93 protein-coding genes and 4 tRNA genes (1 of these 97 running past the window's edge) are annotated in these 115,343 nt (G+C 61.6%); 46 read left to right on the top strand and 51 right to left on the bottom strand.

All coding sequences use genetic code 11. The features are described from left to right. The 6 genes from DBR46_RS26880 to DBR46_RS26850 all read right to left on the bottom strand — a co-directional run. Positions 1 to 74: the beginning of a DUF4123 domain-containing protein gene (locus DBR46_RS26880; protein ID WP_124528961.1), read on the bottom strand. Its footprint begins 676 nt before the window's first position; 74 of the gene's 750 nt are visible here — the first part of the coding sequence; its start codon is at positions 72 to 74; its stop codon lies beyond the left edge, outside the window. 15 nt (positions 75 to 89) lie between these two features. Beyond that, a complete protein-coding gene (locus tag DBR46_RS26875) occupies positions 90 to 2,483 on the bottom strand; it encodes a type VI secretion system Vgr family protein (protein WP_124528959.1) in 2,394 nt (797 codons plus the stop codon). Between the two features lie 254 nt (positions 2,484 to 2,737). Further along, positions 2,738 to 4,267, bottom strand: coding sequence for a DHA2 family efflux MFS transporter permease subunit (locus DBR46_RS26865; RefSeq protein ID WP_124528957.1), 1,530 nt, complete (start codon positions 4,265 to 4,267; stop codon positions 2,738 to 2,740). Next, positions 4,267 to 5,460 (bottom strand): efflux RND transporter periplasmic adaptor subunit, encoded by a 1,194-nt coding sequence (locus tag DBR46_RS26860; protein ID WP_124528955.1) that lies wholly within the window; start codon positions 5,458 to 5,460, stop codon positions 4,267 to 4,269. The genes DBR46_RS26865 and DBR46_RS26860 overlap by 1 nt, the downstream gene beginning before the upstream one ends. Before the next feature lie 15 nt (positions 5,461 to 5,475). Next, positions 5,476 to 6,927: an efflux transporter outer membrane subunit gene (locus tag DBR46_RS26855; protein WP_124528953.1), complete on the bottom strand. Its 1,452-nt coding sequence runs from the start codon at positions 6,925 to 6,927 to the stop codon at positions 5,476 to 5,478. Further along, entirely contained in the window at positions 6,924 to 7,397 is a 474-nt protein-coding gene (locus DBR46_RS26850; protein WP_017734195.1) for a MarR family winged helix-turn-helix transcriptional regulator, read from the bottom strand. The genes DBR46_RS26855 and DBR46_RS26850 overlap by 4 nt, the downstream gene beginning before the upstream one ends. Positions 7,398 to 7,560: 163 nt before the next feature. On the opposite strand from DBR46_RS26850, the gene DBR46_RS26845 reads away from it, so the two are divergent. The 7 genes from DBR46_RS26845 (at position 7,561) to DBR46_RS26815 (ending at position 19,507) form a co-directional block, all read left to right on the top strand. After that, the gene (locus DBR46_RS26845; protein WP_124528951.1) at positions 7,561 to 10,362 is read left to right on the top strand and encodes an ATP-binding protein; all 2,802 of its coding nucleotides are present in this window, start codon (positions 7,561 to 7,563) and stop codon (positions 10,360 to 10,362) included. After that, positions 10,349 to 11,536 carry an EAL domain-containing protein gene (locus tag DBR46_RS26840; protein WP_124528949.1) on the top strand — a complete coding sequence of 396 codons (1,188 nt, stop codon included), beginning with the start codon at positions 10,349 to 10,351 and terminating at the stop codon, positions 11,534 to 11,536. Before DBR46_RS26845 ends, DBR46_RS26840 begins: the two co-directional genes overlap by 14 nt. Before the next feature lie 68 nt (positions 11,537 to 11,604). Further along, positions 11,605 to 14,772 carry a hybrid sensor histidine kinase/response regulator gene (locus DBR46_RS26835; protein WP_124528947.1) on the top strand — a complete coding sequence of 1,056 codons (3,168 nt, stop codon included), beginning with the start codon at positions 11,605 to 11,607 and terminating at the stop codon, positions 14,770 to 14,772. 6 nt (positions 14,773 to 14,778) lie between these two features. Then, positions 14,779 to 15,426 (top strand): response regulator, encoded by a 648-nt coding sequence (locus tag DBR46_RS26830; protein WP_124528945.1) that lies wholly within the window; start codon positions 14,779 to 14,781, stop codon positions 15,424 to 15,426. Positions 15,427 to 15,524: 98 nt separating this feature from the next. Next, the gene (locus DBR46_RS26825; protein ID WP_124528943.1) at positions 15,525 to 16,109 is read left to right on the top strand and encodes a fimbrial protein; all 585 of its coding nucleotides are present in this window, start codon (positions 15,525 to 15,527) and stop codon (positions 16,107 to 16,109) included. 70 nt (positions 16,110 to 16,179) lie between these two features. Next, positions 16,180 to 16,923: a molecular chaperone gene (locus DBR46_RS26820; RefSeq protein WP_124528941.1), complete on the top strand. Its 744-nt coding sequence runs from the start codon at positions 16,180 to 16,182 to the stop codon at positions 16,921 to 16,923. A gap of 85 nt (positions 16,924 to 17,008) precedes the next feature. Continuing rightward, positions 17,009 to 19,507, top strand: a complete 2,499-nt coding sequence (locus DBR46_RS26815; RefSeq protein ID WP_124528939.1) for a fimbria/pilus outer membrane usher protein — start codon at positions 17,009 to 17,011, stop codon at positions 19,505 to 19,507. A gap of 113 nt (positions 19,508 to 19,620) precedes the next feature. On the opposite strand, the gene DBR46_RS26810 is transcribed toward DBR46_RS26815, so the two are convergent. The 3 genes from DBR46_RS26810 to DBR46_RS26800 form a co-directional block, all read right to left on the bottom strand. Further along, positions 19,621 to 23,292, bottom strand: a complete 3,672-nt coding sequence (locus DBR46_RS26810; RefSeq protein ID WP_124528937.1) for a translocation/assembly module TamB domain-containing protein — start codon at positions 23,290 to 23,292, stop codon at positions 19,621 to 19,623. Further along, a complete protein-coding gene (locus DBR46_RS26805; RefSeq protein WP_124528935.1) occupies positions 23,292 to 25,019 on the bottom strand; it encodes an autotransporter assembly complex family protein in 1,728 nt (575 codons plus the stop codon). Before DBR46_RS26805 ends, DBR46_RS26810 begins: the two co-directional genes overlap by 1 nt. 64 nt (positions 25,020 to 25,083) lie before the next feature. Further along, positions 25,084 to 25,734: an N-acetyltransferase gene (locus DBR46_RS26800; RefSeq protein ID WP_124528933.1), complete on the bottom strand. Its 651-nt coding sequence runs from the start codon at positions 25,732 to 25,734 to the stop codon at positions 25,084 to 25,086. Positions 25,735 to 25,904: 170 nt separating this feature from the next. Between DBR46_RS26800 and xthA the strand changes: the two genes are divergently transcribed. Together xthA and DBR46_RS26790 are read left to right on the top strand one after the other, a co-directional pair. Continuing rightward, positions 25,905 to 26,717: an exodeoxyribonuclease III gene (gene xthA / locus DBR46_RS26795; RefSeq protein ID WP_124528931.1), complete on the top strand. Its 813-nt coding sequence runs from the start codon at positions 25,905 to 25,907 to the stop codon at positions 26,715 to 26,717. Between the two features lie 214 nt (positions 26,718 to 26,931). After that, on the top strand, positions 26,932 to 28,263 hold the full coding sequence (locus DBR46_RS26790) for a substrate-binding domain-containing protein (RefSeq protein WP_124528929.1): 1,332 nt from the start codon (positions 26,932 to 26,934) through the stop codon (positions 28,261 to 28,263). Positions 28,264 to 28,389: 126 nt separating this feature from the next. On the opposite strand, the gene DBR46_RS26785 is transcribed toward DBR46_RS26790, so the two are convergent. Further along, entirely contained in the window at positions 28,390 to 29,619 is a 1,230-nt protein-coding gene (locus DBR46_RS26785) for an acyl-CoA dehydrogenase (RefSeq protein WP_124528927.1), read from the bottom strand. 152 nt (positions 29,620 to 29,771) lie between these two features. Between DBR46_RS26785 and DBR46_RS26780 the strand changes: the two genes are divergently transcribed. From DBR46_RS26780 to DBR46_RS26770, 3 genes are all read left to right on the top strand, one after another. After that, a complete protein-coding gene (locus tag DBR46_RS26780) occupies positions 29,772 to 30,707 on the top strand; it encodes a LysR family transcriptional regulator (RefSeq protein WP_017737717.1) in 936 nt (311 codons plus the stop codon). A gap of 194 nt (positions 30,708 to 30,901) precedes the next feature. Continuing rightward, positions 30,902 to 31,294: a MerR family DNA-binding transcriptional regulator gene (locus tag DBR46_RS26775; RefSeq protein WP_017737716.1), complete on the top strand. Its 393-nt coding sequence runs from the start codon at positions 30,902 to 30,904 to the stop codon at positions 31,292 to 31,294. 16 nt (positions 31,295 to 31,310) lie between these two features. Next, positions 31,311 to 32,210, top strand: coding sequence for a hydroxymethylglutaryl-CoA lyase (locus DBR46_RS26770; protein ID WP_124528925.1), 900 nt, complete (start codon positions 31,311 to 31,313; stop codon positions 32,208 to 32,210). Positions 32,211 to 32,819: 609 nt separating this feature from the next. Here the strand turns inward: DBR46_RS26770 and DBR46_RS26765 are convergent. Continuing rightward, positions 32,820 to 34,463: an AMP-binding protein gene (locus DBR46_RS26765; protein ID WP_124528923.1), complete on the bottom strand. Its 1,644-nt coding sequence runs from the start codon at positions 34,461 to 34,463 to the stop codon at positions 32,820 to 32,822. A 150-nt stretch (positions 34,464 to 34,613) separates the two neighbouring features. Between DBR46_RS26765 and DBR46_RS26760 the strand changes: the two genes are divergently transcribed. The 4 genes from DBR46_RS26760 to DBR46_RS26745 are packed head-to-tail and all read left to right on the top strand — an operon-like array spanning position 34,614 to position 40,140. After that, a complete protein-coding gene (locus DBR46_RS26760) occupies positions 34,614 to 35,777 on the top strand; it encodes an isovaleryl-CoA dehydrogenase (RefSeq protein ID WP_124528921.1) in 1,164 nt (387 codons plus the stop codon). A gap of 11 nt (positions 35,778 to 35,788) precedes the next feature. Further along, entirely contained in the window at positions 35,789 to 37,396 is a 1,608-nt protein-coding gene (locus tag DBR46_RS26755) for a carboxyl transferase domain-containing protein (protein ID WP_124528919.1), read from the top strand. A gap of 15 nt (positions 37,397 to 37,411) precedes the next feature. Beyond that, positions 37,412 to 38,218: a gamma-carboxygeranoyl-CoA hydratase gene (locus DBR46_RS26750; protein ID WP_124528917.1), complete on the top strand. Its 807-nt coding sequence runs from the start codon at positions 37,412 to 37,414 to the stop codon at positions 38,216 to 38,218. Beyond that, positions 38,215 to 40,140 (top strand): acetyl/propionyl/methylcrotonyl-CoA carboxylase subunit alpha, encoded by a 1,926-nt coding sequence (locus DBR46_RS26745; protein ID WP_124528915.1) that lies wholly within the window; start codon positions 38,215 to 38,217, stop codon positions 40,138 to 40,140. The genes DBR46_RS26750 and DBR46_RS26745 overlap by 4 nt, the downstream gene beginning before the upstream one ends. Here the strand turns inward: DBR46_RS26745 and DBR46_RS26740 are convergent. Continuing rightward, entirely contained in the window at positions 40,137 to 40,772 is a 636-nt protein-coding gene (locus DBR46_RS26740; RefSeq protein ID WP_124528913.1) for a LexA family transcriptional regulator, read from the bottom strand. The genes DBR46_RS26745 and DBR46_RS26740 overlap by 4 nt on opposite strands. A 131-nt stretch (positions 40,773 to 40,903) precedes the next feature. Here DBR46_RS26740 and DBR46_RS26735 point away from each other — a divergent pair, with 131 nt between their 5' ends. Both DBR46_RS26735 and DBR46_RS26730 read left to right on the top strand, forming a co-directional pair. Further along, on the top strand, positions 40,904 to 41,254 hold the full coding sequence (locus DBR46_RS26735; RefSeq protein WP_124528911.1) for a DUF3077 domain-containing protein: 351 nt from the start codon (positions 40,904 to 40,906) through the stop codon (positions 41,252 to 41,254). 465 nt (positions 41,255 to 41,719) lie between these two features. Next, positions 41,720 to 42,871, top strand: coding sequence for a M14-type cytosolic carboxypeptidase (locus tag DBR46_RS26730; RefSeq protein WP_124528909.1), 1,152 nt, complete (start codon positions 41,720 to 41,722; stop codon positions 42,869 to 42,871). A 196-nt stretch (positions 42,872 to 43,067) separates the two neighbouring features. On the opposite strand, the gene DBR46_RS26720 is transcribed toward DBR46_RS26730, so the two are convergent. Both DBR46_RS26720 and DBR46_RS26715 read right to left on the bottom strand, forming a co-directional pair. Further along, on the bottom strand, positions 43,068 to 43,607 hold the full coding sequence (locus DBR46_RS26720) for a cytochrome b (RefSeq protein WP_124528905.1): 540 nt from the start codon (positions 43,605 to 43,607) through the stop codon (positions 43,068 to 43,070). Further along, a complete protein-coding gene (locus tag DBR46_RS26715) occupies positions 43,604 to 44,686 on the bottom strand; it encodes a catalase family peroxidase (RefSeq protein ID WP_124528903.1) in 1,083 nt (360 codons plus the stop codon). The genes DBR46_RS26720 and DBR46_RS26715 overlap by 4 nt, the downstream gene beginning before the upstream one ends. A 169-nt stretch (positions 44,687 to 44,855) precedes the next feature. On the opposite strand from DBR46_RS26715, the gene DBR46_RS26710 reads away from it, so the two are divergent. Both DBR46_RS26710 and DBR46_RS26705 read left to right on the top strand, forming a co-directional pair. After that, positions 44,856 to 45,362 (top strand): sigma-70 family RNA polymerase sigma factor, encoded by a 507-nt coding sequence (locus DBR46_RS26710; protein ID WP_124529016.1) that lies wholly within the window; start codon positions 44,856 to 44,858, stop codon positions 45,360 to 45,362. Further along, on the top strand, positions 45,359 to 46,096 hold the full coding sequence (locus DBR46_RS26705; protein WP_124528901.1) for an anti-sigma factor: 738 nt from the start codon (positions 45,359 to 45,361) through the stop codon (positions 46,094 to 46,096). Before DBR46_RS26710 ends, DBR46_RS26705 begins: the two co-directional genes overlap by 4 nt. Here DBR46_RS26705 and DBR46_RS26700 read toward each other — a convergent pair. Genes DBR46_RS26700 through DBR46_RS26670 form a run of 7 tightly spaced genes read right to left on the bottom strand, consistent with a single transcriptional unit; the run spans position 46,093 to position 52,462 of the window. Continuing rightward, positions 46,093 to 47,085: a spore coat U domain-containing protein gene (locus DBR46_RS26700; protein WP_124528899.1), complete on the bottom strand. Its 993-nt coding sequence runs from the start codon at positions 47,083 to 47,085 to the stop codon at positions 46,093 to 46,095. The genes DBR46_RS26705 and DBR46_RS26700 overlap by 4 nt on opposite strands. A 10-nt stretch (positions 47,086 to 47,095) precedes the next feature. Next, positions 47,096 to 49,489 carry a fimbria/pilus outer membrane usher protein gene (locus DBR46_RS26695; RefSeq protein WP_124528897.1) on the bottom strand — a complete coding sequence of 798 codons (2,394 nt, stop codon included), beginning with the start codon at positions 49,487 to 49,489 and terminating at the stop codon, positions 47,096 to 47,098. Between the two features lie 42 nt (positions 49,490 to 49,531). Continuing rightward, the gene (locus DBR46_RS26690; RefSeq protein ID WP_124528895.1) at positions 49,532 to 50,314 is read right to left on the bottom strand and encodes a molecular chaperone; all 783 of its coding nucleotides are present in this window, start codon (positions 50,312 to 50,314) and stop codon (positions 49,532 to 49,534) included. A gap of 26 nt (positions 50,315 to 50,340) precedes the next feature. Continuing rightward, entirely contained in the window at positions 50,341 to 50,841 is a 501-nt protein-coding gene (locus DBR46_RS26685) for a spore coat U domain-containing protein (protein WP_124528893.1), read from the bottom strand. A gap of 5 nt (positions 50,842 to 50,846) precedes the next feature. Beyond that, a complete protein-coding gene (locus DBR46_RS26680; RefSeq protein WP_124528891.1) occupies positions 50,847 to 51,380 on the bottom strand; it encodes a spore coat protein U domain-containing protein in 534 nt (177 codons plus the stop codon). 18 nt (positions 51,381 to 51,398) lie between these two features. Next, positions 51,399 to 51,941 (bottom strand): spore coat protein U domain-containing protein, encoded by a 543-nt coding sequence (locus DBR46_RS26675; RefSeq protein WP_124528889.1) that lies wholly within the window; start codon positions 51,939 to 51,941, stop codon positions 51,399 to 51,401. Continuing rightward, positions 51,935 to 52,462, bottom strand: a complete 528-nt coding sequence (locus tag DBR46_RS26670; protein ID WP_124528887.1) for a spore coat U domain-containing protein — start codon at positions 52,460 to 52,462, stop codon at positions 51,935 to 51,937. Before DBR46_RS26670 ends, DBR46_RS26675 begins: the two co-directional genes overlap by 7 nt. A gap of 188 nt (positions 52,463 to 52,650) precedes the next feature. On the opposite strand from DBR46_RS26670, the gene zapE reads away from it, so the two are divergent. Further along, entirely contained in the window at positions 52,651 to 53,730 is a 1,080-nt protein-coding gene (gene zapE / locus DBR46_RS26665) for a cell division protein ZapE (RefSeq protein WP_124528885.1), read from the top strand. A 42-nt stretch (positions 53,731 to 53,772) separates the two neighbouring features. Then, positions 53,773 to 55,074 carry a protein kinase gene (locus DBR46_RS26660; protein ID WP_124528883.1) on the top strand — a complete coding sequence of 434 codons (1,302 nt, stop codon included), beginning with the start codon at positions 53,773 to 53,775 and terminating at the stop codon, positions 55,072 to 55,074. 139 nt (positions 55,075 to 55,213) lie between these two features. Here DBR46_RS26660 and DBR46_RS26655 read toward each other — a convergent pair whose 3' ends face one another. Both DBR46_RS26655 and DBR46_RS26650 read right to left on the bottom strand, forming a co-directional pair. After that, entirely contained in the window at positions 55,214 to 55,921 is a 708-nt protein-coding gene (locus tag DBR46_RS26655) for a YebC/PmpR family DNA-binding transcriptional regulator (RefSeq protein ID WP_122306558.1), read from the bottom strand. 99 nt (positions 55,922 to 56,020) lie between these two features. Further along, positions 56,021 to 56,878, bottom strand: coding sequence for a LysR substrate-binding domain-containing protein (locus DBR46_RS26650; RefSeq protein ID WP_124528881.1), 858 nt, complete (start codon positions 56,876 to 56,878; stop codon positions 56,021 to 56,023). Between the two features lie 111 nt (positions 56,879 to 56,989). On the opposite strand from DBR46_RS26650, the gene DBR46_RS26645 reads away from it, so the two are divergent. The 3 genes from DBR46_RS26645 (at position 56,990) to DBR46_RS26635 (ending at position 59,663) form a co-directional block, all read left to right on the top strand. Next, positions 56,990 to 58,111 carry a 2-aminoethylphosphonate--pyruvate transaminase gene (locus DBR46_RS26645; protein WP_124528879.1) on the top strand — a complete coding sequence of 374 codons (1,122 nt, stop codon included), beginning with the start codon at positions 56,990 to 56,992 and terminating at the stop codon, positions 58,109 to 58,111. After that, complete coding sequence (phnX, locus tag DBR46_RS26640) at positions 58,108 to 58,935, top strand: phosphonoacetaldehyde hydrolase (protein ID WP_124528877.1); 828 nt, start codon at positions 58,108 to 58,110, stop codon at positions 58,933 to 58,935. The genes DBR46_RS26645 and phnX overlap by 4 nt, the downstream gene beginning before the upstream one ends. Before the next feature lie 134 nt (positions 58,936 to 59,069). Continuing rightward, positions 59,070 to 59,663: a cytochrome b gene (locus DBR46_RS26635; protein ID WP_124528875.1), complete on the top strand. Its 594-nt coding sequence runs from the start codon at positions 59,070 to 59,072 to the stop codon at positions 59,661 to 59,663. A gap of 44 nt (positions 59,664 to 59,707) precedes the next feature. On the opposite strand, the gene DBR46_RS26630 is transcribed toward DBR46_RS26635, so the two are convergent. Both DBR46_RS26630 and DBR46_RS26625 read right to left on the bottom strand, forming a co-directional pair. Beyond that, on the bottom strand, positions 59,708 to 60,592 hold the full coding sequence (locus DBR46_RS26630; RefSeq protein ID WP_124528873.1) for a 1-aminocyclopropane-1-carboxylate deaminase/D-cysteine desulfhydrase: 885 nt from the start codon (positions 60,590 to 60,592) through the stop codon (positions 59,708 to 59,710). 212 nt (positions 60,593 to 60,804) lie between these two features. Beyond that, entirely contained in the window at positions 60,805 to 62,844 is a 2,040-nt protein-coding gene (locus DBR46_RS26625) for an NADPH-dependent 2,4-dienoyl-CoA reductase (RefSeq protein ID WP_124528871.1), read from the bottom strand. A 212-nt stretch (positions 62,845 to 63,056) separates the two neighbouring features. On the opposite strand from DBR46_RS26625, the gene DBR46_RS26620 reads away from it, so the two are divergent. From DBR46_RS26620 to DBR46_RS26610, 3 genes are all read left to right on the top strand, one after another. After that, positions 63,057 to 64,187 carry a carbon-nitrogen hydrolase family protein gene (locus DBR46_RS26620; protein WP_124528870.1) on the top strand — a complete coding sequence of 377 codons (1,131 nt, stop codon included), beginning with the start codon at positions 63,057 to 63,059 and terminating at the stop codon, positions 64,185 to 64,187. Continuing rightward, entirely contained in the window at positions 64,184 to 65,218 is a 1,035-nt protein-coding gene (locus DBR46_RS26615; RefSeq protein ID WP_124528868.1) for an AraC family transcriptional regulator, read from the top strand. Before DBR46_RS26620 ends, DBR46_RS26615 begins: the two co-directional genes overlap by 4 nt. A gap of 317 nt (positions 65,219 to 65,535) precedes the next feature. Continuing rightward, entirely contained in the window at positions 65,536 to 66,540 is a 1,005-nt protein-coding gene (locus tag DBR46_RS26610; protein WP_124528866.1) for a pyruvate dehydrogenase, read from the top strand. 18 nt (positions 66,541 to 66,558) lie between these two features. Here DBR46_RS26610 and DBR46_RS26605 read toward each other — a convergent pair whose 3' ends face one another. Further along, on the bottom strand, positions 66,559 to 67,011 hold the full coding sequence (locus tag DBR46_RS26605) for a MarR family winged helix-turn-helix transcriptional regulator (protein ID WP_124528864.1): 453 nt from the start codon (positions 67,009 to 67,011) through the stop codon (positions 66,559 to 66,561). A gap of 202 nt (positions 67,012 to 67,213) precedes the next feature. Between DBR46_RS26605 and aceE the strand changes: the two genes are divergently transcribed. Then, positions 67,214 to 69,817 (top strand): pyruvate dehydrogenase (acetyl-transferring), homodimeric type, encoded by a 2,604-nt coding sequence (gene aceE, locus DBR46_RS26600; protein WP_256659402.1) that lies wholly within the window; start codon positions 67,214 to 67,216, stop codon positions 69,815 to 69,817. 1 nt (position 69,818) lies between these two features. On the opposite strand, the gene DBR46_RS26595 is transcribed toward aceE, so the two are convergent. Together DBR46_RS26595 and DBR46_RS26590 are read right to left on the bottom strand one after the other, a co-directional pair. Then, positions 69,819 to 70,598: a DUF2242 domain-containing protein gene (locus tag DBR46_RS26595; RefSeq protein WP_124528863.1), complete on the bottom strand. Its 780-nt coding sequence runs from the start codon at positions 70,596 to 70,598 to the stop codon at positions 69,819 to 69,821. An 89-nt stretch (positions 70,599 to 70,687) separates the two neighbouring features. Next, positions 70,688 to 71,587, bottom strand: a complete 900-nt coding sequence (locus tag DBR46_RS26590) for a LysR family transcriptional regulator (RefSeq protein ID WP_124528861.1) — start codon at positions 71,585 to 71,587, stop codon at positions 70,688 to 70,690. Positions 71,588 to 71,702: 115 nt separating this feature from the next. On the opposite strand from DBR46_RS26590, the gene DBR46_RS26585 reads away from it, so the two are divergent. After that, entirely contained in the window at positions 71,703 to 72,860 is a 1,158-nt protein-coding gene (locus DBR46_RS26585) for an MFS transporter (RefSeq protein ID WP_124528859.1), read from the top strand. Positions 72,861 to 72,908: 48 nt separating this feature from the next. Here DBR46_RS26585 and DBR46_RS26580 read toward each other — a convergent pair whose 3' ends face one another. The 10 genes from DBR46_RS26580 to DBR46_RS26535 form a co-directional block, all read right to left on the bottom strand. Beyond that, complete coding sequence (locus tag DBR46_RS26580) at positions 72,909 to 74,783, bottom strand: SurA N-terminal domain-containing protein (RefSeq protein ID WP_124528858.1); 1,875 nt, start codon at positions 74,781 to 74,783, stop codon at positions 72,909 to 72,911. Between the two features lie 230 nt (positions 74,784 to 75,013). Then, positions 75,014 to 75,286, bottom strand: a complete 273-nt coding sequence (locus DBR46_RS26575) for an HU family DNA-binding protein (protein WP_003174819.1) — start codon at positions 75,284 to 75,286, stop codon at positions 75,014 to 75,016. A gap of 150 nt (positions 75,287 to 75,436) precedes the next feature. Next, positions 75,437 to 77,833 (bottom strand): endopeptidase La, encoded by a 2,397-nt coding sequence (lon, locus tag DBR46_RS26570; protein ID WP_124528857.1) that lies wholly within the window; start codon positions 77,831 to 77,833, stop codon positions 75,437 to 75,439. Positions 77,834 to 78,008: 175 nt separating this feature from the next. Then, a complete protein-coding gene (clpX, locus tag DBR46_RS26565) occupies positions 78,009 to 79,292 on the bottom strand; it encodes an ATP-dependent Clp protease ATP-binding subunit ClpX (RefSeq protein ID WP_017136464.1) in 1,284 nt (427 codons plus the stop codon). Positions 79,293 to 79,404: 112 nt separating this feature from the next. Beyond that, on the bottom strand, positions 79,405 to 80,040 hold the full coding sequence (gene clpP / locus DBR46_RS26560; protein WP_017736926.1) for an ATP-dependent Clp endopeptidase proteolytic subunit ClpP: 636 nt from the start codon (positions 80,038 to 80,040) through the stop codon (positions 79,405 to 79,407). A gap of 91 nt (positions 80,041 to 80,131) precedes the next feature. After that, on the bottom strand, positions 80,132 to 81,442 hold the full coding sequence (gene tig / locus DBR46_RS26555) for a trigger factor (protein ID WP_124528855.1): 1,311 nt from the start codon (positions 81,440 to 81,442) through the stop codon (positions 80,132 to 80,134). A 400-nt stretch (positions 81,443 to 81,842) separates the two neighbouring features. Next, positions 81,843 to 81,918: transfer RNA gene (locus tag DBR46_RS26550), tRNA-His, on the bottom strand. A 79-nt stretch (positions 81,919 to 81,997) separates the two neighbouring features. Next, positions 81,998 to 82,082, bottom strand: a tRNA-Leu gene (locus DBR46_RS26545). Between the two features lie 57 nt (positions 82,083 to 82,139). Next, positions 82,140 to 82,215 (bottom strand) — tRNA-His (locus DBR46_RS26540). A 32-nt stretch (positions 82,216 to 82,247) separates the two neighbouring features. Continuing rightward, positions 82,248 to 82,324: transfer RNA gene (locus DBR46_RS26535), tRNA-Arg, on the bottom strand. A 279-nt stretch (positions 82,325 to 82,603) separates the two neighbouring features. On the opposite strand from DBR46_RS26535, the gene folD reads away from it, so the two are divergent. Then, positions 82,604 to 83,458 carry a bifunctional methylenetetrahydrofolate dehydrogenase/methenyltetrahydrofolate cyclohydrolase FolD gene (folD, locus tag DBR46_RS26530; protein ID WP_124528853.1) on the top strand — a complete coding sequence of 285 codons (855 nt, stop codon included), beginning with the start codon at positions 82,604 to 82,606 and terminating at the stop codon, positions 83,456 to 83,458. An 82-nt stretch (positions 83,459 to 83,540) separates the two neighbouring features. Here folD and DBR46_RS26525 read toward each other — a convergent pair whose 3' ends face one another. Continuing rightward, entirely contained in the window at positions 83,541 to 84,239 is a 699-nt protein-coding gene (locus DBR46_RS26525) for an alpha/beta hydrolase (protein WP_124528851.1), read from the bottom strand. Between the two features lie 328 nt (positions 84,240 to 84,567). On the opposite strand from DBR46_RS26525, the gene pbpG reads away from it, so the two are divergent. Then, positions 84,568 to 85,491, top strand: a complete 924-nt coding sequence (gene pbpG, locus DBR46_RS26520; RefSeq protein ID WP_124528849.1) for a D-alanyl-D-alanine endopeptidase — start codon at positions 84,568 to 84,570, stop codon at positions 85,489 to 85,491. A 148-nt stretch (positions 85,492 to 85,639) separates the two neighbouring features. On the opposite strand, the gene DBR46_RS26515 is transcribed toward pbpG, so the two are convergent. After that, positions 85,640 to 86,302, bottom strand: coding sequence for a peptidase C39 family protein (locus tag DBR46_RS26515; RefSeq protein ID WP_124528847.1), 663 nt, complete (start codon positions 86,300 to 86,302; stop codon positions 85,640 to 85,642). Positions 86,303 to 86,512: 210 nt separating this feature from the next. Between DBR46_RS26515 and DBR46_RS30380 the strand changes: the two genes are divergently transcribed. Next, the gene (locus DBR46_RS30380) at positions 86,513 to 86,668 is read left to right on the top strand and encodes a hypothetical protein (RefSeq protein WP_177414128.1); all 156 of its coding nucleotides are present in this window, start codon (positions 86,513 to 86,515) and stop codon (positions 86,666 to 86,668) included. Here the strand turns inward: DBR46_RS30380 and DBR46_RS26510 are convergent. After that, the gene (locus DBR46_RS26510; RefSeq protein ID WP_124528845.1) at positions 86,665 to 87,075 is read right to left on the bottom strand and encodes a hypothetical protein; all 411 of its coding nucleotides are present in this window, start codon (positions 87,073 to 87,075) and stop codon (positions 86,665 to 86,667) included. The two genes, DBR46_RS30380 and DBR46_RS26510, sit on opposite strands and share 4 nt — an antisense overlap. A 197-nt stretch (positions 87,076 to 87,272) precedes the next feature. On the opposite strand from DBR46_RS26510, the gene DBR46_RS26505 reads away from it, so the two are divergent. From DBR46_RS26505 to DBR46_RS26490, 4 genes are all read left to right on the top strand, one after another. After that, complete coding sequence (locus DBR46_RS26505; protein WP_124528843.1) at positions 87,273 to 90,494, top strand: efflux RND transporter permease subunit; 3,222 nt, start codon at positions 87,273 to 87,275, stop codon at positions 90,492 to 90,494. Continuing rightward, entirely contained in the window at positions 90,484 to 91,653 is a 1,170-nt protein-coding gene (locus tag DBR46_RS26500; protein WP_124528842.1) for an efflux RND transporter periplasmic adaptor subunit, read from the top strand. Before DBR46_RS26505 ends, DBR46_RS26500 begins: the two co-directional genes overlap by 11 nt. Then, the gene (locus DBR46_RS26495; protein ID WP_124528840.1) at positions 91,637 to 93,052 is read left to right on the top strand and encodes an efflux transporter outer membrane subunit; all 1,416 of its coding nucleotides are present in this window, start codon (positions 91,637 to 91,639) and stop codon (positions 93,050 to 93,052) included. Before DBR46_RS26500 ends, DBR46_RS26495 begins: the two co-directional genes overlap by 17 nt. A 92-nt stretch (positions 93,053 to 93,144) precedes the next feature. After that, a complete protein-coding gene (locus DBR46_RS26490) occupies positions 93,145 to 94,572 on the top strand; it encodes a PLP-dependent aminotransferase family protein (RefSeq protein WP_256659399.1) in 1,428 nt (475 codons plus the stop codon). 53 nt (positions 94,573 to 94,625) lie between these two features. Here DBR46_RS26490 and DBR46_RS26485 read toward each other — a convergent pair whose 3' ends face one another. The 7 genes from DBR46_RS26485 to DBR46_RS26455 form a co-directional block, all read right to left on the bottom strand. After that, entirely contained in the window at positions 94,626 to 95,114 is a 489-nt protein-coding gene (locus DBR46_RS26485; protein WP_124528836.1) for a GNAT family N-acetyltransferase, read from the bottom strand. Next, positions 95,111 to 95,389: a 2Fe-2S iron-sulfur cluster binding domain-containing protein gene (locus DBR46_RS26480; RefSeq protein ID WP_124528835.1), complete on the bottom strand. Its 279-nt coding sequence runs from the start codon at positions 95,387 to 95,389 to the stop codon at positions 95,111 to 95,113. The genes DBR46_RS26485 and DBR46_RS26480 overlap by 4 nt, the downstream gene beginning before the upstream one ends. After that, complete coding sequence (locus DBR46_RS26475; RefSeq protein WP_124528833.1) at positions 95,376 to 96,323, bottom strand: diiron oxygenase; 948 nt, start codon at positions 96,321 to 96,323, stop codon at positions 95,376 to 95,378. The genes DBR46_RS26480 and DBR46_RS26475 overlap by 14 nt, the downstream gene beginning before the upstream one ends. Then, entirely contained in the window at positions 96,310 to 97,083 is a 774-nt protein-coding gene (locus tag DBR46_RS26470) for a 2OG-Fe dioxygenase family protein (protein ID WP_124528831.1), read from the bottom strand. The genes DBR46_RS26475 and DBR46_RS26470 overlap by 14 nt, the downstream gene beginning before the upstream one ends. A gap of 13 nt (positions 97,084 to 97,096) precedes the next feature. Further along, complete coding sequence (locus tag DBR46_RS26465; protein WP_124528829.1) at positions 97,097 to 97,732, bottom strand: LysE family translocator; 636 nt, start codon at positions 97,730 to 97,732, stop codon at positions 97,097 to 97,099. Positions 97,733 to 98,044: 312 nt separating this feature from the next. Then, entirely contained in the window at positions 98,045 to 99,328 is a 1,284-nt protein-coding gene (locus tag DBR46_RS26460; protein WP_124528827.1) for a Zn-dependent hydrolase, read from the bottom strand. A 159-nt stretch (positions 99,329 to 99,487) separates the two neighbouring features. Continuing rightward, positions 99,488 to 100,969: an NCS1 family nucleobase:cation symporter-1 gene (locus tag DBR46_RS26455; protein ID WP_124528825.1), complete on the bottom strand. Its 1,482-nt coding sequence runs from the start codon at positions 100,967 to 100,969 to the stop codon at positions 99,488 to 99,490. Between the two features lie 592 nt (positions 100,970 to 101,561). On the opposite strand from DBR46_RS26455, the gene hydA reads away from it, so the two are divergent. From hydA to preA, 3 genes are all read left to right on the top strand, one after another. Then, entirely contained in the window at positions 101,562 to 103,001 is a 1,440-nt protein-coding gene (hydA, locus tag DBR46_RS26450) for a dihydropyrimidinase (RefSeq protein WP_124528823.1), read from the top strand. Between the two features lie 162 nt (positions 103,002 to 103,163). Further along, entirely contained in the window at positions 103,164 to 104,531 is a 1,368-nt protein-coding gene (locus tag DBR46_RS26445) for an NAD(P)-dependent oxidoreductase (RefSeq protein ID WP_124528821.1), read from the top strand. Beyond that, on the top strand, positions 104,531 to 105,805 hold the full coding sequence (gene preA, locus DBR46_RS26440) for an NAD-dependent dihydropyrimidine dehydrogenase subunit PreA (protein WP_124528819.1): 1,275 nt from the start codon (positions 104,531 to 104,533) through the stop codon (positions 105,803 to 105,805). Before DBR46_RS26445 ends, preA begins: the two co-directional genes overlap by 1 nt. A gap of 111 nt (positions 105,806 to 105,916) precedes the next feature. Here the strand turns inward: preA and DBR46_RS26435 are convergent, their stop codons facing one another. Continuing rightward, entirely contained in the window at positions 105,917 to 106,537 is a 621-nt protein-coding gene (locus DBR46_RS26435; protein ID WP_017737434.1) for a TetR/AcrR family transcriptional regulator, read from the bottom strand. 116 nt (positions 106,538 to 106,653) lie between these two features. Between DBR46_RS26435 and copC the strand changes: the two genes are divergently transcribed. From copC to DBR46_RS26400, 6 genes are all read left to right on the top strand, one after another. Continuing rightward, positions 106,654 to 107,019, top strand: coding sequence for a copper homeostasis periplasmic binding protein CopC (gene copC / locus DBR46_RS26430; RefSeq protein ID WP_124528817.1), 366 nt, complete (start codon positions 106,654 to 106,656; stop codon positions 107,017 to 107,019). Positions 107,020 to 107,022: 3 nt separating this feature from the next. Further along, positions 107,023 to 107,880 (top strand): copper homeostasis membrane protein CopD, encoded by an 858-nt coding sequence (gene copD / locus DBR46_RS26425; protein ID WP_124528814.1) that lies wholly within the window; start codon positions 107,023 to 107,025, stop codon positions 107,878 to 107,880. A gap of 267 nt (positions 107,881 to 108,147) precedes the next feature. Continuing rightward, entirely contained in the window at positions 108,148 to 109,410 is a 1,263-nt protein-coding gene (locus DBR46_RS26420) for an OprD family porin (protein ID WP_124528812.1), read from the top strand. A gap of 235 nt (positions 109,411 to 109,645) precedes the next feature. Continuing rightward, on the top strand, positions 109,646 to 110,464 hold the full coding sequence (locus DBR46_RS26410) for an NAD(P)-dependent oxidoreductase (protein WP_124528801.1): 819 nt from the start codon (positions 109,646 to 109,648) through the stop codon (positions 110,462 to 110,464). A 3-nt stretch (positions 110,465 to 110,467) separates the two neighbouring features. After that, a complete protein-coding gene (locus DBR46_RS26405; RefSeq protein WP_124528799.1) occupies positions 110,468 to 111,343 on the top strand; it encodes an SMP-30/gluconolactonase/LRE family protein in 876 nt (291 codons plus the stop codon). A gap of 13 nt (positions 111,344 to 111,356) precedes the next feature. Then, positions 111,357 to 112,259: an aldose 1-epimerase gene (locus tag DBR46_RS26400; protein WP_124528797.1), complete on the top strand. Its 903-nt coding sequence runs from the start codon at positions 111,357 to 111,359 to the stop codon at positions 112,257 to 112,259. Between the two features lie 64 nt (positions 112,260 to 112,323). Here DBR46_RS26400 and DBR46_RS26395 read toward each other — a convergent pair whose 3' ends face one another. Both DBR46_RS26395 and DBR46_RS26390 read right to left on the bottom strand, forming a co-directional pair. Next, positions 112,324 to 113,469, bottom strand: a complete 1,146-nt coding sequence (locus tag DBR46_RS26395) for an HlyD family secretion protein (RefSeq protein ID WP_124528795.1) — start codon at positions 113,467 to 113,469, stop codon at positions 112,324 to 112,326. Further along, positions 113,466 to 115,109 (bottom strand): MFS transporter, encoded by a 1,644-nt coding sequence (locus DBR46_RS26390; RefSeq protein WP_124528793.1) that lies wholly within the window; start codon positions 115,107 to 115,109, stop codon positions 113,466 to 113,468. Before DBR46_RS26390 ends, DBR46_RS26395 begins: the two co-directional genes overlap by 4 nt. Positions 115,110 to 115,343 lie beyond the last annotated feature (234 nt).

The following is a 115,343-nucleotide window of genomic DNA, read 5'->3' as shown; positions in this document are numbered from 1 at the left end:
AGATCTACGTAGTGCACACCAGCGGTGGCACATACGTGCTCGATCTGGTCTTGCCATGGGATAGGTGCTGCCATTTCACGATCTCCTGATCAACCTTCACGCATCAAAAGGGTGATGGCCTTTGCGCGGGCTCTCTTAAGGCAGTCCTCACACACCGACTGCGGCAACTCCCGCAACGCAAACTCCTGGCCCGCAGGCCCCTCCCACACATGCTGCCCCTTGAGGAGCAACTTGCCGGGGCTGTGGATGTCGATTGCGCCACTCGGGTGGATGCGCAGGTAACCGCCGCCACACCCCAGGGTGATGCCGTTCCTGGCGGTCAGGTGCACTTGCCCCTGCACCGACTGCACGCTGATGTCCTGCTGTGCGATCAAGTTCAGCAAATCACCGTGGGATTCGATTTCCAGCGGTCCCTTGCCCGAGACCAGGCGCATGCCTTGCTGCTGAGCGAGCAGGGAAATACCTCTGTTGGCGTGGGCCGAGAGTTGCTCGGCGGCGGCCAGATGGATGTCGTCGTGGCTTTGCAGGTACAGCGCGTCGCCGCTTTTGAGCAGCAGGCTGGACGGCGTAACCGCGCCAATTCCCTGGGGGGCGCTGAGCAGGATGACGGGCGCTGCCAGGTCTTTTGCGTCGGCCTGCAACTGCTGCAAACCGTTGAGAGACGGTCGAGGGCTTCGGTGGGCCTGGGCGATTGCCTGCCAGTCGGCAATTTGCTGCGCAGCACCCTGAATCAGCTGCGTGGCCGGGTCCATCACCAAGACCGCGCCAGAGGCTTTGCTCTGTTGATCCGCGCTGATCAGCAGGCCCTTCGCGGCCCGCACCGCGCCCCAGCCGTCAGTGCGCAGTTCAAACCCCTCGCCGCGTTTTTTCTTTCCGGCATCCACGATATGACCGAGGTTTAGCTGGCTCTTGCCGCTGTATTCGGTGCTGAGCTTGATGTGTTCCTCACCCCGGGTGTCATCCATGCGCAATTTGTTGTTGGCCGGCGAGCGCAGCACATTGCGTTTGTAGTTGCGCAGGGTGACGTGATCAGGGTGTTCACTGTCGTGCAGGGCGTGGGCGATGTAGGGGCGGTCCGGATCACCTTGCTCGAACGCCACGGCCACTTCGGTGCCCGCAATCAGTGGCAGGTGCAAACCGTGCGTGTCGCCCGCATAAGGCCGCGCAAGGCGTAGCCACAGACTTTCTTCGCCGCGCTTCCAAGTGTCGCGATCAAACAGGAAATTGACCTTGTAGCGCCCCTCCAGATCGATGTGCGCGTAAGGGTCGTTCACCCCCGGGTTGGACACACGGGCCGGGACAGTACCGGCGATGCTTGGCTTGGGTAGCAACGGTGGTCGGAAACACACGGTCTCCGAATAGGGGATGGCGCCAAAGCTGACCTCGAGGCTGCGATCACGGGCAGCCCGGGCATTCAGCTCGATGATCACCACCCTCGGCATAAACGCCTGGGGCGCACCGTCGGTAATGGTCAGGACTTGGCCTGGCGCGAGCGTTGCGCTGGTGCTGAGCCCGCTGAGCCGGGTCTGGTTATTGAGGTAGCGTTCATGGCGCAGGCGCGCGTAGCTGTAGCCGCTTTCGGTGGGCAGGTCCTCGTCAGTGTCCAGCCTGTTCCCGAGCACGCTGTAGGGTTCGGCGTAGTGGTAAGCCTCGCCATAAGTGGTGGTGGCACCACGGGTCTGGTCGATGTCGCCGTCGAGCCAGGCATTGGCATCCCGGTATTGATAGGCGCGAACGTTGACGTGTTGCTCTACAACCTGATGGTGGGTTTGCAGTTTCCACACGCAGTCCTGATCGCTGCTCAGCCCGGAGGGCGGACGATAGGGCAACTCGACGTCGAACTGGTAGTAACGCTGGTGATCGTGAAACTCCACGACATCAAAATTCAATCGCTCATCGTGAACAAAGCGATACCAGATGCCAACGTCGGCCAGCAGCCGCGAAATGAAGGCCAGGTCACTTTCGTCGTACTGCATGACCTGCTCGCGCCTGGGATAGTCGCGCAGTAGTTGGAAGTAAAAATCCTGCCCCTCATAACCGTGACGATTACGCAGGATATGTTCGACGATCTGCGGTACAGATTGCTGCTGGTAAATGCGAAATTGCTTGCCCTGCGCCAACAGCGCCAAGCGCGGTTCCAGGGTGATTTCGTAGCGGCCTTCATCATTGGAGCCAGACAGGCGCTTGAAGCCGGTGACAACCCCGGCCAGGGTGCGAAGTGGTTGGTTTTCTGGTGGTGGCTGCCAAACCAGCACAGGCTTGGGCGGCACGTGAAACAGACTGAACGTCGCGGGCTTGCCCAATATTTGGTCGGCGGCGAGGTCACGCTCGGTGCACGTGAATTCGATCTGGTACTTGAAAGGATGACTCAGCCGCTCTTCGCCGTGAAAGGCCAGCACGTCGAGCAAGGGGTCGACACCGTAGACCCTGAGTTTGTGGCGGCTGTGATCAAAGAAAGTACTCGGCAATACGCTGATAGCCATACCTTGTCATCCCTGGACGGTGCGAAAGTCCAGAGAGTAAAGATTTGCTATCGGTGAATAATGTCGGAAAGGTCCTCTTTAAAAGCAGGGTACTTCCCAACCTATAGCGTCAGTTGCTGATGTGAACACCGATCCAACTGTGGGAGCGGGCTTGCTCGCGAAGGCGGTGTGTCAGTCAACTTATGTATCGACTGAACCACCGCCTTCGCGAGCAAGCCCGCTCCCACAGGGGATTGTATTCCACACTCCCGGAATCAGTGGCCGCTTGCCGCAGGCCCCGCCTTCGCCGTAAACGGCGGCTTCGCCAACCACACCAGCAACATCAACCCCATGAACATCCACCCCAGCAACGTGAAGTAATCCACGGTGGACATCATGTACGCCTGGCTGGTGAGAATCTGGTCCAGCTGCGTATAGGCCTTCTGCCCTGCCCCACCCAACGCGTCCAGTGCATTGCGCGTGGCCGAGTCGTAGGTGGTCATGTTTTCGCTCATGTACGCATGGTGCTGGTCCGCCCGGCGAATCCAGATCCAGGTGGTCAGCGATGCCGCAAAGCTGCCGCCCAGGGTGCGCAGGAAGGTCGCCAGGCCAGCGCCGTCGGCGATCTGGTGCGGTGGCAAATCGGACATCAGGATGGTCAAGGTCGGCATAAAGAACAGCGCCACGCCGATACCCATGAACAGTTGCACCAGGGCGATGTGCTGGAAGTCCACCTGATTGGTGAAGCCCGCGCGCATAAAGCAGCTCAAGCCAATCGCCAGGAATGCCAGGCCCGCCAGCAAGCGCAGGTCGAACTTGTGCGCGTACTTGCCCACGAACGGCGACATCAACACCGGCAGGATGCCAATCGGCGCCACCGCCAGGCCGGCCCAGGTCGCGGTGTAGCCCATCTGGGTTTGCAGCCATTGCGGCAGGATCAGGTTGATCCCAAAGAAGCCCGCGTAACCCAGGATCAACACGATGGTGCCGATGCGGAAGTTGCGGTAGGCAAACAGCCGCAGGTTGACCACCGGGTGCTTGTCGGTGAGTTCCCAGATGATGAACACCGCCAGGGCAATCACCGAAATCGCCGCACCGATGATAATGAAGTTGGATTCGAACCAGTCCAGGTCATTGCCTTTGTCGAGGATGATCTGCAAAGCGCCGACGCCGACGATCAAGCTCAGCAGGCCGACGTAATCCATTGGCTGGTGGCTGGTGACCACCGGGCGTTTCTTCAGCTGCGAACGCACCACCATCACCGCAAAGATGCCGATGGGCACGTTGATAAAGAAGATCCACGGCCAGCTGTAGCTGTCGGTGATCCAACCGCCAAGGATCGGCCCGGCAATCGGCGCCACCACCGTGACCATCGCCAACAGCGCCAGGGCCATGCCGCGCCTCGCCGGCGGGTAGACCGCGATCAGCAGCGTCTGGGTCATCGGGTACAACGGCCCGGCGACCAAGCCTTGCAACACCCGGAAGCCGATCAGCTCCGGCATCGACGTGGAAATGCCACAGAGGAACGAGGCCAGCACAAACAGGATGGTCGCCCACAGGAACAGCTTCACCTCGCCAAACCGGCGGCTGAGCCAACCGGTGAGCGGCAAGGCGATGGCGTTGCTCACCGCAAACGAGGTGATGACCCAGGTGCCCTGCTCCGAACTCACGCCGAGGTTGCCGGAAATCGTCGGCAACGCCACGTTGGCGATGGTGGTGTCGAGCACCTGCATAAAGGTCGCCAGCGACAGGCCAATAGTGGCCATCAACAGGCTGGGTGGCGTGAAGGAGGCGTTATTGCTCATCAGCGTTGCACAGCCTTGGGTGCGGCGAGGCTGTTGTCATGGATCAACTGGGTGATCATGGCGTCGGCTTCGGCGAGTTGGCGGTCATACACGTTGGTGCTGAACGAGGCTTTTTGCGGCGCCTGTTGCGCCAGCACCGGGCCGCTCTGGTCGTGCAGGTCCACATTGACCACGGTGGACAAGCCCACCCGCAGCGGATGTTTGGCCAGCTCCTCGGCATTGATGTGGATGCGCACCGGCACCCGCTGCACGATCTTGATCCAGTTACCGGTGGCGTTCTGCGCCGGCAGCAGGGCAAACGCACTGCCGGTGCCCGCGCCAAGGCTGTCGATGGTGCCGCTGAACTTCACGTCGCTGCCGTAGATATCCGACTCGATGTCCACCGGCTGGCCGATGCGCATGTCGCGCAGTTGGGTTTCCTTGAAGTTCGCGTCGATCCACAGCTGGTTCAGCGGAATCACCGCCATCAACGCCGTGCCTGGCTGTACACGCTGGCCCAGTTGCACGGTGCGCTTGGCCACATAGCCAGTCACCGGTGCAATCAAGGTGCTGCGCGCATCCGTGAGATACGCCTGACGCAGTTGGGCGGCGGCGGCCTGCACGTCCGGGTGGGACGAAATCACCGTGTCATCCACCAGCGCGCTGCTGGTCTTGAACTGTTGCTGCACGTTGGCCAGGGCGTTTTGCGCCGAGGTCAGGTCATCGCGAGCGTGGGACAGCTCTTCCTGGGAAATCGCCCCGCCAGCGGCGAGGTTCTTACGCCGGGTGTAGTTGTCCTGGGCCTTTTGCACGTTGGCTTGCTGCGCCAGCACCTGGGCCTTCATGCCATCGACGTTGCTGTACAAGCCACGTACCTGGCGCACGGTGCGGGCCAGGTTGGCCTGGGCACTTTGCAGGCCAACGGCAGCGTCGTTCGGGTCGAAGTTGACCAGCACCTGGCCTTCGTGGACCAGATCGCCATCGTCGGCGCCGATGCTGACCACGGTGCCGGTGACCAGCGGGGTGATTTCCACCACGTTGCCGTTCACGTAGGCGTCGTCGGTGCTTTCGCTGAAGCGCCCGTAAAGCTCGTGCCAGGCCCATACGCCGGCAACGCTGAGGATGACGATCAGCGCCAGGCCAATCAGCATGACCTTGCGTTTGCGTGGGTTGTTGTCTTGCGCTGTTGCGGTGTTGCTGTCGGCAGTGGCCATGACGATTACCTCAAATTATTCCGTACGCGTTGCTGGGGTGGCCGCTGCCACGTTTGCGGCGTTGAACCCGCCACCCAGGGCCTGCATCAATTGAATCGACAGATCGATCTGCGCCGCGTTGAGCGTGGCCAACTGGCGCTGGGCCTGCAGCAATTGCTGCTCGATGCTCAGCACATCCAGGTAGTTGCCGACGCCGGAGCTGTAGCGCTGCACGCCGGTGTCGTAGGACTGCTGGGCGATGTCGGCGGCGTGTTGCTGGGCCTGGATCTGCCGGCCGGTGTCGCGCAGTTGAGTGATGGTGTTGCCAATGTCACCCAAGGCTTGCACCAGGGTTTTGTTGTACTGGGCCACGGCCAGGTCGTAGTCGGCGTCGCGGGCATCGAGGTCGGCGCGCAGGCGGCCGCCGTCGAAGATCGGCAGCGAGATCGTCGGCGCAATGCTGAAGAAACGGCTGGCCGAACCAAACATCGCATCCCCCAGCAACGACTCGGCCCCAGCGCTCGCGCTCAGGTTGAGGTTGGGGTAGAAGCGGGTCTTGCTCGCGGCGATGTTCTTGCTCGCCGCCTCGACACGCCAACGCGCCGCGATCAGGTCGGGACGACGGCCGAGCAATTCGGCGGGCAGTACCGATGGCACGGCGACGGCGCCGGGTTTAAGCACGTTGGGCCGGCTCAACTCGCCGCCACGGTCCGGGCCTTTGCCGAGCAACACCGCCAGGGCGATCTTGGCGCTGGCCAGTTGTTTCTCCGCGTCGATCAATTGCGACTGCGAGCTGGCTTCCAGGCTTTCGGTCTGCTGGTACTGGTACTGGCTGTCGATGCCCGAATTCAAGCGACGCTTACCGAGGTCGAGCATCTGCCGGGTGCGCTTGAGGTCGTCATTGGCCAGGTCACGCACGATATGCGCCTGGCCCAGATCGCTGTAGGCCTTGGCCACGTTGGCGGCCAGGGTCAGGCGCGCGGCCTGCTGGTCGACTTCGGCGGCGCGGGCCTGGCCCAGCGCGGCTTCCCAGGCGGCGCGCTGGCCACCCCACAGGTCGAAGTTGTAATTGAAGCTGGCGCCGATATTTCGCACGGTGGCGTAGGCATCGCCCTGCCCCAGCGGGTCTTTATCCTTGGCCAGGCGCGAGCGGCTGACACCAGCGCTGGCGTCCAGGGTCGGCATGCGCGCGGCATCGGCGGCAAACGCCGCGGCTTCGGCCTGGTGGGCACGGGCGCTGGCGACTTGCATGTCGGGACTGTTTTGCAGGGCCTCGACGATCAGGCCGTCGAGTTGTGGGTCACCGAGGCTTTTCCACCAGTCGGCGCTCGGCCAGGCGGCGGGCGACAGCGTCACACCGCTCAGGGATTTACCGGTTTGCAGGCTGTTGGCGTCGAGGCGCTGGCCCTGGGTGTCGAGGCCGCTGAAGTTGGCGCAACCGGCCATGCTCATGGCCACCAGCACCAGGCAAAGGGCACGTGTGTTCATTCTTTACCTACCCGCAGCAGGGTGATGGAGTCACCTGCGGCTATCAGAATTTTCTTGAGGATGCGTTCCAGGTCTGCCAGTTCGCCGGGCTCCAGAGAGCCGGCCAACTGGTTCAGGGCTTCGGTGCCAACGTGGGGCAAGGTGTCCGCAAGCTTCTGGCCCTCGGCCGTCAGCACCAGCTGCACTTGGCGGCGGTCCTGGGCCGAACGTTGGCGTTCGAGCAGGCCCTTTTGCTCCAGGCGGTCGAGCATGCGGGTCATCGAGCCGCTGTCCAGCGACAGGTGGCGGCACAGCTCGGCCGGGGTGTCGATGCCGTAGAGCGCCATGATCACCAACACCTTGAACTGCGCGGCAGTGATGCCGTACGGCTCCATATGGGTGTCGATAATCCGGTCTTTGAGCAGTGCGGCGCGGCCCAGCAACAGGCCGAGGTGGCAGTTGTGGAAGTTGTCGGGGGTGAAGTGTTTCATTGGGAAGTCACCTTATTACTGCCTAAGCAGTGAATGTGTGACGAGATGTTACTGCTTAGGCAGCGAATGTCAAATGGAATAATTAGCTTGCTTGGTATTTCAGCGGAACGGTTCTAAGGATCGTCTGATTTCTCCTACACTCCCCCGTCCCTACAGTGCCGGGATGCGATTAAAGAACGTCCTCCATCAAATCAGCCCGGTCCTGTCCACGCCCTATGCCGCACGCCGCCTTCTGCGCGTGTTTGCCCTGGTGCTGCTGGTGGGCATTCTCGGCGGCGTGTACAGCTTTTTGCTGTTCACCTTCAACAATGAAGTCTCCCAGCGGCGCAGCTACATGAGCAGCGCCATCGCCGAGGCGCATACCTTTTTCACCACCCGCGAGGCGCTGCTGGAGAGCCTCAGCCTGTCGGCCACACGCAAGGCCGAAGTGAGCCTGCCGGTCTCCGATGAAGAAATCCGCCTGCTGCTGGGGCACACGCCGGGCCGGCAATGGAGCATCTGGCTGACCCAGCGCATGCGCGATTATTTGCAGGCCAAGCAGCTCAACCTGCTGTACGTCAGCAGCGCAGCCCAGGTGTCGCGGCTGTACGACACCACCCCGGCGGCCGCCGACTTCCCCCCGGCGATGCTCGGCCAACTGCAAGCCCTCAAACATCAGGACGCCTTGCGCGAACTCTGGCTGACCCACGCCAGCGACGGCCACTCACAGTTGTACATCTTCATTCGCCTGGACGAGCGCGACCCGGAGTCCGGCTGGCTCGGCCTGGAAATGGACGACCGCGAAGTCTCCAATGCCCTCAACGACCACAGCGCCGGTGAGTTCACCATGTTCAATGCCCAGGGCATGCCGCTGTTCACCAACAGCCACAAGCCCCCGCCCGGGCAAAACCTGCCGCTGCTGCGGCAACAGGACTTCTTTGGCTTTGTCGGCAACGGCTGGTTGCCCGAGCAATTGGTGTTACGCAAACAGCTGAAATCCTCGGACTGGCAACTCACCTACTCCATCGACCTGCGCGCGGTGCTCTGGGCCTTGTGGCCGCAAATCAGCGGTGCGCTGCTGTTCTGCCTGCTGAGCATCAGCCTGGTGTGCCTGCTGACCCGGCGCCTGGAGCACCGCTTTATCAAACCCGCGATCCACCGCATCCAGGCGCTGGTGGAAAGCGAGCTGTTCAGCCGCGACGTGATCCAGACCGCCCCCGTGGCCCTTTGCGTGCTGCGCCGCACCGACGGCCAAATCGTGCTGGAAAACACCCTGGCCCAACACTGGCTCGGCCACAGCAGCGCGCAACTCGGCGCTGGCTGGATCAATGGCGCCTTCGACCCCACCGCGCCGTGCCTCACGGACTACTTCGAGACCGCCGATGGCCGCCACCTGTACCTGAGCTGCGCGCCCACGCGCTACAAAGGTGAAGACGTGTTGCTCTGCGCCTTCAGCGACATCAGCGCGCGCACCCAGATCGAAGCGGCGCTGGAACAGGCGCGCCAGGCCGCCGATACCGCCAACGAAGCCAAGACCCTGTTCCTCGCCACCATGAGCCATGAAATCCGCACCCCGCTCTACGGCGTGCTCGGCACCCTCGAACTGCTGGCCCGCACACGCCTGGACGCGCAACAGAAAAGCTACCTGCGCGCCATCGAAGGTTCCTCCGCGACCTTGCTGCAACTGATCTGCGATGTGCTGGACGTGTCCAAGATCGAAGCCGGGCAACTGGCCCTGGAGTTGAGCGAATTCTCCGTGCCCGCCTTGGTGCTGGAGGCGGTACAAGGCTACGCCGCCGCCGCGCACAGCAAGGGTTTGCACCTGTACGCCTGCCTCGACCCGCACGTGCCGGAACGGCTGATCGGCGACGTCAGCCGCGTGCGGCAGATCCTCAACAACCTGCTGAGCAATGCGGTCAAGTTCACCGACTCCGGGCGCGTGGTGTTGCGGGTCAAGTTGCTCAGCCGCGAAGGCGAGCGGGTGTGCCTGCAATGGCAAGTCTCGGACACCGGCAAAGGCATTGCGCCGGCCGACCAGGCGCTGATTTTCGAGCCGTTCTACCAGACCGAGGGCAACACCAACGTGGTCGCGGGCACCGGTCTCGGCCTGCCTATCTGCCTGCGCCTGACCCACTTGATGAACGGCACCCTGCGCACGGTCAGCGAGCCCGGACTGGGCAGCAGCTTTTCCCTGACCCTGCCGTTGGAGCAACCCTGCGCCAGTGCAACGGCTGCGCACCTGAACGAGCTGGCGGCGGAGATTGTCTACGTGATTTCGCCGGTACGCGAACTGGCCGAGAGCGCCTGTGGCTGGTTGCGCCGCTGGGGCGCCCGCCCGCAGATCGGCGTGCCGTCCTGCCTGGCGCTGGCCGACAACGGCGTGCTCCTGGAACTGCATCCCGGCCCCATCGAACCGTCATTCAGCGCGCCCTGGCACGGGCCGCGCGTTATCGCCAGCGGCGAAGGGGCGTTTGCCCCGCAGTTCACGGGCGGCGGCTGGCAGGTCAACCTCAACGACCTGCAAGCCATCCAACAAGCGGTTCACCAAGCCCAGGGTGGCCAGGTGGCCCTGCCGTCGGCGCCTGGCGATCTGCGCGACCTGCGCCCGTTACACCTGCACATCCTGGTGGCCGAAGACAACGTGATCAACCAACTGATCCTGCGTGACCAACTCGAAGAGCTGGGCTGCACCGTGGTCTTGAGCAGCGACGGTGAAGAAGCCTTGTCACGCTGGCACGACGGCGCCTTCGACATCGTGCTCACGGACGTCAACATGCCCAGGCTCAACGGCTACGAACTGGCCGAAGCCCTGCGCAACCTGGGCTGCACCACCCCGATCATCGGCGCCACCGCCAACGCCCTGCGCGGTGAGGACGCCCTGTGCCTGGCGGCGGGCATGAACCAGTGCCTGGTCAAACCTTTTACGCTGCGAGCCTTGTTCAGTGCCCTGGCTCCCTACGAACGAGTCGTTTATGAAGCCCTGTAGCATCCTGATTGTCGAAGACCATCCCTTCCAACACCTGTATTTGCAAAACCTGTTCAACGAGCTGGGGGATTTTCACCTGGAGTGCGCCAAGGACGGCGAGGAAGCCTTGGCCTGCTTGAAAAAACGCGACTATGACCTGGTGCTCACCGACCTGTTGATGCCGGGCATGGACGGTGTGCAATTTATCCAGGGCCTGGCCGCGCAACCCTCGCGACCGGCGCTGGCGATCATGAGCGCCGCCTCCCGGCGCATGCTGATGGGCGCCAGCCTGGTGGCGAGCAACCTGCAAGTGAAGGTCATCGGGCTGATTTCCAAACCGGTGAATGCCGCCGCCCTGCGCTGCCTGATCGACCAATTGCAGGTGCTGCGCCATATGGCACCGGCCGAAACCCAGCCCGGCATCGATCGCCAGAGCCTGTTGAACGCCTTGGATAACGGCGAGCTGCAAGCCTGGTTCCAACCGAAGAAAGCCCTGAACAATGGCCGCATCGTCGCCGCCGAAGCCCTGGTGCGCTGGATTCACCCCGAGCATGGCACGCTGCTGCCGGGGGTGTTCTTGCCCGCGCTGATCGCCTTCAACCTGGAAGAACGCTTGCTCTGGCGGATACTCGAACAGGCCATCGCCGCCCAGGCCACGTGGCGCCAAGAGGGCTATGACATCCCTGTGTCGGTCAACCTGCCCACCCACCTGCTCAACAGCCATGACCTGCCGGACCGCATCCTCGCCTTCGTCCACGCCCATGAGGGCCTGCCCGCGCGGATCTGCTTCGAACTGATGGAATGCTCGGTGCCCGATGACATCAGCAACTTCTACGCCGGCGCCTGCCGCTTGCGCATCAAGGGTTTCGGCCTGTCCCAGGACGACTTCGGCAAGGGCTACAGTTCGTACATGAACCTGGTGTCGGCGCCGTTTACCGAATTGAAGATCGACCGTGCGCTGGTGCAGGGCTGCAACGCCAACGAGGAAATGGCCCAGGCGCTCACCAGTATTGTCAGCCTGGGGCGCCAATTGGGCCTGACCGTGGTGGCCGAAGGTGTGGAAACTGCGCAAGAACTTGCGCTGTTGCGTAAGATCGACTGCACTCAGGTCCAGGGTTTCCTGATCTCCCACGCCGTGTCTTCGGATCAGTTCCAGCAATTGCTGACCCATGACGGGCCGGCAAACGTGTATTGACCCGCAGCCGGCTGTTGACGTACGTCGCTTGCCACCGAGGTCATTGTGTCCAAAGGCTGTCCCTTCTGATGCCCCATCCCAACGCCTTCCTGGAGAAGCTGGCGCGCAATTCGTTGCGCCTGAACAAAGGCCTGATGGTGCTCGGCGCCCTGGTGCTGCTGTTGCTGGGCATCAGTTACCTGGGGGTGCAGCGCGTAATCGACGAACAGCACGACACCTTCCAGTTCCACTTCGCGCGGCTGATGGAAAATATCCGCGAACAGGAAGTCTTCCTGCAGGACATCTCGCGGTATAGCATCAAGGACAAGCTGGACCCCTCGACCATGCTGCCGCCGTTTATCCAAAAGCCGCTGCCCGAGGCCGGGCCGAATATCTTTGAAGGACGCGGGCTGCCGTTCTCCCTGCCCTACAGCCTGAAGATCAACCCGGAGAAGATCGCCGCCGACCAATACCCCAAGGTCTTCGCCCTCGGCACCTACCTCTCGGCCTACTACAGCGCGTTCTGGGCGGCGTCGCACTATCAATCGCCCCAGGTGATCCTGCTCAACGGCCCGGACAACTACGACGTGACCGTGCCCGCCGCCGGGCGCTTGCGCGGCGCGGGGCAGATCTCGATCGGCGCGCTGGTGGAGGCCATGGCCCCGCTGCACACGCGCCCGGACGGGCAAAACACGCCAGCGCATCAGGTGCAGTGGCAACCCTACGCAGATGACAGCGGCGCGCCGACCCTGCTGGCTTACGTCGACATCAACTTGGCTGCGACCGCGCTGGACATCGAGGGTGCCAACCCCCGGGTGATCGTGGCTTCGCTGTTGAAACTGGCGCACGTCAACAATATCGAGCGGTTGATGCAATGGACGACCTACGATGAGTTCACCTTGGTCACGCCCACCGGCGCGGTCCTGACGGGCACCCTAAAACCTGGCCAGGTGCTGCATGAAGGCGTCAACGTCACCCGCGACGGCCTGGTGTTCAAGCTGATCAGTGCCGGCACGCAGCACTGGACCGCGATCTACGTCATCAGCATGGCGAGCTTCCTCGATTTCGCGCTGTGGCCCTTGCTGTGCCTGGTGGCCCTGGTGCTGGCGGCACTGGGTTGCAGTCGCGTGGTCAATCGCTGGTACACCGCCGAGGTGGTGCTGCCCGCCCAGCAAGCACACGCCAGTATCGCCGAGAGCGAAGCGTTCGGCCGCGCGGTGATCGACACCGCGCCCACCGGCCTGTGCGTGATCCGCCGCGACGATCACCGCGTACTCCTGGCGAACCAACGCGCCCAACAGTGGCACGACACCCGCCAACTGATCGACTTGCTCCAGCAACAGCCGCCCACCCAACCTGGCCAGGCGCACTTGGAAATAGATGGCCGCCACCTGCACGTGGCCTTCGTGCCCACCCGTTATCAGGGCCAGGATGCCTGGCTGTGCGCTCTGCATGATGTGACCCGGCATGTCGAAGACGCCGCCGCCCTGGAAGAGGCGCGCCACGCTGCCGACTCGGCGAACCAGGCCAAGAGCCGCTTCCTGGCGACCATGAGCCATGAAATCCGCACCCCGCTGTACGGCGTGCTGGGCACCCTGGAATTACTCGGCCTCACCCCACTCGCCCCGCGCCAGCAGGATTACCTGCACACCATCCAGCGCTCCTCGGCCACGTTGTTTCAACTGATCAGCGACGTGCTGGATGTGTCGAAGATCGAGGCCGGGCAGATGACCCTTGAACACCAGGACTTCTGCCCGCTGGAGCTGATCGAAGACAGCGTGCGCACCTACAGCGCCTTCGCCCAAGCCAAGGGGCTGCAACTGTATGCCTGCATCGACCCAACGCTGCCCAACCGCCTGCGCGGCGACCCGCTGCGCATTCGCCAGATCCTCAACAACCTGCTGAGCAATGCGATCAAGTTCACCGATTACGGCCGCGTGGTGCTGCGCGTGCGGGTGGCGGAACCGGCGGACGGCCAGGTGAACCTGCAGTGGCAAGTGAGTGACTCGGGCGTCGGCATTTCCCAGGAACAACAGCAACAACTGTTCGACCCGTTCTATCAGGTCAACGATGCCACCAGCCAGGCCGGCGCCGGGTTGGGCCTGGCGATCTGCAAATGGTTGTGTGAGTTGATGCACGGCCAGTTGAACCTGGTCAGCGAACCCGGGCTAGGCAGCAGCTTCACCCTGCACCTTGCATTAGCAGTGGTGCCGGGCGACTTGGCTGATTGTCCCGTGTTCAGCGCGGGAGCACCCGCCGTCTACGTACGCGCTCCAGTCACCGAGCTGGCGCAGCACGTCACGGGCTGGCTCAACCGCCTTGGCCTCGACAGCCGCCTCGTGACAGCGGAACCCGCGACCGACTCGGCGTTGCTGGTGGACCTGCTGCCCGCCGCCAACAGCCCCGACTGGCCGGGGCCACGGGTCATCGCCGACCCCGGCGGGCCGAACCCCGCGCAACGCAGGGGAGCAGATTGGGCCGTCGACGCCCATGACATTCGTGCAATGGCCTGGGCGATTGACCTGGCGCAGCAAGGCGCCAACCCCAACCGCCCCGCGCCGTCGGCCAAGCACCACGACCTGAACCTGCACGTGCTGGTGGCCGAAGACAACGCGATCAACGCGGCGATCATCCAGGAGCAACTGGAAGCCCTGGGCTGCGCAGTGACGCTGACCGCCAACGGCGAACAAGCCCTGGCCCAATGGCTGCCGGGGCGGTTCGACCTGGTCCTCACCGACGTCAACATGCCCGTGATGAACGGCTACCAATTGACCGAAGCCCTGCGCCAGCAAGACGCCACGCTGCCGATTATCGGTATCACCGCCAACGCCCTGCGCGAAGAAGGCGAGCGCTGCGCCGCCGTCGGCATGAACGCCTGGATGGTCAAGCCGCTGAACCTCGCCACCTTGCGCGCGCAGTTGGAGCAACATTGCCAGATCGCCCTGCCGACGCCCGTCGAACTGCCACAGCTGTCGCCGAAAATGCGTGAGTTGTTTGTCAGCACCCTGCGCCAGGACGTCCACACCACCCTGGCGGCGCTGAACCTGAACGATGCCAACGGCGTGGCCCAGCACCTGCACAGCATGGCCGGCGCCCTCGGTGCGGTGCAAATGGGCGCCATGGCCACGGCATTTGTCGCGTTGGAGTGCCGCTTGACCGGCATGGCCATCACCCCTGCCCTGGCCCTTGAGGTCCGGCAGAACCTGGCTCAACTGAATGCTCTACTCGATGCCCTCGAATCATTTCACTCTGGATAAACACCCATGGAAATCCTCAACGTAGTCATCGCAGACGATCACCCCATCGTGCTGGTCGGGGTCAGGGAGCTGATCGAGCGCAATGAGCGCTTTCGCGTAGTCGGCGAGGCCGTGTGCTCCAGCGCATTGATCAGCCTGCTGGAGTCCACCCGCGTGGACCTGGTGATCACCGATTTCAATATGCCCGGCGATTCGCCCTACGGTGATGGCCTGAAACTGGTGGAGTACCTGACTCGGCACTTCCCCGACGTGCGGGTGCTGGTGCTGACCATGATCTCAAACCCGTTGATCCTGACGCGCCTGCAAGAACTCGGGGTATTGGCGGTGATCCAGAAGCACCAGTTGCACGACGAGATCCAGGCAGCGCTCAAGGCAATTGCCCGGGGCAACCCGATTCGCAACAGCGGGCCGGCGCCCACATCAGTGATCGAGTCTGGCGCGGACTTGAATGAACGCTTTACCCGGTTGTCGCCCAAGGAACATGAAATCCTGCGTTTATTCGTGGGTGGGCAAAGTGTCAACGAGATCGCCCGAAACTTGAACCGAAGTGCCAAGACCATCAGCACCCAAAAAGTGGCGGCGATGCGCAAGTTGGAAGTTGGCAGCGACCGGGACTTATTGGCTTATTGTATCGAGCGCAACTTGTTCAACTAGTTACTGTTTGGATATTTTGACTTCTAAGGATCGTCTTATGCCCAACTAACCAGCCGCGCTATATCGTGTTGTTTCAACTCCCTGTATGGAAAAACAACATGAAACAGCTCTCCCGGACACTTATCGCCTTGTCGATCTTCGCCGCAGGCCACGCGTTCGCCGTTGAAGGCACACCCACCAAAGCCGGTAGCGGCACCATCAACTTCACCGGTTCCATCAACAACGATGCCTGCTCCGTTGAAGGCATCGGCCTGAACAAAACCATCTCGGTCAACATGGGCGAAGTGTCGATCAAAGACATGGGCACCGCCACCGCACCGCAAGGCAGCGGCACCCTGAGCGCCGAGAACTTCGACATGAAGATCAGCTGCAACGCCGGCACCAAAGTGGCCATGCTCTTCGAACCGACCAAAGGCGCAGGCTCGGGCGTTGTGACCGGCACCAAGGTACTGAAACTGATCGACGGCCTGGGGGCCGCCAAGAACGTCGGTATCGCCCTGCTCGACGCCAATGGCGCACTTATCGACCTGAGCACCCCGGCCACCGCGAAGATCGAAAACACCCTGCAAGACAGCAACACCACGCTGAAATTCTCGGCTGCCTATGTCACCACCGCTGATGCCGCAACGGCTGTAGCCGGTCGTGGCGACGCCACCCTGCCGTTCACCCTGCAATACGAATAACCCGCGCGAACCCCAGCGCAGTGCAGGGCCCTACGGCCCTGCACTTTCATCAAACAGCGCGGTAGTCATCATGTTTAAACGTCACTCCCTGTCCCTCTGCATGGGCCTGCTGGGCCTGCTCGCGGCCAGCCAGGCCACAGCGGGCATTTCATTGAGCAGCACACGCCTGATCTTTGACGGCAGCCACAAGGAAGCCGGTATCACCGTGCGCAACAACGGTGAAGCGGTGCTGATCCAGTCGTGGGTCGATACCGACAACACCCCGAACGCACCGTTTGCCGTCACCCCGCCCCTGGCTCGGGTCAACGGCCTGGAGCAACAACTGTTGCGGGTCATCTACGAAGGCGCTGGCATGCCCGCCGACCGTGAATCGGTGGTGTGGCTCAACGTGCAGGAAATCCCCCAGGCATCGAAAGTGCAGAACACCTTGCAGCTTGCCGTGCGCCAGCGCATCAAAGTGTTCTTCCGACCTGCGGGCATGAAGAACGAGGCCTACCTGGCACCGACCGAGCTGATGTGGAGCCTGGCCGAACGTGCCGGCAAGCCGGTGCTGGTGGTGACCAACCCGGGGCTGTATCACGTGTCAATTGCCGAAATCACCCTGCATGCCGGCGGCGTCAAAGAACATCCTTTTGATTCGATGATGATCGCGCCCGGCGAACAAAAAGAGTTCCCCCTCAAACAACTAAGCCGGGACAGTTCGCCAACATTGTTGTTCAGCAGCATTAATGACTATGGCGCACAAGACCGATACACCGCACACCTTTCAAACAGCGCCGACAGCCGCGCCACGTTGAATAAAGAATCGCCATAACCCGTCTGCCATTCTGGCAAACGCACTTTCACTGTATTTCTCTTCGCTCCGTTAGTTCGTATCGGAGGTGATATAGGGTTCCTGCATGTTTTTAATCAAGCGCAATGGATGGTCGCCGCTGCTGGTTGCCCTGGGTTTCAGTACCGCGTGCCAGGCCGAAGGCGATGAACAATTCAATACCTCCTTTCTGCAAGGCGCGGCCTCCTCGGTCGATCTGCAATCGTTGCTGGCCAGTAGCAACGTATTACCCGGTAACTACCGGGTGGACTTGTATGGCAACGAAACCCTGGTGGGCCGTCGCGATATCGACTTCCGACGCAACCCCGGCAACGGCAGGATCGAGGCCTGCCTGACCCTGGATATGGTGCAACAACTGGGAGTCGATATCGCCAAGCTACAGGCCAGCGGCAAGCTCGAAGGCAGCGACCCTGACGCCTGCCTCGACCTGCCCACGTTGATCCCCGGCGCCAGCATGCGCTACGACGTGCCGCGCCTGCGTCTGCTGGTGAGTGTGCCGCAGATCGCCATGGAGCGCGGCCGCCGTGGCTACGTGGACCCGGCGCTGTGGGATGCCGGCGTGTCGGCGGCGTTTATCAACTACCAGTTGAGCAGCAACCGCAACAGCACCGAGGGGCAAAACACCCTGTCCAACAACCTCGGCCTGCGCAACGGCATCAACCTGGGCGGCTGGCGCTTGCGCAACGAGTCGAACTTCAACAGCAGCACCGACCGCCCGAGCACGTTCAAGAGCAACCGCACCTACGTGCAACACGATGTGACCGCGTTGAAGGGCCAGTTCAGCGCCGGGGATATTTTCTCCGACGCCGACCTGTTCGACAGCGTGCGCTATCGCGGAGTCAAGCTGGGCTCCGACGACGGCATGCGCGCCGACAGCGAGCGCGGCTATGCGCCGATCATCCGCGGTATCGCGCAAACCAGCGCCACCGTGGAGATCCGCCAGAACAACTACATCCTCTACACCGCCAACGTGCCGCCGGGCCCGTTCGAGATCAGCGACATCTACCCCAGCGGCTCCAACGGCGACCTGGAAATAACCGTGATCGAAGCCGATGGCAGCCGCCGGGTCACGGTGCAGGCGTTTTCCAGCCTGCCAATCATGGTGCGCGAAGGCCAACTCAAATACAGCCTGTCGGCAGGCCAATACAACAGCAACAGCGACGGGCAACAGTCGCCGCAGTTTGTCAGCAGCACCCTGGCCTACGGCATCAGCAGCAACTTGTCCGGCATCGTTGGCGTGCAGGCCAGCCAGGACTTCCAGGCGATGTCCGTGGGTGTCGGGCGCAACACGCCGATCGGCGCCGTGTCGCTGGACATGACCCACTCCGCCAGCCGCACCTTCGGCCAGGCCGTCACGGGTAACAGCCTGCGTGCCTTGTATGCCAAGACGTTTACCGGCACCGACACCAGCTTTACCCTCGCCGCCTACCGTTACTCCACCGAGGGCTATCGCACCCTCACCGAACACGTCGAGGAACTGAGCAGCGACGGCCAACGGCGCACCGGCAACTCGAAAACCCGCACCGACCTCACCGTCAACCAGAGCCTGGGCCGCAACCAGCAATTGGGCAGCGTCTATGTGAATGCCAGCGACCAGCGCTACTGGAGCCGTGGCGGTTCGCAAAGCCTGTCGGCGGGCTACAGCAATTACTGGGGACAGGTGAGCTACAACGTTGGCGCCACCTACACCAAGGATGTAGGCAACGCCGGGCCGTCGAACAATGACACCCTGATCAACCTGTCGCTGTCGTTTCCAATCGGTTCGACCCCGCGCGCGCCGAGGGCGTTTGTCTCTTCCAGCACGCAGAAAAACAACGACACCACCCAAGTGGGCGTCAACGGCTACCTGACCGAAAACAGCGACACCTATTACTCGCTGCAAGGCGGCAACAGCAGCACCGGTGGCAGCACCGGTTCGGCCAACCTCAGCACCCGCACCTCGGTGGCAGATATCAGCGCCAGTTACAGTCAGGGCCGTGGGTACAACTCGCAGAGCCTTAATGTGGCCGGCTCGGTGGTGGGTCACGGCGGCGGAATCAACCTGGGGCAAACCGTGGGCGAGACCTTTGCGCTGGCGCAAGTCGAAGGGGTGACCGGGGTGAAGATCGGTAGTTTTTCCGGGGCCAAGACCGGCAGCAATGGCTATGCGGTAGTGCCCAATGCGCAACCCTATCGGGTCAACTGGATCAGCCTCGACACCCGTGACTTGGGCGCCGACATCGAGGTCGACAACGCCACCCAACAAGTGGTGCCGCGACGCGGCGCCGTGGTGTTGGCGCGGTATGTCAGCAAGACCGGGCGACGTGTGCAGTTCGCGCTGTTCGATGCACAGCACAAGCCGATTCCGTTTGGTGCTTCGCTGGAAGACAGTGCGGGCAAGCAGATGGCGATTTCCGATCCCAACGGCAAGGCGCTGGCCTTGGTTGAGCAGGATGCGGGTACGTTGGTGATCAAGTGGGGTGAGGAGCAGTGCCGGGCTAGCTATGCGCTTGGAGAACGCAATAAGGCGTTGAACTATGAGCGGGTGGACTTGAGGTGCGCCCCACAGGTTCAGGAACACCAATAACTAAATGTGGGAGCGGGCTTGCTCGCGAATGCGATGTGTCAGTCAACAGATTCATTGGCTGATCCACCGCATTCGCGAGCAAGCCCGCTCCCACATTTTTTACTGTGTATGACTCAGAAGTCGCGTTTGTAGAAGATATCCAGCGAACTGGCCACGCCGCTCGCCACTTCCAGATACACCTTCTTGCTCAACAAATACCGCAGCGCAATCGTGCTCGCCGGTTCAAACACCCCCACCCCGTAACGCAGGCTGAGCTTCTCGGTAATCTTGCCGCTGGCCACCACCGCCGTGTTGGTCCCGCTGCCTTGGGTGTCGAGCTCAAAGTCCTGGATACCGAGGTTCTTCGCCAGGTCCGAGGTGACCCCGGCGCTGCCCATCAAGCCCAGGCCCAGTGCGGCTTGGGCAAGCATATTGTTGTCTTCGCCGGTGGTGGTCAGCGGACGCCCCAGCACCAGGTAGGACAGCGCCTGCTCCTGGCTCATGGCCGGTTCGGAGAAGATTTGCGTGGTGGGTTGCTCGGCGCTGCCGCTCAAGCGGATACCGGCGATGATGTCGTCGGTCTTGCGGATCGCTTCGATGTCCAGGTACGGCTGGTCCAGGGGACCGGCGAACAACAGGCGCGCGCGGCGCACGTCGAGCTTCTGGCCGTAGGCGCGGTAGCGGCCGTCGTTGAGCCACAGCTCGCCACGGGTGTCGAGGTTGTCGCCGATATGCACATGGCCCTGCACCTTGGCGGTGAGGCCAAAGCCCGAGAAGTTGAGCTTGTCTTCGCCCACCACCACATCGATATCCATTGCCATGGCCATCGCCGGCTTACCCTCTTCGGTCTGGCTGCCGATGATCACGGTGTCGTCGGAGACCTTGACCGTAGACGGCGGCAACTCACGCACGGTGATGTCACCCCGCGGGATCTGCACCTTGCCGGCGATGGCCAGTTTGTCGTCCTTGAGGCTGATTTTCAGGTCGGGTGCCACTTCCAGCACGGCATAGGGTTCCACCGTCACCGGCAGTTGCGCGCCTTGCAGGCTGAGGTCCACCGCCAGGGCGCGGCCCCAGTCGATCTGGCCCTTGAGACTGCCCTGCCCGGCCTTGCCGCTGCGCCAGGCGCCATTGAGCTGCACGCTCTCGCCGGCAATCAGCGCCTGCACATTGAGGCCTTCCAGGCTGATGGGCAGTTCAGGCCCGGAGACCTCGCCGCCCACCAGGTTGATGTTGCCGTTGACCAGCGGCGCCAACAGGCCACCGCTGATGCGACCGTTACCGTTGAGCTTGCCACTGAGGGTTTCCACCATCGGCACAAACGGCCGCGCCACGGCGAGGTCGAGGCCGACCAGGCTGAAATTGCCGGTGATCGGTTTGTTCTTCGGCAGCGGGTTGATCTGCGCCTGCACCATCAGCTCGCCGAGTTTGCCGCCACGGAAGTTCAGCTGGGTGTCGATGCGCTTGGGGTTGAGGGTGGTTTCCAGCTTCAGGGTGTCGTAGGGGAAATCCAGCCACTGGTCCTTGTCCTTGACCCGCAAGGTGCCGCCGCTGGCGTCCACCGCGACCACACCCTTGGGGCCGCTGTTGGGCAGGTCCAGTTGCAGGTCGGCGTTGAGCTTGCCTTGCCACGCGAAGTCCTTGGGCAGGAATGCCGCCAGGCTGTCGATGGGGAATTGCTTGAGGTGGTAACGCAGCTTGGGCTCGGGCATCAGGCGCTGGTCTTCACCGCACAGGCTGGCGGGGCCGGACACCCAGCAGTGCGCGGAGAACGTCAGCTTGCCGTCGGCCATGTAGTCGATTTTCGCCGGGGCTTGCAGCTTCCAGTCCTGGCCACCGGCTTGCACATCACCGCTGGCGAGGCGCCCGCGCCAGTTGCCTTTGTCGAGATTGCCGTCCAACGCCATGGCCAGCTTGACCAGCGGGCCGGCCAGGTCGAGTTGGACCTTCTGGTTCTTGATGTCGCCTGCGGCGCTGGCGGTCAGGGTGCCGACCTGGGTGTCACCGGCCTGAATGCCGCTGCCCTTGAGGTCGATCTTCGCGCGCTGGGCGCTGTCCAGCGTGGCGTCGAGGTTCAGGCTTTGCAGGCGGTTGTCGGCAAACGCCAGTTGCTGGCCCTTGAGACCGAGCTTGCCTTGCGGCGCCTTGAGGCTGCCAGCGACGTCGAGGCGCCCGTTGATTTGCCCGCGCAACTGCGGCCACAACTGGGCCAGGCGCGCGAGCTTGATGTCGATCTGCCCGGCCAGGCGTTGTTGCAGGCTGCCACTGCCGTTGATGCGGTTGTCGCCCAGGCGGATGTCCAGGTTGGCCAGGGTCCATTGTTCACCGGCACCTTCGGCCTTGGCCGCAAGCACGGCGGTTTGCCCACGCAGGCGGCCCTTGAGGTCGAGGTCGGCAGTAAGCTTGAGCTGTTCGTTCTTGAACTCGCCCTTGCTGCGCAGCGGCCCGGCGAGGGTGCCGGGCAGTTCCGCGACCCAGTACGCCGGGTTCAGCGCCGAGAGGTCCAACGCGGTGTCCCAGGCGATGCCGTCGGCGAACTGCACATTCAGGTGGCCTTCGGCCTTGCCCTGGCCAGCGGTGAGTTTCAGCTCGGGCAGGAAGATTTGCTTGAGGTCACCACTGAACGGCGTGACCACGTTGAACTTGCCAGCCGGGCCGTCGAGGTCGGCCTTGAGGTTGCCCAGGTAGTTGCCGTCTTTGTACGAAATCTCACCATTGAAAGTACGCAGCGTGACCTGCGGCTCGTCGATCAGCGGATACAGACGGTGCCAGGGAAAGTCCAGCCAATCGATCTTGGCGTCGGCACTGAAACCTTGCTGCCAATCCAGCTGGGCGCTGAGCTTGAGGCTTTGCTTGTCACCCGCCGTCAGGTCCAGGCCGGCGATCTGCGCGCCCTTGGCGTCGACCCGGCCTTGCAGCAGCAAATCCACCGAGCCTTTTTCCGCAGGGAGTACGGCCTTGCCCAGCAGTTGGTAACCGCTTTTCAGGTCGCCTTTGGCCGTGAGGTCCAGCTGATTGAGTTGCAGCGTGTCAGGCAAGTCGGCGCTGGCTTTGAAGCCATCGGCGGTGATGTGCACCTGGGCCGGGAGGTTGTCCGCCAGGGGTTGCAGCTCGCCTTTGAGCTTGGCGGGCAGGTAGCCGCTGCTGTCGGCGTCGAGCTTGAGGGTCTTGAGCAGGTCGCCATCGACTTTCAGCGCGACAGTCCAGGGCGCGCCGTCGGGTGCGTAAGGCAGGCTCAGGTTACCGGTGGCGCTCAGCGGCCAGTCGCCAGTGGGTTGCAGCAGGCCCGCCAGATCCAGGACCAGATCGTCGCGTTGCAGGTGCACTGAGTCGATCTGCATGCCGGCGGCGGTCCAGTGCGCGGCCAGTTGCAGGCCCTTGAGTTCTTCGCTGCCGTTGAACAGCAGGCTGCCGACGCGAACGTCGCCCAATTGGATCGCCACGGGCAGCTTCAACTCGGGCAATTGGATCGGCCCGCTGCTCTCCTCGGTGCTGGGTGGAAATTGCAGGCTGACCTGCTCCACGTCCAGTTGGTTGACACACAAGGTCATGCGCAACAGGCACGCGGGCGACCAATCCAATGTCGGCGCCTTGAGCTCGACGCGGCTGCTGTCCTGTTGCCACAGCAGGTGATCGGCGCTCCAGCGGCCACCTAAATGGCCCTGGAAATTCTCTACGCTCAAACCCGGTACACGGCCCAAGGCCCAGCGGCTGCCCGCCTGGGTGCCGAGTACCGCCCACAGGGCCAGCACCAGCACGGCGAGGATCGCCACCACGGCCAGCCCCGCTATTTTCACACCACGCATCACAACTCAGGCCCCATGGAAAAGTGCAATCGAACGCCACCCGGATCTTCGAGGGCATGCGCCAGGTCGAGGCGGATCGGCCCCACCGGCGAAACCCAGCGGATACCCACGCCCACGCCGGTTTTCAGGCTGGGCAGTTCCAGGCTGTTAAAGGAGTTGCCTTGGTCGATAAAGGTCGCAACCCGCCATTTCTCGGCGATGGAATATTGATACTCGGCGCTGACGGCCACCATGTAGCGGCCACCAATGCGGTCGCCCCGGTCGTTCTCGGGCGACAGGGTCTGGTACTCGTAGCCGCGCACGCTCTGGTCGCCACCGGCAAAGAAACGCAGCGACGGCGGCACCGATTTGTAGCCATTGGTGGCACTGCCGCCCACCTGCGCACGGGCGAGGAAGCGATGGTTGTCCCACAAGGTGGTCAGGCCTTTGACCATGGCCGTGCCGTAAAGCAGGTTGGTGTCGGAGCCCAGGCCTTCTTTGGCCACCTTGGAATCAAATTGCAGGCGGTAGCCGTTATGCGGGTCGATGCGGTTGTCGCTGCGCAGGTAGGAATAGCTGATGCCCGGCATTACCAGGTTACTGAGGCCGGAGTCATTGCCCAGGCGATATTCTTCGCGCTGGTATTTGAGCGAGATCACCCGGGTCCAGCCGCTGGGCAACTTGCTGTGCCATTCGGGGCCGAGGGTGAGCAATTTGCTCAAGGTGTCGGTGTTGGCCAGTTCTTCATTCTGGTAGCCGCCGGCGAAGCGCAATTTGTCGGTGAGTGGCGGGTCGAGCGGGATGTCGTACCACAGGCCGACGTTCTGGCGCGGCGCCGACAGTTCAGCTTCCCAGCCATAACTATGGCCCTGCGGGTTGACCCAGTGCCGGGTCCAGTTGGCCTTGCCGCGCGGGCCGACGTCAGTCGAATACCCCAGGCCCAGGCCCATGGTGCGCGGCTTGCGGGTTTCCAGCTGCACGGCCACCGGGATCACATCGTTGGTTGAGGCGGCGGGCGCGGCGTCCACGCGCACACCTTCGAAAAAGCCGCTGGCTTGCAGGTTCTGGTTGAGTTCGGCGATCAGTTCGGAGTCGTAGGGGGCGCCACTTTTGAACGGCACCATGCGTTGCAGCAGTTCGTCATCAAACGGCGTGTCGCCCTTGAAGTTGACCTGGCCCAAGGTATAGCGCGGGCCGCTGTCGTAGATCAGTTCGATATCGGCCACGCCTGCCTGCGGGTCCACTGCCAGTTTCTGGCTGGTAAAGCGCCCGCTGAAAAAGCCGTAGCGTGAGGCCTGGTTCTGGATCAGACGCTTGGCGTCTTCGTAATGGCCGTGGTTGAGCACGGCGCCGGATTTGAGGTCGTCGCTGGTGGGCACGCGAAACGCCTTGAGGTTGGCGGCCTGGCCGTCCACCCGAATGGTCACGTTGCGCAAATGCACCGGCTCGCCGGGGTCGATGGTGAGGATCAGGCGCGGGTTCTTGCCGCCCTTCACGTCACTCTCGATCTGTGGCTGATAGAAGCCTAGAGCCTGGGCCGCTTTACGCGCCTGCTCCTCGGCGCCACGGCTGAACCGCAGCAACGCTTCTTCATCACGATCGCCCACCCCGCCGATATAGCCTTCGATGTTGGCTTTCAACGCGTCGTTTGAGGGTTTGATCCGCACGTCCAATTCGCTTTGCGCCAAGGCGCCGCAGCTTGTGAACAGCAGAATCAAGCCGCTGGTACATCTTCCTGGAAACTTCATAGGCGGGGATGCTACACGAGCCGGGGAGATTCTTTGAACCCGGATTTATCTGAATAATTCTGGATCAAGGCGTTGCAGCATGTAACCGCTGCGGATTGGCATGGAAAAACACATGCTCCAGGATCGGTCCTACGGCGACTTCACCGATCTCCTCGTAGCCCTGGCGTTTATAGAATTCCAGATAGCGAGAATTCCCCGTGTCCAACACCACGCCAGACGAGTGCGGGTCTTCGGCACACCAGTTGTGCACCGCCTCCAGCAGTTGCTCACCGTAATGTTTGCCCTGGAACTGCGGGTGAATACCCAGCAGCGGCAGCATGTGCACCGCCTCACCAGGCAGGCACGCCAACACCGCGTGATGGTAGTCCAGGTAACGCCGCGTACCGCGCACGCCGGTGCTCAGCCACATGCGCAGTTGCCAGGCCCAGCTCTCGGTAATCCCCAGGCGGCGTTGCGGCGGCGCAATCAGGGCGATGCCGATCAAGCGGTCGTTGACGAACAGACCAATGGCGGGCAGCTTCTGGAAGAAATGTTGCTTGACCAGTTCGCGCACGGTGGCGCGCACACGCTGTTCATAACCTGGGCGTTCGGCCTCGAAGATGTAGGCGAACGTCGGTTCATGCCGATAGGCCTGGTACAACAGGGAGCGGGCCTCGCGGGAATAGCCGCTGTTGAGCAGACGGATTTCGGCGGGGGCAGTGGACGTGTCCGGCATACAGTTGATCTCCCTGGGCGCCACTGAAAAGGATGGCGTTCTTATGGGTACGAACCTACGCGACTCCAGTCGTTCCCAGACATTAGCAGTGCAACTGCCCTACCGCCACGCTGGCCCCCGTCCGACTTGTCGGCTAGCATCGCCCTTTTGCCAGGACTGGACTGCCGACCATGAAAATCGTCTCCTTCAATATCAACGGGCTGCGCGCCCGCCCTCATCAGCTGGCGGCACTGATCGAGAAGCACCAACCGGATGTGATCGGCCTGCAAGAAACCAAGGTCCACGACGACCAGTTCCCCCTGGCCGAAGTGCAGGCTCTTGGCTATCACGTGTACTACCACGGCCAAAAAGGCCACTACGGCGTCGCCCTGCTCTCGCGCCAACCGGCGTTGAGCCTGCACAAAGGCTTCGCCAGCGATGAAGAAGATGCCCAGCGGCGCTTTATCTGGGGCACGTTCGCCGACGAAAACGGCAACCCGATCACCATCATGAACGGCTATTTCCCACAGGGTGAAAGCCGCGACCACCCAACCAAGTTCCCGGCGAAGAAGCGCTTCTACGAAGACCTGCAACAGCTGTTGGAAAGCCAGTTCAGCAATGACCAGCCGCTGGTGGTGATGGGCGACATCAACATCTCCCCGGAAGACATCGACATCGGCATCGGCCCCGACAACGCCAAGCGCTGGCTGAAAACCGGCAAGTGCAGCTTCCTGCCGGAAGAGCGCGAGTGGATGGCACGCCTGAAAAACTGGGGCCTGGTGGACAGCTTCCGCCACCTGAACCCGGACGTGGCCGACCGTTTCAGCTGGTTTGACTACCGCAGCCGTGGTTTTGAGGATGAGCCCAAGCGTGGGCTGCGGATCGACGTGATCCTGGCCTCCAATGGCTTGCTGCCACGGGTCAAGGATGCGGGGGTGGATTATGAATTGCGTGGGTTGGAAAAGCCTTCGGATCATGCGCCAATCTGGCTTGAGCTGAGCTGATCCCAGGTTGTACCCAATCAAAAATGTGGGAGCGGGCTTGTGTGGGAGCGGGCTTGCTCGCGAATGCGGTGGGTCAGTCAAAAATTAATTGCCTGACACTCCGCTTTCGCGAGCAAGCCCGCTCCCACATTTTGCTCTGTGAACACCTGTCATATTTACGCAACCTTACTGACTTATTCTCGCGGCACTCCCTTTGGCTTGAGAAGGTGCCGGCATGAGGCTGCGCGTTCTGTTCCTGCTGGTCCTGTTTCCCCTGTCCGCCGTTGCTGCCTCCCTGCCCGTTCCCGATCAAGGCCCCGCATTGCGCATCCAGGGTTCCAACACCATTGGCGCGGCGCTCGGGCCAGCGCTGGTCAAGGGCCTGCTGGAACATCAGGGTTTGCAGGCGGTGCACAGTGAACCGGCGCAAGGTACCAACGAACAGCGCGTGATCGGCAAGACGCGCCAAGGCAAGATCGTCACCATCGAAGTCGCCGCCCATGGCTCCAGCACCGGCTTTACCGCGCTGAAAAAATCCTCTGCCGACCTGGCGGCGTCCTCCCGGCCGATCAAAGACAGCGAACTGGTAGACCTCGAACCCCTCGGCGACTTGAAAAGCCCCGAGGCCGAACAAGTGATCGCCATCGACGGCCTGGCCATCATCCTCAACCCGCAAAACCCGTTGACCACCCTGAACACCGAGCAACTGGCGCAGATCTTCAATGGCGAGATCAGCACCTGGGAAGCCCTGGGCGGTGTCGGCGGGAGCATTCATTTATATGCGCGCGATGACCAGTCCGGCACCTACGACACCTTCAAGGAACTGGTGCTGCGCCTGCGCGGCAGACCGCTGGCGGCCACGGCCAAGCGCTTCGAATCCAGCGAGCAGTTGTCGGACGCGGTCAGCCAGGACCCGCAAGGCATTGGTTTTATCGGCCTGCCCTATGTGCGCCAGGCCAAGGCGGTGGCGATTGTCGACGGTGATTCACAGCCGATGTTGCCGTTGAACAGCCTGATTGCGACTGAAGATTACCCGCTGTCGCGGCGGTTGTTTTTCTACCTGCCGCCATCCGGTCACAATCCGTGGGCCAAGGCGCTGGTGGACTTTACCCAGAGCAGCAAGGGCCAGGCGATTGTCGCGGCCAGTGGGTTTATCGCGCAGCAGGTGCAGGCGATGAGCGTGCAGGCGCGCCCGTCGATGCCTGAGGATTACCAGGCCATCGCCCGCGAGGCCCAGCGTTTGACTGTCAATTTCCGCTTCGAAGAAGGCAGTGCCAGCCTCGACAACAAGGCCCGCCAGGATCTGCAACGGGTGGTGGCGTATCTGAAAGGCCATGGCAAGCTCGACCGGCAGGTTACGCTGGTGGGCTTCGGTGATGCCAAGGATGACCCGCAGCGGGCGGCGTTGTTGTCGAAATTGCGGGGCATGGCGGTGCGGCGCGAGTTGGTCAAGAGCGGCGTGGTGCTGAGGGATATTCGCGGGTTTGGCGCGCAGATGCCGGTGGCGGCGAATACGGCGGATGAGGGCAGGATCAAGAATCGGCGGGTGGAGGTTTGGGTGTATTGAGGTTTTGGGGCTTGTGTTGAAGCTACTGGCCTCTTCGCGAGCAAGCCCGCTCCCACATTTTGAATGTGTTCACAAATCAAAGTGTGGGAGCGGGCTTGCTCGCGAATGCAGGCGACTCGGTCTGTGTTACTGCCCGCCGCGCATCAGTTCCCGAGGCACATACTTGCCAATCTCAAACTTGCCAATGGCCGCCCGGTGCACTTCATCCGGGCCATCGGCCAGGCGCAGGGTGCGTTGCATGGCGTACATGTAGGCCAGCGGGAAGTCGTTGGAAACCCCGGCGCCGCCGTGGATCTGGATCGCACGGTCGATCACCTTCAACGCCACGTTCGGCGCCACGACCTTGATCTGGGCGATTTCGCTTTTCGCCACTTTGTTACCCACGGTGTCCATCATGTACGCCGCTTTCAGGGTCAGCAGGCGCGCCATGTCGATTTCCATGCGCGAGTCGGCGATCTTGTCGATATTGCCGCCCAGGCGCGCCAGCGGCTTGCCGAACGCGGTACGGCTGACGGCGCGTCTGCACATCAGTTCCAGCGCACGCTCGGCCATGCCGATGGAGCGCATGCAGTGGTGGATGCGGCCTGGGCCCAGGCGGCCTTGGGCGATTTCGAAGCCGCGGCCTTCGCCGAGCAGAACGTTTTCGTATGGCACACGTACGTTGTCAAACAACACCTCGGCATGGCCGTGGGGCGCGTCGTCGTAGCCGAATACCGGGAGCGGACGCACGATTTTCACACCCGGGGTATCCACCGGCACCAGGATCATCGAGTGCTGCTGGTGGCGCGGTGCGTCGGGGTTGCTCAGGCCCATGAAGATCAGGATCTTGCAGCGCGGGTCGCAGGCGCCGGAGGTCCACCACTTCTTGCCGTTGATCACCCATTCGTCGCCCTGACGCTCGGCGCGGGCGGCCATGTTGGTGGCGTCGGAGGACGCAACGTCCGGTTCGGTCATGGCGAACGCGGAGCGGATCTCACCGCGCAGCAGCGGCTCAAGCCAGCGCTGCTTCTGCTCGGCGTTGGCGTAGCGCACCAACACTTCCATATTGCCGGTGTCGGGGGCGGAGCAGTTGAACGGCTCCGGGCCCAGCAGCGAGCGGCCCATGATTTCTGCCAATGGCGCGTATTCGAGGTTGGTCAGGCCGGCACCCAGTTCGGATTCCGGCAGGAACAGGTTCCACAAGCCTTCGGCTTTAGCCTTGGCCTTCAGCTCTTCCATGATCGCGGTGGGCTGCCAGCGGTCACCTTCGTTGACCTGGCGTTCGAACACCGGCTCGGCCGGGTAGACGTATGTGTCCATAAACGCGGTGACGCGTTCACGCAGTTCCTGAACCTTGGGCGAATAGGCGAAATCCATGAGCAGCTCCCTTCTCTGAGAGGTTGTTTAGGTCATGCAATCGATGCTAGAACAGCGTTGATAATTTACCTAGCCTATTCTCGGCGTGTATTAACATTCATCACCGATATATGATCGGCCTATCGGCATCTAACAATAAGAGCGCAATGCACATGAATCTGAGCAAGGTCGACCTCAACCTGTTTATCGTCTTCGACGCCATCTACACCGAAGCCAACCTGACCCGCGCCGGGCAGATTGTCGGCATCACCCAGCCCGCGGTGTCCAACGCATTGGCGCGGCTGCGCGAAACCTTCAACGACCCGCTGTTCGTGCGCACCGCCCAAGGCATGGTGCCCACGCCGATGGCGCAGAACATCATCGGCCCGGTGCGTAATGCGCTGTCGTTGCTGCGGGTGTCGGTGCAGGAAAGCCGTATCTTCAACCCGCAGCAGGCGGCCAAGACCTACCGCATCAGCATGACCGACCTCACGGAAGCGGTGATATTGCCGGCGCTGTTCCAGCGCCTGCGCCGCCTGGCGCCGACGGTGGTGATCGAGAGCTTCCTGTCCAAACGCCGTGAAACCACCAAGGAACTGGCCGCCGGGCGCCTGGACTTTGCCGTGGATGCGCCGCTCAACACCGACCCGCAGGTGCGCCACGTCAAGCTGATGGAAGACCGCTACGTGTGCGCCATGCGCAAGGGCCATCCGCTGGCGGGCAAGGACAAACTGACGCTGGATGATTACCTGGGGCTGACCCACATTCATATCTCCAGCCGCCGCAACGGCTTGGGGCATGTGGACCTGGCGCTGGGCAAGATGGGCCTGCAACGCAAGATCGCCCTGCGCTCCCAGCACTACCTGATGGCCTCGCAAGTGTTGCAGCAGACCGACATGGTGATGACCGTGCCCGAACGCTTTGCCCGCCGCCATGAACTGCACTGGTTCAACCTGCCGGTCAACGACGTGCCGCCGGTGGAAACCCACCTGTACTGGCACGAAAGCACCGACCAGGACCCGGCGAACCGTTGGATGCGTGAGCAGATGATCGAGTTGTGCCAGCAGGTCACGGCGCATGAGAAGAAACTGGACGGTAAACAAGCCTGAGCGGCTTTCTGTGGTGAGGCAGCTTTTGTGGCGAGGGAGCTTGCTCCCGCTGGGCTGCGAAGCGGCCCCAAAAAAAGCCGGCTCCAGCTTCGCTGTCGAGCGGGAGCAAGCTCCCTCGCCACACACAGCGATTCGCTTGACGTTTACGTCAACCTGCCTTTAGCTTAACGCCAAGATTTTCTTGAGCGCCGCCCATGAGCACCACCTACAGCATCTCCGACCTCGCCCGCGAGCTCGACATCACCACCCGCGCCATTCGCTTCTACGAAGAACAAGGCCTGCTGGCCCCGGAACGCCGGGGCCAGGAGCGCATCTACTCGGCGCGGGACAAGGTCAGCCTCAAGCTGATCCTGCGCGGCAAACGCATCGGTTTTTCCCTGGCCGAATGCCGCGAGCTGATCGAACTCTACGACCCTACCAGCGGCAACCACATCCAACTCAACAGCATGCTCAGCAAAATCGCCGAGCGCCGTGAGCAGTTGGAACAGCAGCTGCTGGACATCGAACAGATGAAGCTGGAACTGGACACCGCCGAAGAGCGCTGCACCCAGGCCCTGGCCCACACCATGAGCCAGGTTGGCCATTGATCAGAAGGTAGCTGCCATGTCCCTCCCCTCCCATGTACGCCTGGTGGAAGTCGGCCCGCGCGACGGTTTGCAGAATGAAGCCCAGCCCATCAGCGTGGCCGACAAGGTCCGGCTGGTGGACGCCCTCAGTGCAGCCGGCTTGAGCTATATCGAAGTCGGCAGTTTTGTCTCGCCCAAATGGGTGCCGCAGATGGCCGGGTCGGCCGAGGTGTTCGCGCAGATCCAGCGCAAGCCCGGGGTGACCTACGGCGCACTGGCGCCGAACCTGCGCGGTTTCGAGGATGCGTTGGCCGCCGGGGTCAAGGAAGTGGCGGTGTTTGCGGCCGCGTCCGAGGCGTTTTCCCAGCGCAATATCAACTGCTCCATCAGCGAAAGCCTGGAACGCTTTGCGCCGATCATGGCGGCGGCCAAACACCATGGGATCAGTGTGCGCGGGTATGTGTCCTGTGTGCTGGGTTGCCCGTACGAAGGCCAGATCGCCCCGGAGCAGGTGGCGGCAGTGGCACGGGAACTGTATGCCATGGGCTGCTATGAGGTGTCCCTGGGCGACACCATCGGCACCGGCACGGCGGGCGCTACACGGCGGCTGTTCGAGGTAGTCGGTGGGCAAGTGCCAAGGGATAAGCTCGCGGGGCACTTCCACGACACCTACGGCCAGGCCGTGGCGAATATCTACGCCAGCCTGCTGGAGGGGATCAACGTGTTCGACAGCTCTATCGCGGGCCTCGGCGGCTGCCCTTACGCCAAAGGCGCCAGCGGTAACGTGGCGACCGAAGATGTGCTGTACCTGCTCAACGGCCTGGGTATCGAGACCGGTGTCGACCTGGAGGCCTTGATCCGCGCGGGCGAACAAATCAGCCGCGTGCTCGGTCGGCCAACAGGCTCGCGTGTGGCCAAGGCACGTAACGCCGGTTGAGTAGCATAGCCGTGACAATGTGTTACCGCCTGCCAACACATCGAGTAACACGGGAACATATTTTGTCTCATTTGCCGTAGGCAATTACCTACACAAAAATCAAACCATTGATTTTAAAGGACTTTTAAAAGTTGGCACGGCTTCTGCTATCTCTATGGCATAACAAGAATAAAAAGCGCCAAACCTAATAAAAATAAGACGAAACGACTCTGACATAACAAAAACAACACGGCAGAGACGCAGCTAACAGATTTTTTTGGAGAAGATGTGCTTCGCAGGGAACGGCAATGCCGAAACCCGCGACCAGTAGAGAAAAATAAAACTACCTCAGGTAGCTACCCACTGGTTGGATCGCGTGCGAAGAAGCAGATCAGCGTTCAAAAAAATACGTTTGCTCTTGACCCCGGATGGGGGTCGCCCAAAACAGCGGTAAAGGGTAACGGTTGCCAAAAACAACAATAGACCGCCCCTCAATAATAAAAAAAGAGCACGCAACGACAAATTAAAGGGGACCCCCGGGTCCCCTTTGTGCTTTCTGCGATTCCGCGATTGCCTGACACCACACTATTAAAAATGTGGGAGCTGGCTTGCCAGCTCCCACATTGAGCCTCAGTGCGACTGGGACTGCATTTGCAACTCCTCCATCGAAATCTCGCGCATGCGGAATTTCTGGATCTTGCCCGTCACCGTCATCGGAAACTCCTCCACAAACCTGAAATGCCTGGGCGTCTTGAAGTGAGCGATGCGCCCCTTGCACCAGGTTTGCAGCTCCAAGGCATTGGCCACATGGCCCGGGTGAAACTTGATCCAGGCCACGATCTCTTCGCCATAACGCTCATCCGGAATACCAATGACCTGCACATCCGCCACCGCCGGATGGGTAAAGAAAAACTCTTCCAGCTCACGCGGATAAACGTTCTCGCCGCCGCGAATGATCATGTCCTTGTTGCGCCCGGCGATGCACACGTAGCCGTGGGCGTCCATGCTCGCCAGGTCGCCGGTGTGCATCCAGCCGGCGTCGTCGATGGCTTCGCGGGTGCCTTCGGGGTTGTTCCAGTAGCCGAGCATCACGCTGTAGCCACGGGTACACAGCTCACCGATCTCACCGCGCGCAACCGTGTTGCCATCAACGTCGATGATCTTGTTTTCCAGCTGCGGCTGGGTACGCCCGACCGTGGTGACGCGGCGCTCCAGGTCGTCATTGGCGCCGGTCTGCAACGACACCGGGCTGGTTTCGGTCATGCCGTAGGCGATCTGCACCTCGCTCATGTGCAACTCGCTGATCACCCGGCGCATCACTTCGATGGGGCACGTGGCGCCGGCCATGATGCCGGTGCGCAGGCTGGCCAGGTCGAACTCGCCCCGGCGTGGGTGATCGAGCACGGCGATGAACATGGTGGGCACGCCGTAAAGGCCGGTGGCGCGTTCTTCAGCAACCGCAGTGAGGGTCAGCAATGGGTCGAAGCCATCATTGGGATAGATCATCGTAGTGCCGTGGGTGATGCAGCCGAGGTTGCCCATCACCATGCCGAAGCAGTGATACAGCGGCACCGGGATCACCAGGCGATCCTGCGCCGTCAGACCGAGGCTTTCGCCGACCATGTAACCGTTATTGAGAATGTTGTGGTGACTGAGGGTGGCGCCCTTGGGGAAACCGGTGGTGCCGGAGGTGTACTGGATATTGACGGGTTGATCGAAATGCAGGCTGGCCTGGCGGCTGTGCAGTTGCTCGGGCGGGATGCCGGCGCCAAGGGCCGCCAGTTGTGACCAGGGCATGAAGCCTGGCGGCGGGCTGGGGTCGAGGCTGATGAGGCCGCGCAGGTCTGGCTTCAGTGCCTGCACCATCGCGTGATAGTCGGAGGTCTTGAACGCCCCGGCGCACACCAGCCACTGGCAACCGGACTGCTTGAGCACGTAGTCCAATTCACTGCTGCGATAGGCCGGGTTGATGTTGACCAGGATCACGCCCAGCTTGGCGCTGGCGATCTGGCTGATGCACCACTCGGCGCAGTTGGGGGCCCAGATGCCCAGGCGATCACCGGTCTGCATGCCCAGGGCAAGGAAGGCGCGGGCGTGCAGGTCAACGGTCTCGGCCAGTTGCTGCCAGGTGTAGCGGCGTTGTTGATGGCGTACCACCAGGGCTTCGCCCTCCGGGTATTGCGCCACGGTGTGATCGAACGCCTGGCCAATCGTCATGGCCAGCAAGGTCTTGTCCTGAGCGCCACGGCTGTAGCTCTGATTCGGTTGTTCCATAACGACCCCTATTGTCTTTTTTGTAGGTTGACGTAAACGTAAACTACGATTGACAGCGCCGTAACGCAAGCTTACGTTAACGTAAAGGTGAGCGCCCTCCCCCGACGTTCAGCCCACACAAAAACAAAGCTCACATTAAGGTGCCTGTCCATGAGTTACCCGTCCCTGAACTTCGCCCTCGGCGAAACCATCGACATGCTGCGCGATCAGGTGCAGTCCTTTGTAGCCAAGGAAATCGCACCCCGCGCCGCGCAAATTGACAGCGACAACCTGTTCCCCGCCGACCTGTGGCGCAAGTTCGGCGACATGGGCCTGCTCGGCATTACCGTGCCGGAAGAGTACGGCGGCGCGGGTCTGGGTTACCTGGCGCATGTGGTGGCGATGGAAGAGATCAGCCGCGGCTCCGCCTCCGTGGCGTTGTCCTACGGCGCCCACTCCAACCTGTGTGTGAACCAGATCAACCGCAACGGCAACCACGCGCAAAAACTCAAGTACCTGCCCCAACTCCTCAGCGGCGAACACGTCGGCGCCCTGGCCATGAGCGAGCCGAATGCCGGCTCCGATGTGGTCTCGATGAAACTGCGCGCCGACAAACGCGGCGACCACTACGTGCTCAACGGCAGCAAGACCTGGATCACCAACGGCCCCGACGCCAACACCTACGTGATCTACGCCAAGACCGACCTGGAAAAGGGCCCCCACGGCATCACCGCGTTCATCGTCGAACGGGACTGGAAAGGCTTCAGCCGCAGCAGCAAATTCGACAAGCTGGGCATGCGCGGCTCCAACACCTGCGAACTGTTTTTCGATGACGTCGAAGTGCCGGAAGAAAACATCCTCGGCGTGCTCAACGGCGGTGTGAAAGTGCTGATGAGCGGCCTGGACTACGAGCGCGTAGTACTTTCCGGCGGCCCCACCGGGATCATGCAAGCCTGCATGGACCTGATCGTGCCCTACATCCACGATCGCAAGCAGTTCGGCCAGAGCATCGGCGAATTCCAGCTGATCCAGGGCAAAGTCGCCGACATGTACACCCAGCTCAACGCCAGCCGTGCTTACCTGTATGCCGTCGCCCAGGCGTGCGAGCGCGGCGAGACCACGCGCAAGGACGCCGCGGGGGTGATCCTCTACAGCGCCGAGCGCGCCACGCAAATGGCCCTCGACGCGATCCAGATCCTCGGCGGCAATGGCTACATCAACGAATTCCCCGCCGGCCGCCTGCTGCGCGACGCCAAGTTGTATGAAATCGGCGCCGGCACCAGTGAGATTCGCCGGATGCTGATCGGTCGCGAACTCTTCAACGAAACCCGCTGAGGGAGCGCGCCATGGCCACCTTGCATACCCAGCTCAACCCGCGTTCGGCGGAATTTGCCGCCAATAGCGCAGCGATGCGCCAACAGGTCGATGCCCTGCACACCCTGCTCGCCCATGTGCAACAAGGCGGCGGCGCGAAAGCGCAGGAGCGGCACACCTCACGCGGCAAACTGCTGCCCCGTGAACGCATCAACCGCCTGCTCGACCCGGGTTCGCCGTTCCTCGAACTGAGCCAGCTCGCCGCCCATCAGGTGTATGGCGAAGACGTGCCCGCCGCCGGAGTGATTGCCGGGATCGGCCGCGTGGAAGGCGTCGAGTGCATGATCGTCGCCAACGACGCCACGGTGAAAGGCGGTTCCTACTACCCGCTCACCGTGAAAAAACACCTGCGCGCCCAGACCATCGCCGAACAGAACCGCCTGCCGTGCATCTACCTGGTGGATTCCGGTGGCGCCAACCTGCCGCGCCAGGACGAGGTGTTCCCCGACCGCGAGCACTTCGGGCGGATCTTCTTCAACCAGGCCAACATGAGCGCCCAGGGCATCCCGCAAATCGCCGTGGTGATGGGCTCCTGCACCGCCGGCGGCGCCTATGTACCGGCCATGGCCGACGAAGCGATCATGGTGCGCCAGCAAGCCACGATCTTCCTCGCCGGCCCGCCGCTGGTAAAAGCTGCCACCGGCGAAGTGGTCAGCGCCGAAGACCTCGGCGGCGCCGATGTGCACTGCAAGATCTCCGGTGTGGCCGACCACTATGCCGACAGCGATGAACACGCCTTGGCCTTGGCGCGGCGCAGCGTGGCCAACCTCAACTGGCGCAAGCAAGGCCAGTTGCTGCAACGCACGCCCGTGGCGCCGTTGTACAGCGGTGAAGAGTTATACGGCGTGATCCCGGCCGATGCCAAGCAACCGTTCGACGTGCGCGAAGTGATCGCGCGGCTGGTGGATGGTTCGGTGTTCGATGAGTTCAAGGCGCTGTTCGGCACCACGCTGGTGTGCGGTTTTGCGCACCTGCACGGCTACCCGATTGCGATCCTCGCCAACAACGGCATCCTGTTCGCCGAAGCGGCGCAAAAAGGCGCGCACTTTATCGAGCTGGCGTGCCAGCGCGGCATTCCCCTGCTGTTTTTGCAGAACATCACCGGTTTCATGGTCGGGCAGAAATACGAAGCCGGCGGCATCGCCAAGCACGGCGCCAAACTGGTGACGGCGGTGGCCTGCGCCAAGGTGCCGAAGTTCACGGTGATCATCGGCGGCAGCTTTGGTGCCGGTAACTATGGCATGTGCGGCCGCGCCTATGACCCACGGTTCTTGTGGATGTGGCCGAATGCGCGCATCGGCGTGATGGGCGCCGAACAGGCCGCTGGCGTGCTGGTGCAGGTCAAGCGCGAGCAGGCCGAACGCGCAGGCGTGGGATTCAGTGCCGAGGAAGAAACCGCGATCAAGCAGCCGATCCTCGACCAATACGAAACCCAGGGCCACCCCTACTACTCCAGCGCGCGCCTATGGGACGACGGGGTCATCGACCCGCTGCAAACCCGTGACGTGCTGGCCCTGGCCCTCTCTGCCGCGTTGAATGCCCCCATCGAGCCGAACCGCTTCGGCGTGTTCCGCATGTAAATGGAGCTGTACCCCATGAGCGATTTCAACACCCTCGAACTGATCACCGACAGCCGTGGTTTTGCCACGCTGTGGCTCAGTCGTGAAGCCAAGAACAACGCGTTCAATGCCGAGATGATCCGCGAACTGATCATCGCCCTCGACCAGGTGCAGGGCGATCCTACCCTGCGCTTTCTCGTCTTGCGTGGGCGCGGCAAGCATTTCAGCGCCGGCGCCGACCTGGCCTGGATGCAGCAATCGGCCGAGCTGGATTACCACACCAACCTGGACGACGCCCGCGAACTGGCGGAGCTGATGTACAACCTGGCCAAGCTGAAAATCCCCACCCTGGCGGTGGTGCAAGGCGCAGCCTACGGTGGCGCGCTGGGCCTGATCAGCTGCTGCGACATGGCGATCGGCGCCGATGATGCGCAGTTCTGTCTGTCGGAAGTGCGCATTGGCTTGGCCCCGGCGGTGATCAGCCCGTTCGTGGTGCAGGCCATCGGCGAACGCGCCGCGCGGCGCTATACCTTGACCGCCGAACGTTTCGGCGGCCAGCGGGCGCGGGAGATCGGCTTGCTGGCAGAGAGCTATCCGATCAGCGAGTTGGATCTGCATGTCGAACTGTGGGTCGCCAACCTGTTGCAAAACAGCCCGGCAGCGATGCGTTCCAGCAAGGATTTGCTGCGCGAAGTCGGTAACGGCGCCCTCACGCCGGCGTTGCGCCGCTATTGCGAAAATGCCATCGCCCGGATTCGCGTCAGCGCCGAAGGCCAGGAAGGCCTGCGTGCGTTCCTGCAAAAACGTGCGCCAAGTTGGCAGTCCCAGGAGCCGCGCTCATGAGCACACTGACCACCGTACTGGTGGCCAATCGCGGCGAGATTGCCTGCCGGGTAATGCGTACCGCCAAGGCCATGGGCCTGACCACCGTGGCCGTACACAGCGCCACGGACCGCGACGCGCGCCATAGCCGCGAGGCGGATATCCGCGTCGACCTGGGCGGCAGCAAGGCCACCGAGAGTTACTTGCAAATCGACAAGTTGATCGCAGCCGCCCACGCCAGCGGCGCCCAGGCGATTCATCCAGGTTATGGTTTTTTGTCGGAAAACGCCGGGTTTGCCCGCGCGATTGAGGCGGCCGGCTTGATCTTCCTCGGCCCGCCCGCCTCGGCCATTGACGCCATGGGCAGCAAATCTGCGGCCAAGGCGCTGATGGAAACTGCCGGCGTGCCGTTGGTACCGGGTTACCACGGCGAAGCCCAGGACCTGGAAACATTCCGCGACGCCTGCGCACGCATCGGCTATCCGGTGTTGCTCAAGGCCACGGCGGGCGGCGGCGGCAAGGGCATGAAGGTGGTCGAAGAGGTCAGCCAGCTTGCCGAGGCCCTCGCCTCTGCCCAGCGTGAGGCGCTGTCCTCATTCGGCAATGGGCAGATGTTGGTGGAGAAATACCTGCTCAAGCCGCGCCATGTGGAAATCCAGGTGTTTGCCGACAGACACGGCCACTGCCTGTACCTCAATGAGCGCGACTGCTCGATCCAGCGCCGCCATCAAAAGGTCGTGGAAGAAGCACCGGCGCCGGGATTGAGCGTTGAACAACGCAAGGCCATGGGCGAAGCCGCCGTGCGCGCGGCCCAGGCCATCGGTTATGTCGGCGCCGGCACCGTGGAGTTCTTGCTGGATGCGCGCGGTGAGTTCTTCTTCATGGAGATGAACACGCGCCTGCAAGTGGAGCATCCGGTGACCGAGGCGATTACCGGCCTCGACCTGGTGGCCTGGCAGATTCGCGTCGCTCAGGGCGAAGCGCTGCCCATCACGCAAGCGCAGGTGCCGCTGAACGGCCATGCGATTGAAGTGCGCTTGTATGCCGAAGACCCGGCCAATGATTTCCTGCCGGCGACCGGGCACCTGGCGCTGTACCGCGAATCGGCAGCGGGCCCTGGGCGTCGGGTGGACAGCGGCGTCGCCCAAGGCGATAGCGTGTCGCCCTTCTACGACCCGATGCTGGGCAAGCTGATTGCCTGGGGCGAAGACCGTGAACAGGCGCGCCTGCGTTTGCTGAGCATGCTCGATGAGTTTGCCGTCGGCGGGCTCAAGACCAACCTGGGCTTTTTGCGGCGCATCGTCGGCCATCCGGCGTTTGCGGCGGCGGAATTGGATACGGGGTTTATCCCGCGTTATCAGGATGAACTGCTACCAGAGCCGGGTGCGTTGAGCGATGGGTTCTGGCAGGCGGCCGGTGCGGCCTTTATGCAGAGCTTGCCGGTGGGCGATGGGCCTTGGGCCGACACCCGTGGCTTTCGCGCCGGGTTACCTGCCGAGGTGTCCCTGCATTTGCGCTGCGATGGCCAGGACCGGCTGGTGACGCTGGCGGCAGACGCGCCGCTGTTGCGTGGCGAACAGGTGTGGGTCGAACAACAGGGTGTGCGTCGCGCGCATCTGGCGGTGCGCAGCGGCGAGACCCTGTACCTGCGCTGGGACGGCGAAGTGTACGCGGTCAGCCTGTTCGACCCGATCGCAGCGGTCGAGGCCAACCAGTCTCACCAGGGTGGCCTCACGGCGCCGATGAACGGCAGCATCGTGCGGGTGCTGGTCGAGGTCGGCCAAACCGTGGAGGCCGGCACACAACTGGTGGTGCTGGAGGCGATGAAGATGGAGCACAGCATTCGTGCGCCCCAGGCTGGCGTGGTCAAGGCACTGTTCTGCCAGGAAGGCGAAATGGTTGCCGAAGGTTGCGCGCTGGTGGAACTCGAAACAGCGGGCTAGAACTTCGCCGTGGCCTGCACCACCACGCCGAGGATGCGGCAATCGTCGGTGAGCAGCAGCTTCGGGTAAGTCGGATTGAGCGGCACCAGGTACAGTTGGCCGCTCTCTTTCAGCAACTGACGAAAGGTTGCCTGTGGGCTGTCGGCCCATCGGGCAACCACCAGCTTGCCCGGTTCGGCGGTGATGGCCGGGTCCACCAGGATCATCATCCCCGCGCTGATGCTCAGGCCACTGGGCGCGGTCATGGCATCGCCCGTGACCGGCAGCCAGAACGCTTCGCCTCGGGCGTGGTAATCCGTCAGCTCGAAGCGTGGCGCGCCATAGCTGGCACGCTCTTCACGGGCTTCGCACAGGCCGCTCCAATCGCTGACCGGGTAGCGGAAATACGGGTTGTAGTGGCTGGTGGTGTCGGGCCCCTCAGCGGACCGTTCGCGAATCTGCAACGACACCTCCAGGTACCCCAGACCCAGCTCCGCCAGCACCCTGTTCATGTCCGCCACGCTCGGCACACGACGTTTTGCGAGCCAGTGGCCGACGCCGCCCTGGGTCATGCCCAAGCGCTCGGCCAACTCGGTCTGCGTGACCTTGGGGTGTTTCATGTTGGCTTTGACCAACGCTATCCATTTATCCATGGGGCCTGACAATACGTGAGGTATTTTCTCGGGCAATAAACAGTTTGTAGTAATCCATAAAACGACATAAATACGATACGTACTATCATCGGACATAAGGTTTTCGACACCCAACCGGAGTACCGCCCCTTATGACGACAAGCCCCCATCCCCTGCCCGACGAACCCGAAACCGCAGATATCCTCGACATGCGCAGCAGTGGCGCCGCCCAGCGCGCGCTGGACTATTACTTGAAAGAAGAAGTGTCGATACCCGGCACGGACGACAGCCTCTTCAGCATCAAACCCGGCATCAGCCAGGAGGAAGCACTGATTCACGCCTCGGACCTGTTGCGCAGCGCCGCAGCCACCGCCTATGAATCGGCGAGCAGCCACCAAGGCAACAACCGCGACCTGGCATTTTCAGTGGTGTATTTGATTGATATGGCGAAGGCTATGGTGGAGCGATCGTTGCGTGCGCCGCAGGCCCAGGCAAGCGTTTAACAGGCGCAAAGGAAAAATATTTCTATCCCGACGATAAAAACATTTGACTTGCAAATGATAATGATTATTATTGGACCTAGCTGATCGCGAGATCAGTCGATAGACCAAGGGACCTTAGGTCGGACTCTTGGAATATCTCCTCATCAGGCTAATCACGGTTTTTGACCCGGCTCTTTGGCCGGGTCTTTTTTTTGCCAGTTTCCCTGGCATGGCTTCAGGCTAATGAAGACTGTGTGTTGCTTGATGGCGCGCATGGTAGCAAAAGACCATCGCCAAAAGAAAGCCGAACGAACGCTCTAGGTCGGATCTTTGCGAATTAGCGCTTGAGAATCAATCTCATAGATTCTAAGCTGCTGGCGCGTCAAGGACGACGCCCCCTCCTCCCTGCAACAATTTTGCATCAAGATCTTACCTGGCTCCTGTGTAAGATATCCGCCACAACACTCATATCCAGGCAACCAGACTATGACAGTGGCCTTGACCTCCATCAGGATCAGCACCGACTTCGACAGTGGCAATATCCAGGTGCTTGACGCCAGCGATGCCTATCAGTTGCTGCTCGCCATCAAACCCGACACCCGCAGCGCACATTTCCAGTGGTTTCACTTCAAGGCCGAAGGCATGCATGTGGGCCACACCCACACGTTCCGCCTGAGCAACGCGAGCCAGTCCTCCTATAAACATGCCTGGAGCGGTTACAACGCCGTCGCCTCCTATGACCATATCAACTGGTTCCGCGTGCCCACGCGTTTTGACGGCGAGCTCCTGCACATCAGCCTCGAAACCCGCGAAAAACATGCGTGGATTGCCTATTTCGAGCCCTATAGCCGCGAACGCCACGACTGGCTGATCGGCCAAGCCTTGAGCCGCGCCGGCACCCAATTGCTGGCCACCGGTAAAAGCATCGAGGGCCGCGACATTCAGTTGCTGCGCCGTGGCAAAGGTGGCGAAGGCCGACGCAACATCTGGATCATCGCCCAGCAGCATCCCGGCGAGCACATGGCCGAATGGTTTATGGAAGGCATCATCGAACGCCTGCAACAGGACGGTGACAGCGAACTGAAAAAACTGCTGAAAGTCGCCGATCTGTACCTGATACCCAACATGAACCCGGATGGCGCCTTTCATGGTCACCTGCGCACCAACGCCATGGGCCAGGACCTCAACCGTGCCTGGCAGAGCGCCAGCCAGGAGATCAGCCCGGAAGTGCTGTTCGTCCAGCAACAGATGGAGAAATACGGCGTCGACCTGTTCCTCGACATCCATGGCGACGAAGAAATCCCCTACGTCTTCACCGCCGGCTGCGAAGGCAACCCAGGCTACACCCCACGTATCGAAGCGCTGGAAAAGCGCTTCCGCAGCCACCTGAGCGCCCTCACCCGCGACTTCCAGACCACCCACGGCTACACCCGCGACCTGCCGGGTGAGGCCAACATGACCCTGGCCTGCAATGCCGTTGGTGAAAAATACGACTGCCTGTCGCTGACCCTGGAAATGCCCTTCAAGGACAACGACGACGCGCCCAACCCCCACACCGGTTGGTCGGGCAAACGCTCGATGCAATTGGGCAAGGACGTGTTGAGCACCGTCGCCGATATCGTCGGCGTATTGCGCTGACCTTAGAGAAGACGAACGCTGTAACGGTGGCGAGGGAGCTTGCTCCCGCTGGGTCGCGAAGCGGCCCCCAGCTCTTTGTTCAAAAGACGGGGACTGCTGCGCAGTCCAGCGGGAGCAAGCTCCCTCGCCACAGGTGACTGTCTACTCTTTCCAGTTCTTGACTGACTCGTATTAGGACAAGCTCCCTCACCCAAGGTCAGTGCTTGGTCCCCGTCATGCTTTGCAACACGCCATCACGGCGAATCAACCCATGGAACAACGCCGCCGCCAGGTGCAACAGCACCGTCAGGAACAACAGGTAGGCGAGAAACCCGTGGGCCTTGCGCAACACCGCGAACAACGGCGCATTCGCCGCCACCAGCGCGGGCAACTGCACCGAACGGCTGAGCATCACCGGATCGCCCGCGGCTGAAATCATCGCCCACCCCAGCAGCGGCAACACCAGCATCAACGCGTACAGCACCAGGTGGGAGGCCTTGGCCGCCAGCACTTGCCACAGCGGCAGGTCGGCGGGCAACGGCGGCTGACGCGTAGCAAAGCGCACCAGCAAGCGCACGATCACCAACGCCAGGATCGCAATCCCCAGCGGCTTATGCAGATGGATCAACCACTCATGACGCTCCGACACCGACGCCGCCAACCCGGCCCCGATAAACAGCATGGCGATGATCATCAACGCCATCAGCCAGTGCAGCAGGCGCGCCAAGGGTGCAAAAAAACGCGGTTGGGCATTCATGGCTTCGACTCCTGAGGGGCGCTGTGCAGCGCGCTGACTTCACCGGCACGGCGCAGGTAGGAACTGGCATACGCCGCTGAACGTGCAGCCAGCAGCGGGTCATTGGAGGCTTCGATGCCGCTGGGGAGAATCAGCGGATCAAAGTTGATGTCGCGGCAATCGCCCTCCGCCTGCGGCTGGCTGCTCTGCAACACCAATGTCCCGGCGTTCAGCACCTTATGCTCGCCCGGCCAGGTCTTGCTCGCGTCGTCCAATGGGTCGCCGGGGTTGGCCAGGGTCATGTTCAACTGCCAACGCAACGGCCCAGCAGCCAGGCGCTGCACCAGGTCTTTTTCGAGAAAATCGGCACCGGCCGGCGCCGTGTCACCCACGGCATCCTGACGCAGCGGCACCACCCCCCAGCGCACGGCCTGGCGCTTGCCATCGGCGCCCACCAGATAGAACGCGTTGATCCCGTTATAGGTTTCGGTGGCGTAACTGGCCGACGGCTTGGCGGTCTTGACCCACGCCAGAAACGCCGCCGTCTCCGGGTGCGCGGCAAAAAACGCGGGCATGCTCGAAGGATTCGGCTTGCCAGTAGCCGGGTCCGGCGCACCCGCCTTGAGCAGCGCGTAGAAGGCCTCAGGCGTACCCACCGGGAACACCGGCATGCTGTTCATTCCGGTGCGCCATTGCTGGCCGTTGGCCTGGCTGAACTGCAAGGCGAAACTGCGGATCGGCACGCTGCTGTCCGGCGCATAGGGATTACCACTGGGCAAGGCAAAACGGCCGACCACCGGGGTCTTGGCCGCGCTGAACACCTGGGCGCTGGAGTACGCCCTGGCTTCAGCGCTGCTCTCGAAATACCCGGCGACACACACGCCCTTGGCATGGTTACGCCGAAAACCCGGGTGCACACCGTTATTGGTTTCCAAGGCATTGACCAATGTTTTTGGCCGCAAGCGCTGTGGGTCGAGAGTGCCGTTGACGTAGGCAAATGCCCCGGCCACCAGCGCAACCACAGCACCGATACAGGCCAGTCGTGCGATCAGGCTCGCGGTGCTCAGCGGAGGACGGGGCGGTGAAGAGTGATCTACCATGAAGGAGCTCCAGGGCCAGAGGCCTTAGGGGGTGGAACATAAGGTCGGAACATTAAGACGAACGCCGACCCGCTCTATTCCCCCGCCGATGATTTATTTCCCCGGACCTGGAATAACCCCCAACGCCAGACGTCTCTCTAGTCCCAGCACAGTGACCAACCCGATTGCCATGCATGAACTCGACGAAGCGTTACGTGAACTCATCCCCAGGCTGCGGCGCTTTGCCGTGTCCCTGACCCGTAACGCCAGCAGCGCCGACGACCTGGTGCAATCGACCCTGGAACGGGCCATCACCCGCTGGGCCGACAAGCGCAGCGAAGGCGATTTGCGCGCCTGGCTATTTTCGATCCTCTACCGCCAGTTCCTCGACGCCCACCGCCGCAGCCGGCGCTACGCGCGCATGCTCGAATTTTTCAGCGGTCGCGACGACGCGCAGCCGTCGGTGGAGCGCACGGTCATCGCCCAATCGACCCTGCAAGCCTTCGATCGCCTCAACCCCGAACAGCGCGCCCTGCTGTTGTGGGTGTCGGTCGAAGGCTTGAGCTACAAGGAAGTTGCCGACATCCTTGAGGTGCCCATCGGTACCGTGATGTCGCGCCTGTCCCGCGCACGCCAAGCCTTGCGTCAACTCAGTGATGGCGAAATTGCCAGCCCTTCCCTGCGGATACTCAAATGATCAGCCTGCCCCCCAGCGAACGCGATTTGCATGCCTACGTCGACCACCAGCTTCTGGACAGCGATCGCCGTGTGCTCGAAACCTACTTGGCCGCCCACCCCGACGTTGCCGCCCAGGTCCATGCCTGGCAGCAGGATGCGCAGTTGCTGCGCGCCGCCCTCGGCGGCGCCCTGCAACAGCCGGCCAACCCGCAGTTGGACCCGGCGCAGATTCGCCAACGCCTCAAGCACCAATCGCGCCGGCATTTCGCTACAGCGGCAGTGCTGTTGGTCGCCGTCAGCCTTGGCGGCGTTGGCGGTTGGCAGGCCCGCGAAGCCACGCAACCACCCCTGGTGCCGATGGCCGACGCCATGCAGGCCTACCGCCTGTTTGCCCAGGACGGCGTGCTGCCCGCCGACTATCACGTACAAGACGGCGGCAGCATGCAAGCCTGGCTGGATCGCTATTTCCACCAGGCCAGCCGCCTGCCGGACTTGAGTTCAGCGGGCTACGCGCCGGTCAGCGGGCGCTTGCTGACCACCGACCAGGGCGCGGCAGCGATGGTGTTGTACGAGGATCAACAAGGGCGGCGGGTCAGTTTCTACATTCGCCCACCGGGCCCGGATAACGGCTTCCTGCCCCGTGGCAGCCGCAGCGCCGATGGTTTGCTGGCCGAGTACTGGTCCGGCGGCGGCTACAACTATGCGATGGTCAGCCCGGTGGATCAGCCGACGCCTGCGCTGCAAAAGCTCTAGAACCCGACATCCAGCACCACGTTATCCAGGTAGGTGCCCCCGGGCGGCGTGGCCTGGTCGGTGTAGATTTTGGCGTTGTAGTTAAAGCCCTGGCTGCCGGTGCCCAGGCCGTTGCCGGGGTTGATGTCCGCCGTGGCACTGGCCCGCCGCGCCGCGCCGACGCTGCCCCAGCGGGTGGTGCCAGCGCTGACAAAGATGTCGTAGGCCAAATAGTTGCTGCCGGAAATCATCCGGCGGCGCCCGCCCACGCTGACCGGCTGCTGCCCATCGCTGAGGCCGACGGTGTAGGCGCTGCCCTTGGTGCAATTGACGCTGGCCTGGCCGTTGACGGTGGCAAACCCACTGACCACCGGGGCACTGCCGAAGGCGATAGCCGGCGTGGTGATCAGGCAGTCGTTGGTCACCAGCATGCTGACGGTCAACGCCTGCGTGCCGGTGCCACTGTCGCGACCCAGGCAAATGCCGATCAGGTTGATGGTCGAGCAGTAGTTCCAGGTCCAGACGATGCTCAGGGTTTCGCTGTACAGGCCGGCCGCCACGTTGCTGCCGGCGACACTGCGCAGATACAGCGGCAAGGTCTTGGTGCCTGGGCCGAACACCAACCCGTAGCTCTGGGCGATACCGCTGCTGCCGCCAAAGTCGAACGTGCTGCCTCGCGTAATGGGATACGTCGTGGAGTTGTTGCCATAGATCGTATAGGGGATCACATCACCGGTCGGCCCCAGCATGCCGCCCTGGGTCGACCCCGTGATCTTTGCGGTGAATTGGTCGCCACTGCCGAGTATCGACAGCAACAGCGGGGTGCAACTCAGGCCGGCGTTGGTAGTGGAACTGAGCTGCGCCGTGGCGAGCACCGACATCGAACTCACCGGGCCAAAGCTGGCCGGCGAGGTGGCAACCGCGCTGCACGCAGCGTGCACCTGCGTCGACACACCCAGGCTCACCGCCACCAGCAGACTCCACAGCCATTCCTTGCCCCGCACACGCATGCTCCTTAATTCATTGACACACCAGCGGCCCGATCAGGGGCACCTGCGCCTGGGTAATGTCCAGGTCGAAGGTGGCCTGACAGCTTTGCCCGCCACTGAGGGTGACTTGCAACGTGTTATGCGCCGCAAGGTTCTCCAGATAGACCAAACCATCCCAGCCCACCACCGCCAACCCGGCACTTTGCTCATGGCGCACCTGACTGCCGAGGGGCAAGTCCTGATGCTGGCCATCCACCAGGGTGATGCTGGCCGCCACCACCCGGCGCACCGGAAACTCCAGCAGGTAACCACTGCCCCGGCGCACCGCCACCCGCTGTTCAACGTTGGCCACTTGCACGTTGGTGGGGAAGTTCAACGGGTCGATCTCATATTTGGCGCGGTAGTAGGCGCTGCTCCACGGCACCAACAAGTGCCCATTGCGATCGGTCTCGCCGACCACCTGGTTCTCGTAACGCACGGGCACCCCGGCAAACCCGCCGGTGCTCACCACCACAAAGGCATCGTTGACCTGGTTGGCGACAAAGAACTCCTTGTCCATCCACACCAGCGAGCCGGCCGCATCGGCCCAGCGCGTTTGTGCGTCGCGCGTGCCATACACGCCGGCCTGCAACTGCACCGACTGCAAGCGCCAGGTCAGGTCCGCCTGGCGGTAGGTCGGCGCATCGCCGCTGGCATAGCCCAGATTGAAACCCACCCCGCCACCAGCCGGCACGGCGCGGCTGTAATTCACCCGTTGCTGCACCTGCCCGCTGTTGCTGCGCTCGCTGCCCAGGCTGAGGCTGCCGTAGACGTCGAACGGAATGATCAACTGCCCTTGCACCGCCCAGTTGCGGTCACCGATCTCGCGGTTGGCCGACAGGTAAAAGCTGGTGTTGCGCCACAGCGATTTGCTCCACGTCAGGTTCAGCAGGCGGGTGCGCGAATCGTCCGCCGCCTGCACATCGAAATAGCCCACGCCGAGGCTGCCAAAGTCATTCAGGTTCAGGCTCAGGGTCACCTGCTCGCTGCGCTTGCTGAGGCTGGCGTACGGGGTGTCGATCAGGGTCAGGTCGGCGTATTGATCGCGGCGCTCGACCCGCTGGTAGGACAGGCTGTAATGCTGGCTGCTGTATTGATAACCCAGGCTCAGTTGCTGGCCCGAACCGCCGTCGAACTGGCTTTGGCTGACGGCGGTGTTGAGCACGCCGAAGTTGCCCAGGCGCAGGTTGCCGCCCACGCCGCCAAGGGTCAGGTCATTGGACGCTTCGGCATGGCTTTCCACGGTCAACGCATCCGACAGCCCGTAGCGGAAGGTGCCGCTGGCCACGCCGGGGCCGTAGCCGAAGTCGCGCACGGTGTAGTCGCGGCGCAGATTACCGGCCGACAGGGAAAAATCCGCCAGGCCTTTTTGCAGCAACGTGCTGGTGACATAGAACGGCACCGTGGTGGACACCTGCCGCCCGAGGGCATCGGTGGTGACCACCACGGCTTCGCCGGCACCGTTGATAAACGGCACGTTGGTCAAGGTGTAAGGCCCAGGCTGCAGGTCGGCGCTGCTGGATTTGTAGCCGTTGATAAACAGATCGACCGACGACGGCACCGCCGCTTCCCCGGCGAACTGCGGCAACGGGTAGGTCACCAGGTCCGGGCGCACGCCGAAGTCGCGGGACAGTTGCACCCCGCCCAGGCGCACCGAGTTGCTCCAGGGCAAGGCGCCGCTGATCACGTCGCCCGCCTCGTAGGTCAACAGGCGCTCATCGTCGGAGAAACGCCAGGTGGTGTCGTAGCGCCGGTAGCCATTGTTGAACGTGCTGCCTTGGGTCTCGCGGCCGATGGTCGTGCGGTACTGGCCGGTGTTGGAAAGCGTGCCCCAGGTATCGAACAGGCGCACTTCGTTGAAGATGCCCAGGTAAGTGCTGCTGTCATCGGTGTCGTTGAGGTAGGCATCGTAATTGAGCAACGCGCCAAAGCTGGTCAGCGCCTGGGTGCGCGGGTAGTTGTTGCGATTGCCGATAAACTGCGCCGGCAACCAGCTCGCGGGCACGTTGAGCAGCAAGCGCTGGGCCTGGCTGTCGTAGTCGCTGTGCAGGCCCGCCACCTTATCCAGATCGACCTCCACCGGCACTTCGCCCGGCAGCTTCATGCCGATTTCCTGCAACACGCTCGCCGGCAGAAACAGCCCACCGGCACGCTGGCTGACGGCAACCACACGGCCGGTATCCTGCTGGTTGACCACCAGTTCCAGGAACAACTGTGCATCGGCGACAGCCTCCATACTGCTGGGCGGCGGCGGCAATGGTGCAGCCATGCCCAGCGGTGCAAACACCAGGCCCGCCACGCTGCCCACTACCCACACCGATCGCCATAGACAACGAGCCCAAACATGGCTCACCAAGGCTTTGTGTCCATCAATGGACATCTCCATCCGTTAAAACCCGGGGCTATTCCCTGCCCTGTCGCGCCTGTTCTACCGACCCGGCGCCAGGCTCTCCACTTGTGTGCCGCCGTTGATCCGCAGCTGTAATGGCTGGTCAGCCGGCAAGCCGTCGGGCACCTGCCAGCGCATGGTCGCCCCCGGCAATACGTAACCCATCAGGCCCTCCACCAATGGGCGTGACTGGGCACCTTGCTTGAAGCTCGCATCGGTCAGGCGCGCATGCACGGCGCCCTGGTTATGCATTTCCACGTAGTTGCGGCCCGCGACGGTGACCTTCTTCCAGCTCAGGTCCGGTTTGCCGGCGGTCTTGGGGTCACGGTCGCGGGTGCCGTCAACCTTGCTCCAAAGGCCCGGGCCGTAAGCGAACAACGGCACCGAATAGCGCATCTGAAAGCGCACGGCCGCTGCGGTCTTGCCGTCCGCCGCAGTGACGACGGGCTCGGCAGAGGGGATCTCGTCGATGATGATGCGATACGCCAGCTCCTGGCCTGGGGGCACTTCCTTGGTACGGGTCAAGCGCACCAGTTGCTTCTGCCCCGGCTCGATCTTCGCCACCGGCGGGCTGCCGATCACATCGCGCTGGTTCTGGTATTGCTCGTCGAACCCGCTCTGCGTCCAGGCAAATACGCGGATCTGCAGGTTGGCCGTCTCTGTACCGCGATTTTCCAACCACAACGCACTGGCCTGTTGATCGGCCTCCAGCACCGGATCAATCGGCCAGATCAGCACCGAACTGGCAGCCTGCACCTGCCCCGCTACCCCCAACACACCGAACAAACCCGCTACCCACCATTGCCGGGAAGCTGCATACATAGACCCCACTCCTTATGCCATTCGCCTTACCACGTCAGCTGCACCTGCAGCGTGTCGCTGTACGTCCCCCCAGGCGTATTGCCCGGTAGCTGCACCCGGCCGTAAATCGGCAAGGTGATGTTATTCGCGTTGGCGTAGGCCACGCTGACGCTCTGGCTGATGCCCAGGCTCTGGCTCAGCGCCGCATCGCGAAACAGCTGGTACGCCACCTTCGCCGTGCCGCTGTTGAGCTGCATCCGCCGCCCGCCGCTGTTATACAAACCGCCATCAACCGTCATGCTCAACGCCACCCCTGGCGTGCATTGCAAGACGACCGAGTTGGCCAGTGCCACCGACGCAGTGCTGGTCGCCAGCGCCGAATAGCTGCCGAACGCCAGGCTGCCGTAATTGCTGCCACCGCTGGCCACCAGACAGCCCGGGGTGATCGTCGCGCTCACCTGGAACGACTGACTGGTCACCGCCAACAGCGACACCGGCATGCCCCAGCCGATGCACAACGCCAACGCCGCCCAACCTGCCCGTTTCATGGCGGCTAGAACGTCAGGGTCACATTGATCGTGTCGGTATAGGTGCCCGCCGGCAGCCCCGCCTTGCCGGTGGCTTTACCGTAGATATTCACGGCCTGGGCCACACCCGTACTGGCGGCGAGAGGGATGACCCCACCGATGGCCACCAGATTCGAATGGCCGCTATCGGTATAGAGGTCGTAAGGCACGTAGTTGGCAACGCCGTCGAACAATGCGCGGGTGCCGCCGGTGGACTTGCCGTCATTGGCGCCACCGGCCACGGTCAGTGTCGGCGAGGTGCCGGCCGAGCACAGGATCGACAACGCGCCACCGCCGCCGCCCAGGACCTGGCCCGAAGACTCGGTAAACAAGCTGTTAGAGGCGCCGAAGGTCAATGCGCCGAAGCTCATCCCCCCGGTGGCCGCCGCGCCGTTGACCTGGCAGCTACTGGTCAGCACCAGGGTCGCGCCAATCGTCCCGGCCACCGTGGCCGCCTGTGACCCCGACACCCACGCCAGTGCCAGTAATGGAAAAACAACCTTGGATACACGTGCATGCATGATCTTCATCCTCATGGTTTACCAATCCAGAGTCACCGTCAGGGTGTCTGTATAAATGCCGGCCGGTAGGGCCCTGGTATTCGCCACCACCGAGCCGAATACCGGAATCGGTACTTGTGTGCCCTTGGTCACGACGAAATTGCGTTGCTGGCCGATGCTGTAGGCGCTACGCCCCAGAGCATCAGCCGACAAACGATAGGGAATGGTCTGACGCCCGTTGCTCAGGCGCCGTGTGGTGCCATCACCGTTGACGCCGCCGTCGATGGTCACCGTAAAGCTGCTGACCAGCGAGGGATTGCAGGACACGGCCAGCGGCGCCTTCTCGCCATCGGTGACACCGCTGGTCAAGCGGTTGTCCCAGGTCGGCCCGTGGCTGCCGAAATCCAGCACGGCCGCGCCACTGTCCGGGGTCACCGGGGTGGTGGCGGCGCCTTTGCTCACCTCGCAACTGGCGGTAATCACCAGGCGCGCGTGGATCTGCCCGGTGACCGCCGCCTGCGCGTCATCCGCCAGCAGCAACAAGCCGCCCATTGCCACAAGGGCCAAGCCGCGGCTCACCATGTGACCGTGACCTTGAGCAGGTCGGAATAACGCCCAACGACGGGAATATCCTTGAGCGGTTCAATACGACCGTAGAGGGGCAAATCGACGCTGCCGGAATCCGGCACCCGACCGCTGAGCGGCACATCCACCGGCAACGGGATGCGCCGCGCGGCGTCGGCATAAATGCGATAGGGAATGGGTTTGCTCGAAGGGGCAACGGCGCTCAGGTAACGCACTTCGCCAGTGCCACCATGCAGGCCGCCGTCAACGCGCATCTGATAGGGCGTGTCGGGGTTGCACTCCAGGCGCGGCTGGCGTTGGCTGATCAAGGCCGCACTCAAGGGCCCGGCCGGGTCGTCCAGACGCGGGCCGCTGCCAAAATCCAACACGCCCAGTTGCTCGATGCCCGCCTCGCGGGTGATACCCACCAACTGGCAACCCCGCTGCACGTCGATGCGCACTTCGACCTGAAGCTGCGCAGCGTACGCCGTGGTGCAGAGCGTCGCGCTTATGACTGCCAATACTGCTCGTCCCTTCACTGCCCCAAATCCTTGTACAGGGGTGACTGCTGTGTATGAGCCTAGCCAGTCAGGGGGAAACTGCCAGCTCACCGGGCAACGCAGGCGTGTCATGCTTTTTCGAGATAGCGCGAGGGGCCCTTCTGTATTGGTCAAAACGCGATGGCCGCCCTAAAGTAGGCGACCACCGGTAGACAGAGTGATCCCCATTGGCCGCGCTTTCACTGATCCGTCGCTTGCTCGGTAAAAAAACCGTGCCCCACGACGCTTCGCCTATCACCACGTTTTTTGCGCAAAAAGCCGCACAACAGGGCTATACCCTCAGCGCCGGGCAAACCCGCGCCATCAGCGCCCTGGCCCGCGAATCCCGGCACCTGCTGGCACGCCAGCCGACCCGCAGCCTGTACCTGCACGGTCCGGTGGGGCGCGGCAAAAGCTGGCTGCTGGACGGTTTTTTCCAGGCGCTGCCGATGGCCGAAAAGCAGCGTGTGCACTTCCACGATTTCTTTGCGCGGTTGCACCGGGGCATGTTCAAGCACCGCGCACAGGACGATGCCCTGGCGGTGACCCTGGACGAGCTGCTGGCCGATTGCCAGGTGCTGTGTTTCGACGAGTTCCACGTGCATGACATTGGCGATGCCATGCTTATCAGTCGGCTGTTCAAGGCATTGTTTCAGCGCGGTGTGTGGGTGCTGGTCACCTCCAACTACCCGCCCGCTGGCCTGCTGCCCAACCCGCTGTACCACCAACGGTTCAAGCCGGTGATCGACCTGATCGCCGCGCGCATGGACGTGTTGGAAGTCAGCTCGCCCGAGGACTTCCGCAGCCTGCCCCAAGCCCACAGCACGCAACGTTTCACCGCCGGGCACTACCTGTGGCCGGGCACCGCGAGCCAACGGGAAGCGTTCGACCTGCCTGCCGCGGATTGCCCTGCGCGGTCCCTGGCCGTCGGCAACCGCCAGTTACAATGCCGCAGGCTTCAGGGGCGCACCATCGCCTTCACCTTCAACGACCTGTGCGAGCAGCTCACGGCGGTGATGGACTATCTGCTGCTGTGCCACGACTTCGACCACTGGATCATCGACGGCCTGCCCGTGCTGGCGGATTGCCCGATTGCCGTGCAACAGCGCTTTATCAACCTGGTGGACGTGCTCTACGACAGGGACAAGCACCTGATCCTCATCGGTGAACAGCCCCTTGAACAGGCCTTGCACGGCCAGGCCATCGACCTTGCGCGCACGGCAAGTCGCCTCGGGCAATTGCAACAGAGCAGCGCGCAACCGCTATGATGAGCGCCATTTACGCCCCTTTGCCCAGAGACCGCGCCGTTCATGCATACCCTCGCCCAACTCAAGGCCGGCCAATTGGCCGGGATCACGCGCCTGGACCTGTCCTGCGGGCTGATCGAATTCCCCGAGGAAATCTTCGCGTTGGCCGACTCGCTGGAAATCCTCAATCTCAGCGGCAACGCCCTGAGTCGACTGCCCGACGACCTGCACCGCCTGCCGCACCTGCGCGTGCTGTTCTGCTCCGATAACGCCTTCACCGAACTGCCCGAATGCCTGGGCCAGTGCACCACGCTGAGCATGGTCGGTTTCAAGGCCAACCAGATCACCCACGTACCCGCCGCCGCGCTGCCGCCACGGTTGCGCTGGCTGATCCTCACCGACAACCAGATCAGCCAGTTGCCCGTGGAACTGGGCGAGCGGCCACTGCTGCAAAAACTGATGCTGGCCGGCAATCACCTGACGCAATTGCCAGAAAGCCTGGCCAACTGCCATAACCTTGAACTACTGCGCATCGCTGCCAACCGCTTCACCCGCCTGCCCGAGTGGCTGCTGGCGCTGCCGAGCCTGACCTGGCTGGCGTACGCGGGGAACCCGGTGGAAATGGCGGTGCAGCTGGCTGACGATGACAACACGCCGGACATTCCCTGGTCCGAGTTGGAACTGGCTGAAGTACTCGGAGAAGGTGCCTCGGGGGTGATCCACAAGGCCCTGTGGAAGCCCGCTGGGCAATCCGTCGCGGTAAAACTCTACAAAGGCACCATCACCAGCGACGGCTCGCCGCTGCACGAAATGCAGGCGTGCATCGCCGCCGGGCTGCACCCCAACCTGATCAAGGTGGAAGGCCGTGTCGTCGGCCACCCGGATGATCAGGCCGCGCTGGTGATGGACCTGATCGCCCCCAGCTACCGCAACCTCGCCGCCCTGCCAAGCCTGGCGTCGTGCACCCGCGACGTCTACGCGCCGGGAACGGTGTTCAGCCTGGACGTGGCTTTGCGCATGGCTCGAGGCATTGCCTCGGTGGCCGCGCACCTGCACCGCCATGGCATCACCCACGGCGACCTGTACGGCCACAACATTCTGTGGAATGAGGCCGGCGATTGCCTGCTCGGGGATTTTGGTGCGGCGTCGTTCCATGCCACGGCGGACACTGTAGAGACTCGGGCATTGCAGCGTATTGAAGTGCGCGCGTTTGGGGTGTTGCTGGGGGAATTGCTGGAGCGGGTTGACGCGGGGGTGAGTGAGGAACTGGTGGCGCTGAGCGAGCGTTGCTGCCAGCCGGATGTGCTGGCGCGTCCGGGCTTCGAAGAAATCGAAACACTGCTGCACTCTATCCAGCACCACTAAACCAATGTGGGAGCGGGCTTGCTCGCGAAAGCGGTGGATCAGTCGGTACATCTGTTGACTGACACTCCGTCTTCGCGAGCAAGCCCGCTCCCACACAAGCCAGCTCCCACATTGTGGACTGTGTTGATTCAGTTAAAAATCAGCCAGCCAGGCCGACGAACATATCCTGCACGTCATCATGGTTGTCCAGGCCTTCCAGGAACGCCTCGACTTCAGCCATCTGCTCATCGGTCAAACCGCTCACCGGGTTCTTCGCGATGTAGCCCAGCTTGGCCGACAGCACGGTGAAACCCTGCTCCGGCAGCGCTTTCTGTACGGCATCCAGGTCGGTGGTCTCGGTGATGAACAGGGTGGTGCCCTCTTCTTCGCCGTCTTCGAAATCCTGGGCGCCGGCTTCGATGGCGGCCATCTCCGGATCAGCATCCGGGGTATCCGGCGACGCTTCGATCAGGCCGACGTGGTTGAAGTCCCAGGCCACGGAACCGGAAGCACCCAGTTGGCCCTTGCGGAACGCCACGCGGATTTCCGCCACGGTGCGGTTGATGTTGTCGGTGACGCACTCGACGATCAACGGCACCTGGTGCGGCGCAAAACCTTCGTAGGTCACGCGGTGGTACTGCACGGTTTCACCCAAGAGGCCTGCGCCTTTCTTGATGGCGCGGTCCAGGGTTTCCTTGGGCATCGAGGCCTTTTTGGCCTGTTCCACCACCAGTCGCAGGTGGGCGTTGGTGGCGGTGTCGGCACCGTTGCGGGCGGCGATGGTGATTTCTTTCACCAGCTTGCCGAAGATCTTGCCCTTGGCATTGGATGCCGCTTCTTTATGTTTGACTTTCCACTGTGCGCCCATGACTCACTCTCTAATATCCATGGCGCCGAGACGTCTACTGGCCGGCGCTTTGGGGGCAGAGTTTATAGGGCAAAAACGCAACGTTCCACCAAAAAACCGTCAGGGCGCCAACTCGAAAAACGCCTGGATCAGGCGCAACGAGCGCCGCCGTTCCATGCAGCCGAGCATGTGCCGGTTGACCAGCCCAGCGCCTTGCAGGGCAATCGCCTTGACGCGCGGGTCCGGGCTGACCTCCATGGACGACACCACGCCTACCCCCAATTCAGCGGCGACGGCTTCGCTCACCGCTTCGCGGCTGTCCAGTTCCAGCAACACCTTGGGCATCACCGCCGCCGCCTGGCAGGCGTCATCAAAGGTGCGCCGGGTGATGGAGCTGGGCTCGCGCAGCACCATGATCTGCTCGTGCAGTTGCTCCAGGCGAATGCCCGTCGCCTGCGTGGCCCAGGCATGGTTGACGGGCACCAGCGCGCAGATGCGTGACTCACCCAACGCTTGCAGATGCAGGCCGTTGCGCGGTTCCACCTCGGTCAGCACCGCCACATCCGCATGCTCCGACAGCAACGCCGCCAACGTTTCCTGGGCATTGCCCAGGCGCAGGTTGACGGTGATGCCAGGGTAACGCGCACGCAGGCTGGCGATCATCGGCATCACCAGATGCGGGCCGTCGGCCGCGACCTCCAGGCGTCCGGTGAGCAATTGGCGGTTGGCTTCCAGCATCGTCTGCGCCTCATCCACCAGGCCAAAGATCGCCCGGGTGATGGCCGCCAGCCGCGCGCCTTCCTCGGTCAGCTCCACCCGTCGCGCGGTACGCCGCAGCAAGGGGATCTGGTAGTGCTCCTCCAGCGCCTTGATATGCCCGGTCACCGCCGGCTGGCTGATAAACAGCCGCGCCGCCGCCCGGGTAAAACTGCCCTCACGGGCCACAGCATCGAATGCACGCAGTTGGAATAGATTCATAGCTATCGGCCTAACTGATAGCTCGCATAACAACAAACAATTTGATTGATAACAAGCCAAACTGCAATTTAGGCGCCGTAGCTTGAACCGAACGCTTGACGAGGACCTGCAATGACCGCGCCTATCCTGCTCACCCCAGGCCCCCTGACTACCTCCGCCCGCACCCGCCAGGCGATGATGGTGGATTGGGGCTCGTGGGATGAACGCTTCAACCAACTGACCGCCAGCGTCTGCGAGCAACTGCTGGCGATCATCGACGGCGCCGCCAGCCACCACTGCGTGCCCTTGCAAGGCAGCGGCACCTTCGCCGTCGAGTCCGCCATCGGCACGCTGGTGCCGCGCGATGGCAAGGTGCTGGTGCTGATCAACGGCGCCTACGGCCAGCGTCTGGCGAAGATCTGCGAAGTGCTCGGCCGCGATTTCAGCACCTTTGAAACCGCCGAAGACCAACCTAGCACCGCCGCCGATGTGGACCGCCTGCTGCACGCCGACCCGGCCATCAGCCATGTCGCGTTGATCCACTGCGAAACCAGCACCGGCATCCTCAACCCCCTGGCCGAGATCGCCCAGGTGGTGAAACACCACGGCAAGCGCCTGATCGTCGACGCCATGAGTTCCTTCGGCGCCCTGCCCATCGACGCCCGCGAAGTGCCCTTCGACGCGCTGATCGCCGCTTCCGGCAAATGCCTGGAAGGCGTGCCCGGCATGGGCTTTGTCTTCGCCGACAAACAGGCATTGGCCGCCGCCCAGGGCAACTGCCATTCCCTGGCGATGGACCTGTTCGACCAGCACGCCTACATGGCCAAGACCGGCCAATGGCGCTTCACCCCGCCGACCCACGTGGTCGCCGCCCTCCACGAAGCGCTGCTGCAATATGCAGAAGAAGGTGGCCTGCCCGCACGCCAGCAACGCTATGCACGTAACTGCCAGACGCTGCTGGAGGGCATGGCCGAACTGGGCCTGCGCAGTTTCCTGCCGGCCGCGATCCAGGCCCCGATCATCGTCACCTTCCACGCGCCACAAGATGCGCGCTACCAGTTCAAGGACTTCTATTCGCGGGTCAAGGCCAAGGGTTTCATCCTCTACCCGGGCAAATTGACCCAGGTGGACACCTTCCGCGTCGGCTGCATCGGCCACGTTGACGCCGCCGAGATGCACGCCGCCGTCGCCGCCATCGGCGAGGCGCTGCACGCCATGGGCATTACTCTTTCATCTATCGGATCGCCAGCATGAACTATCAAAACCCCAAGACCCTGCAAGCCGTGATCCTCGATTGGGCGGGCACCGTGGTCGATTTCGGCTCGTTCGCACCCACACAGATTTTTGTCGAGGCGTTTGCCGAGTTCGACGTGCAAGTGTCCATCGAAGAAGCCCGTGGCCCGATGGGCATGGGCAAGTGGGACCACATCCGCACCCTGTGCAATCAGCCGCAGGTAGCCGAACGCTATCGCCAGGTGTTTGGCCGTACGCCGACGGATGACGACGTGACCGCAATCTACCTGCGCTTCATGCCGTTGCAGATCGAGAAAATCGCCGAGCACTCGGCGCTGATCCCCGGCGCCCTCGACACCATCGCCGCCCTACGCGGCCTGGGCCTGAAGATCGGCTCCTGCTCCGGCTACCCCAAGCAAGTGATGGATAAGGTCGTCGCCCTGGCCGCGACCAACGGCTACGTCGCCGACCACGTGGTCGCCACCGACGAAGTGCCCAACGGCCGCCCCTGGCCCGCCCAGGCCCTGGCCAACGTGATCGCCCTGGGCATTGACGACGTGGCGGCGTGCGTGAAGGTCGACGACACCGTGCCGGGGATCCTCGAAGGCCGCCGCGCCGGCATGTGGACCGTGGCGCTGACTTGCTCCGGTAACGCGCTGGGCCTGACCTACGCGCAATTCCGTGACCTGGATGGCACCACCCTCGCCACCGAGCGTGCGCGCATCGAAACACTGTTCAAAGGCTCGCGCCCGCACTACCTGATCGACACGATCAACGACCTGCCGGGGGTGATCGCTGATATCAACGCGCGGTTGGCCCGTGGGGAAATGCCACAAAGCGACTGATGGAGGTCAAGACAAAGGCATTTGTGCCAGGCGCGCCGCTCAAAACCGGCATACAGTTAAGTCACTGCGTCACTCAAGAACGCACTGCTATTCCGTGATGAAACTGTTTGCCCTGATGAGTGAGGAAACCAGCAATGCCGTGGAAAAACTCCGATACGCGTTACAGCACCATGTCGATTGCGTTGCATTGGTTGATGGTGGTGCTGCTGGCGGTGGTCTACGCCTGCATTGAATTGCGCGGCCAGTTTCCCAAAGGCAGCGGCGCACGCACGTTGATTGTCGAGATGCACTTCATGCTCGGCCTCACGGTGTTTGTGCTGGTGTGGCTACGCCTGTTTGCCCGCAGCCTGGGCGTGGCGCCGAAGATCGTGCCGGCGCCGCCGCAATGGCAAAGCCTGTTGGCGACGCTGATGCACTTTGCGTTGTACGCGTTGATGATCGGCATGCCGATTGCCGGCTGGCTGATCGTCAGTGCCGAGGGTCACTCGGTGATGTTCTATGGCATGGAATTGCCGCCGCTGATCGCCGAGAACAAAGCGCTGGCCAAGGAGATTGAAGGCTGGCACGTGTGGTTTGGCAAGGCCGGGTATTGGTTGATCGGGCTGCATGCGTTGGCGGGGATCTTTCACCATTATGTGCTGCGCGATAACACTGCCTTGAGAATGATGCCAGGTGGGAGCGGGCTTGCTCGCGAAGGCGGCGGAACAGCCACCAAAACGGCTGACTGATAGATCGCATTCGCGAGCAAGCCCGCTCCCACATGGGATCCGCGCTAGCCTGCAAAGCCCCGACTGCCCTGAAGGCCGCCGGTGTGGATGAAGATCAGGCGAGTGCCGGGGGCGAAACGCCCGGCCTCGATCTGTTGCTTCAGGGCCAACAGCGCTTTGCCGGTGTAGAGCGGTTCCAGGGGCAGGCCGCAGGTTTTTTCGGTGTGCTCGATAAACGCCAGTAGCTCTGGATCGACTTTGGCGAAACCACCCCGGCTGGCGTCCAGCAGCTCATAACCGCCCTGCACGAGCGCCCCAACGTTCTGCGCCACACCGTGGTCGTCCGGCACCGCCATGGCGCCGTACACCGTGTGGGCGCCCGCCTCCGTCAGCACCAGCCCGGCCAGGGTGGTGCCGGTGCCCGCCGCCAACCACCAGCCGTCGTAATCGGCCCAGCCCAGCACGTGCAACTGCGCACGCGCCTGCGTGACCAGCACCGCGCAACCCTGCGCACCCGCGAGCCCGCCGCCGCCTTCGGGCACGGGATGCAAATCGGGATATTGTTCAAGCCACGGCAACCAGAAACCCGGCTCATGGCGCGCACGATAGCCGCCATAACCCAGCCAATGCAGCTGCATGCCGAGCGCTTTCAGGTCGAGAACGGTGGGTGTGTCTTGGGGATGGCCACGCAACAGGCCGACGGTGGCGAAACCAAAGCGTTTCCCCGCCGCCGCCAGCGCGTGCAGATGGTTGGACCAGGCGCCGCCGAGGCTGATGATGCCGTTGGCGTGTTGCGCTTGCGCCAGGTGCCCGCTGAGCTTGAACCACTTGTTGCCACTGATCAGCGGGTCGATGCGGTCCAGGCGCAGTACGGCCAACTCGACGCCTTGCAGCCAGTCCAGGTGCAAGGGTTCGAGGGGAGCGTGGGGAAGCCAATCGAAGGGGCCCATCGGAATGCATCTGCATGAAAAAAGGGCCGGGTAGTCTAACACCCCCACTCGGCGCTAATGCTGTGGAGTCATGCACCTGTGGCGAGGGAGCTTGCTCCCGCTGGGCTGCGTAGCGGCCCCAAAGCTTGGGAGCGCTGCGCACTCCAGCGGGAGCAAGCTCCCTCGCCACAAAAGCTCCCTCGCCACAGGGTGTGTTGCTCGGCCTGGCGACCTTACAGCTCGGCGGCCAGTCGCGAGCCCTGGTTGATGGCGCGCTTGGCATCCAGCTCGGCCGCCACGTCGGCGCCGCCGATCAGGTGCACGTTCTGGCCAGCGGCAACCAAGCCGTCCTGCAACTCGCGCAGGGGGTCCTGGCCGGCGCAGATGACGATGTTGTCTACCGCCAGCACCTGAGGCTCACCCTCGGCGCCGATGCGGATATGCAGGCCCTCATCGTCGATTTTCAGGTACTCGACGCTGTTGAGCATCTGCACCTGTTTGTTCTTCAGGCCGGTGCGATGAATCCAGCCGGTGGTCTTGCCCAGGCCGTCGCCGACCTTGGAGGCCTTGCGTTGCAGCAGGAACACTTCACGCGCCGGCGCATGCACCTGCGGCTTGATCCCGGCCACACCGCCACGGGCTTGCAGTTGGGTGTCGATGCCCCACTCCTTCCAGAACGCTTCACGGTCCAGGCTGGTGGACACGCCTTGATGGACGAGGAACTCCGAGACGTCAAAACCGATACCACCGGCACCGATCACCGCCACGCGTTTGCCCACCGGCTTGCGCTCCAGGATCACATCCAGGTAGCTCAACACCTTGGCGTTCTCGACGCCCGGGATGGCCGGGGTGCGCGGGGCAATGCCGGTGGCGAGGATGATCTCGTCATAGCCGCCCGCCTTGAGTTGCTCGACATCCACGCGGGTGTTGAGGCACAGCTCCACATGGGTGGTCTGCAATTTGCGTTTGAAGTAGCGCAGGGTTTCGAAAAACTCTTCCTTGCCCGGCACACGCTTGGCGATATTGAACTGACCGCCGATCTCGCTGGCGGAATCGAACAGCGTCACTTGATGGCCGCGCTCGGCGGCTACCGTCGCCGCGGCCAAACCGGCTGGGCCGGCGCCGACCACGGCGATTTTCTTGATCTGCTTGACCGGCAGGTAGTTCAGCTCGGTCTCATAGCACGCGCGCGGGTTGACCAGACAGGTGGTCAGCTTGCCGCCAAAGGTGTGGTCCAGGCAGGCCTGGTTGCAGCCGATGCAAGTGTTGATCTCATCGGCGCGCCCAGCAGCCGCTTTGTTGACGAACTCCGGGTCGGCGAGGAACGGCCGCGCCATGGAAACCATATCGGCATCGCCTTCGGCGAGGATCTGCTCGGCGATTTCCGGGGTATTGATGCGGTTGGTGGTGATCAGCGGGATCTGCACCGCACCGCGCAACTTGGCCGTGACTTTGCTGAACGCGCCACGTGGCACTTTGGTGGCGATGGTCGGGATACGCGCTTCGTGCCAGCCGATACCGGTGTTGATAATCGTCGCACCGGCCTGCTCGATGGCCTTGGCCAGTTGCACGATTTCTTCCCAGGTGCTGCCACCTTCCACCAGGTCGAGCATCGACAGGCGGAAAATGATGATGAAATTCGGGCCGACGGCCTCACGCACGCGGCGCACGATTTCCACCGCGAGGCGCATGCGGTTCTCGTAGCTGCCGCCCCAGCGGTCGGTACGGTGGTTGGTGTGGGCGGCGAGGAACTGGTTAATGAAGTAGCCTTCGGAACCCATGATTTCCACGCCGTCGTACTCGGCGACCTGGGCCAGCAGCGAGCAGGTGACGAAATCCTGGATCTGTTTCTCGATGCCCTCCTCGTCCAGCTCCTTGGGCTTGAACGGGTTGATCGGTGCCTGGATCGCACTCGGCGCCACCTGCTTGGGGCTGTAGGCATACCGGCCGGCGTGGAGGATCTGCATGCAGATCTTGCCGCCTGCGTCGTGCACGGCCTGGGTCACGATCTTGTGTTTTTGCGCTTCGTCGTCGGTGGTCAGCTTGGCCGCGCCGGCATACACCCCGCCTTCATCGTTCGGGCCAATGCCCCCGGTGACCATCAGGCCCACGCCGCCACGGGCGCGCTCGGCGAAGTAGGCCGCCATGCGCTCGAAACCGCCGGGCTTTTCTTCCAGGCCGGTGTGCATCGAGCCCATCAGGGTGCGGTTGCGCAAGGTGGTAAAACCCAGGTCCAACGGGGCCAGCAGGTGCGGGTAGGCAGCAGCGGTCATGGTACAGCTCCACAACGGATCATCACGGGACGTGGCGCACTCGAACGGCGTGCCATCGGTTTATGTCCCACAGCCTATGATTCGCTGGACTACGGCTCAATGACCGAAACTGACAAGTTATTGATCCAAATGCGCAGAGCCCCTTGGCAAGCCGTGCCATGGGCCCTAACCTAGTCGGCGAACCCTGCACACGGTCTGTTGTCTGTTGCCCCATGCGTAAACTTCTAGCGTTCACCGTCACCCTGGCCCTGGTTGCCGCCGTCGCCGCGTATATGGTCTGGACCCAGGAGCGCCCTGTGGCGCATTACCTGTCAGACCTGCGCATCACCTTGGCCGTCAACGAAGGCGAGCCTGCCGAGCGTGGCAACGTGCTGGGCATCCAGCCGGAGTTGTTCCCCGCCGACTATCAAAGCCTGGAACGCCTGCACCTGAAACTCGCGGCGTACCTGCAAAGCGCCCGCGACCAGGGGTTGATCAACGACAAGACTATCGTGGTGCTGCCGGAACATATCGGCACCTGGCTGATGCTCACCGGCGAAAAAAACGAGGTGTACCAGGCCCTGCACGCCAAGGACGCGATGAACTGGCTGTCGGCCAGCAATCCGTTGCTGTTTGCCCGTGCGTGGCTCAGCGCCACGGGTGACAACCGCATGGACGACGCCTATCTGCGCATGAAAGCGTCTGGTATGGCACGGGACTATCAGCTGCTGTTTGGTGGTTTGGCCAAAGAATTTGGCGTCACCCTGGTGGCAGGCTCCATCGCCCTGCCCAACCCCAGCGTGAACCAGGGGCAATTGCACGTGGGCCATGGCGCGCTGTACAACGCCAGCCTGGTGTTCAACGCCGACGGTTTTCCGCTGGGCCAGCCGCAGCGCCAGCTCTACCCGATCTACGATGAACGCGGCTTTATCACGCCCGGCGATGAGAATGTCGTCAGTGTGGTCGATACCCCGGCTGGGCGCCTCGGCGTGCTGGTGGGCAGTGACAGCTGGTATCCAGACAACTACCGCAAGCTCAACGAACAAGGCGCGCAACTGATCGCGGTGCCAGCCTTTGTGCTCGGTCGTGATACCTGGGACCGACCGTGGCGCGGCTTTAAAAGCGTATCCACCCCGCCGGAGATCAGCCTCAAACCCGAAGAACTCAGTGAAGGCGAGGCCTGGCGCCGCCTCACGCTGATCAGTCAGCAGCCCATCAGCCAGGCAACCGCCGGCATGAGCGTATTCCTGCGCGGGCAGTTCTGGGACCTGGGCACCGCCGGCCACAGTTTTCTCAGCAACAACGGGCAGATCAGCGCCGACGGTGAAGCCCGGGGCGCACGTTTGTTGAATCTCTGGCTGTGAAGCCGGTACGCCTGGGGGATCTGTCGGTGGGCTTTGTGCACACCTTGGCCGATGCCATTCAAAGCCACGGCCTGGACCCACAACCGCTGCTGCTGCAGTACGGCCTGGACCCGGCGCGCCTCGCCGAAGCGGGTGCACGCTTATCCATCCCCCGTTATATGCGCCTGGGCCATGCCGCCATCCAGCTGACCGGCGAGCCGGGCCTGGGCCTGCGCATGGGCCAACTCAGCCGCTTGAGCCAGGCCGGGCTCGCCGGGGTCACCGCCGCCCAGGCGCCCAACGTGCGGGAAGCGGCGCGCACACTGACACGCTTCGAAGCGCTGTACGGCTCCAACTATCGTGGGCAGTCGAGTTTTCATGAAGATGCCGAGGGCGCCTGGCTGCGGTTCTATTCCATCAGCCCCTACAACGCCTACAACCGCTTTGTGGTGGACTCGATCATCGCCGGCTGGCTGCACCAATTGTCAGGCCTGGCCCAGCAGCCCGTGCAGGCACAACGCATCGAAATCGAGTTTGCCGCGCCGGACTACGCCGACGCCTACAGCGTGCTGGGGGAGGGTCCGATCCAGTTTGGCGCCGAATCCAACCAACTGCGTCTGAACCAACAGACCCTGGCCCTGCGCAATCCACAGCATTGCCCCAGTACCTGGCACTTTTTGTTGCAACTGTGTGAACGGGAATTGGAGCAGTTGACCCGCACCCGCAGCTTGCGCGAGCGCATTACCCGGTTGCTCGGGCCGATGCTCAATGGCGGCCGGGAACCCGACCTGGAAGAAGTGGCGGCACGCTTGAAACTGCCGACCTGGACACTGCGCCGCAAACTGGCCGATGAAGGCACTCAGTTCCGCGCGATTCTCAACGACACCCGCCGCGACCTGGCCATGACCTACATTCGCGACACGGAGTTGGCGTTCGGCGAAATCGCCTACTTGCTCGGTTTTGCCTCGGCCCAGGCGTTTCAACGGGCGTTCAGGCGATGGAACAACCAGACCCCAGGGGAATTTCGCCGCAGTCAGCGGCATTCCGCCTGAAGTCGGGGTTACAGCTCGGTGGCGTCGTCTGCGGGTTCCAGCGGGTCCAACTCGATTGCGCTGAACTCAAGCAGTTCTTCCTGGTAGTCGTCCATAGTGGGCTCCTTGTCTGATTGAAAGCGGTTGCAGGTAAATGACCTGCATCACCAGCCTAAAGTGCCGTCGTGACGAAAAAAAGTCAGCGTCATGACGTTCCTGCACTCCAAGATTAAACGTAGCAGCGTTACATCGATTTAGCACTTGGATTTTTAGTTGCAATTGCAATCAAATACAAAACTCCATTAGGGTACGGGCATCCGTCTTCAGGGAACCCACCCATGCCCGCCTCCACTGCCCACGCCGCACAACTTTGCATCGCCGCGCTGAATAGCGCCGCGCATTCGCACAACTCGCCGCTCTACACGGTGATGACCATGGCCAACACCCTGGAATCAAGCAGGCAGGCCTGGGTGATTCGCGCTCAGTCCCGCTCGCGGCGGGTAGGCAGCTGGCCCAGCTGGTTTGCGCGCAATACCGCAGAAAAACCGCTGCTGTACCTGCACAGCGCCGCGTCGTCGGCGCAATTGTGTGCGCTGTCCGCGGAGACGGCGCAGCGTGGCATTCTGTGCAATGACATCGAGAACCATCCTTCCGCCTGGCCCAAGGGCGCGCAGCCGTCCCTGCCGTTGTGGCTCGCCACCAACCCGCACTGCCTGCCATACGATCCGGCTTCGGGCACAGAAACTCGGGCGATTGTGCTGGCGGGGCTACACGCGCTGTATATCGACGGCAAACCTGGGTTTTATTACCTGGCGTTGCATGATCGAGACGGTGCGCGGACCTTGAGCGAGCAGGACCGTGAGGACGCCCTCAAGGGCATGTATCCGCTACAGCGCGGCCATACGGGGGATGTGCGCTTGCTCGGCGCCGGCCGGGCGCTTGAAGAGGTCGTCCACGCCGCGCGCTTGCTCAAGCAAGATTGGAATATCCGCGCACAACTGTGGAGTTGCCCCAGCTACACGCGCCTGGCCCGTGAAGCGGCGGCCGCTGAACGCTGGAACCGCCTGCATCCCACAGTGCCCCGGCGCAGTTGCCACTTGCGCAGTTGCCTGCCGGGGAGTGAAGCGCCGGTGATCGCGGTCACCGGTTACCCGCAGCCGATCGTGGATCAGTTGGCGGGGTATGTGGATGCCCGGTTTGTACCGCTGGGAGCGGGAACAGTGCAGGCTTCGGCGCCGAGCCGCTATTGGATTGTGGTCGCGGCGCTCAGGGCGTTGGCCGATGAGGGGCGTATCGATTCACAGCAGGTAAAAACGGCGATGGCCCGGTATCCACTGGCATGAAGTGGGCTTCAAGGTGCTTCAGATTTTGCTGCGGCTGCGAACTGCCAACGTGGCTGTGCGCTCCAGGGTATCGGCAAACACCTGGCGCTGCTCCGGTTCAATTTGCGACAGGAACAACTCATCCACCGTGCTTTCGTAGATCTTCCACATTTTCTTGCGCAACACCTTGCCCGCCTCCGTGATGGTGGCGAATGACCCACGGCCATCGCCGTCAGAGCGCGAACGCACCACCAGCCCATCTTTTTCCAGACGGTCCACCAGCCGCGTGAGGTTGTAGCGCTCGATGGCCAGCACATCCGCCAGCTCGTGCATGCGGCGGGTGCCCTCGGGGCCGCTTTCCAGGCCCCACAAGGCGTCGTACCAGGCATAGGCCGGCAATCCGGCAACGGCCAGGCGCCGTTCGATTTCACGGATGACGGTCCTGTGGGCCCTGACAAAACGGAACCATACATCCGGCTCTTTCGACGACATGCAACACCATCCGGGGAATTTCAAGAAGGTTGCAATAGTAGCTCATCCCGCGCTAGATTCGGCCATGTAGTTGCAATTGCAACTACATTGGCGGCACTCCCACAAGGAGCCCGCCACCTGAAATCCGCCTACCTTGGAGCCTCACATGTCCCCGAACAACGCAGTCAGACACGACGACGACCCACAGGAAACCCGCGAGTGACTGGAGTCCATCGAATCGGTGTTGTCCACCGAAGGCCGCCCGCGCGCCCATTACCTGATCGATCAGTTGCTGGACTTCGACGTTGCGCGCCATGGTGATTTCTACGGGCGAGTCACCACCCCCTACGTCAACACCATTGCGGTGGACCGCCAACTGCCCTACCCGGGCAACCTGGCCATCGAGCGTCGCACCAATGCCTACATCCGCTGGAACGCCATGGCTATGGTGTTGCGGGCGGGCAAACATTCCGGTGTCGGTGGGCATATCGCTACCTATGCGTCAGCCGCTGTGCTGTATGACGTAGGTTTCGACCACTTCTTCCGTGGCCGAACCGACACTTTTGACGGCGACCTGGTGTACATCCAGGGCCATTCCTCACCAGGCATCTATGGCCGCGCCTATCTCGAAGGCCGCATCAGCGAAGCGCAACTGGACAACTTCCGTCGCGAGGCCGGTGGCGAGGGTATTTCTTCCTATCCACATCCACGACTGATGCCGGATTTCTGGCAATTTCCTACGGTGTCCATGGGCCTCGGGCCGATCACCGCGGCGTATCAGGCGCGCTTCATGCGTTACCTGGAGTTGCGCGGCCTCAAGCAGCACCAGGGCCGCAAAGTGTGGGCGTTCCTGGGTGATGGCGAGATGGACCAGCCGGAATCCCTGGCGGCCATTTCCATGGCCGGGCGGGAGAAGCTCGACAACCTGATCTTTGTCGTCAACTGCAACCTGCAACGCCTGGACGGCCCGGTACGCGGCAACGCCAAAGTGATCCAGGAATTCGAAAGCCTGTACCGCGCCGCCGGCTGGAACGTGATCAAAGTCATCTGGGGTAGCGGCTGGGATGCCCTGCTGGAGCAAGACCAGAGCGGCCTGCTGCGCCAACGCATGATGGAGTGCGTGGACGGCGACTACCAAAACTACAAGTCCCAGAACGGCGCCTATGTGCGCGAACATTTCTTCGGCAAATACCCGGAGCTGCTGGCACTGGTTGCAGACATGTCCGACGACGACATCTGGCAACTCTCACGAGGCGGGCATGATCCGGACAAGGTATACAACGCCTACGCCGCCGCCCTGCGTCACACCGGCCAACCCACGGTGATCCTGGCGAAAACCGTCAAGGGCTTTGGAATGGGTGAGGCGGGTGAAGGCCAGAACATCAATCATCAGTTGAAGAAAATGGGCGCGGATGCGGTACGCGCCTTCCGCGATCGCTTTGGCCTGGAAGTCGCTGACGAGCAACTCGCCGATATTCCCTACCTCAAGCCCGCCGCCGACAGCGAAGAAGCCCGCTACTTTGCGGCGCGTCGCCAGGCTCTGGGCGGCTACGTGCCGGCGCGTCACAGCGCCGTCGCCCCCCTGCAGATTCCCGAACTGGCCACCTTCGCCACCCAACTTCAGGACACGGGCGCGCGCGCGATCTCCACCACCATGGCCTTCGTGCGTATCCTCGGCACCCTGCTCAAGGACCCGCACCTGGGCAAACGGATCGTGCCCATCGTGCCGGATGAGTCACGTACCTTCGGCATGGAAAGCCTGTTTCGTCAGATCGGCATCCATTCCGCCGTAGGCCAGCTCTATACCCCACAGGACGCAGGGCAACTGAGCTACTACAAGGAGAGCAAGGACGGACAGATCATGCAGGAAGGCCTGAACGAATCCGGTGCCATTTCCTCGTGGATTGCCGCCAGTACGTCCTACAGCAACCACGGTTTGATGACGGTTCCGTTCTATATCTTCTATTCGATGTTCGGCTTCCAGCGGGTCGGCGACCTGACCTGGGCAGCCGGCGATGCGCGGGCGCGGGGTTTCCTGCTGGGGGCCACCGCCGGGCGTACTACGCTGATGGGCGAAGGCTTGCAGCATGACGATGGCCATAGCCATATCCTGTCGTCGGTGATTCCGTGCTGCGTGTCCTACGACCCAACCTTTGCCTACGAGCTCGCGGTAATTATTCGCGAGGGTATGCGGCGCATGTATGTCGAGCAGGAGGACGTTTACTACTACATCACCCTACTCAATGAAAACTACCCGCACCCGGCGATGCCGGACGGTGTGGAGGAAGGCATTCTCAAGGGCATTTACCCGCTCACCCAACACGCGCAAGCGCAGGTACAACTGATGGGCAGCGGCTCGATCCTGCGGGAAGTGATTGCAGCGGCTGAGTTACTCGAGAAGGACTTCTCCGTGCACAGCACTGTGTGGAGCGCACCCAGCCTCACCGAACTGCGCCGCGACGGGCATGAGGTGGAACGCTGGAACCTGTTACACCCGCAAAGCGCGCCCCGGGTGAGCTATGTCGAACAGTGCCTGGCCGGTCAAACCGGGCCGGTGGTGGTGGCGACCGACTACATGAAATTGTTTGCCGATCAGATTCGCCCGTTCGTCCCCAGCCGTCGCTTTGTTGCGTTGGGCACCGATGGCTTTGGGCAATCGGATACGCGGGAAACCTTGCGTGCGTTCTTCGAGGTGGACCGCCACTTCATCGCACTGGCGGCGCTCAAGGCGCTGGCGGATGACGGCGTGATCGATCGCGATAACGTCAGTGAGGCGATCAGGCGCTACGGGATCAACGTCGACAAGGCCAACCCCGTAACGGTCTGATTTACTGCGCCGGTGTCGGCAGGGGCGGAATCGCTTCTGTCGGTGCCGGTAGTGTCGGATTGCTGGTCGCCGGTGCGGCGGCAGGCTCTTGCTGCGGCGCAATCGGCGCAGGTTCGACAGGCGGCGCAAGCGGCTCCGAAACCGCAGGCTCTTCCTTCGGCGCCTCGACCTTCTCGGCAACCGGCGCGGCCTTCGGCTCCGGCACACCCAGGTCAGCTTTTGGCTGCTCAGGGATATGCTCGGCCTTTTTCACTTCTTGCGGCAGGAACACGTCCACCAGCGCAAAGTAACGCTCGTAGAACTTCGGCGCCGAGACGGTTTCGCTTGCGACTTTGACCATCGAGTCATCGGTAGAGCCAATCGGCATCGACACCGAACCCAGTACGCCCACTCCCAGACTCGCAGAGTTGTTGACCTTCTTCAGGGCGTAACGGTCCTGCAACGCGTTGGCAAACATCGTCGAGTGGTTGGTGCCCTTGCCATCATCGGCACACACTACGTTGAAGCTGATCTGCAGATGGGTCTCGCCGGTCTGCTGGAAACTCTTGTTACCCACCACCAGCTTCGGATCGCTGCTGGTGATGATGTAGCCCTGGCTCAGCAACGCACGTCGCGCGGCTTCGCACGCGGCCACATCGGTCACTGGGTAATCACGGGAAAACGTACCGGAGTCGTCGAAATTCTCATGTTCATAAATAGCGGTCTTGGGTGACGAGCAGCCCGCGGCGCCCGCCAGCACCAGCGCCAGCCCAAGGCTGCGCAAGTGAAATGATGTCAACATTGAAAATCCTGAGAGAAACGGTCCGGGCGGTATTGTGCAACAGAACGAGGCCTTGGCGCGCGCATTCCTGTCGGTAAAACGTCACAGGCCTACGCGCTGGGGCCTGCAGGAAACAGCCCTGCACACATATGATCAATAAACACACGCAACTTGACCGAGGCATGGCGGCTGGAGGGCCATAACATCCAGAAACTTCCACGGTGCTCCAGGTAGTCATCCAGCACCCGTTGCAAGCTCCCTGCCCCCACGGCCTGGTTGACCATGTAATCCGGCAGGCAGGCGATGCCCAGCCCTTCGTGCACCACGTGGTTGAGGGATTCGATGGTGGTGCTGACCAATGGCGTGCGCAAGGCGGGCTCTGACTCGCCGGGTTCGAGGCGCAGCGGCCAGGCCTCGAGTTTGCCGGTGGCGCAGAATTTGTGCCGCAGGCAGGCGTGATTGCTCAGGTCCAGGGGCCGCCGTGGAGTGCCGTGTTGCTGGAAGTACGCCGGCGTGCCGACCAGCACCAACTGGTAATGCCCTAAATGTCGCGCCATCAAGCGCGAATCTTCCGGCTTGCCGGTGCGAATCACCGCGTCGAAACCTTCCTCGATCACGTCCACCATGCGGTCGGAAAAATCCACATCCAACTCGATCTCCGGGTAGGCGCGCATGAAGTCGCTGAGCACCGGCATCAACAGGCCGCGCACTTGCGGCACGCTGATGCGCAGTTTGCCCCGAGGTGTGGCGCTGGCCTCGGTCAGCTCGCGCTCGGCGGCCTCGACCTCGGCCAGGATGCGCCGCGAACGCTCAAGGAACAGCGCACCCTCGGCGGTCAAGGTGATGCTGCGCGTGCTGCGGTGGAACAGGCGCACGCCGAGACGTTCTTCCATGCGTGCAATGCTTTTGCCTACCGCTGAGGAAGAAATGCCCAGCACTCGCCCGGCAGCGGTGAAACTGCGGGCTTCCGCCACCTGCACGAATACCGAAAGACTGCCCAGACTGTCCATGATGTGCCTCGTAATTGCGGACACCCCTGTCCGATAAGTTCGGAACCTTAGCCTGTTTTTCCGCCGCCCACAGCCCCCTACTCTGGCGCCTTGGCCTTTTCAGGGATACAGCGTCATGACAGCATTTACCGAATCCGCAACGACAACCCAGGGCGATACGCTACCGCTGGGTGGTTTATTGGCGCTGGCGTTCGCCGGGTTTATCACCATCCTCACCGAAGCCATGCCCGCCGGGCTTCTGCCACAAATGGGCGAAGGCCTGGGCGTGTCACCCGCCCTCGTCGGCCAATTGGTCACGCTGTACGCCCTGGGCTCATTGCTCGCTGCCATCCCGCTGACGTTGTGGACCCGCGGCTGGCGCCGGCGCCCGTTGCTGCTGGTGGCCATCGGCGGCTTTGCCTTGGTCAACAGCGTCACCGCGTTCTCCAGCCATTACGGGCTGATCCTGGTGGCGCGCTTTTTCGCCGGTGTCTTCGCCGGACTGCTCTGGGCGCTGCTGGCAGGTTATGCGAGCCGGATGGTCGCGCCGCACCTGCAAGGCCGCGCAATTGCCGTGGCGATGCTGGGGGCGCCGCTGGCGTTATCCCTCGGCGTACCGGCGGGGACCTTGCTGGGGACCGTCGTAGGCTGGCGCCTGAGCTTTGCAATCATGACCGGGCTGACGCTGGTGTTGCTGATCTGGGCGCGCTGGCAACTGCCGGATTTTGCCGGGCAAGCTACAGGCAAGCGCCTGGGGCTGCGTCAGGTACTGACTTTGCCAGGGATTCGTCCGGTGCTGTGGGTGACGTTTACCTACGTGCTGGCCCACAACATTCTCTATACCTACATCGCCCCACTGTTGGTTCCCGCTGGCCTTGCGGCGGATATTGACCGCGTGCTGCTGGTTTTTGGTGTCGCCGCGTTGTTGAGCATCTGGCTGACGGGCGTGTTGATCGATCGCTGGTTGCGCAAGCTGGTGCTGATCAGTTGCGCGCTGTTTGGCCTGATCGCCCTGGCGTTGGCGTTCTGGATCACCTCCCCCAGCGTGATCTACCTCGCGGTGGCCTTGTGGGGCCTGGCGTTCGGCGGCCTGCCGGCCTTGTTGCAAACGGCACTGGCCAAGGCCGCTGGCGACTCGGCGGATGCCGCGCAGTCGATGCTGGTCACGGTGTGGAACCTGGGCATCGCGGGCGGGGGATTAGTCGGCGGCCTGCTGCTGCAGGGCTGGGGGGTGATTGCATTTCCGTGGGCGGTGGTGGCGTTGATGGCCTTGGCCCTTTGCAAACGCCCATAAAAAAGCCCCCGGTCTGTTCAGGCCGGGGGCTTTTTGTTCAAGCGGGCATCAGAACTTCTTGATGTCAGCCTGGCTTTCCAACTGCTTGCGGTACGCGGCAAAGTCTTGCTGGCCAACGCGGGAAGCGAGGAAGCGGCGGATTTGCGCCTTTTCTTCGTCCGTTGGGGCAGCCGCTTCGTTGACGCCGTTCAAGCGCACGATCACCAGGCTACCGTCAGCCAGGGTCACGGTGGTGAAGGTCGGCTTGTCCTTGGCCGCAGGCTTAGGCATGCGGAACAGGGCTTGCAGCACAGCAGGGTCGATCGCTTCCTGATTGCGGCTGGCCGCTTCAGTCACTTTCCACGCCTGGCCATCGACCGGTTGGGTCAATGGCGTCTTGCCTTCACGCAGGCTGGCGATCAACTCGTCAGCGTGAGCCTTGGCAGCTGCGCTTGCACGTTCCTTGGTCATCTGTGCGCGAATCGCCGCTGCTACGCTTTCCAGCGGCAGTTGCGCTGGCTTCAGATGCTCTTTGGCACGCAGCACGATGATGGTTTCCGGGTCCAGCTCAATGGCGGTGCTGTTGGCACCCTCATCCAGCACTTCCGGGCTGAACGCGGCGGTGAGCACGGCACGGTTGGCCGCAACACCTTCGCCACCTTCACGGCCAAACGGCGCGGAGGTGTGCACGGTCAGCTTGAGGTCGGACGCCGGCTGAGCCAGGTCGGAGGCCTCGAATGCCGCATCTTCCAATTGCTTGGTCGCTTCGACAAAACGCTGCTCGACCTGCTGGGTCTTGAGCTCGCGGGTCAGCTTGTCTTTCAGGCTGGCAAACGATGGCACTTGAGGTGCTTCAACGCCCAACAGCTTGATCAAGTGCCAACCGAAGGACGAGCGAACCGGTGCCGAGACCTGGTCCTGGTTCAACGCGTACAGGGCGGTTTCGAAGTCCGGGTCGTAGACGCCAGGGCCGGCAAAGCCGAGGTCGCCGCCGTTGTTGGCAGAACCTGGATCCTGGGAGAACTCCTTGGCCAGGGCTTCGAATTTCTCACCCTTGGCCAGGCGCGCCTGGATCTCTTCGATCTTGGCCTTGGCTTGCGCCTCGGTGACCTTGTCGTTGACTTCAATCAGGATGTGCGCGGCACGACGCTGTTCAGCGAGGTTGGCGGTTTCTTTCTGATAGGCAGCCTGCAGTTCTTCGTCCTTGACGGTGACCTGGTCAAAGAAGGACGACTTCTTCAATTCCAGATAGTCGATGACCACCTGGTCCGGGGTCATGAACTCTTTGGCGTGCTGGTCGTAATAAGCCTTGACCTCGTCGTCGGTGAGCTTCACCGCAGCCGGGTCGGCCTTGATGTTGACGGTGGCGAAATCGCGGGTCTGTTTTTCCAGACGGGCGAATGCCAGCACTTCAGCATCGGTGACAAAACCGCTGCCAGCAATGCCTGCGCGAACCTGGCCGATCAGCATTTCCTGGGTCAGCATCTGACGGAACTGCATACGGCTGTAGCCCAGCTGACGGATCACCTGGTCAAAGCGCTCAGCACTGAACTTGCCGTCCACCTGGAACTCAGGCGTCAGCAGGATCGTCTGGTCCAGTGCCGCTTCGGAGAAGGCGAACTTGGAGTCCGCAGCGCCTTGCAGCAACAGCTTACGATCGATCAAACCCTTGAGGGCCGCTTCGCGCAGCAGTTTTTCGTCCAGCAGCGAAGCGTCGAAATCCTTGCCCAGCTGTTGCATCAGCTGACGGCGCTGCATGTCGACGGCCTGGCTCAATTCGGTTTGAGTAATCTCTTCACCGTTGACCTTGGCCACGTCCTGCTTGTTGTTACCGGAAGCCTGGAAAATGGCTTCGATACCGGTGAACGCCATCAACGCGACGATGATCCCGATAATGGTCTTGGCAATCCAGCCTTGTGAATTGTCCCTGATATTTTGCAGCATGCGTCCCCCAGAAACGGTTGAACTTCAAAAATTGGCAACCGTGGAGCGTGGGTAGAGTACGGATATAAGAAAGGCGCATCCAAGGATGCGCCTTCTCGCAACTGGCGGAGCGGACGGGGGTTTGAATCCGCCCCCCGGCTTGGCGACCCGATGGATACGTGGGTCTGCTGCCGCTCCGCTGCCAGGTCGAACCTGCGTTCGACCCGGGTAGGTAAAGGCTGGATCGAAGCTTAGTTAACAGCTTCTTTCAGGGCTTTACCGGCTTTGAAACCTGGTTTCTTGGCAGCAGCGATTTGCAGTGCTTTGCCAGTCTGTGGGTTACGGCCAGTGCGAGCTGGGCGGTCAGTCACAGAGAAAGTACCGAAGCCTACCAGTACTACGGAGTCGCCGGCCTTCAGAGCGCCAGTGACGGATTCGATTACTGCATCCAGCGCACGGCCAGCAGCAGCTTTCGGGATATCAGCGGATGCAGCGATAGCATCAATCAGTTCCGACTTGTTCACTCTAAGTCCCCTTATATATCTATTGAGTATGATTCTAAGTTTTTTGGTGAAAGCAAAAACCAGTGCTGAATGGCCTACAGACACTTATAAGAGCCGCTTTATAACAAGGGCTCTAAAAAGCTGTCAAGGAAGCCCCCAGGCTTATTCGCATTAATGCGTGCTAATTCTTTCCTTGGAATCAGACTCGCGTTTTTCGTCCTTTGCAACTATCTCGGGAGCCACATCCGGCAAGGGCTCCGGCGCGTATTGCAGCGCAATTTGCAGGACCTCGTCAATCCATTTAACCGGTTTAATCTGCAGATCCTGCTTGATGTTGTCAGGAATTTCCTTCAAGTCGCGAACATTCTCTTCAGGAATGATCACGGTCTTGATGCCGCCACGGTGAGCTGCAAGCAATTTCTCTTTCAGGCCACCGATCGCCAATACCTGGCCACGCAGGGTGATTTCGCCGGTCATGGCGACATCCGCACGCACAGGAATACCCGTCAACGCCGACACCAGGGCCGTGCACATGCCTACACCCGCGCTAGGGCCATCCTTCGGGGTCGCCCCTTCTGGCATGTGGATATGGGTGTCGTGCTTCTCGTGGAAGTCCAGGGGAATCCCCAGGCTCTTGGCGCGGCTGCGCACCACGGTCTGCGCGGCGGTGATGGATTCGACCATCACATCACCCAACGAACCGGTCTTGATCAATTGGCCCTTGCCTGGGATCACCGCAGCTTCGATGGTCAGCAACTCGCCGCCCACCTGGGTCCATGCCAGGCCAGTGACCTGACCGACTTGATCCTGCTGCTCGGCCAGGCCGTAGCTGAATTTACGCACGCCGAGGAAGTGCTCCAGGGAGTCGGCCGTGACCTTCACCGAGAAGCGTTTTTCCAGCGCATGCTCCTTGACCGCCTTGCGGCAGATCTTCGCAATCTGGCGCTCCAGGCCACGCACACCGGCCTCGCGGGTGTAGTAGCGGACGATGTCGCGGATCGTGCCGACTTCAAATTCGATCTCGCCCTTCTTCAAGCCGTTGGCCGAAATCTGCTTGGGCGCGAGGTACTTGACGGCGATGTTGATCTTCTCGTCTTCGGTGTAACCCGGCAGACGAATCACTTCCATCCGGTCCAGCAAGGCTGGCGGAATGTTCATGGAGTTGGAGGTGCACAGGAACATTACGTCGGACAGGTCGTAGTCGACCTCCAGGTAATGGTCGTTGAAATTGTGGTTCTGCTCGGGGTCGAGCACTTCCAGCAAGGCCGACGCCGGGTCGCCACGCATGTCGCTGCCCATTTTGTCGATTTCATCGAGCAGGAACAGCGGGTTGCGCACACCCACCTTTGTCATCTTTTGAATCAATCTTCCTGGCATCGAACCGATGTAAGTCCGGCGATGGCCACGGATTTCCGCTTCATCACGCACACCACCGAGGGCCATGCGCACGAATTTGCGGTTGGTCGCGTTGGCGATGGACTCGGCCAGGGAGGTTTTACCCACACCCGGTGGACCGACCAGGCACAACACCGGACCACGAATCTTCTTCACGCGTTTTTGCACGGCGAGGTATTCGAGGATGCGTTCTTTGACTTCTTCGAGGCCATAGTGGTCGGCGTCGAGAATATCTTCGGCGCGGGCCAGGTCCAGGCGTACTTTGGTCTGCGCCTTCCACGGCACCTGCACCAGCCAGTCGATGTAGGAGCGCACCACGGTGGCTTCGGCCGACATCGGCGACATCTGCTTGAGCTTGTTCAGCTCGGCAGTGGCTTTGGTCAGGGCGTCTTTGGGCAGGCCTGCGGCATCGATGCGCTTTTTCAGCTCTTCGATTTCGTTGTGGCCGTCCTCGCTGTCGCCGAGTTCTTTCTGAATGGCCTTCATCTGCTCATTCAAGTAGTACTCGCGCTGGCTGCGCTCCATTTGTTTCTTCACACGACCACGGATGCGCTTTTCAACCTGCAACAGGTCAATTTCGGCATCCAGCAACGCCAACACGTGTTCGACACGGGTGGACAGGTCGATGATTTCGAGGATGTCCTGCTTCTGCTCGATTTTCAGCGCCATGTGCGCGGCCATGGTATCGACCAGGCGGCTCGGCTCATCAATGCTATTGAGGGAGGACAGGACTTCAGCCGGGACTTTCTTGCCCAGCTGCACATACTGCTCGAACTGCGAGAGCAGGCTGCGTACAAAAACTTCGGACTCGCGCTCTGGGGCTTCGACTTCATCGATCAGCGCCACTTCAGCGCGCAGGTGACCGTCCACCTCCATGAAGCGCTCGACGGCACCGCGCTGCTCGCCTTCCACCAGCACCTTGACGGTGCCATCAGGCAGCTTGAGCAATTGCAGGACAGTGGCAATGGTGCCAACGCGATACAGGGCGTCTTCGCCTGGATCATCATCAGCAGGATTCTTCTGGGCCAACAGCAGGATTTGCTTGTCGCCCGTCATCGCTGCCTCAAGGGCTTCGATAGACTTCTCGCGCCCCACGAACAGCGGGATAACCATGTGCGGATAGACGACGACATCACGCAACGGCAGGAGAGGCAATTCAATGGTGGTCTTCATGATTTCGCCTCTATGACAGATGAAAAATAAGCTTGAAGCCAAGATGGGGGCTGCTTGCGAAAAAAACAAGCTCAATGCCAGCAGTTAAACGCAGGAAAATCCCTACAGCTAAAACTGATACAAAAAACAAAGGAGCCCCTAGAGGCCCCTTGTTTGTAAAGCAACCGCCAAACGCTTACGCGTCAGGCGCAGCCTTGGCAGCCGGCTCACTGTTTTCGTAGATATACAGTGGCTTGGACTTACCTTCTATGACGCTTTCGTCGATCACCACTTTACTCACCTCGGACTGCGAGGGGATTTCGTACATGGTGTCGAGCAATACGCCTTCGAGGATCGAACGCAGACCACGTGCACCGGTCTTGCGCTCCAGTGCCCGCTTGGCCACCGATTTGAGCGCGTCGGTACGGAACTCGAGGTCCACGCCTTCCATTTCGAACAGCTTCGCGTACTGCTTGGTCAGGGCGTTCTTCGGCTCGGTGAGGATCTGAATCAAAGCAGCCTCATCCAGCTCGTCCAACGTCGCCAGGACTGGCAGACGGCCAACGAATTCCGGGATCAGACCGAACTTGACCAGATCGTCAGGTTCGACTTCACGCAGGGACTCGCCCACCTTCTTGCCTTCTTCCTTGCTGCGCACTTCCGCACCGAAACCAATACCGCCACGGGTAGAACGCTGCTGGATAACCTTTTCGAGGCCGGAGAACGCGCCACCACAGATAAACAGGATGTTACGCGTATCAACCTGCAGGAATTCCTGCTGCGGGTGCTTGCGGCCGCCTTGTGGCGGTACAGAAGCGACCGTGCCTTCGATCAGTTTCAACAGGGCTTGCTGCACGCCTTCACCGGAAACGTCCCGGGTGATCGACGGGTTGTCGGACTTGCGCGAGATCTTGTCGATTTCGTCGATGTAGACAATACCCATCTGGGCCTTCTCTACGTCGTAGTCGCACTTCTGCAGCAGTTTCTGAATGATGTTCTCGACGTCTTCACCCACGTAGCCAGCCTCGGTGAGGGTGGTGGCGTCGGCGATGGTGAACGGAACGTTCAGCAGGCGAGCGAGGGTTTCTGCAAGCAGGGTTTTACCCGAGCCTGTAGGACCGATCAGCAAGATGTTGCTCTTGCCCAGTTCAACTTCGTCGCCTTTCTTGTCACGCTGGTTCAAGCGCTTGTAGTGGTTGTACACCGCTACGGCCAGAACCTTCTTTGCACGCTCTTGACCAATCACATACTGGTCAAGGATGCCGCTGATTTCTTTAGGCGAAGGCAATTTATGCGCACTGCTCTCGGCCTGGGCTTCCTGCACCTCCTCGCGGATGATGTCATTGCACAGGTCGACGCACTCGTCGCAGATAAACACCGAGGGGCCGGCAATCAACTTGCGCACTTCATGCTGGCTTTTGCCGCAGAAGGAGCAATAGAGCAGCTTGCCGTTGTCCTCGCCGTTGCGGGTGTCAGTCATTCGTTCGATCCAAATCCGATAGGCTTGCAACACAAGATGAAGGCTTATGCGGGCTTTTTCAAGCCCGCAAGTGGTCGGACATGCCGACCAGCCCTATTTTGAGCGGCTTATATTAAGCGGGGCGCTTGTCGATCACAGCGTCGATCAACCCGTAATCACGTGCGGCTTCGGCGCTCATGAAGTTGTCACGGTTGGTGTCGCGCTCGATTTCTTCCAGGGTGCGACCGCTGTGCTTGGCCATCAGCGTGTTGAGACGTTCACGAATAAAGAGGATTTCCTTGGCGTGAATCTCGATGTCCGACGCCTGGCCCTGAAAACCGCCCAGTGGCTGGTGAATCATCACACGCGAGTTAGGCAGGCAGAAACGCTTGCCCTCGGCACCTGCGGTCAGCAGGAATGCGCCCATGCTGCAGGCCTGGCCGATACAGGTGGTCGACACGTTTGGCTTGATGAACTGCATGGTGTCGTAGATCGACATACCCGCCGTTACCGAACCGCCTGGGGAGTTGATGTAGAGATGGATGTCCTTGTCCGGGTTTTCCGCTTCAAGGAACAGCAGTTGCGCGCAGATCAGGTTGGCCATGTAGTCCTCTACAGGGCCGACCAGGAAAATCACTCGCTCCTTGAGAAGACGCGAGTAGATGTCATAGGCGCGCTCGCCACGAGCAGACTGCTCGACAACCATCGGGACCAGGCCGCCAGCGGCCTGGATATCAGAGTTCTGCTGAATATAGGAATTACGGAACATGCTCTGCAGTTACTCCCAAATAGTCATGTCTTGAAAACGCATAAGCCAGCGCGAGGCTGGCTTATGGTTGTATTTCCAACGAGTTGGACAATCAGTCGGCTTGTGCTGCTTCCGCCGGTTTGACTGCTTCTTCGTAAGAGACCGCTTTATCGGTCACCTTAGCCTTCTGCAGAACAGTATCCACAACTTGTTCTTCCAGCACAACCGAACGTACTTCGTTCAGCTGTTGGTCGTTCTTGTAGTACCAAGCCACGACCTGCTCAGGCTCCTGGTAGGCCGAAGCCATTTCCTGGATCATTTCGCGAACGCGGTCTTCGTCAGGCTTGAGGTCGAACTGCTCAACCACTTTGGCCACGACCAGACCCAGCACAACGCGGCGCTTGGCTTGCTCTTCGAACAGCTCGGCCGGCAGTTGGTCAGGTTTGATGTTGCCACCGAACTGCTGAACCGCTTGAACGCGCAGGCGATCCACTTCGTTGGACAGCAGGGCCTTAGGCACTTCGATCGGGTTGGCAGCCAGCAGGCCGTCCATCACCTGGTTCTTCACCTTGGATTTGATCGCCTGGCGCAGCTCGCGCTCCATGTTCTTGCGAACTTCGGTGCGGAAACCTTCCAGGGTCGCTTCCTTGATACCGAATTGAGCGAAGAACTCTTCGTTCAGCTCTGGCAGCTTAGGCTCGGAAACACTGTTGACGGTCACGGTGAACTCGGCGGCTTTGCCAGCCAGGTCCAGGTTCTGGTAGTCAGCAGGGAAAGTCAGGTTCAGAACGCGCTCTTCGCCGGCTTTGGCGCCAACCAGGCCGTCTTCGAAGCCAGGGATCATGCGATTGGAACCCAGCACCAGCTGAGTACCCTTGGCGGAGCCGCCAGCGAATACTTCGCCGTCAACCTTGCCAACGAAATCGATGTTCAGCTGGTCTTCGTTCTGAGCGGCGCGATCGGTCACTTCAAAACGGGTGTTCTGCTTGCGCAGGATTTCCAGCATGTTGTCCAGGTCGGCATCCGCCACGTCAGCGCTCAGGCGCTCTACGGTGATACCTTCGAAACCGGCAACTTCGAACTCTGGGAACACTTCGAATACGGCAACGTATTCCAGGTCCTTGCCAGCTTCCAGGGACTTAGGCTCGATGGAAGGCGAACCAGCTGGTTTCAGGTTCTGCGCTTCTACGGCTTCGTAGAAGGAAGCCTGGATCACGTCACCCACAGCGTCCTGGCGCGCATCAGCACCAAAACGACGCTTGATTTCGCTCATCGGCACTTTGCCTGGACGGAAACCAGCGATCTTGGCCTTCTGGGCAGTCTGCTGCAGACGCTTGTTGACCGCAGTCTCAATACGCTCTGCCGGCACAGTAATGCTCAGGCGGCGCTCGATAGCAGTAGTATTTTCAACAGAAACTTGCATGGATATTCCTCGTTGCACAGACGTTAGCCGGCCATTTCCGACCCCAATCAAGGGCATGCATTCTAGAGGGTCAAACTCAAGAAGTCACCCTGCTGGAAATATGCCCGAAAACAGCCGGCAATTTATCGGTACGAAGGCACGGATGCACCTCGCCCCGGTGACAAATACATCCCATCACGCCAGGGCTCTGCGCCGCCCCTTCTATATATAGAAGAGGTCGCCATTCATCTCCCTGACGGCCCACCCTGCAAGCAGGGCTGGCAGGCAGCGCAGCATCATCGAGACACATAAATACGATGAAGCGCCCTGGCCTTGCGACCCAGAACCTGCAGCCGCCGAAAATCTGCACCGCTAAAACCAAAAAAGGCGCCAGACTGTTAAATCTGGCGCCTTTCGAATATGGGGTGGACGAAGGGGATCGAACCCTCGACAACGGGAGTCACAATCCCGTGCTCTACCAACTGAGCTACGCCCACCATATTGCATTAACAAAGAACTCAAACATCTTCTTTGTTGAACCTCACCTCACCTTACGGCAGGGCGACGCCTTGAAATTGGTGCGGATGAAGAGACTCGAACTCTTACGCCTCGCGGCGCTGGAACCTAAATCCAGTGTGTCTACCAATTCCACCACATCCGCGCTTGAAGCTCTTAAAGCAAAGGCGCCAGACGTTTAATCTGGCGCCTTTTCAAAATATGGGGTGGACGAAGGGGATCGAACCCTCGACAACGGGAGTCACAATCCCGTGCTCTACCAACTGAGCTACGCCCACCATCTAACGCTACTTGTGCCAAAGCTGCCTAATGGCGCACCCGGCAGGACTCGAACCTGCGACCATCCGCTTAGAAGGCGGATGCTCTATCCAGCTGAGCTACGGGCGCCTTATTAATCTGTACTCTTGGAGGATTACAAACTAAGTGCTTCCAGCCTTGCAGAACAACACTCTATTCTGCTCGACCTTCTTAACCAGTGCTAGGCTGTGCCCGACAAGTGCGACGAATAGTATAGACGCCTCGGAAAGCCGTCAAATCTTTTTTGAAAAAAATTCATTTTATTTAAGGGGTTAGGGCAATTTGCAGACCAAGCGCCTTTGCCCTCACGCCGTGGCATGCGAGAATGCGCACACATTTCTTCCCCCTCTCGATGGTTAATCACGCGTAATGACTGCACAACTTATCGACGGCAAATCAATCGCCGCCAGCCTGCGCCAGCAGATCGCCAAACGAGTCACCGAGCGTAGCCAGCAAGGCCTGCGCACGCCTGGCCTCGCGGTGATCCTGGTCGGCAGCGATCCTGCCTCTCAGGTTTATGTCTCGCACAAGCGTAAAGACTGTGAAGAGGTCGGCTTTATTTCCAAGGCCTACGACTTGCCTTCCGACACCACCCAACAGGCCCTGACCGACCTGATCGACAGCCTGAATGACGACCCGGCCATCGACGGCATCCTGTTGCAATTGCCGCTGCCCGAGCACCTGGATGCGTCCAAGCTGCTGGAGCGCATCCGCCCGGACAAGGACGTTGACGGTTTCCACCCTTATAACGTCGGCCGCCTCGCCCAGCGCATTCCGCTGCTGCGCCCCTGCACCCCCAAAGGCATCATGACCTTGCTGGAAAGCACCGGTGTGGATCTGTACGGCCTCGACGCCGTGGTGGTCGGTGCTTCCAACATTGTCGGGCGCCCGATGGCCATGGAGCTGCTGCTGGCTGGTTGCACCGTCACCGTGACCCACCGCTTTACCAAAGACCTCGCCGGCCACGTCGGCCGTGCCGACCTGGTAGTGGTTGCCGCCGGCAAGCCGGGCCTGGTGAAAGGTGAGTGGATCAAGGAAGGCGCCATCGTCATCGACGTCGGCATCAACCGCCAGGAAGACGGCAAGCTGGTCGGCGACGTGGTGTACGAAACCGCCCTGCCCCGTGCCGGCTGGATTACACCGGTACCCGGCGGCGTAGGCCCGATGACCCGCGCCTGCCTGCTGGAAAACACGCTGTATGCGGCAGAAACGCTGCACGGCTGATAACCGGCAGCCATGAAAAAGCCCTGCACTCACGCAGGGCTTTTTTATTGTCGACAGAAAACCCGCCACGATACCCCAAAGATCAGGCGCTCGAAGCAGCAACCGCAGCCTCATCAATTAACGCGGCCACCTCGGCGGGCTTGGTTGCCAGCGAAGCGTGGCTGGTCGCCAAGGTAATCGTGCCCCGGGGTTTGAGCCTTGCCGCCATCAGCCGCTGGTTTTCAGGATGGATCATCCGGTCGTCGCTGGACACTTGATACCAGGACGGCTTCTTCTTCCAGGCCGGCGCCGTGACCGTATCGCCAAACGTGCTGGCAAGCGGTGCCTTTTGCGTCACCGCCATCACCAACGCCTCATCGGCAGGCAGGTCCTGGCAGAAGCTCTCATGGTATTTATCCTGTTTGACCCACAGGTACCCGTCGCTGTCAGGCTCAAGGTTCGCTGCGGCCTGGGGCAGGTTGCGCTGGGTGATTTCGCCCGGGCTCTCCCCGGCATCCGGGGCGAAGGCCGCTATATAGACCAACCCGATGACATCGGGTTGGTCGCCCGCTTCGGTAATGACCGCGCCACCATACGAATGCCCCACCAGCAGTACTGGCCCTTTTTGCTGGGCAATCATTTTGCGCGTACGTTCAGCATCGTCGGCCAGTGAGGTCAGCGGCATCTCGACCGCCCGTATGGCCGTATAACCCTTGCGATTCAGCTCAACAATCACTTTGCTCCAGTGCGCCGCACCACCCCAAAACCCGTGCACAAGCACAATCGTCGGTTTATTACTCATTGCTGGAACTCCGCTGTCAGTGAAGAGGATCCGCAGAGTGGAGCAGTGTCGAGCCGTCCAACCATGACTTCAGGCACCCGACTGCAGACGTTTTTGGGTGTATTCATTAAAGCTCAACTACGTACGATTGCATGCGGCGCGAACCGGCCACCTGACTGCACATTCCCAACCGGTAAAAAATCGCTACAAACCCTACCAATCATCGTCTTACAGCCTTTATTTAAAGGCTCTCTATCGTTTTCTGATCCATACTCCTAAAATGTAACGGCATTTGTCACAAAACCCGTTTACCAACGGTATTTCCTTACTTTTTAGCGAGTTCATCCGCGTGAAAATTCGTCTCTCTATCGCCAGCCTATTTTTTGTTTTTACAGGCACCTTCGCCCACGCCGCCGAAACCACCCAGGCGCCGCGTGACACGTCCAAACTGCAAATCGCCTCCGGCAGCGCCATGCTGGTGGACTTGCAGACCAACAAGGTCATCTACTCCAGCAACCCCGACGTGGTGGTGCCTATCGCCTCGGTGAGCAAGCTGATGACTGGCCTGGTGGTGCTGGAAGCCAAGCAGAACATGGACGAATACATCGACATCAACATCAAGGACACGCCGGAAATGAAAGGCGTGTTCTCCCGCGTGAAGATCGGCAGCGAAATGCCGCGTAAAGAAATGCTGCTGATCGCCCTGATGTCCTCGGAAAACCGCGCTGCCGCCAGCCTGGCCCACCACTACCCGGGCGGCTACCCGGCGTTTATCGCGGCAATGAACGCCAAGGCCAAGGCGCTGGGTATGACCAGCACCCACTATGTCGAGCCCACCGGCCTGTCGATCCACAACGTGTCCACCGCCCGTGACCTCAGCAAGCTGCTGGCCGCCGCGCGTCATTACCCGTTGCTCAGCCAGTTGAGCACCACCAAGGAAAAGACGGTGTCGTTCCGCAAACCCAACTACACCTTGGGTTTCTCCAACACCGACCACCTGATCAACCGTGCCAACTGGGACATCAAGCTGACCAAGACCGGCTTCACCAACCAGGCCGGCCACTGCCTGGTGCTGGTGACCAGCATGGGTAACCGTCCGGTGTCGCTGGTGATCCTCGATGCGTTCGGCAAATTCACCCACTTCGCCGATGCAAGCCGGATTCGCAATTGGGTCGAGACCGGCAAGAGCGGTTCGGTGCCCGATGTAGCATTGCGCTACAAGGCCGACAAGAACCTGAAGAACCGCCCGAATGCGGCGGAAGTGCGCCGCTAAAAGAATGTGAGAGCTGCTTTGTGTGGGAGCGGGCTTGCTCGCGAATGCGATGGGTCAGTTGAAATACCTGTTACTGACACACCGCATTCGCGAGCAAGCCCGCTCCCACACAAAGCCCGCTCGCCTATGAGATCTCGGGGGTTGCCTGTTACTTGGTTTCCGCCAACACCTTAAGCGCCTGCGCTGCCGCCCGCTCCTGCCCGGCCTGGGCCGTGGCGTTCGCCGCCTCACGCCAGCGCTGCGCATCGACCTTGGCCGGCAACTGACTTGGCCGCTGGGTGAGGATCGCCCAACGCCCGGCGCTCTTCCACTTCGATTCAAACTCACTGAAGCTCATCAACAGGCGCCGGTCCATCCCGGAGCGCAGCAACACCGTGCTTTTCTGCTGATTGAAGCCCACCACGACCACGTACCGTGCGTCAGACCACAGGCTCCCGCCAATCCGCGCCATCACCGGGTAACCGGCTGCAACCTGTGCCAGCACCGCCGTCAACTGGGGATCCAGCGGATACACCATCAGCCCGTACTCACGCGCCAGCACCTGCATGTTGCGCTCCAGGTCCGCCTCGCCGCCCGGCAGGCGCAGTGGCTTATCCAACAAGCCCGGTGTCATGACAATGCCTTGTTGCGACAGCATGCTGGCTAATGCCGCAGGGCCACTTTGATAAGCCTCGCTGCGAAAGGTCGGCACGCCATTGAGCTCGACCCGCTCCGGCAGGCCCGGCAGTTTCGAGGGGCTGCCGGAACAGGCCGCAAGCCCGAGGGCGCAGGCCAGCAACAACGATGTTTTCACGTTCGACCGTAACCGCAATTTTTTACTCTCTTGATCAACTGCCGGTAAGGGTCCTGATCATAGGGCGCTGCGCCACGCGGGTATAGCCTCAAGTGTCAGTAAAGGGCCTGGGATAGAGCAAAGAAGTTGGACAGACTCGACCATTGGTCAATAGCAGGCAACCGCCAGGTAGCTAGACTGTCCATTGAGAAGACTGTGTATGCCCCATCGGGGCGAAAGGAGGCCCGTATGAGCCTTGCAACAACGATTTTCATGTTGGTCTGCGGTTGGCTGGCAGTAGCCGGCGCCATGTTGTGGGGGGTGTTGCGCATCACGCGCCGCCACCATCACCCCCACGTCGTAAAACCGGCCAAGCCCCTCAAGGCCGCCGTGCATCACGCCTAGCCGGGCATGCAGTTGAAGTCCTGGGTCGCCGCGACTTCCTTGCCGTGCTCATCCATCAGGGATGCGCGCACGGTGGTGCCCAGGCTCGACTCCACCAGGGTGTAGTGCTCACCCGCCTTGAAATCCTTGTACTCGACCCGGCCCTGGCAGTCCTGCTGGTTGTCGTCGCCAGGTTCCTCTTCGTACAGCGTCACATCCAACCGGTGGGCACCCGGCGGCACTTCAAAAAAGCGCCCGTCATCCACACGCTTGCCATCCAGGCGCTCGGCCATCAGGTCATTCGGCGCCTCTTCCTTCAAACCAATCCACGCCTCGCTCGGGTCCGCCTTCGGGATCGGGCCGGCGCACGCCGACAACAACAAGACGGCGCCAAGGGCGGGAATCAACAACAAAGGTTTCAGTGACATGGCAGGGCTCCAAAAAAAGGACGACGTGTCCAATGGGGCACAAGCTTGGAGAGCGACCCTTTGTAGAACAAATGAATACATATGAAACGATCTTCAGGCCCTCCCTAAATGTTCCTTCACCTGGCTGAAAGGTGCGTGTTAGGTGGGTCGGGCAAGACTGCCGGGGTTTGCAATCCTGCTCCAATGGAGGTTCACGCATGCTCGGGCTGGTAAAGACCGCACTGCACAAGCCGTACACGTTTATCGTGTTGGCTATATTCATCTGCATCATCGGGCCGATGGCGGCCCTGCGAACCCCCACGGATGTCTTCCCCGATATCGGCATCCCCGTGGTCGCCGTGGTCTGGCAGTACAACGGCTTGTCGCCGGATGCCATGGCCGGGCGGGTGATCTACACCTATGAACGCTCCCTGAGCACCACCGTCAACGACATCGAACATATCGAATCGCAATCGCTGCCTGGCATGGGCATCGTCAAAATCTTCTTCCAGCCCGGCGTGGACATCCGCACCGCCAACGCCCAAGTGACGGCCGTGTCACAAACCGTGCTCAAGCAAATGCCGCCGGGTATCACACCGCCGCTGATCCTAAACTACAGCGCCTCCACGGTGCCGATCCTGCAACTGGCGTTCTCCAGCCCGAGCCTGTCGGAAGCGAAGATCCGCGACCTGGTGCAGAACAATATCCGCCTGCCGTTAAGCGCCCTGCCCGGCCTGGCCATGCCCACGCCCATGGGCGGCAAGCAGCGCCAGATCACCCTCGACCTCGACCCGCAGGCGCTCGCCGCCAAAGGCTTGTCGGCCCAGGACGTGGGCAACGCCCTGGCCCTGCAAAACCAGATCATCCCGGTGGGCACCGCCAAACTCGGCCCCAACGAATACACGATCCTGCTCAACAACAGCCCCAAGGCGATTGATGAGCTCAACGACCTGCCGATCAAGACCGTGGATGGCGCGCTGATCACCATCGGCCAAGTAGCCCATGTGCGTGACGGCTCACCGCCGCAAACCAACATCGTGCGCGTCGACGGCCACCGCGCCGTGCTGATGCCGGCGCTGAAAAACGGCAGCATCTCCACCCTGTCGATCATCGACGGCATCCGCCAGATGCTGCCGCGCATCGACGAGACCCTGCCGCCGTCCCTGAAGACCTCGCTGCTGGGCGACGCCTCGGTGTTCGTCAAGCAATCGGTGGGCAGCGTGGCCCAGGAAGGCATCATCGCCGCCCTGCTGACCAGTGCGATGATCCTGCTGTTCCTCGGCAGTTGGCGTTCGACGCTGATTATCGCCGCGTCGATTCCCCTGGCCGTGCTGTCGGCCATCGCACTGCTCGCCGTCAGCGGGCAAACCCTCAACGTGATGACCCTCGGCGGGCTGGCGCTGGCGGTGGGGATCTTGGTGGACGACGCCACCGTGACCATCGAAAACATCAACTGGCACCTGGAACAAGGCAAGTCGGTAAAAGCCGCAATCCTCGACGGCGCCGCACAAATTGTCGGCCCGGCGTTCGTCTCGCTGCTGTGCATCTGCATCGTCTTCGTGCCGATGTTCATGCTGCAAGGCATTGCCGGTTACCTGTTCCGCCCCATGGCACTGGCGGTGATCTTTGCCATGGCCAGTTCGTTCATCCTCTCGCGCACCCTGGTGCCGACGCTGGCGATGTTCCTGCTCAAGCCGCACACGCCGGAGCAAGGCGCCGGGCATCACCCGGAAGATGAATTCATCAACCACCACGAGGGCGAGCAGCACGCCAAACCGCGGCATGCCGCGCTGCAAGCGGTGCTGAATTTCCAGCAGGGTTTCGAGCGCCATTTCTCGAATATCCGCGACACCTACCACGGCCTGCTGCTGTTGGCGCTGGGCAAGCGCAAGCGCTTTATCGTCGGTTTCCTCGCCTGCGTGCTCGCGTCGTTCCTGTTGCTGCCGAGCCTGGGCCAGGATTTTTTCCCCGCCACCGACGCCGGCGCCCTGGCCCTTCACGTGCGTTTGCCCTTGGGCACGCGCATCGAAGAAAGCGCCGCCGCCTTCGACCGCATCGAAGCGCGGATTCGTGAAGTGATCCCCAGCGCTGAACTCGACACCATCGTCGATAACATCGGCATTCCCCTCAGCGGCATCGACATGGCCTACAGCAGCAGCGGCACCATTGGCCCGCAGGATGGCGACATCCAGGTCACCCTGAAAAAGGACCACGCGCCCACCGCCGACTACGTGAAAAAACTGCGTGAAGCGCTGCCGCACAGTTTCCCCGGCAGTCACTTCGCGTTCCTGCCCGCAGACATCAGCAGCCAGATCCTCAACTTCGGCGCCCCGGCCCCGCTGGACGTGAAAATCTCCGGGCGCAACGATGCAGAAAACCGTGCCTATGCCGTGGAGCTGGAACGTCGCCTGCAACACGTCCCCGGCATCGCCGACCTGCGCATCCAGCAGTCCACCGGCTACCCGTCGCTGCAAGTCAATGTCGACCGCCTGCGCGCCAACGGCCTGGGCATCACCGAACGCGACGTGACCAACAGCATGGTTGCATCCCTGGCCGGCAGTTCGCAGACGGCGCCGACCTTCTGGCTCAACCCGGCCAACGGCGTGTCGTACTCCATCGTCGCGGCGACCCCGCAATACCGCCTCGACAGCCTGCCGTCGCTGGAAGCCCTGCCGGTGACCGGCGCCGACGGCCAGTCGCAGATCCTCGGCGGCGTGGCGAGTATTTCCCGGGTGCAAAGCCCAGCGGTGGTGACCCACTACAACATCGAGCCGACCCTGGACCTGTACGCCAACGTGCAAGGCCGCGACCTCGGTGGCGTAGCGCGCGACGTGCAAAAAGTGCTGGATGACACCGCCGCCATGCGCCCCAAAGGCGCGACCATCAGCCTGCATGGGCAGATCGACGCCTTGCATGAAGCCTTCAGTGGCTTGAGCCTGGGCCTGCTCGGCGCCGTGGTGCTGATCTACCTGCTGATCGTGGTCAACTTCCAGTCGTGGGCCGACCCGTTCGTGATCATCACCGCCCTGCCGGCCGCACTCGCGGGCATCGTGTGGATGCTCTTCCTCAGCGGCACCTCGCTGTCGGTGCCGGCGCTCACCGGCGCCATCCTATGCATGGGCGTGGCCACCGCCAACTCGATCCTGGTGGTGAGCTTCTGCCGTGAACGCCTGGCCGAGCATGGCGATGCACTCAAGGCCGCAATGGAAGCCGGCTACACGCGCTTCCGTCCGGTGTGCATGACCGCCCTGGCGATGATCATCGGCATGTTGCCGCTGGCCCTTTCCGAAGAACAAAACGCGCCTCTCGGCCGGGCGGTAATCGGTGGCTTGATCTTCGCCACCGTCGCCACCCTGTTGTTTGTCCCCGTGGTCTTCAGCCTGGTCCACGGCCGTCACCCTACTCGCGCAGTTGCCGGAGAAACCCCACATGTCGTCTGATCACAAACCCTCGCGCAAGCGTCTGATGCTCCTGGGTGTCGGCGGCCTGACCCTGGCCGCCCTGCTGGTCGCCAACGGCCTGCATGCCCGCACATTGCATGAACAATCCGTCACCGCTTGGACGGAAACCGCCGCCATCCCGCACGTGCTGGTGTTCCAACCGCAACAGAACGCCGCCGGCGATACCCTGCGCTTGCCCGCGCACCTGGAAGCCTGGAGCAAGGCGCCGATCCATGCACGGGTCAGCGGCTACTTGAAAGACTGGAAAGCCGACATCGGCACCCAAGTCAAAGCCGGGCAAATCCTCGCCGACATCGACAGCCCGGACCTCGACCAGCAACTGGCGCAAACCCACGCCCGGCTGATTCAGGAACAGGCCAACGCACGCCTGGCCGAAACCACCGCAACGCGCTGGCAAAACCTGTTGGCCAGCCACTCGGTGTCACGCCAGGAGGCCGATGAAAAAACCTCCAACGCCGCCGCCGCAAAAGCCAACGCCGAAGCCGCCGCTGCCGACTATGCGCGCTTGTCGGCGCTGGCCGGCTACAAGACGATCCGCGCCCCGTTCGCCGGCACCATCACCGCGCGCAACACCGATATCGGCCAGTTGATAAAGGCTGACACCGACAGCGACCCGGAGCTGTTCAACCTCGCCGATACCCACCAGTTGCGCCTGTACGTGCCGGTGCCGCAAAACTACGCGGCCGTCATCCACCCGGGCCTGGAAGCCGAGCTGACCGTGCCCGAACATCCTGGTGAACACTTCAAGGCCCGCCTGATCGGCGACTCCACCGCCATCGACCGGCGCTCCGGCACCCTGCTCGCGCAGTTCGTCGCCGACAACCCCAAAGGCGAATTGTTGCCCGGTGATTACGCCGAAGCGACCTTGCCGATTCCAGCCGACACCCATGGCGTCAGCATCCCCGCCAGCGCCCTGATCTTCCGTGCCCAGGGCACGCAAGTCGCCGTGCTCGACGGGCATAACCACGTGCACCTGCAAAGCATCCATATCGGCCTCGACCTCGGCGAACGCCTGGTGATCGACCAGGGCCTCAAGCCCGCCGACCGCGTGATCGACAACCCGCCCGACGCCCTGCGCGAAGGTGACCCGGTGCAGTTGGCCGACGCCTCGGGAGGTGCCCATGCGCCCAAGGCTTAAACCCTTCGCGGCCCTGATATTGCTGGCCCTGCAAGGGTGCTCCATGGCACCCACCTACCAGGTACCCAGCGTTGACCTGCCCGCTGGCTATCGCGAACAGACCAGCGACGGCCCGTGGCACAGCGCGCAACCGTCCGATCAACTGGCGCCCGAATGGTGGACGCTCTACAACGACCCGCGCCTGAGTGGACTGCAACAGCAACTGCTCAAGGCCAACCCGGACCTGGCCGCGGCGCTGGCGCACTTCGACGCATCCCAGGCGTATGCCAGCCAACTGCATGCCGGGTTGTTCCCGCAAATCAATGCCAGTGCGCAGCCGCTGCGCCAACGCCAATCGGACTCGCGGCCCCTGCGCGGCACCACGCAACCGTCGGTCTACAACAGCAACACCGCAGGGTTTTCCCTGAGCTACGACCTGGACCTGTGGGGCAAAATCCGCAACCAGGTCGCGGCGGGCGATGCCCAGGCGCAAGCGGCCGGCGACGACTTGGCGGTGGCGCGCTTGAGCTTGCAACAGCAATTGGCGAGCTTGTATGTGCAGCTCAACGGGCTGGATGCGCAGGCGCGGATTCTCGAGGGTTCACTGGAGGATTATCGCCAGGCGCTGCAACTGACGCGCAGCCGCTACGAGGGCCAGATCGCCTCCGAACTGGACCTCACCCGCGCGCAAAACCAGCTGGCTGAAGCCAAGGCGCAATGGGATGACGTGCGCGGGCAACGCAACCTGAGCGAACATGCGATTGGCGAACTGGTGGGCGTGGCGGCCAGCACCTTCAGCCTGGCGCCGAGTGCGCAGCTGCTCGCACTACCGGGCATTCCTGCGCAGCTGCCGAGCCACCTGCTGCAACGTCGCCCGGACATTGCAGCAGCAGAGCGGCGCGTGTTTGCGGCCAACGCCAACATCGGCGTGGCCAAGGCGGCGTGGTACCCGGACTTCAGCTTGACCGGGTTGATCGGCGGGCAGACGCAAGGCGTCGGCAACCTGCTGTCGGCGAGTAACCGCTATTGGGCGCTGGGGCCGCTGGTCAACCTGCCCATCTTCGATGGCGGACGCTTGAGCGCCAATGAACGCCAGGCCAAGGCCGAATTCGAAGAAGCCTCGGCGCAGTACCGCAGCCATGTACTGAAAGCCGTGCGCGAAGTAGAGGACAACCTCGCCCAACTGCGCGACTTGCAGCAGCAAGCCGAGGATGAACAGGCGGCGGCAGATGCGGCGCAGCACACCCAGACCTTGGCGATGAACAGCTACCAGGCGGGCGCTGTGAGTTACCTGGACGTGGTGACGGCGCAGACCGCCGCCCTGCAGGCGCAACGGACCTTGCAGGCCGTGCAGACGCGGCAGTTGCAGGCGAGTGTCGGCTTAGTGGCCGCGCTGGGAGGTGGCTGGCAACGAGACTGACGACACGCCCTCACCGCCGTCGCCCTTGCCACCCACCGGGGCGGTGGAGGACTATGCCACTACGCACAGGACAGGTTAGCGGTGAGGGATCAGTGGCAAAGTATTCAGAGTTGGCCCGTTTACTGCGCAGCAGAATAGAAATGGGCATGTACCAGGCGGGGCAACGCCTTCCCTCTGTGCGCATGTTGAGCGCAGAACACGGCGTCAGCCTGGGCACCGTGCAACAGGCGTATCGCTTGCTGGAAGAAGAAGGCCTGGCATCACCCGCGCCCAAGTCCGGCCACTTCGTCACCCGCCGGCAGAACCTGCACCTATTGCCCACCATGCGCGCAATCGAAAAAAACCCCCTCGATATCCTCGAGTGGGATGAAATCTACAAGGTGACCACCAGCACCCCGGACGAACGGGTGCTGCAACTGGGCAGAGGCATGCCCCACGTTGACACACCGACCTTGAAGCCCCTGATGAAAAGCCTGAGCCACGAAGCCAAACGCTGGCAAAAGGACGGGCTCAACTATGAAAACATCAAAGGCAACCTGGAACTAAGGACGCAAGTCAGCCGCTTGATTATCGACTCCGGCTGCCTGGTCGACCCCGAAGAAATCATCATCACCACCGGCTGCCAGGAAGCCCTGATGTGCTCCATACGGGCCATTTGCAGCCAGGGGGATATTGTTGTCGTCGAGTCACCGAGCTTTCACGGGGCGATACAGACCCTCAAAGTCTGCGGCATCAAAGTCATTGAAGTGCCCACTCACCCGCTGACGGGCATCTGCCTGGAATCACTGGAACTGATCGCGCAGCGCTGGCCGATCCGCGCGGTGCTGGTCAACCCGAACTGCAACAACCCGCTGGGTTATGTGATGCCGGATGAACGCAAGGAAACCCTGGTAGAACTGTCCAGGACCTTCGGCTTTTTTATCATCGAAGATGACACCTACGGCGACCTCACGTACCCGTACCCGCGCCCCAAAACCATCAAGTCCCTGGACACCGAGGGCAAGATCATCCTGTGTGGGTCGTTCTCAAAAACACTCGCGCCCGGGCTGCGGGTAGGCTGGGTCGTGCCCGGGAAAATCTACGACAAAGTGCTGCATATCAAATACACCAGCTCCGGCGCCACGGCCACCGCGAACCAACGCGCCATTGCCGAGTTCATGGGCAAGGGCTTGTACCAGATCCATCTGCGGCGCATGCGCGCCAACTACAAGGCCAACCGCGAGTTGATGACCAGTTGGATCTCCAAATACTTCAACCCGAGCATTCGGATCAGCCGGCCCCAGGGCGGGTATTTCTTGTGGATGGAGCTCCCGGACGGCGTGTCGGCCTATGAGCTCAGCGACTACCTGATGCAACACAACATACAAATTGCCACCGGGAAAATATTCTCCTCTTCCGGCAAGTATGAAAACTGCATCCGCATCAACTATGGCGGCGCGCTTGATGAGCGGGTGGAGGAAGCGATCAAGATGATCGGCAAACGGGTGCTGGACCTGAGCGTTTCCAACATGCTGCGCTAGTGCCTCAACGACAAACAGGCCGGTGACGGCCTGCCTGCCTCAGCGCATCGGTGTCAGTCTTCAGAAAAACGAATGGCGTAGACGCGTTCCGGACCAGGGCCTGGCTGGTCCGCCCCCCTCACCCAACCGGTTGACTCGTACAACTGAACCGCCTCTTTGTAGCGTGCCCGGGTTTTCAGGAAAATCTCGTTGTACCCCAGTTGCCGTGCCGTCGAGACCGCCGCCTGGAGCATCGCCACACCGGCACCGAAACCACGGTAGTCCTTGTCCAGGTAGTACTTGGTGAGCTTCACCCGGCCATCGTCGCCCCCCGTGAGGATGGCGGACCCCACCGGCACATCACCAAACACCGTGACCAGCTCCACGACATTCGCCTTGGGTACACCAAAGCACATGATGTCGCGGTCATCATCGTCAGGGTCTGCCGCGATGCCGTACTCCACGAAGGTCTTGAATACCATTTTCCGGATGGCGATAGCGTCTTCGAGTCTTGCGCTGCGAATCACGAAGTTTTGTTTTTTTACGTAAATCATCTCGCTCATGGGTACCAAGCCTCAACTTCAATGTCCGAGAGCGGCACCAGCACACAGGGCAAGATTGCGTTGTGCCCTCTTTCCTTTTCCGTGAGCGCAAGCATGGGTGCCCACTCGCTGTACTCACCAGAGACAAACTTCACCTGACATGCACCGCACCGCCCCTGCCGGCAACGGGTACGCACCAGGCCGATTTTTTCACAGGCGTTGACCAGGGAAAAAACGTCGCTGGCGATGGGCTCACGCTGCCCTGCGCACGCGAGCGTGAAATTATTGGCGGTCATCGTTGGTCCATTCCCATTCCAGGCTGTCGTAGAGTTTCATCAAGCCGCGATTGTTGTTCGTGAACTCGACCCCGCGCTGCAGCTCTACTGCGTTGTCTACCACTGCCGCCCGCACGCCATCGAGTGAGGGTCGCGCGAGTTGATCGATCACCGTGATCCAGGCATTGAGATCGGCCCGGAAGAAGTTCTTCGCGACCAGTTCGACGGTTTCCTTGAACACCTGCTTTCCATCTTTAGAGAGCTGCCAATAGACATCCCGCGCCAACACCGCAAACTGTGAGCCATGGCTCCACTCATCCTTGGCATGGGCATTGACCGCCGCGAGAAACATCGGCTGGATCGACGTCGCGTTCGCCAGCAGGTCCAGGTAATCGGTGATGTGGTTCTCTGTGCAACAGGCCGTAGCGATACGCGCAATGCGCCGCTTCCATTCGCTATCGAGCCCATGGATATAGGCATTCATGACATTCACCAAGTGAAAGTCCGCAGGAAACAACGCAAGTTGCCGGTTGGCCCGCACCTCATCACAGGTGAGCACTGCCAGCAGCGTGTGATAGCCCTCGTCAGTCATCGCCTCCGCCATTGAGCGTGCCATCTCGGGGCCGACACTGTTGTCTTGCCGCGAACGAATGACTTCGATACAGGCCGGCGTGACTAAATCAGTTTCAATAAAGATGGTGTTGCTCTGATAGATAATCCACCCGGCAGAGAGCAAGTCGTTCTTATCTTGAGGTTCCAGGGCGCGCCACGCGTCGAACGACGAGAAAGGCACCATCGCCTCCAGAAAGTCTGGCGCATGCATATCAAACGCAAGACTGGTAATACCTTTAAAGCGCATGACTTCGGCGTCAAACGACCAACTTTGGCTGATGCGCTCAATCACTTCCCGTGAATAATCGCGGGTTTCAATATCCATTCCACTATGACGCGACATGCTCAGCCCCTTGCGCCGTGAATTCCAAAAACAACATATCTCGCGACGCGATACCGTCGTCTGCCGTGTTCATTTGACTGACGCTGTGATAAACCTTGGAATCATCAAAGATCACCAGGTCGCCATAGCGCTGGAGGGTAAAACTTTCGAGCAAGGCCTTGTCGTTGTCATAGATGGAATTTTCTGCACCGGTGCAATTGTCCGTGCGGTTGACGCAAAACAAACTGGAAAACGTAACACCGTCCTTATGTATACCTTCCGGTGTCGGGAAACCGGCAACACCGCGCGACGATGTAATTCTCACTTGGTGCAAATAGACCTGCCACACCGCCACATCCTTATAGCGGGTAAAGATCGCCACATAATCGCGAATCATGCGTTTTATGAACGGGTGCGTCGCAATGTAGGGGGTGATCGGTTCAAAGTATCGATCCACGCCGCCATTCAAGGTATTCGTGTACTTGTCCTGAAAGAACGGCCGATGCGGAAGTATGCCGATTTCATCGTTAAGCACACTGTAGCGAAGTTCGGTAAAGCGCCGCCGACGGTATTTGCCGCCGTCCGCCATAAACTCATCCGGCGGCAAGCTGTCCCACGTCTGCAGGAACGCTCTCCAGTCAGCGGAACGATGGGCCAGCGTCACGAAGTAGTTGAAATAGTTGCCCACCCAATACCCGCTGTGCCTGAGTTGCTGCTCGATCAGATCAGAGGTGCTTTGCACAGTGGACAATGAACGGGCTGCAGAGCCTTCATACTTCATAGATTGATATCCTTCAATGGATGGTAGAGAACCCTAATGCCGCACCAAAAAATACGAAGAACACAGCGACTACTTTGGAACCGATTCTACTGGCGGAGGGCGACGTCAACTTCGACGCGATCCTGGTAGCCACTACGGCGTAACAGGAAAGAATCGAAAACTTTATCAGTGCGCTGATAACCACAAGAAACGCAAAGAACTGAAGATCGGGCGTGCCACTTTTTTCGAACTGCGGCAGCAGCGCGGTAAAGTACACCAGCGCCTTTGGATTACTGATACCGATCAAAAAGGACTGGGCCCACTGGCGCGTCAAGGCGGGCGCCCTGACAACCGGTGCATCAGGACTTGCAGCAGTCATGATCGCGCGGCTTTTCTTGAACGCACCCACCCCCAGATAAACAAGATAGGCCGCACCGGCCAGTTTCAAGGCATTAAACATCGACGGATGTTCTGCAAAAAAAGTGGCAATACCCAGTGACGAGATCAAGCCCATGATCAAGATGGCAAATACATCCCCGGTCAATACGCCAATCGCTTTCAGTGGCCCATACTTGATTGAGTTATTCACCAAAAATACCGTTGACGGCCCTGGCGAACCGGCCTGCACCATCGTAATCAGAATGAACGACAACCACGCATAGATAGTCATTATTAAACCCCGGACACATACAACTGGACGAATAGGTTTTCCGGTACTTGCATTAAGACGTGCCCAACGCAACTCAACGAATAAGCTATTGTTAACGCTACTTGGCACTTAATTAAGATCCAGAAAAACCACTTCTTTGATGCACAGTTGAACGCCCGGCCATCTGTATGGTGGTTTTCTCCAGCATCTGTACCAGAGCAGGCAGGCGATATTTTTCAGAAGGGGAAAGACGCAAAAACCGGCGCTAGGCGCCGGTTCTGTGTGTGCGCGGACGCGCCCAGGTGGCGCCTCCGTGAGTGAAGAAAAACCGTGTCAGGCAGCCATCTGGCGCCCCGCTATCGCGGCAGAGGCGGCGACCATCGCGCGCAACAACACCGCACAGCCCGCCGCCAGATCATCCGGCGCGGCGTTTTCGATTTCGTTATGGCTGATGCCCCCTTCACACGGCACAAAGATCATCCCCGCCGGGCCCAACTCGGCGACGAAGATCGCGTCGTGCCCTGCCCCGCTGACAATGTCCATGTTCGACAGGCCCAGGCCGTTCGCTGCATCGCGCACGGCGTCCACACAGCCTTTGTCAAAGTACAGCGGCGGGAAGTCCGCCGTTGGCTCCATTTCAAAGCTCAAGCCATGCTTGGCGCAGGTCTCATCGATCACCTTGCGCACCTGGGCAATCATCGAATCCAACCGCGCCGGCTCCAGGTGACGGAAATCCAGGGTCATGCGCACCTCACCGGGGATTACATTACGCGAGCCAGGATAGGCTTGCAGGCAGCCCACCGTGCCACACGCATGGGGCTGATGCCCCAGCGCCGCCGCATTCACGGCCGCCACCACGGCGGCTGCGCCCACCAGGGCATCCTTGCGCAGGTGCATCGGCGTCGGCCCCGCGTGGGCTTCGACGCCGCGCAGTTTCAGGTCAAACCACTTCTGGCCCAGTGCGCCCAATACCACGCCGATGGTCTTTTTCTCGTCCTCAAGAATCGGCCCCTGTTCGATATGCGCTTCAAAATACGCGCCGACCTTGTGCCCGCTCTCCGCCCGTGTACCGGCGTAGCCAATCGCGTTCAACGCATCGCCTACCGAGACGCCATCGGCATCGACCTTGGCCAGGGTATCCGCCAGGCTGAATTTCTCGGCAAACACCCCCGAACCCATCATGCACGGCGGAAAGCGCGAGCCTTCTTCGTTGGTCCATACCACCACTTCCAGCGGCGCCTCGGTTTCCAGCTGGAGGTCGTTGAGGGTGCGCAGCACTTCCACACCGGCAAGCACGCCAAAGCAGCCGTCAAATTTTCCGCCCGTGGGTTGGGTGTCGATATGGCTGCCGGTCATCACCGGTGGCAGGTCGGGGTTGCGCCCGGGGCGGCGGGCGAAGATGTTGCCGATGCCGTCGATGGTCACGGTGCAACCGGCGGCTTCGCACCACTGCACGAACAGGTCGCGGGCCTGGCGGTCGAGGTCGGTGAGGGCCAGGCGGCACACACCGCCCTTGGGTGTGGCGCCGAGTTTGGCGAGGTCCATCAGGGACTGCCACAAACGGTCGCGATTGATGTGCTGATGGGTGGATTGCAGAACGTCGAGGGCAGCGTTCATGGGGATCTCCTCAGGCTATATTTTTATGGTTTCAACTGGCGGAACTCGGTCAAAACTGTGGGAGCGGGCTTGCTCGCGAATGCGGTCTTTCAGGCAACATTTTCGGTGACTGATACACCGCCTTCGCGAGCAAGCCCGCTCCCACAGTTGGATTGCAATTCAACTTTTAACCGCGACTGGGCTGACTCTGCGCTTGGCGTTAAGGGCGTAATACAACACCCCACCCAACGCCGAACCGGTAAACCAGCCATAGCTGTAGAACCAGCTGAACGCATCACTGCCCAGGGACAACAACGTCAGCACCACCGGCACGCCAAAGGCGATAAACCCGCTCCAGTTCCACGCCGGGTACACGTCATCGCGGTACAGGCCGGCCAGGTCCAGTTGTTGTTTGCGGGTGATGAAATAGTCCACCACCATGATCCCGGCAATCGGCCCCAGCAGGCTGGAGTAACCGAGCAACCAGTTGGAATAGACGGTCTCCAGGCTCACATCGGAAACGATCAAACCAAGCTTTTTCAGCAACTCATGCCCCATCAGCACCAGCCCCACCAACCCGGTGAGGATCACCGCCGTGGTGCGGTTGATCAGCTTCGGCGCGATGTTCTGGAAGTCATTGGTCGGCGAGACAATGTTCGCCGCCGTGTTGGTGGACAAGGTGGCGATGATGATCAACAGCATCGCAATGGCCACCCACACCGGGCTCTGGATATGCCCGATCAAGGTCACCGGGTCGGACACGCTCACCCCCACCAGTTTCACCGACGCGGCCGTCATGATCACGCCCAGTGCAGCGAACAGGAACATGGTCAGCGGCAGGCCGAAAATCTGCCCGAGGATCTGGTCCTTCTGGCTTTTCGCGTAGCGGCTGAAGTCGGGAATATTCAGCGACAAGGTGGCCCAGAACCCCACCATCGCAGTCAGGCCGGCCATGAAGTAACCGGTGAGGCTCGCCCCCTCCGGGCGTTTTGGCGGGATCGCCATCAACTCGCTGAGGGACACGTTCGGCATCGCCCACACCAGCAGACCAATCCCCACCGCCACCAGCAGCGGCGCCGACAGGGTTTCCAGGCGCTTGATCGACTCGGCGCCACGCAGCACCACCCACAAATTCAGGCACCAGAAAATCATGAAGCCAATCACTTCACCGGTGCCACCAAGGGACTTCCAGCCCTCGAAAATCGAGCCCAGAAACAAGTGAATAGCCAGCCCGCCAAACATCGTCTGGATACCAAACCAGCCGCACGCCACCAGCGCACGAATCAGGCACGGCACGTTGGAACCGAGAATGCCGAACGACGAACGCAACAGCACCGGAAACGGAATGCCGTACTTGGTCCCGGGAAACGCGTTAAGGGTCAGCGGGATCAACACCACGATATTGGCCAGCAGAATGGCCATCAGCGCCTCCCCCACCGACAAGCCGAAGTACGCGGTGAGCACCCCGCCCAGCGTATAGGTGGGCACGCAGATCGACATACCGACCCACAGCGCGGTGATGTGCCACTTGTTCCAGGTTCGTTCATGCACCTTGGTCGGTGCCATGTCGTGGTTGTAGCGGGGGCTGTCGAGGACGTCGGGGCCGGCGTCGAGTTCGTACAGGCCGTTGCGTTCAATGACTTGCGATCTGTTCTGTTGCATGGCCGCTCCACGGTTTTTTCGAATTATTGTTGCTCATCCAACGCTTGGCGCTGGATGGCCGGAGTACCTCGTAAACAACATGACATCACGGGTCCGGCCAGCCGCCACTGCACTCAATAATCGTGCCGACAGCCGTCGCCATACCCCTACCGCTTATATAACTGGCTGATGTTAATCAGCTTTCCGATTGTTCCCTCGGTACTTGCCACGTTACTCAGGCTAAACAACGTGGAAGTTGCCCGAATTGTCAGGACTCAATCTGGTGCAACACAATTATTTTTATTTCCCATCGCCGTCAAGCGGCATATCTCAAGCGTCTGATTTGCAATAAGAAATGTTGCTCAATTTAAGAACCTGTCAAGTGCGTCAAAACGGTGAACGTGCGCTTCATTTTGGTGATTTGTGTTTTTAATCATTAAAAATCAACAAGTTAACAACAATATAAGCTTATAAAAAATCTGCTTGCCCAATCGAAAAACTCGGGCTAGTTTCTATTCCTGTCACCGATGACAGGAATTAACCCGCCCATCGGCAAGCAGCAATACAACACTTAGAACTGGCACAAGCCGGTCAAGCCTGTGAGGAACTCGACATGTCGCTGTTGATCCGTGGCGCCACCGTTATTACCCATGATGAAAGTTACCGCGCCGATGTTTTATGTGCAGGCGGTCTAATCCGCGCCATTGGCACGGACCTGGATATTCCCGCCGGCACTGAAATACTCGACGGCAGCGGCCAATACTTGATGCCCGGCGGCATCGACCCCCACACCCATATGCAACTGCCCTTCATGGGCACCGTGGCCAGTGAAGACTTTTTCAGTGGCACGGCGGCGGGTCTGGCGGGGGGCACCACGTCAATCATCGACTTTGTGATTCCCAACCCGCAGCAGTCCTTGCTGGAAGCTTTTCACCAGTGGCGCGGCTGGGCGGAAAAATCCGCCGCCGACTACGGCTTCCACGTGGCGATCACCTGGTGGAGCGAGCAAGTGCGCGAAGAAATGGCCGAGCTGGTCAGCCACCACGGCATCAACAGCTTCAAACACTTCATGGCCTACAAGAACGCGATCATGGCGGCCGACGACACCCTGGTCGCCAGCTTCGAGCGCTGCCTGGAACTGGGCGCGGTGCCCACCGTGCACGCGGAAAACGGCGAGCTGGTGTACCACCTGCAACGCAAGCTCATGGCCCAGGGCATCACCGGACCGGAAGCGCACCCGCTGTCGCGGCCATCCCAGGTGGAAGGCGAAGCGGCGAGCCGGGCCATTCGCATCGCCGAAACCATCGGCACACCGCTGTACCTGGTGCACGTATCGACCAAGGAGGCGCTGGACGAAATCACCTACGCCCGCAGCAAGGGCCAGCCGGTGTATGGCGAAGTCCTTGCCGGCCACCTGCTGCTGGACGACAGCGTCTATCGCCACCCCGACTGGCAGACCGCCGCGGGCTTCGTGATGAGCCCGCCGTTCCGCCCACGCGGGCATCAGGAAGCCCTGTGGCACGGCCTGCAATCGGGCAACCTGCACACCACCGCCACCGACCACTGCTGCTTCTGCGCCGAGCAAAAAGCCGCTGGCCGTGACGACTTCAGCAAGATCCCCAACGGCACCGCCGGTATCGAAGACCGCATGGCGCTGCTGTGGGACGAAGGCGTCAACACCGGGCGTTTGTCGATGCAGGAGTTCGTCGCGCTGACCTCCACCAACACCGCGAAGATCTTCAACCTCTACCCACGCAAAGGCGCGATCCGCGTGGGTGCCGATGCCGACCTGGTGCTGTGGGATCCCGAGGGGACGCGGACGATTTCCGCCAAGACCCACCATCAGAATGTCGACTTCAATATCTTCGAAGGCAAGACCGTACGCGGTGTGCCAAGCCACACCGTGAGCCAGGGCAAGCTGGTCTGGGCCGATGGCGACCTGCGCGCCGAACGCGGTGCCGGGCGGTATGTGGAGCGGCCGGCGTATCCGCCGGTGTTTGAGCAGTTGAGCAAGCGGGCTGCGTATTCCAAGCCAGCGGCTGTGAACCGCTGAGACCGCCTTCGCGAGCAAGCCCGCTCCCACATTCGACTGCGTTCCTCCAGACAAAACGGGGTCGAATGTGGGAGCGGGCTTGCTCGCGAAGAGGCCAGCACAGGCAACACAAAAACCAATGCCCATCAGAGGCAGCACCTCAATAACCGTGAGGCCACCACCGTGATCCAGACCCTGACCCACCTCCCCCATCCCGCTGAGGATGGACCCACCCTCGCCAGCCACTTCACCGACCTGGCCCCGCCCCTCAACGCCCGCCAGGCCCAACTGGAGGCCTCACGCTGCCTGTATTGCTACGACGCGCCGTGCGTGAACGCCTGCCCCAGCGAGATCGACATCCCGTCATTCATCCGCAATATCCACACTGAAAACGTGCAAGGCGCCGCGCAGAAGATCCTCTCGGCCAACATCCTCGGCGGCAGCTGCGCCCGCGTCTGCCCCACCGAGATCCTCTGTCAGCAAGCCTGCGTGCGCAACAACGCCGAAGAATGCGCGCCGGTGCTGATCGGCCTGCTGCAACGCTATGCCGTGGACAACGCGCACTTCAGCGAACACCCGTTCCACCGCGCCGCTGCCACCGGCAAACGCATCGCCGTGGTCGGCGCCGGGCCGGCCGGTCTGGCCTGCGCCCATCGCAGCGCCCTGCACGGCCATGACGTGGTGGTGTTCGAAGCACGGGAAAAAGCCGGCGGCCTGAATGAATACGGAATCGCCAAGTACAAGCTGGTGGATGATTTTGCGCAGAAGGAACTGGATTTCCTCCTGCAGATCGGCGGCATCGAGATCCGCCACGGCCAACGCCTGGGCGACAACCTCACCTTGAGCGAACTGCACCAGCAATTCGACGCGGTGTTCCTTGGCCTCGGCCTGGCCGCGAGCAAACAGCTCGGCCTGCCCCATGAAGACGCCCCAGGCCTGCTCGCCGCCACCGACTACATCCGCGAACTGCGCCAAACCGACGACCTCACCCAACTGCCCCTGGCCGACCGCTGCATCGTGCTCGGCGCCGGCAACACCGCCATCGACATGGCCGTGCAAATGGCCCGCCTCGGCGCCCGCGATGTGAACCTTGTGTACCGCCGTGGCTTGGCGGACATGGGCGCCACCCACCACGAACAGGATATCGCCAAGGCCAACCAGGTCCGCCTGCTGACCTGGGCCCAACCCGAAGAAATCCTGCTGGATGAGCAGGGCCACGTGCGCGGCATGCGCTTCCTGCGCACGCGCATGGAAAACGGCCGCCTGCACCCCACCGGCGAGACCTTCGAACTGGCCGCCGATGCGATCTTCAAGGCCATCGGCCAAGGCTTTGACAGCGAGGCCTTGCACGACCCACTGGCCCAGCAACTGCACCGCGTCGGCGAGCGGATTTTTGTCGATGAACACCTGCGTACCAGCATTCCCGGCGTGTACGCCGGTGGCGATTGCGTCAGCCTCGGCCAGGACCTCACCGTGCAGGCGGTGCAACACGGCAAGCTGGCGGCCGAAGCCATGCACGCCCAACTCATGCTGACTGTGGAGGCTGCGTAATGGCCGATCTCTCGATTGTATTTGCCGGTATCAAAGCCCCCAACCCGTTCTGGCTGGCCTCCGCCCCACCCACCGACAAAGCCTACAACGTGGTCCGCGCCTTCGAAGCCGGCTGGGGCGGCGTGGTGTGGAAAACCCTCGGTGAAGACCCGGCGGCGGTCAACGTGTCCTCACGCTACTCGGCCCACTACGGTGCCAACCGTGAAGTGTTGGGCATCAACAACATCGAGTTGATCACCGACCGTTCCCTGGAGATCAACCTGCGGGAAATCACCCAGGTGAAAAAGGACTGGCCCGACCGTGCGCTGATCGTCTCGCTGATGGTGCCGTGCGTGGAAGAGTCCTGGAAAAATATCCTGCCGCTGGTGGAAGCCACTGGCTGCGACGGCATCGAGCTGAATTTCGGCTGCCCCCACGGCATGCCCGAACGCGGCATGGGCGCGGCGGTGGGCCAGGTGCCGGAATATGTGGAACAGGTGACGCGCTGGTGCAAGACGTACTGCTCGCTGCCGGTGATCGTCAAGCTCACGCCGAATATCACCGACATCCGCGTGGCCGCACGGGCGGCGTATCGCGGCGGGGCGGATGCGGTGTCGCTGATCAACACCATCAATTCCATCACCAGCGTCGACCTGGAACGCATGGTCGCCCTGCCGATGGTCGGCACCCAGAGCACCCACGGCGGTTACTGCGGCTCGGCGGTCAAGCCCATCGCGCTAAACATGGTCGCCGAGATTGCCCGCGACCCGCAGACCCAAGGCCTGCCGATCTGCGGCATCGGTGGCATTGGCAACTGGCGCGATGCCGCGGAGTTCATCGCCCTCGGCTGCGGCGCGATACAGGTGTGCACGGCGGCGATGCTGCACGGGTTTCGCATTGTCGACGAGATGAAGGACGGGCTGTCGCGCTGGATGGACAGTCAAGGCTACAAAAGCTTGCAGGAATTCTCCGGGCGGGCGGTGGGCAATACCACGGACTGGAAGTACCTGGATATCAACTATCAGGTGATCGCGAAGATCGACCAGGCGGCGTGCATTGGCTGTGGCCGTTGCCATATTGCCTGTGAAGACACCTCGCACCAGGCCATTGCCAGTTTGAAACAGCCTGATGGGACGCACGTTTACGAGGTGATTGATGAGGAGTGCGTGGGCTGCAACCTGTGCCAGATCACCTGCCCGGTGGCGGACTGTATCGAGATGGTGGCGGTGGATACAGGCCAGCCGTTTTTGAATTGGACGCAGGATCCGAGGAATCCGTATCGGGAGGCTGTGTAGTGCTGTAGACCGCTATCGCAGGCAAGCCAGCTCCCACATTTGAAGGTGTTCACAATTCAAAATGTGGGAGCTGGCTTGCCTGCGATGAGGCCATCAGCATCACCACAAGCCTCAAGGCTCCAACCCAATCCCCCGCAAAATCACCCCCGTCACCGTCTGGATCGCCTTCTCAAACTGCCTATCCGACAACGGCTGGTGATCATTCAAAATCTTCACCTGGTGGTCAAAGTCGGCATAGTGCTGGGTCGACGCCCAGATCATATACAGCAGGCTCGACGGCTCCACCGGCAGAATGCGTTTGTCTTCCACCCACTGGCGAATCTTCGCTTCCTTCATCTTGGCCCAGTCGTACAGGCTCGCATCCAACGCCTCACCCAGGGTGGGCGCGCCGTGGATGATTTCATTGGCCCAGACCTTGGAGCCATACGGCCGCGTACGCGAGCGCTGCATCTTGGCGCGGATGTAGCTGCTGAGCACCACGCGTGGATCATCGAAGGTTTCAAAGCTCAGGGCGTCCTGCTTCCACAGGTCCAGCAGGTCGAACAGCACCGCGCTGTACAGCTCGCTCTTGGTGGTGAAGTAGTAATGCAGATTGGAGCGCGGCAGTTGCACTTCTTCGGCGATGTCGGCCATGGCGGTGCTGCCATAGCCCTTCTCGGCGAAGACCTTCTCCGCCGCCAGCAGGATTTTTTCGACGTTGACCCGACGAATGCCACTCTTGTGATTGCCCATAAGGGCTCCCCGACAACAACATGGGTTAGAGACTACCACCGGCTCTAGATCGCGGCGACAGGCCATACTGAAACTTCGTACACTGCCCCCTTCTCCCCATTGATTGGTATTGCCCAATGTTGATCAAAAAGACCCTGACCACCGTCGCCCTGCTCGCCTCGCTGTTGGGCGCTTCGGTAGCCTTTGCCCACGCCCACCTGAAAGGTGCCACGCCCGCTGCCGACAGCACCGTCGCCGCGCCGGCCGATCTGCGCCTGACCTTCAGCGAAGGCGTGGAAGCCACTTTCACCAAAGTCTCCCTGAGCAAGGACGGCACGGAAATCGCCATCAAGGGCCTGGAAACCCCAGACGCCGACAAGAAAACCCTGGTCGTCACGCCGGCCGCGCCACTGGCCGCCGGCAACTACAAGGTGGTGTGGAACGCGGTGTCGGTCGACACCCACAAGAGCAACGGCGAATACAGCTTCAAGGTTGGCCAATAACCCATGGCAACCCTGCTGGTGCTGTGCCGCTTTGTGCATTTCATCGTCGTGCTGCTGATGTTCGGGGCTTGCGTGTTCAGGCCCCTGCTACTCGGTGCGGGGCCACAGCCGGCGCTCGACCGGCCACTGCTGCGCATCACCCGGGCACTGGCCTGGGTCGGCCTGTTGTCGGGTGTGACCTGGTTGCTGCTGATCACCGCCAGCATGGCCGGCAGTTGGGGCGCGGCGCTGCAACCGGCCACCGTGCAGTTGGTGCTGGGCAAGACCTTTTTTGGTCAGGTGTGGACTTGGCATTTGCTGTTCAACCTGCTGCTGGTGATTGCGCTGGCCAAGCCCTGGCCGGCGTTGCGCCTGCCGCTGCTCGCGCTGCTGCTGGTGACCCTGGCGCCCGTGGGCCACGGTGCCATGCTCGATGGGCTTAGCGGGCGCTTGCTGATCCTCAACCAAGTGGTGCACCTGGCGTGCGTCGGCGCGTGGCTCGGTGGCTTGTTGGTGCTGGTGTTGATCCTGCGCCAACCTCAGGGCTATGGGCTGGAGCCGATCCTGCGGCGGTTCAGCGGGGTGGGCTATGGCCTGGTTGCGGGCTTGTTGGTGACCGGACTGATTAACGTGCGCGTACTGACCGGGCAACTGTGGCCGACGCCCTTGTTCAGCGGTTTTGCCCTGATTCTGCTGGTCAAGGTCATGCTGGTGCTGGGCATGTTGGCCCTGGCGCTGTTGAACCGGTTGCGGATCGAGCGCTGTGACGAACGCCACGCGAGCTTGAAGGCCAGTGTGCTGCTGGAGTGGCTGCTGGGGGTTGCAGCGGTTGCCGCCGTCTCCCTGCTGGGGACCTTGCCGCCGATGGTCATGAGCAACTAAGCCCTCAAGTCAAGCACCAATCAAAAATGTGGGAGCGGGCTTGCTCGCGAATGCGGTGTATCAGTCACAAGATTTATTGACGGGTCTACCGCATTCGCGAGCAAGCCCGCTCCCACATTTGAACCGTGCCCACTGTTTACCGGTGAAACCGTAGTCATCGTATAACTTCTTATTGACAACCTACACAAACCCCGCAAATATCCTAGCCAATGTTGTACGACGACGTACGACAAATAATAAAAACAACAAAAGAAAGGGAGCTCCACTGTGAGTCACTTCGCCCGCAATTCCTGCGCACGCCTGGGCTTTATCGGTCTCGGCAGCCTGAGCGCCGCCCTGCCCCTCTGCGCCCAGGCCGATGGTTTTATTGACGATGCCAAGGCCACGCTCAACCTGCGCAACGCCTACTTCAACCGCAACTTCACCAACCCGACCAATCCTCAAGCCAAGGCCGAGGAGTGGACGCAAAACTTCATTCTCGACGCCAAGTCCGGTTTCACCCAAGGCACCGTGGGTTTCGGCATCGATGTGCTGGGCCTGTACTCGCAAAAGCTCGACGGCGGCAAAGGCACCGGCGGTACCCAGTTGCTGCCGATCCATAGCGACGGCCGCCCGGCCGACAACTTCGGCCGCCTCGGCGTGGCGCTGAAGACCCGGCTGTCGAAGACGGAATTGAAGGTCGGCGAATGGATGCCCGTGTTGCCGATCCTGCGCTCCGACGACGGCCGCTCCCTGCCCCAGACCTTCCGTGGCGGCCAGGTCACCTCCAACGAAATCGCCGGCCTGACCCTCTACGGCGGCCAGTTCCGTGGCAACAGCCCACGCAACGACGCGAGCATGGAAGACATGTTCATGAACGGCAAAGCCGCGTTCACCTCGGACCGTTTCAACTTCGGCGGCGGTGAATACACGTTCAACGACAAACGCACCCAGATCGGCCTGTGGTACGCCGAACTCACCGACATCTACCAGCAGCAATACCTCAATCTCACCCACAGCCAACCCGTGGGCGACTGGACCCTGGGCGCCAACCTCGGCTTCTTCAACGGCAAGGAGGACGGCAGCGCCCTGGCCGGCGACCTCGACAACAAGACCACGTTCGCCCTGCTCTCGGCACGCTACGGCGGCAACACCTTTTACGTGGGCCTGCAGAAACTCACCGGCAACAGCGTGTGGATGAAGGTCAACGGCACCAGCGGCGGCACCCTGGCCAACGACAGCTACAACGCCAGCTATGACAACGCCAGGGAAAAATCCTGGCAGCTGAGGCATGACTTCAACTTCGTGGTGCTGGGTGTGCCGGGGCTGACCCTGATGAACCGCTATATCAGCGGCAGTAATGTGCACACCGGGGCGATCACCGACGGCAAGGAGTGGGGCCGTGAATCGGAACTGGCTTACACCGTGCAAAGTGGCGCGCTGAAGAACTTGAATGTGAAATGGCGCAACTCGACCATGCGCCGGGATTTCAGCAACAATGAGTTCGATGAGAACCGGATTTTCATCAGTTACCCGATTTCATTGTTGTAGGGCTTTGCGCCGAGCACAGACTCGCAGCCACAACGCAAATCCCCTGTGGGAGCGGGCTTGCTCGCGAATGCGGTGGGTCAGTCAATACATGTGCCAGCTGATCCGCCGCCTTCGCGAGCAAGCCCGCTCCCACATTTAGATCCCACTCGCCTGAAGGAGCGTTGACAACCCCGGGAATCAATACCGATACTCCACCACAGTCATACGACAACCTACAACAACAATGGACCCGCCCATGACCACCACCACTGCCGTTCCCTTCAACCGCCTGTTACTCACCGGTGCCGCTGGCGGCCTGGGCAAAGTCCTGCGTGAACGCCTGCGCCCTTACGCCCACGTACTGCGCCTGTCGGACATCGCCGAGATGGCCCCGGCCACCGATGACAGCGAAGAAGTGCAACCCTGCGACCTCGCCGACAAACAGGCCGTGCACCACCTGGTAGAAGGCGTCGACGCGATCCTGCACTTCGGCGGCGTCTCGGTTGAGCGCTCCTTCGAAGAAGTGCTCGGCGCCAATATCAGCGGGATTTTCCACATCTACGAGGCCGCGCGCCGCCATGGCGTCAAGCGCGTGATCTTCGCCAGTTCCAACCATGTGATCGGCTTCCACAAGCAAGGCGAAATCCTTGACGCCCACTCGCCGCGTCGCCCAGACAGTTACTACGGCCTGTCCAAGTCCTACGGCGAAGACATGGCCAGCTTCTACTTCGATCGCTACGGCATCCAGACCGTGAGCATCCGCATCGGCTCCTCGTTCCCCGAGCCGCAGAACCGCCGGATGATGCACACCTGGCTGAGTTTCGACGACCTGACCCAATTGCTGGAGCGCTCCCTGTACACACCAAACGTCGGCCACACGGTGGTTTACGGTATGTCGGACAACCTCGACACCTGGTGGGACAACCGCTACGCCGCGCACCTGGGCTACGCGCCCAAAGACAACTCCGAAGTGTTCCGCGCCCAGGTCGAAACGCAGCCACCGGTGGCCGCCGATGATCCGGCCAAGGTCTACCAGGGCGGCGCCTTCTGCGCGGCCGGGCCGTTCGGGGACTAAGTCATGAGCGCAGAACTGATTGTCGATGCGCGCAACGCCGTAGGCGAATGCCCGGTGTGGGTGCCCGAGGAAAACGCGCTGTACTGGGTGGACATCCCCAACGGCGGCCTGCAACGCTGGAGCGCCGCCAACGGCCACGTCGCCGCCTGGAAAGCCACGGAAATGCTTGCCTGCATTGCCCGCACCACCACGGGCAACTGGGTCGCGGGGATGGAGAGCGGCTTCTTCCAACTCACCGCGCACCACGATGGCAGCCTCGACGCCACGCGCCTGGCCAAAGTCGAACACCCACGCGCCGACATGCGCCTGAACGATGGTCGCTGCGATCGCCAGGGCCGCTTCTGGGCCGGCAGCATGGTGCTGAACATGGGTTTGAATGCCGCCGAGGGCATCCTCTACCGCTACGCGGCGGGCCGGGTGCCCCATGCCGCGCTGGACGGTTTCATCACCCTCAACGGCCTGGCCTTCAGCCCCGATGGGCGCACAATGTACGCCTCGGATTCACACCCGCTGGTGCAGCAAATCTGGGCGTTCGACTACGACATCGACACCGGCACGCCGTCCAACCGCCGCGTGTTCGTGGACATGCACGAACACCCAGGCCGCCCCGACGGCGCCGCAGTGGATGCCGACGGTTGCTACTGGATCTGCGCCAACGACGCTGGGCTGATCCACCGTTTCACCCCCGACGGGCGCCTCGACCGCTCCCTCAGCGTACCGGTGAAAAAGCCCACCATGTGCGCGTTTGGTGGCAGCCGCCTGGATACCCTGTTCGTCACCTCGATCCGTGATGATCAGAGTGAACAGTCGCTGTCGGGCGCTGTGTTTGCCCTCAATCCTGGTGTGCAGGGCGTGGCCGAGCCGACTTTCACCCTCTGACGGGATAGCCCTGATGATCGAACTCAAAGACGCCCTCACCCACCTCACCCTGGCGCCCGCCACTGGCGGCAGCATCGTCAACTGGCAGGTTATCGCCAGCGGCCAACCGTTATTGCGCCATAGCGATGAACACGCGGTGAACACAGGGCTTGCGGGCAAGCTGGGCTGTTATCCGCTGGCGCCCTGGTCCAACCGCATTGCCAACGGTGGTTTCAACAACCCCGATGGCTGGCTGGCCCTGTCGGCCAACAGCCTGACCGACCCGTTGCCGATCCATGGTTCGGCGTGGCAACAGGCGTGGCAAGTGGTCAGCCAATCGGCCGCTGAAGTGGTGTTGGAGGTGATGTGCGACACGCCGTTTGCCTATCGTGCCGAGCAACGGTTTCGCTTGAATAACGGCGAGCTGAGCATCGCATTGACGGTCACGCACCTGGCCGTAAAGCCCGCCTGGCATGGCCTGGGGTTGCACCCGTACCTGCCGCGCCAACCGGGCACGCGGTTGCAGGCCAAGGCTTCGCAGGTGTGGATGAGCGATGCGTCCAAACTGCCTACCGGGCTGGCGCCGCTTCCGGCGGAGTGGGATTTCCAAAAGCTCAAGGCCTTGCCTGAAGGCCTTGTCGACAACGGCTTTTGCCAGTGGGACGGACACTGCCGGATCGAGCAACCGGAGCTGGGTTATGCGCTGGAATGCCAGGCCAGCGGCGCCGACTACTTCCTGCTGTATTGTCCGCCGGGGTTGGGGTTCTTTTGCATCGAGCCGGTGAGTCATCCGGTGAATGCGCACCACCTGCCGGGCAGGCCGGGCCTCAAGTTGTTGGAACACAACCAGTCGGCACACCTGGCATTCAACCTGAAATACAGTCCAAATGTGGGAGCGGGCTTGCTCGCGAATGCGGCAGTTCAGTCCCAGATTTAGTGACTGACACTCCGCTTTCGCGAGCAAGCCCGCTCCCACAGTTTTGATCGCTGTTGTGTCAGTGTCAGGGCGGGCTGTTCTTGAGACGCCCTGCGGTGTCGATACTGACCACCACCGACAACCCCGGCCTTAGCCGCTCACTCTGCTCCTGATCAGGGTCCACCGTAATCCGCACCGGCACCCGCTGGGCAATCTTCACAAAGTTGCCGGTGGCATTGTCCGCCTGCAACAGGCTGAACTCGGACCCCGTGGCCGGCGAAATATGCTGCACCGTGCCGTGAAATTTGCGGTGGTTCAACGCATCCACGGTGAACGTCACCGGCTGGCCGACCTGCACATTGTCCATCTGGGTTTCTTTCATATTGGCAATCACCCACAGCTGCGGCGGCACCAGCGCCATCAGCTGCGCGCCAGAGTTGACGTAGGCACCGAGGCGCACGCCAATCTGCCCCAGTTGGCCGTCACGCGGCGCCGTGATGCGCGTGTTGGACAGGTCGATGCGCGCCAGTTCCACCGCCGCATCGGCACTGGCCACCGCCGCTTCCAGGGAGCCGCGATTGACGATCACCGTCTGCAAATCCTGCCGCGCGATTTCCAGGCTGGCCTGGGCTTGCGCCACGGCCGCGAGGGTCTGCGCATTCGCCGCACGGGTCACGTCCAGCTCGCGCCGGGACACCGAACCATCGCTGATCAGCTCTTCATTGCGACGCAAGTCGGCGGTGCTTTTGCGCGCCTGCGCCTCGCTATCCGCCAGCGCGGCCTGGCGCAGCTTGATGGTGGCCTCGGCGCTGTTGCGCTGCTGCACCACATTGGCCAGCGAGGCCTTCTGCACCGCCAGTTGCGCCAATGCCTGGTCCAGGCGCTGCTTGTAGATGCGATCATCGAGGCGCACCAGCAGGTCGCCGGCCTTCACGTACTGGAAATCCTGCACCGGCACTTCAAACACATAACCGGCGAGCTGCGGCCCGATGATCGTCACCTGCCCGCGCACCAAGGCGTTTTCGGTGGTTTCCACTGCGCTGCTGAACGGCGGCAATTGCCAGGCATAGAGCACGATCAGCACGCCGACCACGGCGATGGCGGCAAAGCCCAGGGACGAGAGGATGCGCACCCGCAACGGTCGCAATTCAGTGGGCACTGCACCGGGCGGTGTGCTGCCTTCCGGGGTTGCCGCGATGGCGGTGGTGGTGGTGGTTGAAGGTTCGGTCATTGAGGTGCGCCGCTGGGTTGAACAGGAGTGGCTGCTTTCGTGGTGCTCATCAGCCACAGACTGCGGATAAAGATCCAGATCATGGTCAGTATCGCGATGATCGCGATCAGCATGAAGACATCGTTGTAGGCCATTACGTTCGCTTCACGGGTGGCCGCGGTTGCCAGGCTGCGAATACCCATGAGGTTGCGCAATTCCGGGTCGGCAATCACCCCGCCATAGGCCGAGCCGCCGCTCGACACCCGCGCGGCCACACGCGGGTCGAGCAGGCTCAGGTGTTCGACGATCATGCTCGAATGAAACTTCTCGCGCACGATCTGGAACGTGCCCAACAGCGCCGCGCCCATCAGGCCGCCGAGGTTCTGGCAAATACCGAACATCACCGAAAAACTCACCAGATTGCGCGGGTTGGTCAGCACGTTCTTGGTGCCCAGCACCATGGTCGGCCCGAGGAAGAACGTCCCGCCGAAGCCTAGCAGGAACTGGCTGATATACAGGTTCTGCGGGCGGGTCAGGTTGCTGGAAAAACTGTCCATCACCGACCCCGTCGCCATCAACGCCAGGGAGATCACCAGCGGCATCAACAAGTGCGCCGGGTTGATCGTCAACGCGCTGACCGCAAGCCCGGCAATCGCCCCGGCCAGCATCACCACGTACAGCGTGTGCATCTGCTGGTAGCTCATGTTGAGCATTTGCATGAACCCCACCGCGCCGGTGGACTGCTCGGACAGCACCATGCGGATCAGGATCACCGCCAACGCCAACCGGATCATTACCCCGCTGCCCAACCAACGGGTCATCAGCATCGGGTTGGCGCGGTTATGCTCGATGGCCAGCCCGGCCATGATCAGCACCAGGGAACAGGCCGAGGCCACGCCGATCCACGGCGCTTCCAGCCACCAGTCGATCCGCCCCAGGGACAGCACCGCACACAGCAAGGCAACGCCGGTGGCGAGGATCGCGAAGGTGAGGAAGTCGAGTTTTTCAAAGGTCTTGAAACGGTCACCGGGCGGCAACTTGAGCAGGAACACACAGCCCAGGCAGATCAACGCCATGCCCAGCTCAAACAGGTACAAGCCACGCCACTCGGCGATTTGCAGCAAATCCTCGGAGAACAACCGCGCCAGCGGCAAGGCCAACTGCGCCGTGCCCAAGCCCAGCACCAGCGCCTTCAAGCGCCATTTTGCCGGGAACGCCTGGATCATGTAGTACAAGCCCAGCGAACTCAGCGCCGCGCCAACCATGCCGTGGGCCGCGCGCACGGCGATGGCCGAACTGAGGTCGTTGACGAACAAATGGCCGAAGGTCACCAGCGCGTACAGCACCAGGAACACTTCGGTAAACGCGCGCAGACCGAACTGTTGGCGGAACTTCACCAGCAGCAGGTTCATGCACACGTTGGTCATGACATAGGCGGCGGGCAGCCAGGCCATTTCGGCGGTGGTCGCGCCGAGGGCGCCTTGCAGGTATTGCAGGTTGGCGATCACCAGCGCGTTGCCCAGGCCGCCGGTGATTGCTACCAGCACGCCGACCAGTGCGAACAGCCAACGCTTGTGCGTGGGGTGCAACGGCGTCGACGGCGAACCGGGCAGGCTCGGGCGCTCGTGGGGCTGCCAGGTGCGGGGGGTGTAGTTGTTCATTCGATGACCTAGATGACCCGACGTGGGATGTCGGTAAAACCATACTCAGAGCGTAGTAAACCTGAGGGGCGGGTATCTTGCCATCTTGCGTGTGCTTTTCTGTGGGGGGCTGGGCTTGGCGGTGTACATATCCGTTTCTTCGGTAACGGCGGCTTATGGTTCCGCCCTTACGGCGGGTCACTTTTGGAAAAGAGCCCCAAAAGTAACCAAAAGGGCTCTTGCCCCAACACTCGG

Origin of the sequence: Pseudomonas sp. KBW05 (assembly GCF_003852405.1) — a bacterium.
Classification (GTDB): domain Bacteria; phylum Pseudomonadota; class Gammaproteobacteria; order Pseudomonadales; family Pseudomonadaceae; genus Aquipseudomonas.
Note: the sequence above shows the minus strand (reverse complement) of the source record. Positions and strands in the feature narration are given on the sequence as shown.

Bases quoted from the DNA above. Each gene is read 5' to 3' on its own strand.
- tig (WP_124528855.1), bottom strand. From the start codon at position 81,442: ATGCAAGTTTCTGTTGAAAATACTACTGCTATCGAGCGCCGCCTGAGC.
- DBR46_RS26845 (WP_124528951.1), top strand. From the start codon at position 7,561: ATGCGATTAAAGAACGTCCTCCATCAAATCAGCCCGGTCCTGTCCACG.
- DBR46_RS26815 (WP_124528939.1), top strand. From the start codon at position 17,009: ATGTTTTTAATCAAGCGCAATGGATGGTCGCCGCTGCTGGTTGCCCTG.
- DBR46_RS26770 (WP_124528925.1), top strand. From the start codon at position 31,311: ATGTCCCTCCCCTCCCATGTACGCCTGGTGGAAGTCGGCCCGCGCGAC.
- DBR46_RS26690 (WP_124528895.1), bottom strand. From the start codon at position 50,314: ATGTATGCAGCTTCCCGGCAATGGTGGGTAGCGGGTTTGTTCGGTGTG.
- DBR46_RS26850 (WP_017734195.1), bottom strand. From the start codon at position 7,397: ATGAAACACTTCACCCCCGACAACTTCCACAACTGCCACCTCGGCCTG.
- DBR46_RS26510 (WP_124528845.1), bottom strand. From the start codon at position 87,075: ATGTCACTGAAACCTTTGTTGTTGATTCCCGCCCTTGGCGCCGTCTTG.
- DBR46_RS26785 (WP_124528927.1), bottom strand. From the start codon at position 29,619: ATGGATTTCGCCTATTCGCCCAAGGTTCAGGAACTGCGTGAACGCGTC.
- DBR46_RS26715 (WP_124528903.1), bottom strand. From the start codon at position 44,686: ATGGTAGATCACTCTTCACCGCCCCGTCCTCCGCTGAGCACCGCGAGC.
- DBR46_RS26410 (WP_124528801.1), top strand. From the start codon at position 109,646: ATGACCACCACCACTGCCGTTCCCTTCAACCGCCTGTTACTCACCGGT.
- DBR46_RS26685 (WP_124528893.1), bottom strand. From the start codon at position 50,841: ATGAAACGGGCAGGTTGGGCGGCGTTGGCGTTGTGCATCGGCTGGGGC.
- DBR46_RS26835 (WP_124528947.1), top strand. From the start codon at position 11,605: ATGCCCCATCCCAACGCCTTCCTGGAGAAGCTGGCGCGCAATTCGTTG.
- DBR46_RS26580 (WP_124528858.1), bottom strand. From the start codon at position 74,783: ATGCTGCAAAATATCAGGGACAATTCACAAGGCTGGATTGCCAAGACC.
- DBR46_RS26830 (WP_124528945.1), top strand. From the start codon at position 14,779: ATGGAAATCCTCAACGTAGTCATCGCAGACGATCACCCCATCGTGCTG.
- DBR46_RS26475 (WP_124528833.1), bottom strand. From the start codon at position 96,323: ATGTCGCGTCATAGTGGAATGGATATTGAAACCCGCGATTATTCACGG.
- DBR46_RS26505 (WP_124528843.1), top strand. From the start codon at position 87,273: ATGCTCGGGCTGGTAAAGACCGCACTGCACAAGCCGTACACGTTTATC.
- DBR46_RS26605 (WP_124528864.1), bottom strand. From the start codon at position 67,011: ATGTCGTCGAAAGAGCCGGATGTATGGTTCCGTTTTGTCAGGGCCCAC.
- xthA (WP_124528931.1), top strand. From the start codon at position 25,905: ATGAAAATCGTCTCCTTCAATATCAACGGGCTGCGCGCCCGCCCTCAT.
- DBR46_RS26480 (WP_124528835.1), bottom strand. From the start codon at position 95,389: ATGACCGCCAATAATTTCACGCTCGCGTGCGCAGGGCAGCGTGAGCCC.
- copC (WP_124528817.1), top strand. From the start codon at position 106,654: ATGTTGATCAAAAAGACCCTGACCACCGTCGCCCTGCTCGCCTCGCTG.
- DBR46_RS26700 (WP_124528899.1), bottom strand. From the start codon at position 47,085: ATGCGTGTGCGGGGCAAGGAATGGCTGTGGAGTCTGCTGGTGGCGGTG.
- DBR46_RS26840 (WP_124528949.1), top strand. From the start codon at position 10,349: ATGAAGCCCTGTAGCATCCTGATTGTCGAAGACCATCCCTTCCAACAC.
- DBR46_RS26660 (WP_124528883.1), top strand. From the start codon at position 53,773: ATGCATACCCTCGCCCAACTCAAGGCCGGCCAATTGGCCGGGATCACG.
- DBR46_RS26655 (WP_122306558.1), bottom strand. From the start codon at position 55,921: ATGGGCGCACAGTGGAAAGTCAAACATAAAGAAGCGGCATCCAATGCC.
- DBR46_RS26455 (WP_124528825.1), bottom strand. From the start codon at position 100,969: ATGCAACAGAACAGATCGCAAGTCATTGAACGCAACGGCCTGTACGAA.
- DBR46_RS26745 (WP_124528915.1), top strand. From the start codon at position 38,215: ATGAGCACACTGACCACCGTACTGGTGGCCAATCGCGGCGAGATTGCC.
- hydA (WP_124528823.1), top strand. From the start codon at position 101,562: ATGTCGCTGTTGATCCGTGGCGCCACCGTTATTACCCATGATGAAAGT.
- DBR46_RS26395 (WP_124528795.1), bottom strand. From the start codon at position 113,469: ATGACCGAACCTTCAACCACCACCACCACCGCCATCGCGGCAACCCCG.
- copD (WP_124528814.1), top strand. From the start codon at position 107,023: ATGGCAACCCTGCTGGTGCTGTGCCGCTTTGTGCATTTCATCGTCGTG.
- DBR46_RS26820 (WP_124528941.1), top strand. From the start codon at position 16,180: ATGTTTAAACGTCACTCCCTGTCCCTCTGCATGGGCCTGCTGGGCCTG.
- DBR46_RS26735 (WP_124528911.1), top strand. From the start codon at position 40,904: ATGACGACAAGCCCCCATCCCCTGCCCGACGAACCCGAAACCGCAGAT.
- clpP (WP_017736926.1), bottom strand. From the start codon at position 80,040: ATGTTCCGTAATTCCTATATTCAGCAGAACTCTGATATCCAGGCCGCT.
- DBR46_RS26875 (WP_124528959.1), bottom strand. From the start codon at position 2,483: ATGGCTATCAGCGTATTGCCGAGTACTTTCTTTGATCACAGCCGCCAC.
- clpX (WP_017136464.1), bottom strand. From the start codon at position 79,292: ATGACTGACACCCGCAACGGCGAGGACAACGGCAAGCTGCTCTATTGC.
- DBR46_RS26860 (WP_124528955.1), bottom strand. From the start codon at position 5,460: ATGGCCACTGCCGACAGCAACACCGCAACAGCGCAAGACAACAACCCA.
- DBR46_RS26585 (WP_124528859.1), top strand. From the start codon at position 71,703: ATGACAGCATTTACCGAATCCGCAACGACAACCCAGGGCGATACGCTA.
- DBR46_RS26590 (WP_124528861.1), bottom strand. From the start codon at position 71,587: ATGGACAGTCTGGGCAGTCTTTCGGTATTCGTGCAGGTGGCGGAAGCC.
- DBR46_RS26485 (WP_124528836.1), bottom strand. From the start codon at position 95,114: ATGAGCGAGATGATTTACGTAAAAAAACAAAACTTCGTGATTCGCAGC.
- DBR46_RS26500 (WP_124528842.1), top strand. From the start codon at position 90,484: ATGTCGTCTGATCACAAACCCTCGCGCAAGCGTCTGATGCTCCTGGGT.
- DBR46_RS26465 (WP_124528829.1), bottom strand. From the start codon at position 97,732: ATGACTATCTATGCGTGGTTGTCGTTCATTCTGATTACGATGGTGCAG.
- DBR46_RS26775 (WP_017737716.1), top strand. From the start codon at position 30,902: ATGAGCACCACCTACAGCATCTCCGACCTCGCCCGCGAGCTCGACATC.
- DBR46_RS26620 (WP_124528870.1), top strand. From the start codon at position 63,057: ATGCGTAAACTTCTAGCGTTCACCGTCACCCTGGCCCTGGTTGCCGCC.
- DBR46_RS26765 (WP_124528923.1), bottom strand. From the start codon at position 34,463: ATGGAACAACCGAATCAGAGCTACAGCCGTGGCGCTCAGGACAAGACC.
- DBR46_RS26400 (WP_124528797.1), top strand. From the start codon at position 111,357: ATGATCGAACTCAAAGACGCCCTCACCCACCTCACCCTGGCGCCCGCC.
- lon (WP_124528857.1), bottom strand. From the start codon at position 77,833: ATGAAGACCACCATTGAATTGCCTCTCCTGCCGTTGCGTGATGTCGTC.
- DBR46_RS26730 (WP_124528909.1), top strand. From the start codon at position 41,720: ATGACAGTGGCCTTGACCTCCATCAGGATCAGCACCGACTTCGACAGT.
- phnX (WP_124528877.1), top strand. From the start codon at position 58,108: ATGAACTATCAAAACCCCAAGACCCTGCAAGCCGTGATCCTCGATTGG.
- DBR46_RS26630 (WP_124528873.1), bottom strand. From the start codon at position 60,592: ATGGGCCCCTTCGATTGGCTTCCCCACGCTCCCCTCGAACCCTTGCAC.
- DBR46_RS26750 (WP_124528917.1), top strand. From the start codon at position 37,412: ATGAGCGATTTCAACACCCTCGAACTGATCACCGACAGCCGTGGTTTT.
- DBR46_RS26705 (WP_124528901.1), top strand. From the start codon at position 45,359: ATGATCAGCCTGCCCCCCAGCGAACGCGATTTGCATGCCTACGTCGAC.
- DBR46_RS26435 (WP_017737434.1), bottom strand. From the start codon at position 106,537: ATGGGCAATCACAAGAGTGGCATTCGTCGGGTCAACGTCGAAAAAATC.
- DBR46_RS26495 (WP_124528840.1), top strand. From the start codon at position 91,637: ATGCGCCCAAGGCTTAAACCCTTCGCGGCCCTGATATTGCTGGCCCTG.
- DBR46_RS26865 (WP_124528957.1), bottom strand. From the start codon at position 4,267: ATGAGCAATAACGCCTCCTTCACGCCACCCAGCCTGTTGATGGCCACT.
- DBR46_RS26405 (WP_124528799.1), top strand. From the start codon at position 110,468: ATGAGCGCAGAACTGATTGTCGATGCGCGCAACGCCGTAGGCGAATGC.
- DBR46_RS26625 (WP_124528871.1), bottom strand. From the start codon at position 62,844: ATGACCGCTGCTGCCTACCCGCACCTGCTGGCCCCGTTGGACCTGGGT.
- preA (WP_124528819.1), top strand. From the start codon at position 104,531: ATGGCCGATCTCTCGATTGTATTTGCCGGTATCAAAGCCCCCAACCCG.
- DBR46_RS26760 (WP_124528921.1), top strand. From the start codon at position 34,614: ATGAGTTACCCGTCCCTGAACTTCGCCCTCGGCGAAACCATCGACATG.
- DBR46_RS26695 (WP_124528897.1), bottom strand. From the start codon at position 49,489: ATGGAGATGTCCATTGATGGACACAAAGCCTTGGTGAGCCATGTTTGG.
- DBR46_RS26390 (WP_124528793.1), bottom strand. From the start codon at position 115,109: ATGAACAACTACACCCCCCGCACCTGGCAGCCCCACGAGCGCCCGAGC.
- DBR46_RS30380 (WP_177414128.1), top strand. From the start codon at position 86,513: ATGAGCCTTGCAACAACGATTTTCATGTTGGTCTGCGGTTGGCTGGCA.
- DBR46_RS26855 (WP_124528953.1), bottom strand. From the start codon at position 6,927: ATGAACACACGTGCCCTTTGCCTGGTGCTGGTGGCCATGAGCATGGCC.
- DBR46_RS26595 (WP_124528863.1), bottom strand. From the start codon at position 70,598: ATGTTGACATCATTTCACTTGCGCAGCCTTGGGCTGGCGCTGGTGCTG.
- DBR46_RS26680 (WP_124528891.1), bottom strand. From the start codon at position 51,380: ATGCATGCACGTGTATCCAAGGTTGTTTTTCCATTACTGGCACTGGCG.
- DBR46_RS26650 (WP_124528881.1), bottom strand. From the start codon at position 56,878: ATGAATCTATTCCAACTGCGTGCATTCGATGCTGTGGCCCGTGAGGGC.
- DBR46_RS26740 (WP_124528913.1), bottom strand. From the start codon at position 40,772: ATGGATAAATGGATAGCGTTGGTCAAAGCCAACATGAAACACCCCAAG.
- DBR46_RS26805 (WP_124528935.1), bottom strand. From the start codon at position 25,019: ATGAAGTTTCCAGGAAGATGTACCAGCGGCTTGATTCTGCTGTTCACA.
- DBR46_RS26810 (WP_124528937.1), bottom strand. From the start codon at position 23,292: ATGCGTGGTGTGAAAATAGCGGGGCTGGCCGTGGTGGCGATCCTCGCC.
- DBR46_RS26790 (WP_124528929.1), top strand. From the start codon at position 26,932: ATGAGGCTGCGCGTTCTGTTCCTGCTGGTCCTGTTTCCCCTGTCCGCC.
- folD (WP_124528853.1), top strand. From the start codon at position 82,604: ATGACTGCACAACTTATCGACGGCAAATCAATCGCCGCCAGCCTGCGC.
- DBR46_RS26525 (WP_124528851.1), bottom strand. From the start codon at position 84,239: ATGAGTAATAAACCGACGATTGTGCTTGTGCACGGGTTTTGGGGTGGT.
- DBR46_RS26635 (WP_124528875.1), top strand. From the start codon at position 59,070: ATGCCGTGGAAAAACTCCGATACGCGTTACAGCACCATGTCGATTGCG.
- DBR46_RS26825 (WP_124528943.1), top strand. From the start codon at position 15,525: ATGAAACAGCTCTCCCGGACACTTATCGCCTTGTCGATCTTCGCCGCA.
- DBR46_RS26800 (WP_124528933.1), bottom strand. From the start codon at position 25,734: ATGCCGGACACGTCCACTGCCCCCGCCGAAATCCGTCTGCTCAACAGC.
- DBR46_RS26755 (WP_124528919.1), top strand. From the start codon at position 35,789: ATGGCCACCTTGCATACCCAGCTCAACCCGCGTTCGGCGGAATTTGCC.
- DBR46_RS26675 (WP_124528889.1), bottom strand. From the start codon at position 51,941: ATGGTGAGCCGCGGCTTGGCCCTTGTGGCAATGGGCGGCTTGTTGCTG.
- DBR46_RS26710 (WP_124529016.1), top strand. From the start codon at position 44,856: ATGCATGAACTCGACGAAGCGTTACGTGAACTCATCCCCAGGCTGCGG.
- DBR46_RS26460 (WP_124528827.1), bottom strand. From the start codon at position 99,328: ATGAACGCTGCCCTCGACGTTCTGCAATCCACCCATCAGCACATCAAT.
- DBR46_RS26780 (WP_017737717.1), top strand. From the start codon at position 29,772: ATGAATCTGAGCAAGGTCGACCTCAACCTGTTTATCGTCTTCGACGCC.
- DBR46_RS26610 (WP_124528866.1), top strand. From the start codon at position 65,536: ATGCCCGCCTCCACTGCCCACGCCGCACAACTTTGCATCGCCGCGCTG.
- DBR46_RS26720 (WP_124528905.1), bottom strand. From the start codon at position 43,607: ATGAATGCCCAACCGCGTTTTTTTGCACCCTTGGCGCGCCTGCTGCAC.
- DBR46_RS26645 (WP_124528879.1), top strand. From the start codon at position 56,990: ATGACCGCGCCTATCCTGCTCACCCCAGGCCCCCTGACTACCTCCGCC.
- DBR46_RS26470 (WP_124528831.1), bottom strand. From the start codon at position 97,083: ATGAAGTATGAAGGCTCTGCAGCCCGTTCATTGTCCACTGTGCAAAGC.